At 45.2% G+C, this 115,343-nt stretch carries 120 protein-coding genes, 4 tRNA genes, 2 pseudogenes, 2 CRISPR repeat arrays and 1 riboswitch (2 of these 129 running past the window's edge); of the genes and pseudogenes, 55 read left to right on the top strand and 71 right to left on the bottom strand.

Features of this window, described 5'->3' with window-relative positions; translation table 11 throughout:
• The 19 genes and pseudogenes from TPET_RS06035 to lepA all read right to left on the bottom strand — a co-directional run.
• Window positions 1–962, bottom strand: partial view of an Rne/Rng family ribonuclease gene (locus TPET_RS06035; protein WP_011943705.1) — the 5' portion only. 403 nt of this gene lie to the left of the window's left edge; 962 of the gene's 1,365 nt are visible here — the first part of the coding sequence; it begins with the start codon at window positions 960–962; its stop codon lies beyond the left edge, outside the window.
• Between the two features lie 69 nt (window positions 963–1,031).
• Window positions 1,032–1,568 (bottom strand): ribosome hibernation-promoting factor, HPF/YfiA family, encoded by a 537-nt coding sequence (gene hpf, locus TPET_RS06030; protein ID WP_011943704.1) that lies wholly within the window; start codon window positions 1,566–1,568, stop codon window positions 1,032–1,034.
• 13 nt (window positions 1,569–1,581) lie between these two features.
• A pseudogene (locus TPET_RS06025) lies at window positions 1,582–2,399 on the bottom strand (DegV family protein).
• Window positions 2,396–2,722: a F0F1 ATP synthase subunit epsilon gene (locus tag TPET_RS06020; protein WP_004082057.1), complete on the bottom strand. Its 327-nt coding sequence runs from the start codon at window positions 2,720–2,722 to the stop codon at window positions 2,396–2,398. Before TPET_RS06020 ends, TPET_RS06025 begins: the two are co-directional and overlap by 4 nt.
• Window positions 2,723–2,726: 4 nt before the next feature.
• The gene (gene atpD / locus TPET_RS06015; RefSeq protein ID WP_004082059.1) at window positions 2,727–4,133 is read right to left on the bottom strand and encodes a F0F1 ATP synthase subunit beta; all 1,407 of its coding nucleotides are present in this window, start codon (window positions 4,131–4,133) and stop codon (window positions 2,727–2,729) included.
• A gap of 11 nt (window positions 4,134–4,144) precedes the next feature.
• The gene (gene atpG, locus TPET_RS06010; RefSeq protein WP_004082062.1) at window positions 4,145–4,966 is read right to left on the bottom strand and encodes an ATP synthase F1 subunit gamma; all 822 of its coding nucleotides are present in this window, start codon (window positions 4,964–4,966) and stop codon (window positions 4,145–4,147) included.
• Window positions 4,967–4,987: 21 nt separating this feature from the next.
• Window positions 4,988–6,499, bottom strand: a complete 1,512-nt coding sequence (gene atpA, locus TPET_RS06005; RefSeq protein ID WP_004082064.1) for a F0F1 ATP synthase subunit alpha — start codon at window positions 6,497–6,499, stop codon at window positions 4,988–4,990.
• Window positions 6,496–7,047: a F0F1 ATP synthase subunit delta gene (locus tag TPET_RS06000; protein ID WP_004082066.1), complete on the bottom strand. Its 552-nt coding sequence runs from the start codon at window positions 7,045–7,047 to the stop codon at window positions 6,496–6,498. Before TPET_RS06000 ends, atpA begins: the two co-directional genes overlap by 4 nt.
• Window positions 7,044–7,538, bottom strand: a complete 495-nt coding sequence (gene atpF, locus TPET_RS05995) for a F0F1 ATP synthase subunit B (RefSeq protein ID WP_004082072.1) — start codon at window positions 7,536–7,538, stop codon at window positions 7,044–7,046. Before atpF ends, TPET_RS06000 begins: the two co-directional genes overlap by 4 nt.
• Before the next feature lie 13 nt (window positions 7,539–7,551).
• A complete protein-coding gene (locus TPET_RS05990; protein ID WP_004082074.1) occupies window positions 7,552–7,809 on the bottom strand; it encodes a F0F1 ATP synthase subunit C in 258 nt (85 codons plus the stop codon).
• Between the two features lie 13 nt (window positions 7,810–7,822).
• Window positions 7,823–8,665 carry a F0F1 ATP synthase subunit A gene (gene atpB / locus TPET_RS05985; protein ID WP_004082076.1) on the bottom strand — a complete coding sequence of 281 codons (843 nt, stop codon included), beginning with the start codon at window positions 8,663–8,665 and terminating at the stop codon, window positions 7,823–7,825.
• Window positions 8,662–9,012 (bottom strand): ATP synthase subunit I, encoded by a 351-nt coding sequence (locus TPET_RS05980; protein ID WP_010865371.1) that lies wholly within the window; start codon window positions 9,010–9,012, stop codon window positions 8,662–8,664. Before TPET_RS05980 ends, atpB begins: the two co-directional genes overlap by 4 nt.
• Window positions 8,948–9,235 (bottom strand): AtpZ/AtpI family protein, encoded by a 288-nt coding sequence (locus tag TPET_RS05975; RefSeq protein WP_004082080.1) that lies wholly within the window; start codon window positions 9,233–9,235, stop codon window positions 8,948–8,950. Before TPET_RS05975 ends, TPET_RS05980 begins: the two co-directional genes overlap by 65 nt.
• On the bottom strand, window positions 9,235–9,702 hold the full coding sequence (locus TPET_RS05970) for a chemotaxis protein CheX (protein ID WP_004082082.1): 468 nt from the start codon (window positions 9,700–9,702) through the stop codon (window positions 9,235–9,237). Before TPET_RS05970 ends, TPET_RS05975 begins: the two co-directional genes overlap by 1 nt.
• 13 nt (window positions 9,703–9,715) lie before the next feature.
• A complete protein-coding gene (gene polA / locus TPET_RS05965; protein ID WP_011943700.1) occupies window positions 9,716–12,397 on the bottom strand; it encodes a DNA polymerase I in 2,682 nt (893 codons plus the stop codon).
• Window positions 12,375–12,740 carry a carboxymuconolactone decarboxylase family protein gene (locus TPET_RS05960; RefSeq protein ID WP_011943699.1) on the bottom strand — a complete coding sequence of 122 codons (366 nt, stop codon included), beginning with the start codon at window positions 12,738–12,740 and terminating at the stop codon, window positions 12,375–12,377. The genes polA and TPET_RS05960 overlap by 23 nt, the downstream gene beginning before the upstream one ends.
• 6 nt (window positions 12,741–12,746) lie before the next feature.
• The gene (locus TPET_RS05955; protein WP_011943698.1) at window positions 12,747–13,415 is read right to left on the bottom strand and encodes a glycerophosphodiester phosphodiesterase family protein; all 669 of its coding nucleotides are present in this window, start codon (window positions 13,413–13,415) and stop codon (window positions 12,747–12,749) included.
• Entirely contained in the window at window positions 13,412–13,876 is a 465-nt protein-coding gene (locus TPET_RS05950; RefSeq protein ID WP_011943697.1) for a DUF3242 domain-containing protein, read from the bottom strand. Before TPET_RS05950 ends, TPET_RS05955 begins: the two co-directional genes overlap by 4 nt.
• On the bottom strand, window positions 13,873–15,690 hold the full coding sequence (gene lepA / locus TPET_RS05945) for a translation elongation factor 4 (RefSeq protein ID WP_011943696.1): 1,818 nt from the start codon (window positions 15,688–15,690) through the stop codon (window positions 13,873–13,875). The genes TPET_RS05950 and lepA overlap by 4 nt, the downstream gene beginning before the upstream one ends.
• 97 nt (window positions 15,691–15,787) lie before the next feature.
• Between lepA and TPET_RS05940 the strand changes: the two genes are divergently transcribed.
• The gene (locus tag TPET_RS05940) at window positions 15,788–18,148 is read left to right on the top strand and encodes a glycoside hydrolase family 2 protein (protein ID WP_011943695.1); all 2,361 of its coding nucleotides are present in this window, start codon (window positions 15,788–15,790) and stop codon (window positions 18,146–18,148) included.
• Window positions 18,149–18,167: 19 nt separating this feature from the next.
• On the opposite strand, the gene TPET_RS05935 is transcribed toward TPET_RS05940, so the two are convergent.
• From TPET_RS05935 to TPET_RS05905, 7 genes are read right to left on the bottom strand one after another with little or no spacing between them, the layout of a single operon-like run.
• The gene (locus TPET_RS05935) at window positions 18,168–18,569 is read right to left on the bottom strand and encodes a UvrB/UvrC motif-containing protein (RefSeq protein ID WP_011943694.1); all 402 of its coding nucleotides are present in this window, start codon (window positions 18,567–18,569) and stop codon (window positions 18,168–18,170) included.
• On the bottom strand, window positions 18,566–19,126 hold the full coding sequence (pth, locus tag TPET_RS05930; RefSeq protein ID WP_011943693.1) for an aminoacyl-tRNA hydrolase: 561 nt from the start codon (window positions 19,124–19,126) through the stop codon (window positions 18,566–18,568). Before pth ends, TPET_RS05935 begins: the two co-directional genes overlap by 4 nt.
• Before the next feature lie 3 nt (window positions 19,127–19,129).
• Window positions 19,130–19,774: a 50S ribosomal protein L25 gene (locus TPET_RS05925; protein WP_011943692.1), complete on the bottom strand. Its 645-nt coding sequence runs from the start codon at window positions 19,772–19,774 to the stop codon at window positions 19,130–19,132.
• A 30-nt stretch (window positions 19,775–19,804) separates the two neighbouring features.
• Window positions 19,805–20,752 carry a ribose-phosphate pyrophosphokinase gene (locus TPET_RS05920; protein ID WP_011943691.1) on the bottom strand — a complete coding sequence of 316 codons (948 nt, stop codon included), beginning with the start codon at window positions 20,750–20,752 and terminating at the stop codon, window positions 19,805–19,807.
• A gap of 1 nt (window position 20,753) precedes the next feature.
• Window positions 20,754–22,091 (bottom strand): bifunctional UDP-N-acetylglucosamine diphosphorylase/glucosamine-1-phosphate N-acetyltransferase GlmU, encoded by a 1,338-nt coding sequence (gene glmU, locus TPET_RS05915; protein WP_011943690.1) that lies wholly within the window; start codon window positions 22,089–22,091, stop codon window positions 20,754–20,756.
• Window positions 22,092–22,102: 11 nt separating this feature from the next.
• Window positions 22,103–22,405 (bottom strand): hypothetical protein, encoded by a 303-nt coding sequence (locus TPET_RS05910; RefSeq protein ID WP_011943689.1) that lies wholly within the window; start codon window positions 22,403–22,405, stop codon window positions 22,103–22,105.
• On the bottom strand, window positions 22,402–23,187 hold the full coding sequence (locus TPET_RS05905) for a DUF72 domain-containing protein (protein WP_011943688.1): 786 nt from the start codon (window positions 23,185–23,187) through the stop codon (window positions 22,402–22,404). Before TPET_RS05905 ends, TPET_RS05910 begins: the two co-directional genes overlap by 4 nt.
• 62 nt (window positions 23,188–23,249) lie before the next feature.
• Here TPET_RS05905 and tsaE point away from each other — a divergent pair, with 62 nt between their 5' ends.
• The 14 genes from tsaE to nadC all read left to right on the top strand — a co-directional run bounded on the left by tsaE (window position 23,250) and on the right by nadC (window position 39,776).
• Window positions 23,250–23,735 carry a tRNA (adenosine(37)-N6)-threonylcarbamoyltransferase complex ATPase subunit type 1 TsaE gene (tsaE, locus tag TPET_RS05900; protein ID WP_011943687.1) on the top strand — a complete coding sequence of 162 codons (486 nt, stop codon included), beginning with the start codon at window positions 23,250–23,252 and terminating at the stop codon, window positions 23,733–23,735.
• Window positions 23,689–26,052 (top strand): endopeptidase La, encoded by a 2,364-nt coding sequence (gene lon / locus TPET_RS05895; RefSeq protein ID WP_012896369.1) that lies wholly within the window; start codon window positions 23,689–23,691, stop codon window positions 26,050–26,052. Before tsaE ends, lon begins: the two co-directional genes overlap by 47 nt.
• Complete coding sequence (locus TPET_RS05890; RefSeq protein WP_011943685.1) at window positions 26,049–26,435, top strand: TM1634 family protein; 387 nt, start codon at window positions 26,049–26,051, stop codon at window positions 26,433–26,435. Before lon ends, TPET_RS05890 begins: the two co-directional genes overlap by 4 nt.
• On the top strand, window positions 26,428–27,585 hold the full coding sequence (locus tag TPET_RS05885; protein ID WP_148186786.1) for an exonuclease SbcCD subunit D: 1,158 nt from the start codon (window positions 26,428–26,430) through the stop codon (window positions 27,583–27,585). The genes TPET_RS05890 and TPET_RS05885 overlap by 8 nt, the downstream gene beginning before the upstream one ends.
• On the top strand, window positions 27,575–30,133 hold the full coding sequence (locus TPET_RS05880) for an AAA family ATPase (RefSeq protein ID WP_011943683.1): 2,559 nt from the start codon (window positions 27,575–27,577) through the stop codon (window positions 30,131–30,133). The genes TPET_RS05885 and TPET_RS05880 overlap by 11 nt, the downstream gene beginning before the upstream one ends.
• Window positions 30,126–30,749 carry a HEAT repeat domain-containing protein gene (locus tag TPET_RS05875; RefSeq protein WP_011943682.1) on the top strand — a complete coding sequence of 208 codons (624 nt, stop codon included), beginning with the start codon at window positions 30,126–30,128 and terminating at the stop codon, window positions 30,747–30,749. The genes TPET_RS05880 and TPET_RS05875 overlap by 8 nt, the downstream gene beginning before the upstream one ends.
• A 17-nt stretch (window positions 30,750–30,766) precedes the next feature.
• Window positions 30,767–31,387: an ABC transporter ATP-binding protein gene (locus tag TPET_RS05870; RefSeq protein WP_011943681.1), complete on the top strand. Its 621-nt coding sequence runs from the start codon at window positions 30,767–30,769 to the stop codon at window positions 31,385–31,387.
• Window positions 31,371–32,204: a sulfide/dihydroorotate dehydrogenase-like FAD/NAD-binding protein gene (locus tag TPET_RS05865; protein ID WP_011943680.1), complete on the top strand. Its 834-nt coding sequence runs from the start codon at window positions 31,371–31,373 to the stop codon at window positions 32,202–32,204. Before TPET_RS05870 ends, TPET_RS05865 begins: the two co-directional genes overlap by 17 nt.
• A complete protein-coding gene (gene gltA / locus TPET_RS05860; RefSeq protein WP_011943679.1) occupies window positions 32,201–33,607 on the top strand; it encodes an NADPH-dependent glutamate synthase in 1,407 nt (468 codons plus the stop codon). Before TPET_RS05865 ends, gltA begins: the two co-directional genes overlap by 4 nt.
• Window positions 33,595–34,104 (top strand): dihydrofolate reductase, encoded by a 510-nt coding sequence (gene folA / locus TPET_RS05855; protein ID WP_011943678.1) that lies wholly within the window; start codon window positions 33,595–33,597, stop codon window positions 34,102–34,104. Before gltA ends, folA begins: the two co-directional genes overlap by 13 nt.
• Before the next feature lie 35 nt (window positions 34,105–34,139).
• Complete coding sequence (locus TPET_RS05850; protein ID WP_011943677.1) at window positions 34,140–35,723, top strand: bifunctional aspartate carbamoyltransferase catalytic subunit/aspartate carbamoyltransferase regulatory subunit; 1,584 nt, start codon at window positions 34,140–34,142, stop codon at window positions 35,721–35,723.
• A 123-nt stretch (window positions 35,724–35,846) separates the two neighbouring features.
• A CRISPR array of direct repeats spans window positions 35,847–36,671; the repeat unit is 30 nt; unit sequence GTTTCCATACCTCTAAGGAATTATTGAAAC.
• A 644-nt stretch (window positions 36,672–37,315) separates the two neighbouring features.
• The gene (gene nadX / locus TPET_RS05845) at window positions 37,316–38,041 is read left to right on the top strand and encodes an aspartate dehydrogenase (protein WP_011943676.1); all 726 of its coding nucleotides are present in this window, start codon (window positions 37,316–37,318) and stop codon (window positions 38,039–38,041) included.
• Window positions 38,042–38,053: 12 nt separating this feature from the next.
• On the top strand, window positions 38,054–38,950 hold the full coding sequence (nadA, locus tag TPET_RS05840; RefSeq protein ID WP_011943675.1) for a quinolinate synthase NadA: 897 nt from the start codon (window positions 38,054–38,056) through the stop codon (window positions 38,948–38,950).
• 4 nt (window positions 38,951–38,954) lie between these two features.
• On the top strand, window positions 38,955–39,776 hold the full coding sequence (gene nadC, locus TPET_RS05835) for a carboxylating nicotinate-nucleotide diphosphorylase (RefSeq protein WP_011943674.1): 822 nt from the start codon (window positions 38,955–38,957) through the stop codon (window positions 39,774–39,776).
• Here nadC and TPET_RS05830 read toward each other — a convergent pair.
• From TPET_RS05830 to TPET_RS05730, 21 genes are all read right to left on the bottom strand, one after another.
• Window positions 39,767–40,225 carry a YaaR family protein gene (locus TPET_RS05830; RefSeq protein ID WP_011943673.1) on the bottom strand — a complete coding sequence of 153 codons (459 nt, stop codon included), beginning with the start codon at window positions 40,223–40,225 and terminating at the stop codon, window positions 39,767–39,769. The genes nadC and TPET_RS05830 overlap by 10 nt on opposite strands.
• Complete coding sequence (locus TPET_RS05825; protein ID WP_011943672.1) at window positions 40,222–40,878, bottom strand: hypothetical protein; 657 nt, start codon at window positions 40,876–40,878, stop codon at window positions 40,222–40,224. Before TPET_RS05825 ends, TPET_RS05830 begins: the two co-directional genes overlap by 4 nt.
• Window positions 40,862–41,458 carry a bis(5'-nucleosyl)-tetraphosphatase (symmetrical) YqeK gene (gene yqeK / locus TPET_RS05820; protein WP_011943671.1) on the bottom strand — a complete coding sequence of 199 codons (597 nt, stop codon included), beginning with the start codon at window positions 41,456–41,458 and terminating at the stop codon, window positions 40,862–40,864. The genes TPET_RS05825 and yqeK overlap by 17 nt, the downstream gene beginning before the upstream one ends.
• Window positions 41,459–41,740, bottom strand: coding sequence for a DUF503 domain-containing protein (locus TPET_RS05815; protein WP_004082152.1), 282 nt, complete (start codon window positions 41,738–41,740; stop codon window positions 41,459–41,461).
• A gap of 14 nt (window positions 41,741–41,754) precedes the next feature.
• On the bottom strand, window positions 41,755–43,023 hold the full coding sequence (locus TPET_RS05810) for an alpha-amylase family glycosyl hydrolase (RefSeq protein WP_011943670.1): 1,269 nt from the start codon (window positions 43,021–43,023) through the stop codon (window positions 41,755–41,757).
• A 1-nt stretch (window position 43,024) separates the two neighbouring features.
• Window positions 43,025–45,076 carry an elongation factor G gene (fusA, locus tag TPET_RS05805; RefSeq protein ID WP_011943669.1) on the bottom strand — a complete coding sequence of 684 codons (2,052 nt, stop codon included), beginning with the start codon at window positions 45,074–45,076 and terminating at the stop codon, window positions 43,025–43,027.
• A complete protein-coding gene (locus TPET_RS05800) occupies window positions 45,076–46,737 on the bottom strand; it encodes a phosphodiester glycosidase family protein (protein WP_011943668.1) in 1,662 nt (553 codons plus the stop codon). The genes fusA and TPET_RS05800 overlap by 1 nt, the downstream gene beginning before the upstream one ends.
• Window positions 46,734–48,038 carry a pyrimidine-nucleoside phosphorylase gene (locus TPET_RS05795; RefSeq protein WP_011943667.1) on the bottom strand — a complete coding sequence of 435 codons (1,305 nt, stop codon included), beginning with the start codon at window positions 48,036–48,038 and terminating at the stop codon, window positions 46,734–46,736. Before TPET_RS05795 ends, TPET_RS05800 begins: the two co-directional genes overlap by 4 nt.
• Window positions 48,039–48,042: 4 nt before the next feature.
• Entirely contained in the window at window positions 48,043–49,281 is a 1,239-nt protein-coding gene (locus TPET_RS05790) for a sensor histidine kinase (protein WP_011943666.1), read from the bottom strand.
• A 3-nt stretch (window positions 49,282–49,284) separates the two neighbouring features.
• On the bottom strand, window positions 49,285–50,004 hold the full coding sequence (locus TPET_RS05785) for a response regulator transcription factor (protein WP_011943665.1): 720 nt from the start codon (window positions 50,002–50,004) through the stop codon (window positions 49,285–49,287).
• 60 nt (window positions 50,005–50,064) lie between these two features.
• Window positions 50,065–50,727, bottom strand: coding sequence for a hypothetical protein (locus TPET_RS05780; protein ID WP_004082166.1), 663 nt, complete (start codon window positions 50,725–50,727; stop codon window positions 50,065–50,067).
• Window positions 50,728–50,795: 68 nt separating this feature from the next.
• A complete protein-coding gene (rpsT, locus tag TPET_RS05775; RefSeq protein ID WP_011943664.1) occupies window positions 50,796–51,086 on the bottom strand; it encodes a 30S ribosomal protein S20 in 291 nt (96 codons plus the stop codon).
• A 15-nt stretch (window positions 51,087–51,101) separates the two neighbouring features.
• A complete protein-coding gene (gene metK / locus TPET_RS05770) occupies window positions 51,102–52,289 on the bottom strand; it encodes a methionine adenosyltransferase (protein WP_004082170.1) in 1,188 nt (395 codons plus the stop codon).
• Between the two features lie 73 nt (window positions 52,290–52,362).
• Window positions 52,363–52,689, bottom strand: a complete 327-nt coding sequence (locus TPET_RS05765; protein ID WP_011943663.1) for a hypothetical protein — start codon at window positions 52,687–52,689, stop codon at window positions 52,363–52,365.
• 4 nt (window positions 52,690–52,693) lie between these two features.
• Window positions 52,694–53,665 carry a M23 family metallopeptidase gene (locus TPET_RS05760; RefSeq protein ID WP_004082174.1) on the bottom strand — a complete coding sequence of 324 codons (972 nt, stop codon included), beginning with the start codon at window positions 53,663–53,665 and terminating at the stop codon, window positions 52,694–52,696.
• 13 nt (window positions 53,666–53,678) lie between these two features.
• The gene (gene def / locus TPET_RS05755; protein ID WP_011943662.1) at window positions 53,679–54,173 is read right to left on the bottom strand and encodes a peptide deformylase; all 495 of its coding nucleotides are present in this window, start codon (window positions 54,171–54,173) and stop codon (window positions 53,679–53,681) included.
• Entirely contained in the window at window positions 54,173–54,916 is a 744-nt protein-coding gene (surE, locus tag TPET_RS05750; RefSeq protein ID WP_011943661.1) for a 5'/3'-nucleotidase SurE, read from the bottom strand. The genes def and surE overlap by 1 nt, the downstream gene beginning before the upstream one ends.
• Window positions 54,894–55,655 carry an energy-coupling factor ABC transporter ATP-binding protein EcfA1 gene (gene ecfA1 / locus TPET_RS05745; protein ID WP_011943660.1) on the bottom strand — a complete coding sequence of 254 codons (762 nt, stop codon included), beginning with the start codon at window positions 55,653–55,655 and terminating at the stop codon, window positions 54,894–54,896. Before ecfA1 ends, surE begins: the two co-directional genes overlap by 23 nt.
• Window positions 55,636–56,268, bottom strand: coding sequence for a class I SAM-dependent methyltransferase (locus tag TPET_RS05740; RefSeq protein ID WP_011943659.1), 633 nt, complete (start codon window positions 56,266–56,268; stop codon window positions 55,636–55,638). Before TPET_RS05740 ends, ecfA1 begins: the two co-directional genes overlap by 20 nt.
• On the bottom strand, window positions 56,261–56,812 hold the full coding sequence (locus TPET_RS05735) for a sensor histidine kinase (protein WP_011943658.1): 552 nt from the start codon (window positions 56,810–56,812) through the stop codon (window positions 56,261–56,263). Before TPET_RS05735 ends, TPET_RS05740 begins: the two co-directional genes overlap by 8 nt.
• Window positions 56,813–56,817: 5 nt before the next feature.
• Complete coding sequence (locus TPET_RS05730) at window positions 56,818–58,008, bottom strand: M20 family metallo-hydrolase (protein WP_011943657.1); 1,191 nt, start codon at window positions 58,006–58,008, stop codon at window positions 56,818–56,820.
• Between the two features lie 104 nt (window positions 58,009–58,112).
• On the opposite strand from TPET_RS05730, the gene xylA reads away from it, so the two are divergent.
• Both xylA and TPET_RS05720 read left to right on the top strand, forming a co-directional pair.
• A complete protein-coding gene (gene xylA / locus TPET_RS05725; RefSeq protein ID WP_011943656.1) occupies window positions 58,113–59,447 on the top strand; it encodes a xylose isomerase in 1,335 nt (444 codons plus the stop codon).
• 8 nt (window positions 59,448–59,455) lie between these two features.
• Complete coding sequence (locus TPET_RS05720; RefSeq protein ID WP_011943655.1) at window positions 59,456–59,923, top strand: DUF192 domain-containing protein; 468 nt, start codon at window positions 59,456–59,458, stop codon at window positions 59,921–59,923.
• On the opposite strand, the gene TPET_RS09605 is transcribed toward TPET_RS05720, so the two are convergent.
• Together TPET_RS09605 and TPET_RS05710 are read right to left on the bottom strand one after the other, a co-directional pair.
• A complete protein-coding gene (locus tag TPET_RS09605) occupies window positions 59,924–60,508 on the bottom strand; it encodes a hypothetical protein (protein WP_235280289.1) in 585 nt (194 codons plus the stop codon). It abuts the gene before it with no gap.
• 177 nt (window positions 60,509–60,685) lie between these two features.
• Window positions 60,686–60,760: transfer RNA gene (locus TPET_RS05710), tRNA-Glu, on the bottom strand.
• Between the two features lie 165 nt (window positions 60,761–60,925).
• On the opposite strand from TPET_RS05710, the gene TPET_RS05705 reads away from it, so the two are divergent.
• Window positions 60,926–61,002 (top strand) — tRNA-Pro (locus TPET_RS05705).
• Window positions 61,003–61,033: 31 nt separating this feature from the next.
• On the opposite strand, the gene TPET_RS05700 is transcribed toward TPET_RS05705, so the two are convergent.
• Window positions 61,034–61,294, bottom strand: a complete 261-nt coding sequence (locus TPET_RS05700; RefSeq protein WP_011943653.1) for a FlhB-like flagellar biosynthesis protein — start codon at window positions 61,292–61,294, stop codon at window positions 61,034–61,036.
• Window positions 61,281–62,438 (bottom strand): flagellar hook-length control protein FliK, encoded by a 1,158-nt coding sequence (locus tag TPET_RS05695; RefSeq protein ID WP_011943652.1) that lies wholly within the window; start codon window positions 62,436–62,438, stop codon window positions 61,281–61,283. The genes TPET_RS05700 and TPET_RS05695 overlap by 14 nt, the downstream gene beginning before the upstream one ends.
• Before the next feature lie 62 nt (window positions 62,439–62,500).
• Between TPET_RS05695 and TPET_RS05690 the strand changes: the two genes are divergently transcribed.
• The 11 genes from TPET_RS05690 to TPET_RS05645 all read left to right on the top strand — a co-directional run bounded on the left by TPET_RS05690 (window position 62,501) and on the right by TPET_RS05645 (window position 70,396).
• Window positions 62,501–63,214: a YdcF family protein gene (locus TPET_RS05690; RefSeq protein WP_011943651.1), complete on the top strand. Its 714-nt coding sequence runs from the start codon at window positions 62,501–62,503 to the stop codon at window positions 63,212–63,214.
• 4 nt (window positions 63,215–63,218) lie between these two features.
• Complete coding sequence (locus tag TPET_RS09655; RefSeq protein WP_011943650.1) at window positions 63,219–63,491, top strand: DUF996 domain-containing protein; 273 nt, start codon at window positions 63,219–63,221, stop codon at window positions 63,489–63,491.
• Window positions 63,492–63,541: 50 nt separating this feature from the next.
• Entirely contained in the window at window positions 63,542–63,724 is a 183-nt protein-coding gene (locus TPET_RS09650) for a DUF996 domain-containing protein (protein WP_011943649.1), read from the top strand.
• 21 nt (window positions 63,725–63,745) lie between these two features.
• Window positions 63,746–64,630 (top strand): hypothetical protein, encoded by an 885-nt coding sequence (locus tag TPET_RS05680; protein WP_011943648.1) that lies wholly within the window; start codon window positions 63,746–63,748, stop codon window positions 64,628–64,630.
• Window positions 64,615–65,823, top strand: coding sequence for an RNA-guided endonuclease InsQ/TnpB family protein (locus TPET_RS05675; RefSeq protein WP_011943647.1), 1,209 nt, complete (start codon window positions 64,615–64,617; stop codon window positions 65,821–65,823). The genes TPET_RS05680 and TPET_RS05675 overlap by 16 nt, the downstream gene beginning before the upstream one ends.
• A 47-nt stretch (window positions 65,824–65,870) precedes the next feature.
• Window positions 65,871–66,125: a GGDEF domain-containing protein gene (locus tag TPET_RS05670; protein WP_004082375.1), complete on the top strand. Its 255-nt coding sequence runs from the start codon at window positions 65,871–65,873 to the stop codon at window positions 66,123–66,125.
• Between the two features lie 67 nt (window positions 66,126–66,192).
• Window positions 66,193–66,314, top strand: a riboswitch (FMN riboswitch).
• A gap of 59 nt (window positions 66,315–66,373) precedes the next feature.
• Window positions 66,374–67,420, top strand: a complete 1,047-nt coding sequence (gene ribD / locus TPET_RS05665) for a bifunctional diaminohydroxyphosphoribosylaminopyrimidine deaminase/5-amino-6-(5-phosphoribosylamino)uracil reductase RibD (RefSeq protein ID WP_004082374.1) — start codon at window positions 66,374–66,376, stop codon at window positions 67,418–67,420.
• Entirely contained in the window at window positions 67,405–67,977 is a 573-nt protein-coding gene (locus tag TPET_RS05660; protein WP_048810872.1) for a riboflavin synthase, read from the top strand. Before ribD ends, TPET_RS05660 begins: the two co-directional genes overlap by 16 nt.
• Complete coding sequence (locus tag TPET_RS05655; RefSeq protein WP_011943645.1) at window positions 67,952–69,118, top strand: bifunctional 3,4-dihydroxy-2-butanone-4-phosphate synthase/GTP cyclohydrolase II; 1,167 nt, start codon at window positions 67,952–67,954, stop codon at window positions 69,116–69,118. Before TPET_RS05660 ends, TPET_RS05655 begins: the two co-directional genes overlap by 26 nt.
• Entirely contained in the window at window positions 69,115–69,612 is a 498-nt protein-coding gene (ribH, locus tag TPET_RS05650; protein ID WP_011943644.1) for a 6,7-dimethyl-8-ribityllumazine synthase, read from the top strand. Before TPET_RS05655 ends, ribH begins: the two co-directional genes overlap by 4 nt.
• Window positions 69,581–70,396, top strand: a complete 816-nt coding sequence (locus TPET_RS05645; protein WP_010865411.1) for a glycosyltransferase — start codon at window positions 69,581–69,583, stop codon at window positions 70,394–70,396. The genes ribH and TPET_RS05645 overlap by 32 nt, the downstream gene beginning before the upstream one ends.
• A gap of 12 nt (window positions 70,397–70,408) precedes the next feature.
• On the opposite strand, the gene hflC is transcribed toward TPET_RS05645, so the two are convergent.
• From hflC to guaA, 4 genes are read right to left on the bottom strand one after another with little or no spacing between them, the layout of a single operon-like run.
• The gene (hflC, locus tag TPET_RS05640) at window positions 70,409–71,260 is read right to left on the bottom strand and encodes a protease modulator HflC (protein ID WP_004082369.1); all 852 of its coding nucleotides are present in this window, start codon (window positions 71,258–71,260) and stop codon (window positions 70,409–70,411) included.
• Entirely contained in the window at window positions 71,257–72,183 is a 927-nt protein-coding gene (gene hflK / locus TPET_RS05635) for an FtsH protease activity modulator HflK (RefSeq protein ID WP_004082368.1), read from the bottom strand. Before hflK ends, hflC begins: the two co-directional genes overlap by 4 nt.
• 11 nt (window positions 72,184–72,194) lie before the next feature.
• The gene (locus TPET_RS05630; RefSeq protein WP_004082367.1) at window positions 72,195–72,818 is read right to left on the bottom strand and encodes an N-glycosylase/DNA lyase; all 624 of its coding nucleotides are present in this window, start codon (window positions 72,816–72,818) and stop codon (window positions 72,195–72,197) included.
• 4 nt (window positions 72,819–72,822) lie between these two features.
• On the bottom strand, window positions 72,823–74,328 hold the full coding sequence (guaA, locus tag TPET_RS05625; protein WP_011943643.1) for a glutamine-hydrolyzing GMP synthase: 1,506 nt from the start codon (window positions 74,326–74,328) through the stop codon (window positions 72,823–72,825).
• A gap of 112 nt (window positions 74,329–74,440) precedes the next feature.
• Between guaA and TPET_RS05620 the strand changes: the two genes are divergently transcribed.
• Genes TPET_RS05620 through TPET_RS05610 form a run of 3 tightly spaced genes read left to right on the top strand, consistent with a single transcriptional unit; the run spans window position 74,441 to window position 78,089 of the window.
• A complete protein-coding gene (locus TPET_RS05620) occupies window positions 74,441–74,956 on the top strand; it encodes a chromate transporter (protein ID WP_011943642.1) in 516 nt (171 codons plus the stop codon).
• Between the two features lie 3 nt (window positions 74,957–74,959).
• Window positions 74,960–75,460, top strand: a complete 501-nt coding sequence (locus TPET_RS05615) for a chromate transporter (protein WP_011943641.1) — start codon at window positions 74,960–74,962, stop codon at window positions 75,458–75,460.
• A 31-nt stretch (window positions 75,461–75,491) separates the two neighbouring features.
• Window positions 75,492–78,089, top strand: coding sequence for a valine--tRNA ligase (locus TPET_RS05610; RefSeq protein ID WP_004082363.1), 2,598 nt, complete (start codon window positions 75,492–75,494; stop codon window positions 78,087–78,089).
• 30 nt (window positions 78,090–78,119) lie between these two features.
• Here TPET_RS05610 and TPET_RS05605 read toward each other — a convergent pair whose 3' ends face one another.
• Window positions 78,120–78,494 (bottom strand): NifB/NifX family molybdenum-iron cluster-binding protein, encoded by a 375-nt coding sequence (locus tag TPET_RS05605; RefSeq protein WP_011943640.1) that lies wholly within the window; start codon window positions 78,492–78,494, stop codon window positions 78,120–78,122.
• 14 nt (window positions 78,495–78,508) lie between these two features.
• Window positions 78,509–78,928 (bottom strand): 4Fe-4S dicluster domain-containing protein, encoded by a 420-nt coding sequence (locus tag TPET_RS05600; RefSeq protein ID WP_004082361.1) that lies wholly within the window; start codon window positions 78,926–78,928, stop codon window positions 78,509–78,511.
• A 282-nt stretch (window positions 78,929–79,210) separates the two neighbouring features.
• On the opposite strand from TPET_RS05600, the gene cas6 (TPET_RS05595) reads away from it, so the two are divergent.
• Genes cas6 (TPET_RS05595) through TPET_RS05560 form a run of 8 tightly spaced genes read left to right on the top strand, consistent with a single transcriptional unit; the run spans window position 79,211 to window position 87,571 of the window.
• On the top strand, window positions 79,211–79,963 hold the full coding sequence (cas6, locus tag TPET_RS05595) for a CRISPR-associated endoribonuclease Cas6 (RefSeq protein ID WP_011943639.1): 753 nt from the start codon (window positions 79,211–79,213) through the stop codon (window positions 79,961–79,963).
• A gap of 4 nt (window positions 79,964–79,967) precedes the next feature.
• Complete coding sequence (locus tag TPET_RS05590) at window positions 79,968–81,614, top strand: CRISPR-associated DxTHG motif protein (RefSeq protein ID WP_011943638.1); 1,647 nt, start codon at window positions 79,968–79,970, stop codon at window positions 81,612–81,614.
• 20 nt (window positions 81,615–81,634) lie between these two features.
• Entirely contained in the window at window positions 81,635–83,818 is a 2,184-nt protein-coding gene (cas10, locus tag TPET_RS05585) for a type III-A CRISPR-associated protein Cas10/Csm1 (RefSeq protein WP_048810871.1), read from the top strand.
• A gap of 14 nt (window positions 83,819–83,832) precedes the next feature.
• Window positions 83,833–84,255: a type III-A CRISPR-associated protein Csm2 gene (csm2, locus tag TPET_RS05580; RefSeq protein ID WP_004082357.1), complete on the top strand. Its 423-nt coding sequence runs from the start codon at window positions 83,833–83,835 to the stop codon at window positions 84,253–84,255.
• Window positions 84,256–84,268: 13 nt separating this feature from the next.
• Window positions 84,269–85,012, top strand: coding sequence for a type III-A CRISPR-associated RAMP protein Csm3 (gene csm3, locus TPET_RS05575; RefSeq protein WP_004082356.1), 744 nt, complete (start codon window positions 84,269–84,271; stop codon window positions 85,010–85,012).
• 17 nt (window positions 85,013–85,029) lie between these two features.
• Complete coding sequence (gene csm4, locus TPET_RS05570) at window positions 85,030–85,887, top strand: type III-A CRISPR-associated RAMP protein Csm4 (RefSeq protein ID WP_011943636.1); 858 nt, start codon at window positions 85,030–85,032, stop codon at window positions 85,885–85,887.
• The gene (gene csm5, locus TPET_RS05565) at window positions 85,884–87,023 is read left to right on the top strand and encodes a type III-A CRISPR-associated RAMP protein Csm5 (protein ID WP_011943635.1); all 1,140 of its coding nucleotides are present in this window, start codon (window positions 85,884–85,886) and stop codon (window positions 87,021–87,023) included. Before csm4 ends, csm5 begins: the two co-directional genes overlap by 4 nt.
• Entirely contained in the window at window positions 86,996–87,571 is a 576-nt protein-coding gene (locus TPET_RS05560; protein ID WP_011943634.1) for a hypothetical protein, read from the top strand. Before csm5 ends, TPET_RS05560 begins: the two co-directional genes overlap by 28 nt.
• Here the strand turns inward: TPET_RS05560 and TPET_RS05555 are convergent.
• From TPET_RS05555 to TPET_RS05545, 3 genes are read right to left on the bottom strand one after another with little or no spacing between them, the layout of a single operon-like run.
• On the bottom strand, window positions 87,553–88,368 hold the full coding sequence (locus TPET_RS05555; protein WP_011943633.1) for a DUF5685 family protein: 816 nt from the start codon (window positions 88,366–88,368) through the stop codon (window positions 87,553–87,555). The two genes, TPET_RS05560 and TPET_RS05555, sit on opposite strands and share 19 nt — an antisense overlap.
• Complete coding sequence (locus TPET_RS05550) at window positions 88,368–88,832, bottom strand: hypothetical protein (RefSeq protein ID WP_238374334.1); 465 nt, start codon at window positions 88,830–88,832, stop codon at window positions 88,368–88,370. Before TPET_RS05550 ends, TPET_RS05555 begins: the two co-directional genes overlap by 1 nt.
• Window positions 88,829–89,179, bottom strand: coding sequence for a J domain-containing protein (locus TPET_RS05545; RefSeq protein ID WP_011943631.1), 351 nt, complete (start codon window positions 89,177–89,179; stop codon window positions 88,829–88,831). The genes TPET_RS05550 and TPET_RS05545 overlap by 4 nt, the downstream gene beginning before the upstream one ends.
• A 932-nt stretch (window positions 89,180–90,111) precedes the next feature.
• Here TPET_RS05545 and cas6 (TPET_RS05540) point away from each other — a divergent pair.
• The 8 genes from cas6 (TPET_RS05540) to cas2 are packed head-to-tail and all read left to right on the top strand — an operon-like array spanning window position 90,112 to window position 98,238.
• Complete coding sequence (cas6, locus tag TPET_RS05540) at window positions 90,112–90,837, top strand: CRISPR-associated endoribonuclease Cas6 (RefSeq protein ID WP_011943630.1); 726 nt, start codon at window positions 90,112–90,114, stop codon at window positions 90,835–90,837.
• On the top strand, window positions 90,828–92,369 hold the full coding sequence (gene cas8a1, locus TPET_RS05535; RefSeq protein ID WP_238374291.1) for a type I-B CRISPR-associated protein Cas8b1/Cst1: 1,542 nt from the start codon (window positions 90,828–90,830) through the stop codon (window positions 92,367–92,369). Before cas6 (TPET_RS05540) ends, cas8a1 begins: the two co-directional genes overlap by 10 nt.
• Entirely contained in the window at window positions 92,362–93,360 is a 999-nt protein-coding gene (cas7i, locus tag TPET_RS05530; protein ID WP_011943628.1) for a type I-B CRISPR-associated protein Cas7/Cst2/DevR, read from the top strand. The genes cas8a1 and cas7i overlap by 8 nt, the downstream gene beginning before the upstream one ends.
• The gene (gene cas5b, locus TPET_RS05525; RefSeq protein ID WP_011943627.1) at window positions 93,357–94,139 is read left to right on the top strand and encodes a type I-B CRISPR-associated protein Cas5b; all 783 of its coding nucleotides are present in this window, start codon (window positions 93,357–93,359) and stop codon (window positions 94,137–94,139) included. The genes cas7i and cas5b overlap by 4 nt, the downstream gene beginning before the upstream one ends.
• A gap of 2 nt (window positions 94,140–94,141) precedes the next feature.
• Entirely contained in the window at window positions 94,142–96,433 is a 2,292-nt protein-coding gene (locus TPET_RS05520; RefSeq protein ID WP_011943626.1) for a CRISPR-associated helicase/endonuclease Cas3, read from the top strand.
• 2 nt (window positions 96,434–96,435) lie between these two features.
• Window positions 96,436–96,954 (top strand): CRISPR-associated protein Cas4, encoded by a 519-nt coding sequence (gene cas4, locus TPET_RS05515; protein WP_011943625.1) that lies wholly within the window; start codon window positions 96,436–96,438, stop codon window positions 96,952–96,954.
• 9 nt (window positions 96,955–96,963) lie between these two features.
• The gene (gene cas1b / locus TPET_RS05510; protein WP_011943624.1) at window positions 96,964–97,947 is read left to right on the top strand and encodes a type I-B CRISPR-associated endonuclease Cas1b; all 984 of its coding nucleotides are present in this window, start codon (window positions 96,964–96,966) and stop codon (window positions 97,945–97,947) included.
• On the top strand, window positions 97,948–98,238 hold the full coding sequence (gene cas2 / locus TPET_RS05505) for a CRISPR-associated endonuclease Cas2 (RefSeq protein ID WP_238374290.1): 291 nt from the start codon (window positions 97,948–97,950) through the stop codon (window positions 98,236–98,238).
• A 78-nt stretch (window positions 98,239–98,316) separates the two neighbouring features.
• A CRISPR array of direct repeats spans window positions 98,317–100,901; the repeat unit is 29 nt; unit sequence GTTTTTATCTTCCTAAGAGGAATATGAAC.
• A 754-nt stretch (window positions 100,902–101,655) separates the two neighbouring features.
• On the opposite strand, the pseudogene TPET_RS05500 reads toward cas2, so the two are convergent.
• Together TPET_RS05500 and tnpA are read right to left on the bottom strand one after the other, a co-directional pair.
• Window positions 101,656–102,701 (bottom strand): annotated as a pseudogene (locus TPET_RS05500) (RNA-guided endonuclease InsQ/TnpB family protein).
• Window positions 102,686–102,895, bottom strand: coding sequence for an IS200/IS605 family transposase (gene tnpA / locus TPET_RS05495; protein WP_238374289.1), 210 nt, complete (start codon window positions 102,893–102,895; stop codon window positions 102,686–102,688). The pseudogene TPET_RS05500 and the gene tnpA overlap by 16 nt, the downstream one beginning before the upstream one ends.
• Before the next feature lie 425 nt (window positions 102,896–103,320).
• Between tnpA and TPET_RS05490 the strand changes: the two genes are divergently transcribed.
• Window positions 103,321–103,923, top strand: a complete 603-nt coding sequence (locus TPET_RS05490) for a GGDEF domain-containing protein (RefSeq protein ID WP_238374288.1) — start codon at window positions 103,321–103,323, stop codon at window positions 103,921–103,923.
• A gap of 77 nt (window positions 103,924–104,000) precedes the next feature.
• A complete protein-coding gene (locus TPET_RS05485) occupies window positions 104,001–104,546 on the top strand; it encodes a YkgJ family cysteine cluster protein (protein WP_011943621.1) in 546 nt (181 codons plus the stop codon).
• Window positions 104,547–104,594: 48 nt separating this feature from the next.
• Here the strand turns inward: TPET_RS05485 and TPET_RS05480 are convergent.
• From TPET_RS05480 to TPET_RS09705, 3 genes are all read right to left on the bottom strand, one after another.
• A tRNA-Glu gene (locus TPET_RS05480) sits at window positions 104,595–104,670 on the bottom strand.
• Window positions 104,671–104,900: 230 nt separating this feature from the next.
• Window positions 104,901–105,227, bottom strand: a complete 327-nt coding sequence (locus TPET_RS05475; protein ID WP_048810870.1) for an SPW repeat domain-containing protein — start codon at window positions 105,225–105,227, stop codon at window positions 104,901–104,903.
• A gap of 14 nt (window positions 105,228–105,241) precedes the next feature.
• Window positions 105,242–105,484 (bottom strand): ArsR/SmtB family transcription factor, encoded by a 243-nt coding sequence (locus tag TPET_RS09705; protein ID WP_167310317.1) that lies wholly within the window; start codon window positions 105,482–105,484, stop codon window positions 105,242–105,244.
• Between the two features lie 559 nt (window positions 105,485–106,043).
• On the opposite strand from TPET_RS09705, the gene TPET_RS05470 reads away from it, so the two are divergent.
• Together TPET_RS05470 and TPET_RS05465 are read left to right on the top strand one after the other, a co-directional pair.
• A complete protein-coding gene (locus TPET_RS05470; RefSeq protein WP_238374287.1) occupies window positions 106,044–106,595 on the top strand; it encodes a DMT family transporter in 552 nt (183 codons plus the stop codon).
• Between the two features lie 86 nt (window positions 106,596–106,681).
• Entirely contained in the window at window positions 106,682–106,864 is a 183-nt protein-coding gene (locus tag TPET_RS05465) for a hypothetical protein (RefSeq protein WP_011943618.1), read from the top strand.
• Between the two features lie 19 nt (window positions 106,865–106,883).
• Here TPET_RS05465 and TPET_RS05460 read toward each other — a convergent pair whose 3' ends face one another.
• Genes TPET_RS05460 through TPET_RS05435 form a run of 6 tightly spaced genes read right to left on the bottom strand, consistent with a single transcriptional unit; the run spans window position 106,884 to window position 113,537 of the window.
• The gene (locus TPET_RS05460; RefSeq protein ID WP_011943617.1) at window positions 106,884–108,041 is read right to left on the bottom strand and encodes an aspartate aminotransferase family protein; all 1,158 of its coding nucleotides are present in this window, start codon (window positions 108,039–108,041) and stop codon (window positions 106,884–106,886) included.
• 2 nt (window positions 108,042–108,043) lie between these two features.
• Window positions 108,044–108,892, bottom strand: coding sequence for an acetylglutamate kinase (gene argB, locus TPET_RS05455; protein ID WP_011943616.1), 849 nt, complete (start codon window positions 108,890–108,892; stop codon window positions 108,044–108,046).
• Window positions 108,889–110,082: a bifunctional glutamate N-acetyltransferase/amino-acid acetyltransferase ArgJ gene (argJ, locus tag TPET_RS05450; RefSeq protein WP_011943615.1), complete on the bottom strand. Its 1,194-nt coding sequence runs from the start codon at window positions 110,080–110,082 to the stop codon at window positions 108,889–108,891. Before argJ ends, argB begins: the two co-directional genes overlap by 4 nt.
• Window positions 110,083–110,098: 16 nt before the next feature.
• Window positions 110,099–111,118 carry an N-acetyl-gamma-glutamyl-phosphate reductase gene (gene argC / locus TPET_RS05445; protein ID WP_011943614.1) on the bottom strand — a complete coding sequence of 340 codons (1,020 nt, stop codon included), beginning with the start codon at window positions 111,116–111,118 and terminating at the stop codon, window positions 110,099–110,101.
• Complete coding sequence (argH, locus tag TPET_RS05440) at window positions 111,115–112,311, bottom strand: argininosuccinate lyase (RefSeq protein ID WP_011943613.1); 1,197 nt, start codon at window positions 112,309–112,311, stop codon at window positions 111,115–111,117. The genes argC and argH overlap by 4 nt, the downstream gene beginning before the upstream one ends.
• Window positions 112,308–113,537: an argininosuccinate synthase gene (locus tag TPET_RS05435; protein WP_011943612.1), complete on the bottom strand. Its 1,230-nt coding sequence runs from the start codon at window positions 113,535–113,537 to the stop codon at window positions 112,308–112,310. The genes argH and TPET_RS05435 overlap by 4 nt, the downstream gene beginning before the upstream one ends.
• Window positions 113,538–113,828: 291 nt before the next feature.
• On the opposite strand from TPET_RS05435, the gene TPET_RS05430 reads away from it, so the two are divergent.
• The 3 genes from TPET_RS05430 to nusA form a co-directional block, all read left to right on the top strand.
• A tRNA-Ser gene (locus tag TPET_RS05430) sits at window positions 113,829–113,919 on the top strand.
• 61 nt (window positions 113,920–113,980) lie between these two features.
• The gene (gene rimP, locus TPET_RS05425) at window positions 113,981–114,433 is read left to right on the top strand and encodes a ribosome maturation factor RimP (protein WP_011943611.1); all 453 of its coding nucleotides are present in this window, start codon (window positions 113,981–113,983) and stop codon (window positions 114,431–114,433) included.
• A 12-nt stretch (window positions 114,434–114,445) separates the two neighbouring features.
• A protein-coding gene (gene nusA / locus TPET_RS05420) for a transcription termination factor NusA (protein ID WP_011943610.1) crosses the window boundary here: on the top strand, window positions 114,446–115,343 show its 5' portion. The gene runs 137 nt beyond the window's last position; only the first 898 of its 1,035 coding nucleotides appear in the window; it begins with the start codon at window positions 114,446–114,448; the stop codon falls past the right edge of the window.

Raw genomic sequence — 115,343 nt, 5'->3', positions numbered from 1 at the left:
TTCGGATCTTTCTGCTTTATGAAATCTATTACCACGATTCCTCCAATGTTTCTGAGTATCAACTGACGAACGATTTCTTCGATGGCCTCCATGTTCGTTTTCAAAGCGAGTTCCTCCTGGTTTTCAGCGTCTGTGTAGCTTTCCGAGTTTACATCTATGACGGTGAGTGCTTCTGTTCGATCTATGACGATGTTTCCGCCACTTTTCAATTGAACGGTGCGAGAAAGGAGTTTTTTCATACGTTCGTAAACAGAGAATTTTTCAAACAAATCACCTTCTACGTACTCGAGTTCCGGCTTTTTTGGAAGATTTTGAAGATATTTCTGCAAAGTCTCAAGGAGTGATCTATTGTTGTAAATCAACCTGTCTATCTTCGAATTCACCTTTTCTTTGATGATCTGTTCTACAGGGTCTTCTTCGTGTAGCAATTTCGGTTTTCTCGACCTTCTGAACTTTTGAAGTACCTGGTTCCATTTTTCTAATGCCCTTTCAAAATTCTTTATGATCTCCTCTTCGTCCACACCTTCTGCTGCTGTTCTCACTATTACACCGACACCGTGTCTCTTCCTCAGAGAAAAAGCTGTAGTTCTCAACCTACGCCTTTCCGAAGCATCTTCTATCTTTCTTGAGACACCTATCACTTTTTTGAAAGGAAATATGACAACGAATCTATCGGCTATTCCTATCTGAGTTGTTACCTGAGGTCCTTTTTTCCCCGAAGCATCCTTTTTTACCTGTACGAGTATCTTCTGACCCTCTTTCACTTCCTGTTCTTTCAGAATAGTTTCCCTGTAGACCTCGTTTATCTCACTGAGTTTCAAAAAGGCGTTCCTGCCCTTTCCAATCTTCACGAAAGCCGCTTCGAGTCCTGGTACGATTTTTTCGATCTTTCCAAGGTAAATTTTCCCCGCGATCGTTTCTATCTCATCAAAAAAGATCTCTTCGAGTTCACCATCGTCCATTACAGCGTAGGACAGACTGTCTGGTTGAACATTAAGGAGAAATTCTCTTATATCCTTGACACCTCCGGTTTACTCTGCCATCTCAATGAGATGAATGTTTCCGTTTTCGTCTCTGTAGAGAAGATTTATTTCACCAGTGTTGACGTTTCTGAAAACGAGGAATCGGTGGTTCAACTCATCCATCTGCATGACTGCTTCATCGAGATCGAGGTTGAGAAGAGAAACTCTTTTTATCGAAGAAATCTTATCGGATGGAGAAAATTCACCGTGTTCTTCAAGAGGTGTTTCAGTGGGTATAGACTTTCTATGGGAGTGGTTCTTCAGCCTTTCTTTCAGTTTTTTCACCTGTTTTTCCAGAGCATCCGAGGCGAAGTCTATCGCGGTGTAAATGTCCGGATGCCTTTCTTCCACATTGATGATGTTCCCTTTCAGATTCATATTGAACTTAACCACGTATTGATTCTTTCCATCTTTTTCTATTCTCACGTCAAAGGAGACGAGTTCATCATCGTAGATCACTCTGTCAACTTTATCGAGCCTTTTTTCCAGATAGTTCTTGATGGCTTCGGAAATCTCTACACCCTTTCCCGTTATCCTGTACTCCATAAAAGCACCTCCCTTACAGTATGAATACACCTGCTCCGAACATCTTGGGACCAGAATGAACAGCAAGGGTGGGAGGCAATCTCACGATGTCCACCCTTTCGATGTGTTCGTCTTTCAGTTTTTCTTCTATTTCAAGAACGATCTCCTTCATTTCTTCCCCGGCATAAACAAGTCCCAGCATTTTTCTTCCGTCTATTTTCAGGTCCTGAACAATTTTCTCTACAACATTCTTTAAGCCACGTTTTTTCGCCACCACTTTGAGTTCTCCATCTTCAATGCTCAGAATGGGGTGTATCTTTACGAGATTTCCGAGCATTCCTTTATCGTCTTTACCCTTCCGCTCTTCATGAGATAATCGAATTCCAGCACTGAGAATCGGATCTTTATTCTTTCGTTTACCTCCTGAACGACTTTTTCAAGATCTTCTCTGCCGTCTTTCACTGCTTCCATGAGTTTTAAAAGAACGTACCCCGCTCCTATGGAAAGCTGCTTAGTATCAATCACTCTGAACGTCACCGACGGGAACTCTTCTTTTAGACGTTCAGTTACACTCTTCATCACATTATAAAAAGCGCTCAGCTTCGAAGATAGATGAACGCAGTATATACGGGTACAACCTTCAGAAATTATATCACGAAGCACCCTCTCCATTTCAAGCGGAGAGGGGACGGCTGTTCTGAAGTTTTTTGCCTTTCCAAAAAGACTGTAAAAAGTTTCTTTATCGATGTCTACGTCGTCTGTGTACTCTTTATCGTCGATGTAGACCTTTATACCGATCGTTCTTACAGGAAACGGAAGTTCCCAATTGCCAACTGTGACAGCGCTGTCTATAACGAAGACTGGAAGAATCGTCTCACCCTTTCCACTCTTTCCCTTGCTTCCATGAATCTATCAGGGGAGATGTCTTCTTCTCTTCCGGCTTCTTCCGTGATTATGATCACATCTTTTCCATCGCAGAGCAAAAAACCACCCGCAACTTTCAGATGGTATTCATCATCACCCGATTTTATTTTTACATCGCACACGGAGAGCTGGGTTACTATGGGAGCCCTCCTGGGGAGGATTCCCATGGATCCTTCCACCGTTCTGAAAGAAATGAAGTCGCTTTCTCTGTCGTACACGATCCCATAGGGTGTAACGATTTTTACCTTCACATTTTCAACTCCTCATTTCTTTTGCTCTTTCTTTAACTTCGTCGATGTTTCCGGCCATGAGAAACGCCTGTTCAGGTACATCGTCGAGTTTTCCGTCGAGAATCTCCTTGAATCCTCTAATTGTTTCTTCAATGGGTACGTATCTTCCAGGACGACCTGTGAACCTTTCTGCTACGTGGAACGGCTGGCTGAGGAACCTTTGAATTCTTCTGGCACGGTGAACCACAAGTTTGTCTTCCGGAGAGAGTTCCTCCACACCGAGTATGGCGATAATATCCTGAAGGTCCTTGTATCTCTGAAGAACTTCCTGAACACCTCTTGCCACTTCGTAATGCTCTCTTCCAACGATCGCTGGATCCAGAATTTTCGAGGAGGAGTCGAGAGGATCAACCGCCGGGTAAAGTCCAAGTTCTGCTATTCTTCGTGACAGAACCACAGTGGCATCAAGATGGGCGAAGGTGGTTGCCGGTGCCGGGTCGGTTATGTCGTCCGCAGGAACGTATATGGCCTGAACGGATGTGATGGAACCTCTCCTCGTCGAAGTGATTCTCTCCTGAAGTTCTCCCATATCGGTTGCGAGGGTGGGCTGATATCCCACAGCAGACGGCATTCTTCCGAGAAGTGCCGAGACTTCACTTCCAGCTTGGACAAACCTGAATATGTTGTCTATGAAGAGAAGAACGTCTCTTCCTTCTACGTCTCTGAAGTACTCAGCGATGGTGAGGGCGGTAAGAGCCACTCTGAACCTTGCTCCCGGGGGCTCGTTCATCTGGCCAAAAACGAGAACGGTGTTTCCAAGAACTCCGCTTTCCTGCATTTCGAGCCAGAGTTCGTTACCTTCTCTTGTTCTCTCCCCGACACCTGCGAACACTGAAAATCCCTTGTGTTCTATTGCGATGTTTCTGATGAGTTCCATAACGAGCACGGTCTTTCCAACGCCCGCTCCTCCGAAGAAACCGATCTTTCCGCCCTTTGGGAACGGAGCGAGAAGATCGATCACCTTTATACCGGTCTCGAGGATTTCTATCTCTGTGGATTGTTCCACAAGCTCAGGGGCTGGTCTGTGAATGGGCCATCTTTCTTTGGCTTTTATTTCTCCTGCTTCGTCGACAGGTTCACCTATCACGTTCAGGATCCTTCCAAGGACTTCTTTCCCCACAGGTGCTGTTATGGGAGCTCCTGTATCTACCACTTCCAGACCTTTGGTTAAACCGTCTGTTGAATCCATAGCCACCGTTCTAACAACTCCATCGCCGATGAGCTGCTCCACCTCGAGCACTACCTTCTGCCCCGTTTGGGGATTTACAACTTCGAGGGCGTTGTATATATCCGGGAGTTCCTCTTCGGGAAATTTCACGTCCACAACAGGTCCCATAATACTCACAATGAATCCTTTCGAACCCTTTGCCATGCCATATCACCTCATTTTTCTATTTCCTTCAGAGCTTCTGCTCCCGTAACGATCTCTATGAGTTCCTGGGTGATCGAAGCCTGACGCGCTTTGTTGTACGCCAGTGTCAGCTCCCTGATCACTTCCTGGGCGTTGTCTGTGGCGTTCTTCATGGCGTTCTGTCTTGCGTAGTATTCTCCTATCTTCGTCTGAAACATGAGTTCCATGAGTGTGGCCGAGAGATAGTAATGAAAGATCAGCGGAGCAATTTGCTCTAGGCGTGGTTCGTATTCGAAGTCTTCTCTCTTTTTTTCTTCCTTTTTGATGGGAAGAAGTTCGTGCACTTCTGGCCTCTGTATAAGAACGTTTTTGAATCGGCTGAAAATCACTCTGACTCTCGCGGGTTTCCCATCGAGAAAATTGAGAATATCTTCCACGATCGTAGAGCCGTTTCTAAAGTCGGGTATTTCGTAGAATCTGTCGTACATTTTCAACACTTTTCCGTCCTTGAAATGGTTTATGGCTTTGAGACCTACGAGTATGAGGTGTGGATCCCTGGATTCGGAGATCACTCTTTCTGCCTCTCTCAAGATTTCACTGTTGAAGGAACCACACAGTCCCATATCGCTTGTTATCACCACGATCAGGTCTCTGTTCCCTTCTTCAAAAAAGATCGGATCGAGAGATTCCGCTGGAACCAGCGCCCACAATCTTTTCACTTCGTCGTAGAAGGGCTTGAATTTTTGATACTCCGACTCTATTTTTCTCACCTTTGCGCGCGCTACCATCTCCATAGCGCGCGTGATCTTCATCAGTGATTGTGTTGCGTTTATCTTTCTCTTTATCTGTAGCATTCGACCTCTACTCATTGCACATCACACCCTGAAAGTGGTTTTGAATTCTTCAATGGCTTTCTTGAGTTTTTCCTCCGTTTCCGAAGTCAGTTCTTTCTTCGTCTTTATGTCGTCGAGGATATCCTGGTGCTTTTCGTGCATGAATCTGAGAAATTCCTTCTCGAATCTTCTGACTTCTTCCACCGGGAGATCATCGAGGTATCCCCTGACACCTGCGAAGAGAACGACGACCTGCTCTTCAACGGGCATAGGACTGTACTGTTCCTGTTTCAGAAGTTCCATGAGCCTCTGTCCTCTTATGATCTGGGCTCTGGTAGCTGGATCCAGTTCTGTGGCAAACTGAGCGAACGTTTCGAGTTCTCTGTACTGTGCAAGATCAATTCTCAACATACCGGCGACCTGCTTCATTGCTTTTATCTGCGCAGATCCTCCAACCCTGGAAACGGACAGACCAACGTTGATAGCAGGTCTCTGACCGGCGTAGAACAATCCGGGCTCGAGGTATATCTGACCGTCAGTGATGGATATCACGTTCGTTGGAATGTAGGCGGATATATCGTTCGCCTGAGTTTCAACGATGGGTAGAGCCGTGAGGGATCCTCCACCGAGTTTGTCGTTCAGTCTGACGGCCCTCTCAAGGAGTCTGGAGTGTAGATAGAAGATGTCCCCAGGATAAGCCTCTCTTCCCGGGGGCCTTCTCATGAGAAGTGAGAGCTGTCTGTAGGCGACGGCGTGCTTCGAAAGATCGTCATAGACCACGAGGGCATCCCTTCCGGAATATGCGAAGTACTCTCCCATGGCACAGCCCGCGTACGGTGCTATGTACTGGAGAGATGCCGGGTCGGAAGCGGAGGCCACAACCACCGTTGTGTACTCCATGGCTCCGTACTGTCTGAGTTTATCGATGATCCTTGCAATAGCGGACTTTTTCTGACCTATCGCCACGTAAATGCAGTACACACCCTGTCCTTTCTGGTTGATGATGGTGTCTATAGCGATGGCCGTTTTTCCCGTCTGCCTATCTCCTATGATCAGCTCTCTTTGGCCTCTCCCGATGGGAATCATGGAGTCGATCGCCTTTATTCCTGTCTGGAGAGGTGTATCGACGGGTTTCCTGTAGATGACACCGGGGGCTTTTATTTCTATCGGTCTGAAGTTCTTTGCGTTTATTGGGCCCTTTCCATCGAGCGGTTCTCCGAGCGGATTGACCACCCTACCGAGGAGCTCTTCTCCAACCGGTACTTCTATGATCCTTTTCAATCTTCTGACGGTGTGACCCTCTTTTATATCTTTGTATTCACCGAGTATGATGATACCAACGTTGTCCTCTTCCAGATTGAAGGCGACTCCTTTGACTCCAGTTTCGACGAATTCCACGAGCTCACTCACCATCACTTTATTCAACCCGTACGCACGGGCTATACCGTCTCCAACCTGGATGACCTTACCAGTGTCTTCGAGATCGATCTTCTCCTCGAAACTTTTTATCTTCTCTTCGAGAACCTTCGTGATTTCTCCAGGATTTATCCTCAACTCATCTCACCCCTTTTGAGGGCTTCTCGGGCGATTCTTTTCAGTCTGCCCTGAACCGTCGTGTCCAGTCTGAATCCTTCGAATTCAACGAGAGCACCCGCTATGAGAGATTCGTCGATGGAAATATCGAAAACAGGATCCTTGAGAGCGTACTTTCTGACGAACTTTCTGAGGAGAGAAAGTTCTTCATCTTCTGGGCTGTGGGCTATCGATAGATTTGCCGGAACTTTCTGCTCCGACAGGATCTTCTCGTACTCGAACAGATCCCTGATGTTTCTCAGAAGTTTCTGTCTTTTTCTCTCAAACACGAGCGTTAAAAATCGTTCCTGAAACTCATCCATTTCCTGGCCGAAACTTTTCATTATCTCTTTTATGAGAGAAATCTTCTTTTCTGGTTTCAAGATGGGATTGTCAAACAGTTCCCTGCTTGATTCGTAAATCTGGCACACAAGATCCAGGAATCTCAGGTATTCCTCTTCTTTTTCTTTTTCTATTGCAACGTTTAAAAGTGCTCTGGCGTACCTTCCCGCCACCGCAGAGAACCTCATGACTTTTCTATCTCCTCTTTGAGGATTTTGACGAGATACTCTCTTCTTGCTCTTTCATCCTGAAACACCTTTTGGAGAAGCTTGGTAGCGAGTATCACGGAGAGTTCCGCTGCTCTTTCCTGAACCTGTTCCAGAGCCTTTTTGTATTCAACTTCTATCTGTGTTTTTGCGGACTCTACGATGTTCTGCGCTTCTTTCTTTGCCTTTTCACGAGCTTCTTCAACAATCGCTTCGGCTTCTTTTCTGGCACTTTCTACGATTTCGTCTGCTCTCTGCCTTGCTTCGGAGAGAAATCTCTCGGCTTCAGATCTCATCTTTTCGGCTTCTTCCTTCAGTTGCTCAGCGCTTTTCAGGTCCTCTTCCACCTTTTTTCTTCTCTTCTCCGCCATCTCAATGAACGGTGTGTAGAGGAATTTGTTTAGAAAATACACCATGAGAACGAAGAGCATCAGCATTGCCGCTGAGGTCCAGTTTATCTCCAGAAAGCCCAAAGTTCTCCCCTCCTCACACCACGAGGAGGATCATGAAGGCTATGAGAAGAGAGTATATACCCGTTGTTTCGGCAACGGCGTCGGCAAGAAGCATCCTCGTGGTGATGGTACCGACCATTTCAGGTTGTCTCGCCATGGCGTCCATCGCGTGGGCTCCTATGTTACCTTCTCCTATTCCAGGACCGATGGCTCCTATTCCCATACATAGTCCTGCACCGAGATATTTTCCAAGAAGCGCCAGTCCCTGAGCGAGATCTCCAAGATTTTCCATCTTTGACCCCTCCTTACGAAAGTTGTGAACTGATGTATGCAACTGCGAGCATACTGAACACGAACGCCTGTACCAGACCAACGAAGATACCGAAGAATCCCCAGAAAATGATGGGAGCGAAGAAGTACTTCGTCATGTAAGAGAGGATGTAAACGAGTATTGCTCCACCTCCTATATTACCAAACAACCTCAGAGAATGGGAGATGGGTTTTGCCAGTTCGCCGATGAGGTTTATAGGGAACATAACCGGATTTGGATAGAACCAGGACTTCAGCCACTCTTTGAATCCCTTGGACTTTATGGCGAAAGCATGGCTGATGATGAGGACCATGACGGCGTAGGTGAGATTGGTGTTTAGGTCTCCTGTTGGTGCCGGCCAGGTGTCGTTGAAGAGTACTACTTTCTGAACAGCTCCAGTTTCATCGGCGACCACACTCACGCCCGGCACCGCTCCACCTATTATGTTCGAGATGGTGATGAAGAGGAAAAGTGTGGTTGCGACTACAAAAGTGGGTTTCACGAATCGCTTATCTGGGATCGATTCGTCAACGATCTCGTAAAACATCTCGAGGATCGACTCCATGAAAGCCTGCTTTCTGTTTGGAATCATTTCGAACTTTCTCAGTCTGTACGCGAGCACTATTAGAAAGATCGCTATAGCCGTTCCAACGATGATGGTCATGGGATTGATCCTGAAGCCGTTTATATCCACAATCCACCTTTTACCGAGACCACCGAAGATCTCTTCCATGGGTGTCCGTTTCAGCTGCTGGATGTTCAAGACGGCGACGAGAACGTAGAGGGAAATGAAGACAGCGAGAAATATTTTCTCTTTTTTTGAAAACGTGATCTTCAATCCGTCCACCTCCAGGCTATGAAAGAGACTATCTTCAAATTCATCAAACCAAAGAAAACTCCCAGAAGAGTTTCAAAAGACACAAGACCACCCAGAAGAAGAAGCGCCGCGCTGAAGGTGTATCTTCCCAAGTATCCAAAGACCCATCCCTTTGTGGTTCCCCTGGAAGCCATCTTTTCTATGTCGTTTTTCAAAGAAAAGAGATTCAGTACAGCTCCTGCACTTCCAAGGAGTGGGCTCCAGCTCTTTTCGAAGCCACTTATCAAGCCAAAAACGAGTGCTTCAACCATTCCCATTATCATTATCGTCACTGCCATCTTTTTCGTTAACCTTTTCACTTTTATCATACCTCTCAGTTTCTTTCAAAAGAATTTTGAAACCGTTATAGAAACCTGAAACAATTCCTAAAATTATGAAAATAAACAGTAAAATCCCATTTTTGAAGGTCCATTTGTCCAGATAATACCCGATCAAAGCACCGACAACGATGTTCGAAGCCAGAGTCGTTATGAACATAACGACTATGTTGTATTTTCCAAAGTCCCTGAAAAGATTTCTGGAAATAGGCATCACCCTCCGCTCTTCACTGAAAGATGAAGATCGAAATCCTCTTCCGAAAAGACAGAGATCGGAAGTTTCAAAATAACACCAAAACTCTTTATTTTGAGATCTCTTCCACTCACCACAGTTGGCGGGGTGATATCCACATGTTTTCCCAAGTGTTCGAGTTTCATCGCCAGCTTCCCGGCTGTCATGTTTCCAAGTTCTCCTATCGCGCTCAGAGCGAGTTCATCGAGTTGATTGTATTCCATTCCACCCATCATAGCGGAAACAACTTTCAGTGCCGTCTCCGACGAAAAAGAATAGATCAGACTGCCTTCTATTCCACCTGTTATTCCAATGACGGTTACCAGCGAGTGGGGAATCTCTATGTGTGATACGGTGCTGGGTTTTCCTGTTTTCGGCTCTATCCCCAGAACATCTCTGATGGTTTCATAAACCGATCCAATGAGGGCGTTCACGATTCTTGCATCCACAGATAACACCTCCTCACGACCATGTTTTGCCGATGGTTACATCCACTTCGAGCGGCACTGAAAGCTTTACCACATTCGTCATTCTGTCTTTCACCAGCTCGACGAGCGCGTCCTTTTCCTCATTGGGCACTTCAAAAACCAGTTCGTCGTGGACCTGTATGATCATCTTCGATCTCATTTTTCTTTCTTTCAGTTCCCTGTCTATTTCTATCATAGCCAGCTTTATTATATCCGCTGCTGTACCCTGTATGGGAGTGTTTATGGCAATTCGTTCTCCTTCAGCCTGTGTGTTCCTGTCCCGGGCCATGAGCTGTGGTATGTCTCTTTTTCTTCCAAACAGCGTTCTAACATAGCCTTTTTCTTTCGCTTCCGATACGACCCTCTGAATGTAATCGCGCACCTTTGGGTAGAGGACGAAGTAGTTGACGATCATCTTTTCTGCTTCTTTCACAGGTACCCCAAGCCTCACAGACAGACCATAAGGTGTTACTCCGTATATGATGGAAAAATTCACCATTTTACCGGCGCGGCGCATCTCTTCAGTTACCTCTTCGGGTTTCACGTTGAATATTCTGGAAGCTGTTAGAGTGTGGACGTCGATGCCCTCTTCGAATGCCCTCAAAAGATTCTCATCACCACTGAGATGGGCAAGAATCCTCAGTTCTATCTGGGAGTAGTCGGCGCTGACGATCCACCAGTTTGGATCCTGAGGAACTATCGCTTTCCTGATTTCTTTTCCCTCTTCGCTTTTCGTCGGGAGGTTCTGAAGGTTGGGATCGCTGCTGCTGAGTCTTCCAGTGGCAGTCCCCGTTTGATTGAAAGAAGCATGAATTCTTCCGGTCTTTGGGTTGACCATCTTGGGGAGGGCGTCTATGTAGGTTGATTTCAATTTCTGTATCTTTCTGTATTCGAGAATCAGAGGAATGATTTCGTGTTCACCGGCAAGTTCCTCGAGGACTTCTATGCGTGTTGAGTAGTCTCCCGTTTTCGTCGTTTTACCACGTGGTTTTATGCCGAGTTTTTCAAAGAGGATCCTTGAAACCTGTTTCGGTGAGTTTATGTTGAACGGTTCTCCAGCTATCCTGTATATTTCCTCTGCCAGTTCTTCGAGTTTTTTTCCGTACTCTTCTGAGAGTTTCTTCAGGAACTCTGTGTCCACGTACACACCGTTCAGTTCCATCCGTGCAAGCACGCTTACAAGAGGCATTTCTATCTTGTAGAACACGTTCTCCAGATCTGCCTCGTGGAGTTTTAAGCTCAGGGTCTTGTAGAGCCTGTAGGTGATGTCTGCATCTTCACAGGAATAGTTCGCTGCTTTTTCCAGAGGAACATCGACAAAACTGAAACCAAACAGCGGTGAGGAGAAAGACATGAGTTCCTGGTAGGAAGTCATTTTGTAACCGAGAAATTTAAGTGCGAGATCGTCCAGATTGAATTTTTTTTCGTTCGGTTCAATAAGGTAAGCCGCTATCATCGTGTCGAAGTGAGGAGGGACAGGTTCTATACCCTTTACCATCAAAACCTTGTAGTCGAATTTCAGATTCTGACCAACGATCTTTGCTCCAGGATCCTCCAGGATTTCTTTTAGCTTTTTCAAGACCTCTTTTTCATCCAGGTTCTGGGCGTTTCTGTGATGGAGTGGTATGTAGTACGCTTCCTTCGGTTTGAATGACAAGGAAATACCAGCAATGTCGCATTCGAAGGGATCGAGGGAAGACGTTTCAAGATCTATGGCAAACGAAGGGGTTTCTTTCAGCTTCTCTACGAGTTTTTCAAATTCCACCGGATCTTTCACTATTCTGTATCCAACAGGTTCGGACTCTTCGTACAGTTGGAGTTCCTTCATGATGGATGCGAATTCCAGTTCTTTCAAGAGTGACAGGAGTTTCTCTCTGTCGTGGCCCTGGTAGCGAAGTTCTTCCCAGTTTATTTCGATGGGAACGTTTGTTTCCAGAATCGCCAGCTTTTTGCTGAGAATGGCACTTTCTCTGTCCCGAAGCATGGTTTTTCTCGTCTTTTGAGGAAGTTCGTGAATATGATTCAGGATGTCTTCGAGGTCTCTGTATTTCTCGAGGAGCTGAACGGCCGTTTTTTCACCTATCCCGGTCACACCGGGGATGTTGTCTATTTCGTCTCCGGTTAGAGCCAGAAGATCGGGAATCTGATGGGGTTCAACACCGTATTTTTCCTTCACCTTCTGTGCATCGTAAAGTTCCAGGTCGGAGATCCCTTTTACGATTCGCCACACCTTGATCTTTTCGTTCACAAGCTGAAGCATATCTTTGTCACCAGTCACTATGAATATCTCGTCGAAAAGCGAAAGCCCCTTCACAGCCAGAGTGGCAATTATATCGTCTGCTTCGTATCCCTCTATCTCCAGCACCTTCATTCCAAGCGCTTCAACAAGTCTTTTTATGTACGGAAGTTGCTGGATCAGGAGATCCGGAGTCTTTGGTCTTTGAGCCTTGTAAGTCTCGAGGAGCTTGTGCCTGAAGGTAGCAGCTCTTTTGTCGAAAGCCACAGCAGCGTAGTCTTTCCCGACGATGATATGGTCTTTGATGAATCTCACCAGCATCCTCGCCACACCGTACGTGGCGTTTGTGGGAATGCCGGCGGAGGTGGAAAGCGATCTATCGAGCGCATAATACGCTCTGTAAGCCAGAGCGGTTCCATCAAAGAGAAATAGCCTCGCCATTTTTCTCCATCTCCCTCAGCTCTTCAAGGAAGCCAACAGCTCTTCTCAGGTGTGGTATCACGATGGAGCCACCAACCACAAGAGCGATGTCAAGGGCTTCGAATATCTCCTCGTCGCTCGCTCCCTCCTGAACACACCTCACGAGGTGGTACCTTATACAATCATCGCACCTGAGCACCGTGGATGCTACGAGCCCCATCAGTTCTTTGGTTTTCACATCGAGTTTTCCAGGCCTGTAAACAGCGGAGTCGAGGTTGAAAAATCTTTTTGTGTTCAGGGTTCCACGGGATATCACTTTCTCGTTCAGCTCTCTTCTTGTTTCTACAAACTTTTTGTACTCCACGGTTTTTCACCTCAACTTCACGAAGAGTTCCACTTCGTCTGTGATAACCCCATCTATTTCTCCGCGTATCTTTCGATAGATCTCCGAATCGTTCAGCGTCCAGACGAGGACCAAGATTCCTTTTTTTCTGAAACTCCTCAAAACCTCCACCGCGTATTCTAACTCAAACGCCTGGTATGGAATGTGGAGTGAATAAGGAAGTTCTTTTTCAACTCTCTCGACAAAGTTTTCGATACTTCCGTAGTTTTCTTCATCTATCAGATAGCCGTATTTTGTCCCCTTGAATTTCTCATCGAGAAGGTCCAGATCGAAAGAGGAGAATATCAGATTCTTCCTTCTTTTCGAAATTTCCAGAACGGCATCTGCCACTTCTCTTTCTTTTATCTCAACGTTAATGATTTTATCATCCGTGATGTTTTCGAACACTTCCCTAAGGGTGGTCATTTTCCCATCTGTTAATTCTTTCAGTTCTGACACGGTGGCATCTCTTATCTTCACGTCCAGACCGAACAGTCTTTTCAAATCTTCATCGTGTGAGACGACAACTTCCCCATCTTTCGACAGTCTCACGTCCAGTTCCACCCCATCTGCTCCCGCTTCTATCGCCTTCATAAGTGCTTCGAGAGTGTTTTCAAGGTATTTTGCGGAGTATCCTCTGTGACCCAGAACGATCACCGTTTCATCTCCTCGTAGACTCTGTAAACGTGCTTCACGAATTCTTCTACACCGTTCTTTCCCTCGACAACGAAGAGCCAGTTTTTTCTCCACCAAGCAATGATCTTCTTTCCATCCGATACTGTGGAGAATTTTCCCATGTTGGGCAGGTCCAGAACACTTCTTATGGAAACAAACCCGGCTCTGCCGTTCAATTTCTTCCAGATCTTCTTCGCTTCTTCGCCTTTGTAGACGTAGAGGAAAACAGGACCATACTCCGTTTCAAAAACCGCCACTTTGCCCTTCATTTCCACGTCTCCATAACTGTCTATCTCCTTCACATCCGACAATCTGTAATCTCTGGTTTCCAGAACGAAGATGGCTGTATCCAGAGAATAGGCCTCCGGCGGTACCACTACTTTTATCAACGTACAGGAAGAAAGCATCAGGAGTACAACAACGAGAAGCAAAGAGCGCCTCACTTTTCTTCCTCCTCTCCTATTTTGAGAAGAGCAAGAAACGCTTCCTGCGGTATGGTGACCTGTCCGATTTCCCTGAGTTTCTTTTTACCCTCTTTTTGTTTTTCGAGAAGTTTCATTTTCCTCGTCACATCTCCACCGTAACATTTCGCCAGAACGTCTTTTCTGAGCGCTTTTATGTCCGCTCTTGCTATTATTCTGCCGTCAGCCTTAGCCTGAATAGGAATTTGGAACTGGTGGCGTGGAATCAGATCTTTCAGTTTATCCACCATCTTTCGGGCTATCTGGTACGCTTTCGAGCGATGTGCTATGAACGACAATGCATCGACGGGTTCTTTGTTTACGAGTATGGTAACCTTCACCAGGTCGCTTTTTCTGTACTCTTTGAACTCGTAATCCATGGAAGCGTAGCCTCTGCTCACCGCTTTCATCTTATCGAAGAAATCGTATATTATCTCGGCAAGTGGAGCGTCGAATTTTAGAATGACCCGGTTTTTTCCAGCGTTCTCGGTTATTCTGAGTTCTCCTCTCTTCTCATTTTGAACGAGATTTATTATCGCTCCAATGTATTCACTCGGTGTGATGATCGAAAGATCAACGTACGGTTCGTACGCTTCCAGTATCTCTCCTTCATCGGGAAATTTGGAAGGATCTGTGATCTCTATTTCCTCGCCGTTTCTGAGTTTCACCTTGTATCTGACGTTCGGTGCGGTGAGAATGACGGCAAGGTCGAATTCTCTCTCTATTCTTTCTCGCACCACTTCCATATGAAGTGGCCCCAGAAAACCACATCGAAAGCCAAAGCCCATAGCCGGAGATATCGTGGGCTCGAAATACAGTGCAGAATCGTTGAGTTTCAACTTTTCGAGTGCCTTTCTGAGTTCTTCGTAGTATTCGGGAAGTCCTGGAAACATCCCGGCGAAAACCATCGGTTTTATCTCTCTGTATCCTGGAAGAGCTTCATCAACTGGATCATTCGCCGATGTGATCGTGTCCCCCACTCGCGCGTCCGACACCTCTTTTATTCCTGCGATGATGTATCCCACTTCACCTGCGCTGAGTGAATCCACTGGTTTCATCTCTGGCAAAAACACTCCTACTTCCTGGACTTCGTAAACCTTCCTGTTGGAGAAGGTCATTATTTTATCACCGGGTTTTACCTGTCCATCGAAGAGACGAACATGCACGATCACGCCTTTGTAGTTGTCGTATTTTGCGTCGAATATGAGCGCCTTGAGTTTACCGTTGATATCTCCCTTCGGAGGAGGAACCCTTTTGACGATGGCTTCGAGGAGTTCTTTCACACCCGTTCCTTCCTTGGCACTGACGAGCAGGATCTCATCTTCACTCGCGCCGAGAAGGTCCTTTATTTCGAGAGCGGTTTCTTCAATGTTTGCATTCGGAAGATCTATCTTGTTGATCACCGGAATTATCTCCAGATCATGCTCTATGGCAAGATAGGTGTGGGCAACTGTCTGAGCTTCCACTCCCTGTGTCGCATCGACAAGCAAGATGGCACCTTCACAGGCCGCCATGCTTCTTCCCACTTCGTAAGAAAAATCCACATGTCCCGGTGTATCTATGATGTTTATCTCGTAGGTGTTTCCATCTTCTGCCGTGTACATGACCTTCACCGGCTGGGCTTTTATGGTGATTCCTCTTTCTCTTTCTATATCCATCATATCCAGGTACTGCTCTCTCATTTTTCTTTTGTCCACCGTGTTTGTGATTTCAAGAATCCTGTCCACCAGAGTAGTCTTTCCATGGTCGATATGCGCTATTATACATATGTTTCTGATCAGGTCGGGTCTGTACACTCCTCGATCACCTCCGGAAAAATTAACCTCTCTTTTGAATTTTACCATTTCGTTTTTTCATAAAGGGTGTGATATACATTCATGAGGAGGTGATAACGTGAAGAGAATCGACCTGAACGGTTTTTGGAACGTCAGGGATAATGAAGGGAGATTTTCACTTGATGGAACTGTGCCAGGAGTTGTTCAGGCAGACCTGGTCAGAGAAGGTCTCCTTCCACACCCGTACGTTGGGATGAACGAAGATCTCTTCAAAGAAATAGAAGACAGAGAGTGGATCTACGAAAGGGAGTTCGAGTTCAAAGAAGATTTAAAAGAAGGGGAACGTGTCGATCTTGTTTTTGAGGGTGTTGATACGTTGTCAGATGTCTATCTGAACGGTGTTTACCTTGGAAACACTGAAAACATGTTCATTGAGTATCGCTTCGATGTCACGAACATATTGAGAGAAAAGAATCACCTGGAGGTGTACATAAAATCTCCCATCAGAGTTCCAAAAGCTCTCGAGCAGAACTACGGAGTTCTCGGCGGACCAGAAGATCCCATTAGAGGCTACATAAGAAAAGCCCAGTACTCGTACGGATGGGACTGGGGCGCCAGAATCGTCACAAGTGGTATATGGAAACCCGTTTACCTCGAAGTGTACAGAGCACGTCTTCAGGATTCAACGGCTTATCTGCTGAAACTTGAGGGTAAAGATGCCCTTGTGAGGGTGAACGGTTTCGTATACGGGGAAGGGAATCTCAGTGTAGAAGTCTTTGTGAACGGTGAGAAGACAGGGGAATTTCCCGTTTTCGAAAAGAACGGAGAAAGACTCTTCGATGGAGTGTTCCACCTGGAAGATGTGAGGCTCTGGTATCCGTGGAACGTGGGGGAACCGTACCTGTACGATTTCGTCTTCGTGTTGAAAGACTCAAACGGAGAGATCTACAGGGAAGAAAAGAAAATCGGTTTGAGAAGAGTCAGAATCATTCAGGAGCCCGATGAAGAAGGAAAGACTTTCATATTCGAAATCAACGGTGAGAGAGTCTTCGCGAAGGGTGCCAACTGGATTCCCTCGGACAACATCCTCACGTGGTTAACAGACGAAGATTACGAAAAGCTCGTCAAAATGGCGAGGAGTGCCAACATGAACATGCTCAGAGTCTGGGGAGGAGGTATTTACGAGAGAGAGATCTTCTACAGGCTCTGTGATGAACTCGGTATCATGGTATGGCAGGATTTCATGTACGCGTGTCTTGAATATCCGGATCATCTTCCGTGGTTCAGAAAACTCGCAAACGAAGAAGCAAGAAAAATTGTGAAAAAACTCAGATACCATCCTTCCATTGTTCTCTGGTGCGGAAACAACGAAAACAACTGGGGATTCGATGAATGGGGAAATATGTCCAGAAAAGTGGATGGTATAAATCTCGGAAACAGGCTTTATCTTTTCGATTTTCCAAAGATCTGTACTGAAGAAGACCCATCCACTCCCTACTGGCCGTCCAGCCCTTACGGCGGCGAAAAGGCGAACAGCGAAAAAGAAGGAGACAGACACGTCTGGTATGTGTGGAGTGGATGGCTGAACTACGAGAACTACGAAAAAGACACCGGAAGGTTCATCAGCGAGTTTGGATTTCAAGGTGCTCCCCATCCAGAGACGATAGAGTTTTTCTCAAAACCTGAGGAAAGAGAGATATTCCATCCTGTCATGCTGAAGCACAACAAACAGGTGGAAGGTCAGGAAAGGTTGATCAGGTTCATATTCGGGAATTTTGGGAAGTGTAAAGATTTCGACAGTTTTGTGTATCTGTCCCAGCTCAACCAGGCGGAGGCGATCAAGTTCGGTGTTGAACACTGGCGAAGCAGGAAGTACAAGACGGCTGGTACTCTCTTCTGGCAGCTCAACGACAGCTGGCCGGTTTTCAGCTGGTCCGCAGTCGATTACTTCAAGAGGCCCAAAGCTCTCTATTATTACGCGCGGAGATTCTTTGCGGAAGTTCTACCCGTTTTGAAGAAGAGAGAAAGCAAAATAGAACTTTTGGTGGTGAACGATCTGAGGGAGACGAAGGAGGTCTCTCTCAGGCTTGCGGCCTATGAGAGGACGGGAGAAAAAGTATTCGAGAAGACTTACAGAACTGTACTTCCAGCAGACGGTGTGTGTTCGGTTGATAGAATTGAATTGCCCGATGATCTTTTCTTCTTCGTCGAGGCGGAAATTGATGGGGTTAAATACAGAAACTACAGGGTTTTCAGAAAGTGGCGCGATCTGGAACTTCCAGATCCGGAGATTTCGCTTGAGGACATGGGAGATTTTATAGAATTGACAGCGAAAAGCCCCGCTTTTGGTGTCAAGATTCTCTCCGATGAAGTACCTGAAGACGATTTTCTGTTCCTGGAACCGGAAAAGAGTATCACGATAAAGAAACCAGATGGAATAAGAGGAGTGAAATCTCTGTATGATTATTTGAAACGATGAAAAGCCCCTTCGGGGGCTTTCATTTTACTGTTTTGTTTTTGATTTGAAGTATGAGTTGTTTCAAACGATTGGCCTTTCTGTAATCTTCGTTCTTTATCGCCTCATTTAATTTTCTTTCGAGGAAAGTGATTTTTCTTTCATTTTCAAAGTTTTCTTTCTCTTGATCTGACCAGATTTTTCCGAACATTTCCTCCAGGATTTTCAGGGGAGCCTCCACGAAAATCGTCATCTCTCCCTCGTAGGAAAGATGTCTGTTTCTTCTCCTTGAGTCCTCTGAGGGAGATGGGATGTTCTTGAAAGGAATACTCTCTTTCAGAACATCCATCAAGCATTTCTGACAGTATGCGATCTCCTTTTCTACACCGTCGAAATCCACTTTATATGACTTTGAAGTTTCCTGTCCACACTTCAAACATTTCATACTCTCACCTCTAAGGAGTTGTAGATAGACATTGCTTTTTCTGTTCCTTCGATGAGAATCACCTCAAGGGCTTCTTTCATCACTTCAAACACTTTGTTTAGTATAATCCACTCCTCGTCTGAGAATTCTCCCAGCACGAAATCTACAAGATCCATTCCTTCTGGTTTATCACCTATTCCTACCCTTATACGCTTTATCTCCTGTGTTCCGAGCGCCTGTATGATGGATTTCATACCGTTGTGTCCACCGTCGGAACCTTTCTTCCTGATGCGGATCCTTCCAAGTTTCAAACTCACGTCATCGTACACCACTATTATATCATCCGGGCTGGCGTTGAAGAATTTCAAAACGTGGGGCATCGCCAAACCGCTGAGGTTCATATAGGTCAATGGTTTCACCAACGCCACGTCGTTTCCGGCCAGCTTGATTCTGCTCCACGCGAAATATTTTTCAGTTTTCCAGTCTTTGCTTTTCAAAAAGTCCAGAAACAGAAAACCCACGTTATGCCGGGTGAAGGCATAACGTGGGCCTGGATTCCCCAGACCAACGACAACCATGCGTTATTCCTCTTCTTCTTCCTTTCTCCTTATAACTTCAGGTTCTGCGGTTTCTTCCGCTTCTGTAGTTTCTTCAATCACCACTTCTTTCGGAACGAGAACAGAAACAACCACTTCTTCATCTCCGAGAAGGCACTTAACACCTTCTGGAAGTTTCAGATCTCTTGCGTAAATCACGTCTCCAAGATCGAGGGAGGAAACATCCACTTCTATTTCCTGCGGAACGTTGTCGGGATCGGTTTCAACAGGTATCTCTTCGTGGAACACCTCGAGGAAGCCACCCTTTTCAACACCAACTGGTTTTCCAACAACTTTGAGAGGCACATTGATCCTCATTCTATGGCCTTTTGTCGGTTCATAGAAGTCGAGATGAACGACCGTTTCAGAGACCTTGTCCCTCTGAATCATCTTGAGAAACACGGTCTTTTCCGACACCGTGTTTCCCTGATCGTCTTTGATTATCAATTGAATGGGGGTTGCTTCGGAAATGGTGTGGAATACCTTCTCGAGGACCGATCTCTTGATTTTCACGGGTATAGGTTCAGTTGCTGGTCCATACACTACCGCTGGTACTTCTCCATTCCTTCTAAGACGCCTCGCTTCTCTTTTTCCCTTCACTTCTCTCACTCTTGCTTCCAGACTTACCATCTTTTCTCCCTCCCGTAGGTCTTCGCATTGTCATCTGAAGAGTGTGCTCACAGACAGATGTTTCCTTATTCGCATGATGGCTTCTCCTATGAGATTCGCTACCGAGATCACCTTAACCTTTTCTGGAAGATCTTCATGATATATCGTGTCGGTTATATACACGGTGTCTATCGAGGAATTTTCTATCCTCTCCAAGGCTCTATTGGAGAAGACGCCGTGTGTTGCACAGGCTATGATTTTCTTTGCGCCTGCATTTTTCAGAGCCTCTGCACCCTTCACTATAGAGTGAGCAGTATCTATTATATCATCGAACATGATAACCACTTTATCCTTAACCTCTCCTATTATGTTGACCACTTCCGCAACGTTATCACTCGGCCTTCGTTTATCGAGAATCGCAAGAGAGGTTTTCAATCTTTCAGCCATTCTCCTTGCCCTTCTCACACCACCCACGTCAGGTGAAACAACCACAGTTTCTTCAGGAACGATGTTTTCTCTTTTGAGAAGTTCCTCTGCGAAGACGGGATAGCTCCAGAGATTGTCAACGGGAATGTCAAAGAACCCCTGTATCTGTTCCGCGTGGAGATCCACCGTCAGAACGCGGGTCGCCCCAGCCACAGTGATGAGGTTTGCAACCAACTTGGCACTGATGGGATCTCTTCCCTTTGCCTTCCTGTCCTGTCTTGCGTATCCGTAGTAAGGGATCACGACAGCGATGGTGTTGGCTGATGCTCGTTTGAGCGCATCGATCATTATGAGAAGTTCCATGAGGTTTTCGTTCACCGGAGGTGAGGTGGGCTGAATGAGAAAGATGTCGTGTCCCCTCACCGTTTCGTTTATACGGACGTTTATCTCTCCATCGGCGAATCTTCCAACCTCACAGTCACCGAGTTGAAGATTCAGGTAATTTGCAATCTTCTCGGCCAGAGGTCTGTTGGCGTTTCCAGAAAAAACTTTCATTTCGTTTGAGAAAGACATATCATTCCTCCTTTCGCTTTTTCAATACCCAACCTTCTTTCACAACCTGCCTTGCTCTACCCAGACCAAGGGAATACGGTGGAACGTCTTCTGTTATCACCGATCCCGCTCCTATCAGAGCTCCTTCTCCAATACGAACGGGTGCCACCAAAGATGAGTTGCTTCCTATGAATGCTCCATCTTCAATGAAGGTGGGATTCTTTTTCTTACCATCGTAATTACAGGTGATTGTCCCTGCACCTATGTTCACATTTTTTCCAACGAACGCGTCCCCTATGTAACTGAGGTGTTGAGCTTTGGTTCCCTCTCCAATTGTACTTTTTTTGATTTCAACGAAGTTTCCAATTTTTGAAGATTTCTTCAAAATCGTTCCTTCTCTCAACCTCGCAAACGGACCAACGGAAACATCGTCTTCTATCACACTTTTGAAGCATTCAGATCTTGTGATTTTCACGTTGTTTCCTATTTCACAGTCGACTATTCTCGTCATGGGGCCTATTTCACAGTTTTCTCCCACGCGGGTTCTGCCTTCTATGAAAGTCATAGGATGAATGACAGTGTCCATACCGATTTCGACGGAGTAGTGAATGTAAGTGGTGGCTGGATCTAAGATGGTAACACCGTTTTCCAAAAGCTCTTCTATTTTTCTCATTCTGAGCTGTTCCTCGAGCCAGACAAGAGTCTTTCTGGTGTTCACTCCTGTTATTTCAAGCAGATCATCAGTTTTCACAACCCTCACTTTTTCGGCGAAATTGACCGCGTCCGTGAGATAGTACTCTCCCTTTGCGTTTTCATTTTTTATCTCCGGTAGTACTCTTAAAAGAAAATCACCGGAGAACACGTAAAATCCGGTGTTGATCGTTGTTACACTCTTCAATTCTTCTGGCAGATCCGCGTCCTCTATTATTCTGTATTTGTCCCCGTCTTGTATGACTCTACCGTACCCGGATGGGTCTTCGAGGTCAGCCACCAAGATGGTCACATCCGCACCTTTTCTGTGTTCTTCGATCATTCTTTTCAAGGTGTTTTCGCTTATGAGAGGAACGTCTCCGTAGAGAATCAAAACGTCATCTCCGGGTTCGATGAAATCTTTTGCACACATCACAGCGTGTGCGGTGCCCAGCTGTTCTTCCTGAACGAAGACGTCTACCCACTCCGGAAGAGTTTTTCTGACCAATTCCGCTTCAAAACCGAGGACAACGCCAACTTTCTGCGCTACTTTCCCGGCTGTTTCAACCACCCACTCTATCATGGGCTTTCCAGAAAGTGGGTGTAACACTTTTGGTATCTTTGATTTCATCCTTGTACCCTTTCCCGCTGCGAGAACGAGGGCTCTCATACTTTCACCTCTTAAAACCAGTTTCTCTTTTCAAGATCGAGCTCGTTCATTTCCCCTTTCAGGAAGAGTTCTATTTCCTCTCTGGTCAGATCTTCCTCCACGAAAATCCTTTTTTCTCTCGGATAATCTTCAAAAACACGGTGAATTATGGGTTTCTGAGAAATCTCCATGGCAAACAGTATCATCTGGAGCGCTTCGTTTATTTCATCGTCTGAATACTTCTTTCTGAGCTGGTGTATGTGTTTTCCGACAAGATCAAAGAGATCTTCCTGGGTTGCTTCGAGAACACTGAGAATCTCATCCAGAGCGTTCACACTCTCTCCTCCATCATCTTTTTAAACTGCAAAGCGTTCATCGCCGCCTGACCTTTGTAACAGTTGTTGAAGAAGACATAAGTTTCCTTCACTCTTCGTGAAAGTTCTACAACATCTTCAAAGAGAGTTTTCAGTTCTTCCTCACTGTAGAGGTAATCGTACCTTTCTTCCCCTTCGGCTTCGAACCATCTTTCGTTCCTTCCATGAAATCTGAAGTAGGCGTAATCAGTTGTCGTGATGGGACGATAGGGGAACAATCCGGGAAGCTTTGGTTCGTCCACCACCACAAAGGTTATACCATGATTTCTCAAGAATTCATATGTTTCTTCTCTGTCCCAGGAGTAGTGTCTGAACTCCACAGCGATTTCGTACGGGTAGCTTTCTCTCAATTTTTCAAGATATTCCACGTTTTTTCTGGAGAGTTTGAAAGAGAATGGAAACTGTGCTAAAGTCATCTTTAGTCTTTGTTCTTCTATTAGAGGCTCTATTTGACGTGTGAAATTTTCCATGTCCTCTTTTGGATCTTTTCCCTCTTTCCAGAGAACGTGCGTGACGCTTGCTGGTGTCTTTACGGTAAAATAGAAATCGGGAGGGGTCTTTCTCAACATCTGAACAAAGGAGCGCCACGATGGTTGGGTGTAATAAGTGAAATTGAGTTCCACTATTCTGAATCCGAGCACCGCCCAGTAGTACTTCAGAAACTGGGAAGGTTTCAGATGTTCGGGGTACACCACTCCTTTCCAATCTTCAAAGGAAAAACCGCTCGTTCCCACGTAAACCATTCGCTGTGTCTCCTTCCGGAGGGATTCAATATGTATTGTACAACACTGTGGGGGAACAGAAAATGAGACATTTGCGGTTTGAAAATTTAACCGAAGAGCAGTTGAAAAGACTCGCAAAAATTCTCACTGAGAATCTCAAGGGCGGAGAGGTGGTGATACTCTCCGGAAATCTCGGAGCTGGAAAAACAACGTTTGTGAAGGGTATGATCAGAGCGATAGGTCTCGATGAAAAAATGGTGAAGAGTCCAACTTTCACCCTCATGAACGTTTATCCAGGTTTGAAAACAATATACCACCTTGATCTTTACAGACTTCAGGACTCAGACTTTCTCAGTCTCGATGTTGAAGACATACTGGAGGACGAAGACGGAATCATGGTGGTAGAATGGGGAGATCTGTTCGATGGATTCTGGCCTGAGGACTCGATAAAGGTGAAGATAGAGATAGCGGACGAGAGTCACAGAAACGTGGAGATCCTTATACCCGAGGAGGTGAACTTCCTTGCCGAAAAAATCGAAAGATACCGAAAAGAGCTTCAAAATACTTGAGAAATACGCCAGTCAGCAGGAAAAAGAACTGGAGATACCTGACAGCTTGCCGTGTATTCCTTTGAGAAACGGGATGGGAGTTTTTCCAAACACCGTTGTTCCTTTCTACGTGGGAAGGACCGGCTCTCTTATAGCACTCGAAGAAGCCATGGAAAAGTACAACAGACTTCTTCTGGTGGTCAATCAGAAAGATCCATCCGTTGAGACACCAGAACCGGAAGACCTCTACAAAGTGGGAACGGTTGTGAAGGTGCTTCAGATAATGAAGCTTCCAGATGACACGTTCAAGGTGCTCGTGGAAGGGCTGGAGAGAGCTCAAATCGAGGAATTCGTCTCGACTGATCCTTTCTTCCTCACGAAGATAAAAATACTGAAGGTGAAATACAGAAAAACGAAGAAACTCGAAGCACTTATGAGAAGCGTCAAAGACAAGGCAGTCAGATATTTCAACCTGACCCACAGGTTTCCTCAGGAGACGCTCGTTACCCTTAAAGAAATGCAGGATCCGGACAAGCTCGCAGACTTCGTTGCTTCGATTCTTCCCGTTCCTCTGGAGACGAAGCAGGAACTCCTCGAGACGATTCATCCTCTTGAACGTCTCGAGAAGATACTCTCAATACTGGTGAAAGAAATCGAGATTCTCGAGATAGAAGAAGAAATTGAGAAAAAGGTGAAGGACAGAATAGAGAAGACCCAGAGAGAATACGTGCTCCGCGAAAAGCTCAGGGCTATAAAAGAAGAACTCGGAGCGGAAGAGGAGTTAGAGATCAAGGAGCTCTACGAGAAGGTAGAAAAAGGTGATTACCCAGACTACGTGAAGGAAAAGGCTTACAAAGAGATTCAAAGGCTCGAGAAGATGTCGCCCTACAGTGCCGAGGCGACGGTTGTCAGGACCTATCTTGACTGGCTTCTGAACCTTCCATGGAGCGCTGCCAGCGAGGATAGACTCGACATAAAGGAAGCGGGGAAGATCCTGGATAAGAACCATTACGGGCTCGAAGAGGTCAAGGAGAGAATACTGGAGTATCTCGTGGCCAGGAAGTTTTCAAAGAATCTCAAAGCTCCCATTCTCTGCCTTGTGGGACCTCCGGGAGTGGGGAAAACGTCGCTGGGCAGAACCATCGCAGAAGCGATGGGAAGAAAGTTCGGAAGAATGTCCCTTGGAGGCCTCAGAGACGAGGCAGAAATAAAGGGACACAGGCGTACTTATGTGGGGGCGCTTCCGGGAAGAATCATACAGATCATAAGAAGGCTGGGAACGAAGAATCCCGTTATTCTGCTCGACGAAGTGGACAAGATGGGAATCAGTTTTCAGGGTGATCCGGCGTCTGCTCTGCTCGAAGTTCTCGATCCCGAACAGAACAAGGACTTCGTCGATCACTATCTCGAAGTACCCTTCGATCTCTCTCAGGTGCTGTTCATTACAACCGCGAACGTGCTTCACACCATTCCTCCCGCGCTGAGGGACAGAATGGAGATCATAGAGATACCAGGGTACTCGGATCCAGAGAAGTACCACATAGCCAGGGACTACATAATACCGAAGATTGCACAGGCTTATGGCCTGTCAAAGGTGATGTTTACTCCTGGAGCGATCAAAAAGATCATCAGGGAGTACACAAAAGAAGCGGGTGTGAGAAATCTCGAGAGAGTCATAGAAAAGGTGATAAGAAAAAGTCTTGTGAAGGGCGAGAAGAAGTCTTTCAAAATAACCACTAAGGATATCGAAGAGCTTCTCGGACCTCCTGTTTTCAAGGAGGAGGAGATTTTGGAAGAAGACACAGTGGGAGCAGTTACAGGCCTTGCCTGGACTCCAGTTGGTGGAAGTGTTCTCATCGTGGAGAGTCTGCTGGTCCCCGGAAAAGGCAATCTCATTTTAACAGGAAACATGGGTGACGTGATGAAAGAATCTGCCAGAATAGCCCTCAGTGTGGTCAGGAAGATGTGTGGAGAAGAATGCAGAGAGGTCTTCGAGAAGAACGACATCCACATCCACGTTCCAGAAGGAGCCGTTCCAAAGGATGGCCCCTCCGCCGGCATAACGATCACGGTGGCCCTGTACTCTGCCGTCACCGGTAAAAAAGTCAGAAGGGATGTAGCCATGACGGGTGAGATCACGTTGAGGGGTAAAATACTCCCGGTGGGAGGGATAAGAGAGAAATTGCTCGCGGCAAAGAGAGCCGGCATAAAAAAAGTAATCCTTCCTTCGAGAAACAGACCAGACGTGGAAAAGATACCGAAGGAATATCTGAACGGGATGGAGATCGTTTACTGTAGTGAAATACAGGAAGTTCTCAAGGAGGCCATTGTGAGGTGAAGAGAGACATATTCTACGTGATCATTCTGACAGTCTTCGCGGTTCTTTTTATGCTCACGTATTTTTCCTACAGAAATCTTGCCGTGAAGCTCACCCGTATGGAAAAAACGTTGAAAGCATACGAGCTTTACATTTTCTCCGATTACGAGAGTTTTGAAAACTACGTGAAGAAAGAGGGATTGAAAATAGAAGGAATGGAACTTTTGAAAGAAAAGAAGGCCAGGTCTCTCATCGCTGAAGGAAAGGATCTGTTCGAGACTGCCAACTATGGAGAAGCCCTTGTTTTCTTTGAGAAAGCTTTTAATCTCTCTGACAACGAGGAGATAAAGAAAATAGCCAGTTTTTATCTGGAAGAATGCAGGAAAAAGCTGGCGGGTGATTGATTTGAAGGAGCTCAGAATACTCCACACGTCCGACTGGCACCTCGGTGTCACCTCGTGGACCAGCTCGCGACCAGTAGATCGACGTGAAGAGCTGAAGAAAGCGCTCGATAAAGTAGTCGAAGAAGCCGAAAAGAGAGGGGTCGATCTGATTCTTCTAACGGGTGATCTTCTTCATTCGAGGAACAATCCTTCGGTTGTCGCTCTGCACGATCTTCTGGATTATCTGAAGAGGATGATGAGAACAGCGCCTGTGGTAGTACTTCCTGGAAACCACGACTGGAAGGGCTTGAAACTCTTTGGAAATTTCATAACATCGATCTCGAGTGACATAACCTTTGTCATGTCCTTCGAACCTGTGGATGTAGAAGCCAAACGGGGCCAGAAGGTGAGAATTCTCCCCTTCCCGTATCCTGACGAGTCGGAAGCTTTGAGAAAAAACGAGGGAGACTTCCGGTTCTTCCTCGAATCCAGACTCAACAAACTTTACGAAGAAGCGCTGAAGAAGGAAGATTTCGCTATCTTCATGGGTCACTTCACTGTTGAAGGGCTCTCGGGTTATGCTGGAATCGAGCAAGGAAGAGAGATCATTATAAACAGAGCGTTGATTCCGTCGGTGGTTGATTACGCTGCGCTCGGGCACATTCATAGTTTCCGAGAGATTCAGAAGCAACCTCTCACCATATACCCTGGCTCTCTCATAAAGATAGATTTCGGAGAAGAAGCGGACGAAAAAGGAGCGGTCTTTGTTGAGCTGAAAAGAGGAGAACCGCCCAGGTATGAAAGAATAGACGTCGCCCCTCTTCCGTTGAAAACTCTCTACTACAAAAAGATAGACACCTCTGCTCTGAGAAGCATAAGGGATTTCTGCAGGAATTTTCCTGGTTACGTGAGGGTGGTTTATGAAGAAGACTCCGGTATTCTTCCCGACCTGATGGGAGAGATAGATAATCTGGTGAAGATAGAAAGAAAGTCAAAAAGAGAGATAGAAGAGGTGCTTCGAGAAAGCATGGAAGAGTTCAAAGAAGAGCTGGACAAAATTGATTACTTCGAACTCTTCAAGGAGTATTTGAAGAAGAGAGAAGAAAACCACGAAAAGCTGTTGAAAATCCTGGATGAGCTTCTCGATGAGGTGAAAAAGAGTGAGGCCTGAAAGACTCACCGTTAGAAACTTTCTTGGACTGAAAAATGTCGATATAGAGTTCCAGAGCGGAATAACGGTTGTAGAGGGTCCGAACGGTGCCGGAAAGTCGTCCCTCTTCGAAGCCATTTCTTTTGCACTTTTCGGGAACGGGATAAGGTATCCCAACTCGTACGATTACGTGAACAAGAACGCCACCGATGGAACTGCCCGTCTCGTGTTTCAATTCGAACGTGGAGGGAAAAGATACGAAATCATAAGAGAGATAAATGCCCTGCAGAGAAAACACAACGCGAAGCTCTCCGAGATACTGGAAAACGGAAAGAAAGCGGCCATAGCAGCAAAACCTGCCAGCGTTAAGCAGGAAGTGGAAAAAATTCTGGGAATAGAACACAGAACCTTCATAAGAACGGTTTTCCTCCCACAGGGAGAAATAGACAAGCTTTTGACTTCTCCTCCATCGGAGATCACCGAGATCATCTCCGATGTTTTCCAAAGCAAAGAAACACTCGAAAAGCTGGAAAAACTCCTCAAAGAGAAGATGAAAAAGTTGGAGAACGAGATATCCTCCCTGCAAGCTCTCTACGCCGCCAGCTGGAAGTATCTGGAAGAGAACGATCTGGAAGTTCTGAAGAGCGAGCTGAAAACCGTCTCGGAGAAAAAGAAAGAACTTCTCAAAAAAAGAGAAGAACTCCAGAAGGAAGAAGAGCAGCTCAAGAGGCTCCTTGAAAAATATCGGGAACTCGTGAAAAAGAAAGAGAGGCTCAAGGCGCTCTCTCTGAGAAAGAACGAATTGCAAAAAGAAGTGGTCCACGAGCAGAAGGTGAAAAAAGCGAAGGAACTGGAACCGCTCTTTCGAGAACTCTACCTCAGACAGAGGGAATTTGAGAGGCTCTCACAGGATTTGAACAGCAGGGAAGAGAGATACAAAGAACTCGAAAAGAAAAAGGAAGCGATCTCAAAAGAAATCCCTGTTCACAGGGAAAGACTTTCCAAGCTGGAGGAGATGGCAGAAAAGATCAACGAAGAACTGGATCTTCTTGAAAAGGTCTTGAAGGCCTCTCGGCCGCTTCTTGAGCAAAGAATAAGATTGAAAGAAAATCTCATAAGGCTCGAGGAAGAGATCAGAAGACTCGTCGGAGAAAAAGAAAAGAGGAAAAAAGAGCTGTTTTCGATTGAAAAGACAGAGAATGAAACGAAGGATGAGCTGGAAAAACTGCTCGAAGAACTCTCAGTTTTGAAGAAAGACCACATGAAATGGCTGGCCTATCAGATAGCTTCCAGTCTGAACGAAGGTGACACCTGCCCTGTATGCGGTGGAGTGTTCCATGGAAAAGTGGAAGCCGTCGAATTCAATGTCGATGAACTTGAGAAGCTCGATCAAAAAAGAAGCGAACTGGAAAACACCTTGAACGTTCTGAAAGAGAGAAAGAAAAGCCTTTCCAGCCTCATAGAAGATCTTCTGATGAAAACCGAAGAGGGGAAGAAAAATCTGAAGAGCATTCGAAATCAGATTGAAAAAATTGAAGAAGAACTGCACAGATTGGGTTATTCGGAAGATCTGGAGGAAAAACTGGATGAAAAAAGAAAAAAGCTTAGAAAAATAGAAGAAGAGAGGCATTCTATTTCCCAGAAGATCACAGCGGCCGACGTTCAGATTTCGCAGATCGAAAACCAGCTGAAAGAAATAAAAGGAGAGATCGAAGCCAAAAGGGAAACTCTGAAAGAACAGCGCGAAGAGATGGACCAGTTGAAAAGAGATTTCTTCGATCGTTTAGGGGAGATAGGAATCGGCTTTGAAGAGTTCAGGATCCTCGTCAAAGAGGAAGTAAAGGACGCGGAAAAAGAATTGGGAATTGTAGAGACGGAGATCAGGCTTCTTGAGGGAAGCCTAAAGGAGCTCGAATCAGAGAATGTTCGAGATGTGAGTGAAGATTACGAAAGGGTTCGAAATCAACTGGAAGCTCTCTCACAGGAAATATCGGATCTTGAGAGAAAAGAAGGACGGCTCAATCATCTCATCGAAGAAACACTCAGAAGAGAGCGAGAGTTGAAGAGTCTGGAGAAGAAGCTGAAAGAGCTGAGCGATGAATACAACAATCTGGATCTTCTGAGGAAATATCTGTTCGATAAAAGTAACTTCTCAAGATACTTCACAGGGAGAGTTCTCGAAGCGGTCCTGAAAAGAACGAAGGCATATCTCGACATTCTGACGAACGGAAGGTTCGACATAGATTTTGACGACGAAAAAGGTGGTTTCATCATAAAAGATTGGGGCATCGAAAGACCAGCGAGGGGACTTTCCGGTGGAGAAAGAGCTCTCATTTCCATATCTCTTGCCATGTCCCTTGCAGAGGTAGCCTCCGGCAGGCTGGACGCGTTCTTCATCGATGAAGGGTTTTCCAGTCTCGACACGGAGAACAAAGAGAAGATCGCTTCCGTTTTGAAGGAACTCGAAAGATTGAACAAGGTGATCGTTTTCATCACGCACGACAGGGAGTTCTCGGAGGCTTTCGACAGGAAGCTGAGAATAATGGGAGGAGTTGTGGTGAATGAGTGACGAAAAAAGGAGAAAGAAAGAAGAACTGATAGAGAGAATCGTGAGTGAAAAGGGAGAGGAAGCGTTTCCGAAACTGCTTGAGCTTCTGGAGGACGAAGACCCGGAAGTGAAAGAAATCGTCTCTGAAGTCTTCTACAGACTCGGTGATCGGGCAAGGGAGTTTCTCTTCAACGAAATTCAAAAGAGAAGGGAAAGAGGTTTCGAGAAGAACGACATCACGAATCTCTACATAATCGATATACTCGGAGATCTCGGTGAAAAAAGAATGAAGAACGTTCTTTACGAACTCATGGAAAAGTACGACTCGGAAGAAGCACTTCTCATTATATACGAAGCGCTCGCTAAAATAGGAGAAGGGGAAGTCTTCCTGCCGGAACTGGAATACCTGATGTTCGAGGATGCCTACAGAAAGGAACTTTGCGAACAGGTGGCGATGGTGCTTGCCAACATTCCAACGGAGAGATCCCTGAGAATCCTCCTGAAGGCTCTGAAGAACAAAGAGTTTTCGGAAGGCCAGAAGGAGTTCTTTAGAAGGGCAGTGGAGATGATTCTGTACAGAAAACCGGAGCTTTCTAAGTATGTGACCGATGAGGAAAGAAAGGAGCTGGGATTATAGTTGTAGTCGCGGAAAACTTGAAAAAATCTTACGGGAAGAAGAAGGTTCTGGATGGAGTTTCGTTTTCTCTCGAGAAAGGAAAATCCCTCGGCATTGTTGGACAGAATTCTGCGGGGAAGACCACTCTTTTGAAGATACTCGCCACCATCCTGAAACCGGACGAAGGAAGACTCTTTCTCTTCGAAAAAGACGCACTGAAGGACCTGTCGTACATTCGAAAGAGAATAGCCTTCGTTCCCGAGTTCCCTGCTCTGCTTGAAGAACTCACAGTTCGTGAGAACCTTCTTTTCTTTTCCAGACTCAGAGGGGTGAAGATGGAAAGCTTCATTGTCTCTGAGTTCATGCTGGAACCTTTCATGGGAACCCTTGTTCGAAACGCTTCAAAAGGCGTGAAACAGAGAACGGCTCTTGCAGCGGCTCTATTTGGAAACCCTGAACTTCTGATCCTCGACGAGCCGACCAGCGGTCTCGACGTTGAATCGGCCAGCATCGTCAGGAGTAAACTGAAACGACTCAAAGAAGAAGGAATCACGGTGATAATATCTTCTCACATAAGGGAGGACATCGAAGAACTCTGCGACGAAATTCTGGTGATCAACGGTGAGAGTGGGGGGAGCAATCTTGAACGAGATCGTTAAGAAGACGAAAATCGCAGAAGATGTGTTCGATTTCTGGGTTCATTCACCCTCTGTTTCAAAAGAAGCGGGACCGGGGCAATTTGTTGTGATAAGGCTCCACGAAAAGGGAGAGCGAATCCCTCTAACAGTGGCCGACACAAGGCCCGAGAAAGGACTGTTCAGGATGGTCGTGAAGGTCGTCGGAAAAACCACTCACGAGCTTTCTCTGAAAAAAGAAGGGGACACCATTCTCGATGTGGTGGGACCTCTCGGGAACCCGAGTGAGATCAAAAACTACGGGAACGTCCTGCTCGTGGGTGGAGGAGTGGGAATAGCGACGCTCTATCCCATAGCGAAAGCGCTGAAAAACGTGGGGAACAACATCACAACCGTTCTCGGTGCAAGAACGAAAGACTACTTGATCATGGTGGATGAATTCAAAAAGATATCCGATGTTCTGCTTGTAACGGACGACGGAAGCGCTGGAATGAAAGGTGTCGTAACGGACGCGATGGATAAACTCTTCAGGGAGAGAAAGTTCGATATCTGCTGGGCTGTTGGACCCACCATCATGATGAAATTCTGCACGCTGAAAGCAAGAGAATTCGGAGTTCCGATATGGGTCTCTCTAAACCCGATAATGGTGGACGGAACGGGAATGTGCGGTGCCTGCAGGGTCACGGTTTCTGGTCAGATCAAGTTCGCCTGTGTGGACGGCCCCGAGTTCAGGGGAGAAGAAGTGGACTGGGACGAACTTCTGAAAAGGCTCGCACAGTACAGAGAGCAGGAAAAGATCTCGTACGAAAGATTTTTGAGAGCGGCAGGTGAATCAGAATGAAAAACAGAAAAACTCCGATGAAGGAACAATCACCGGAATCGAGGAGAAGGAACTTCGAAGAAGTAGCGCTCGGCTACACGCTCGAAGAGGCTGTGGCGGAGGCTCAGAGGTGTCTTCAGTGTCCCACACATCCGTGCGTCTCCGGATGTCCTGTGGGAATCGACATTCCCGGCTTCATAAGGAAACTCAGAGAGGGAAAACTCGAGGAATCTTACAGAATTCTCAAAAGCTACAACAACCTTCCCGCGGTCTGTGGAAGAGTCTGTCCCCAGGAAGTTCAATGTGAGTCGAGGTGTGTCGTGGGAAAAATGAAAGACAGCGAACCCGTTGCGATCGGAAGGCTGGAACGATTCGTCGCGGACTGGGCAGCCGAGAACCTCGAAGAAGAAGTGAAACCTCTGGCCGGGTCAAAAAAGGAGAAAGTCGCCGTCGTTGGTTCAGGTCCAGCGGGACTGACAGCTGCGGCAGACCTCGCGAAGATGGGATACCACGTTGACGTTTTTGAAGCTTTTCACAAACCGGGTGGTGTTCTCGTGTATGGAATTCCGGAGTTTCGTCTTCCAAAGGGGATCGTTGAAAGAGAAGTCAACTACATAAGGAAACTCGGGGTTAACTTCTATCTCAACACGGTTGTTGGTAAGACTGTCAAAGTGAAAGAGCTCCTTTCGGAGTACGACGCCGTCTTCATAGGTACCGGTGCGGGAACACCGAAATTCATGGGAATTCCGGGAACGAATCTGAACGGAGTGTACTCCGCCAACGAGTTTCTCACGAGGGTCAATCTCATGAAAGCCTATCTCTTCCCTGAGTACGACACACCCATCCGTGTGGGAAAGAAGGTGGCTGTGATAGGAGCTGGAAACACTGCTATGGATGCGGCAAGAAGCGCGCTCAGATTAGGAGCCGAAAAGGTGTACATTGTCTACAGGAGAACGGAACGTGAGATGCCCGCCAGAAGAGAGGAATACCACCATGCACTGGAGGAAGGAATTGAGTTTCTGTGGCTCACTCTCCCGATACGATACATCGGGGACGCCAACGGAAACGTGGAAGCCGTGGAGTGCGTAAGGATGGAGCTGAAGGAAGCAGACGGTTCGGGAAGGCCAAGACCTGTTCCCATCGAGGGAAGCAACTTCATTCTCGAGGTTGACATGGTGATAGAAGCTATAGGGCAGGGTCCAAACAGGGTGCTTCTCTCTGAGTTCCCAGGCTTGAAACTGAACGAACACGGATACATCAAAGCGGACGAGGACACAGGAGCAACGAGCGTGAAAGGCGTCTTCGCAGGTGGAGACATCGTAACAGGTGCAGCGACGGTGATAAAGGCCATGGGAGCTGGAAAGAAAGCGGCGCAGTTCATCCACTCTTACCTCACAGGGGAATGGAACCCATGGCAAAAGTGATTTTCGTTCTTGCGATGGACGTCTCCGGAAAAATAGCTTCCTCTGTTGAAGGCTGGAACTCATTTGAGGACAGAAAAAATTTCAGAGAGATCACCACAGAGATCGGAAACGTTGTGATGGGAAGGGTCACATTCGAAGAAATAGGAAGACCTCTTCCAGAGAGGCTGAACGTTGTTTTGACGAGAAGACGCAGGTCTTCCAACGATCCTTCACTTGTTTTTTTCAACGGTTCACCTGGGGATGTGGTAAAATTCCTCGAAGGAAAAGGCTACGAAAAGGTGGCTGTCATAGGAGGAAAGACCGTGTTCACGGAATTTCTGAGAGAAAAACTGGTAGATGAGCTTTTCGTCACCGTCGAACCGTACGTGTTCGGGAAGGGAATACCTTTCTTCGATGAATTCGAAGGTTACTTTCCTTTGAAACTTCTGGAGATGAGGCGTTTGAACGAAAGAGGCACACTTTTTCTCAAATATTCTGTAGAAAAATCGCACCGTTAGGTGCGATATTTTTTTGTCTGAAGGGGGTATTGTGAATGAAACGGGATTTTCTCGGCAGAACCCTCGCAGTCATAGAAGATCTGAGCGTGGAGGAGCAGATGTTCCTCTATGAGAAAACCAGAGAGCTCAAACAGAGATGGTACAACGGAGAGGATGTATCGGATTTCAGGATAAAGAAGAGAAACGTTGGAATATACATCGTTTTCGTTGAACCAAGCACGAGGACGAAAGAATCCTTCATAAACGCTGCAAAGTTTCACTCGGGTCCAAACGTGAAGGTGAACGTTTTCGATTCGGAACATTCCTCCTTCAACAAACAAGAAAGCTACACGGACACCTTCTCCATGCTCACAGGCTACAGCGACTACTCCATATTCGTTGTGAGAACAAGACTCGAAGGAGTCTGTAGACTCCTGGAAAGAAGAATATCAGAATTCGCAAGCAGGAACGGTATAGAAGTACCCTCTTTTATAAACGCGGGCGACGGAAAGCACGAGCATCCAACACAGGAACTTCTGGATGAATACACCTTTCTCGAGCAGAATGGTTTTGACAACTCGTTCATACATGTGGCACTCGTTGGTGACCTGCTTCACGGCCGAACGGTTCATTCCAAAGTGAACGGCTTGAAGATATTCAAAAATGTGAAGGTGGATCTTGTGGCACCGGAAGAGCTCATGATGCCAGAGCATTACGTAGAAAAGATGAAAAAGAACGGTTTCGAGGTCAGGATTTTCTCTTCGATCAGAGAGTATCTCAGCCAGAAAGATGTGGCAAAGATCTGGTACTTCACACGGCTTCAACTCGAAAGAATGGGAGAAGACATTCTCGAGAAGGTTCATATTCTGAGAGAAGCAGTCACTTTCAAAAAAGAGTATCTGGACGCACTGCCGGAAGGAGTGAAGTTCTACCATCCGCTTCCAAGGCACAAGGTTTATCCGACGATACCGAACTTCCTGGACACACTCCCTCTGAACGGATGGGAAACACAGGCGAGGAACGGTTACTGGGTGAGGATCGTGCTTCTTTCCATGTTCGGTGGAGCGCTGGAAGCACCTTTCGATACCTCGAAGAAAGAAGAAAAGCCAGAAGAAGACTTCATAATCCCTGCTCCCATCACACACGGATCAAAGGGGGTTCAAAAGGAAGGAAAAAGAGGTATAAAACCCATTGAAAACGGAACGGTGATAGACCACATAGCCAAAGGAAAGACACCGGAGGAAATTTACTCAACAATTGTGAAAATAAGGAAAATTCTGAGACTCTACGATGTGGACAGTGCGGATGGTATTTTCCGGTCGAGTGATGGAAACTTCAAGGGCTACATCAGCCTGCCGGATCGTTATCTCTCCAAGAGAGAAATAAAAAAACTCTCGGCGATTTCTCCAAACACCACAGTCAACATCATAAAAAACAGCACGGTTGTTGAAAAATACAGAATAAAGCTTCCACCAACGATCTATGGATTTGAGGAACTCCGATGCAAAAACGAGAACTGCATCACCAATCCCGCACACGGCGAAAATGCTTCACCTTCCTTTGTGAGAGACGAAAAAGGACAGTTTATATGCGAGTACTGTGAAACACCGCATTCTTTCGAAGAAATCTGGAGTATTTGAGAAATCTACAAGAAAAAGAAAGCAGGGGAATTTTCCCCTGCTCTTTTTATTTTATAACCCTTTAAAAGCTTATGTGAACTTGGTTAATGTTTCTATACCTCAAATCAGGCCCGTTAGAGCCGGGTTTCCATACCTCTAAGGAATTATTGAAACATATCACCTTACAAGACAAAAACGAAGACAAAATTTGTTTCCATACCTCTAAGGAATTATTGAAACTGAGACGGGTTGTGATTGGTATCTTTTCCCACGCAGGTTTCCATACCTCTAAGGAATTATTGAAACAAGCGCTTCTCTTGCAATTTTGGTGGGGGTGGTCTGTTTCCATACCTCTAAGGAATTATTGAAACAATGAAAGCCCAGAGTAGCGGGAAAGCCCCCGAAAAAAGTTTCCATACCTCTAAGGAATTATTGAAACCGTCAAAGCCCTAGCGTGCGACCTCGTTGCTGTAGCGTTTCCATACCTCTAAGGAATTATTGAAACAAGATGCATTACAACTGTATAGAGAACTCTTACCAGGGTTTCCATACCTCTAAGGAATTATTGAAACAATTTTTGAATCAAAAGACGAGTGCGAGGGATGTTAGTTTCCATACCTCTAAGGAATTATTGAAACGGAGATGGGGAGGTGATCCTCGTTGATGAAGAAAGAGGTTTCCATACCTCTAAGGAATTATTGAAACTCACTCCTATGTTTAAGTCCAATTACATTATAGACTAGTTTCCATACCTCTAAGGAATTATTGAAACGGGGCTTGGTATCTGAAAAAGGCATATGAAATGTGGGTTTCCATACCTCTAAGGAATTATTGAAACATAAGGTTCCGGTTCAACCCGCGCAAGGCAGGAAGGTTTCCATACCTCTAAGGAATTATTGAAACATGCTCCGGTCCTGACGGGCGCTTTCTCCTTTGCTTGTTTCCATACCTCTAAGGAATTATTGAAACCCGTTGAGTTCAAGAGAAATTATACCACAAACACACTCTGAAAGCAAGATGTTTTTTGACCTTCCATATCCTCCCTTTCCATAAACCATTCTAACACACAAGAGAGCACCTTCAAGTACTGTTTGGAAAAATGGAATAATTGCATAGTCAAACAAGAAAAGAACACAAGCAAAAAACAGATGATAAATTATATCAACCTACGTCAGGGCATTTTGGGATGTTTTTGGTAAAAATCGATTAGTTCCATGTTTCACAAATAGATGAAAGAAGGTATTCCTCAGTGTGTTAGAAGTTAACTGTTAACTTCTCTAATTAAAAGCACTTACACGTCATCGATTACCACAAATTCTCTTCATATTGTCTCTTCATATCATCCATTATTCCCTTTTTAACGCATAGCTTCCGGTACCACAAACCCGCATAAAATTTTTCGTTACCGGTAATTGCATACTCTGTATCGTTCTTCCAATGCCAAGTACACACATCACCTACTTTGTGAATGATTGGAACTAATTCTATTTGGATGCATAAAATAATCTTGTTGGATATTAATATTTTTCACACTAATATTACAGCGACTTTTGATCAAAACAACTTGTCTTTTGTTTACAGCAGGTGTAAACTTATTTCTGGGGGTGTTGAGCATGACTGTTCTGATCATCGGAATGGGAAATATTGGAAAAAAACTCGCAGAACTGAGAAATTTCGAGAAAATCTACGTTTACGACAGGATCTCAAAAGACATCCCAGGAGTTGTTTACCTCAATGAATTTCAGGTTCCCCCAGATGTCAGCACGGTTGTCGAATGCGCTTCTCCAGAAGCCGTTAAAGAATACTCGTTTCAGATCCTGAAAAGTCCTGTGAACTACATCATAATCAGCACCAGCGCTTTCGCAGACGAAGTCTTCAGGGAAAGGTTTTTCAACGAGCTGAAAAATTCACCAGCCAGGGTCTTTTTCCCATCCGGTGCCATCGGCGGTCTCGATGTTCTCTCTTCCATTAAAGATTTCGTCGAAAACGTCCGCATAGAAACGATAAAACATCCAAAGAGTCTCGGCCTGGATTTGAAAGGCAAAACAGTCGTGTTCGAAGGAAGTGTCGAGGAAGCGTCAAAACTCTTTCCAAGAAACATCAACGTAGCGTCGACTATCGGTCTTGTAGTGGGCTTTGAAAAGGTAAAGGTAACAATAGTAGCAGATCCTGACGCGAATCACAACGTTCATATAGTGAGAATCTCCTCCGCCATCGGAAACTACGAGTTCAAAATAGAGAACATTCCATCACCAGAAAACCCAAAAACAAGTATGCTAACAGTCTATTCGATTCTCAGAACCTTGAGAAACCTCGAATCAAAAATCGTATTCGGATGAGGAGGAAAAAACATGGTGGATGAAATTCTCAAACTGAAAAAAGAAAAAGGCTACATCATTCTTGCGCACAACTATCAAATTCCAGAGCTTCAGGACATAGCCGATTTCGTCGGTGATTCTCTTCAGCTCGCAAGGAAGGCTATGGAGCTCTCAGAAAAGAAAATTCTTTTTCTTGGGGTAGATTTCATGGCGGAACTGGTCAAGATACTGAATCCAGACAAAAAAGTGATCGTCCCCGACAAAAGCGCGACCTGTCCCATGGCGAACCGTCTGACACCGGAGATCATCAGAGAGTACAGAGAAAAATTTCCAGGTGCACCGGTGGTTCTCTACGTGAACAGCACGTCCGAATGCAAAACGCTCGCCGACGTTATCTGTACGTCCGCCAACGCCGTGGAAGTTGTAAAGAGACTGGATTCCAGTGTGGTCATCTTTGGTCCGGATAGAAATCTTGGAGAGTACGTCGCAGAAAAAACAGGAAAGAAGGTCATCACGATACCCGAGAACGGTCACTGCCCAGTTCATCAGTTCAACGCTGAATCCATCGACGCTGTGAGGAAGAAATATCCGGATGCCAAAGTAATCGTTCATCCAGAGTCTCCAAAACCAGTGAGAGACAAAGCCGATTACGTGGGAAGCACGGGACAAATGGAAAAGATCCCAGAGAAAGATCCTTCCAGGATCTTTGTGATTGGAACAGAGATAGGGATGATCCACAAACTGAAGAAAAAGTTCCCTGACAGAGAATTCGTGCCGCTCGAAATGGCAGTGTGTGTGAACATGAAGAAAAACACACTGGAGAACACTCTCCACGCTCTACAGACCGAATCTTTCGAGGTAATTCTCCCAAAAGAAGTGATCGAGAAGGCAAAGAAACCGATTCTTCGAATGTTTGAACTCATGGGGTGATATGATGGAGAAAATTTTCGACCTTTTGATGAGTTTTGTCAAAGAAGATGAAGGAAAACTTGACCTCGCTTCCTTTCCGCTTCGAAACACAACTGCCAGCGCTCATCTTCTTTTGAAAACAGAAAACGTGGTTGCCTCTGGTATAGAGGTTTCTCAAATATTCTTGGAAAAAATGGGATTGCTTTCTAAATTTCACGTGGAAGACGGAGAGTACTTGGAAAGAACCGGGGTGATAGGAGAGATAGAAGGCAACACCTACAAGCTTTTGGTTGCGGAGAGAACTCTCCTCAACGTTCTCTCTGTAATGTTTTCTGTGGCCACAACAACCAGAAGATTCACCGAAAAACTCAAACACGCAAAAATAGCAGCGACAAGGAAGACACTGCTTGGTCTGGGAATTCTTCAAAAGATCGCTGTGGTACACGGTGGAGGAGATCCTCACAGGTTCGACCTGAGCGGGTGTGCGATGATAAAAGACAACCACCTGAAGATATACGGTTGTATCGAACGGGCTGTTCAAGAGGTCAGAAAGATAATACCCTTCACCACAAAAATAGAAGTCGAAGTGGAGAACCTGGAAGATGCACTGAAAGCGGTTGAAGCTGGAGCGGATATCGTCATGCTGGACAATCTCTCCCCCGAAGAAGTGAAAGAGATATCCAGGAGAATAAAAGAGATCAATCCCCACGCGATCGTGGAAGTGTCAGGTGGCATCACAGAAGAAAATGTTTCTCTCTATGACTTCGAAACTGTAGATGTGATCTCCACGAGCAGGCTGACATTTCAGGAGGTGTTCGTGGATCTCTCACTCGAGATTCAGCGGTAGAGGTTGAGGATCAGTCCGTTTATCTCTTCTATTTTGGCAGCCAGATTTATTGTCTGCCATTCGTTTTTCATGATCTTCTCCGTGAGATCCACCAGTTTTTCGTTCACCTCTTCGACCACCACGTGAAGCCTTGCGCGGCCGCTGTTCATATCGAAACTCCCAGCAAGTTTGTAGATTTTCTTTTCTATGAGTTTCAGGAACTCCTTTATAGCGTTCTTGTATCTTTTCAAGTTGGAAGGAGTGGGAGAACGTACGAGCTCGTTTCCTGAATCGACCACTTCTTCCACGGCTTCTTCAAGGAGTTTTTCGAAGTGATCTTCTTTCACGTCTTCCAGGATATCGAAAAACTCCTTTTTTTTCGATTCACCAACTTTAGAAGCCTTTCCAGATTTTTTCCCCTTCACTTCCTGATTCTTCAAGGACTCTCCACCGAGGGGGTCTATCCTCACCTTTTCATCTCCTCGGAGATGGCTTTGAGTTTCTCCGAGTCCAGATACAGTCTCTCGTACTTCTTGCCCTGAACTTCTATCACAATGGGCTTTTCCGTCACCGTTGGTGCTTCGAAAACGTCGATGGCGTAGTTCGAGATCTTCTCAAAGAACTTGTAGAGAGAGAACCTGTTCAGGTTGTTGAAACCGAATTTCTTCAACCAGCTTCCAACGAAAATGAAGTCGAAGAACTTCAGCTTTCTTTTAGAGAACTCTTTAACGAAGTCTGGAAAACTCTCACACTGCTTTCCAAGAAGATCCTGGCAGAGTTTTAGAAATTCCTCCTCGGACATAACGGAGTAGAAGGCTCTTTCGGCCTTTATATCCAAGAGGGTCTCCATCTTTTCGAGATCGCTCAGAGGCCTTTCAGAGATGATCGCCTCTCTTCTTTCTGGGTCAAAAGATTCACTTGGGAAAGAAACGACGAAGACCATCCTCTTCGAATCGTCTATTCTCACAAAGTAGCTATTGTCTCCCACTCTGAAAAGATAGTGAACCTCCGCTGCTTTGTAATCTGGAGAGGTGAGAAACGATCTGTAGTAAAGGAACAAAACAGCGGCGAGAGCAACAGCGATCAGCACAACTGCCAGTACGATCTTACTCGACTTCTTCATCGATTAGCCCTCCTCTTTTCATAAGAATGCTGTTCCACAGTTCGACAGTCTCCGGGATCAACAGATAGTTCTTCCCAACCGCATAAAAAATCTTGTTTTTCAAAACCTGAAAGAATCCTTCCTCCAGGTTCCTGAAAGCGATCCTTCGAAGTTCATTCACCCCTGGAAAGTCACGCGTGAACTCCAGGGAATCGGCTATGAACAGAATCTGCCCCACGGTTCCGAAACTCACGTGTCCTGAGGTGTGATAGGCTACCGCGTTGAGAACTTCTTCGTCTTCTACATTGAAACGCCTTTTCAAGAATTCCGCTGCCACTTTTCCATGCAGAAGAACGGGGTGTGTCCTCTCCAGCTCTGAAATCTTCAGACCATAAGCCCGGGCCATTTTCAAAAGCTTCCTTGGTGGCACGTCTCTGAAGAGATCGTGGGAGAGAGCCGCCAGTTCTATTTTATTTAAGTCCGCACCGTATATTTCTCCCAGTTTTCTTGAAAATTCCACCACCGATCGCACGTGATTGATCCTTTTTCTCGAAAGAAGCCTTTCCATGATGCTCTCAATCTCGTTCGTTATCACGACCATTCACCACACCTCTCTTTCGATCTCTTCCACTTCCATTCCCGGATAAAGATCCAGATAATCGATGATCGAATCGAAGACTCTCTCAATAACGGCTCTGTCAGTGTTCACCATGGCGATTCCTATCTCAAAGAAACTTTTCGAATCGTGCGCTCCCACTTCAGAGATGGAGATGTTGTACTTTTTCCTCAAATCGTTCATCAGTCTCTTCAGGATTCCTCTTTTTTCTTTCAAAGATCTCACACCGAAGAGTCTCACTCTCAGACTCACAACACCCACACTCATTCTACCACCCGCTCTCAGTAGAGCACGAAAGAGAGTATCAGAGGTTCTTTCCCTACCTCAACAGTCGCGCGGGAATTTTTCACGGGAACTCGAACAATCTCATCGTTGAACACGTTCTTCGAATGGATACACGCACTCTCCCAAATACCCGAGAAATCCAGAGTTACCTTTGTGCTTTCAAGAAGAGGATTCAATACACAGAGAATGTACCTGTTTTCGTATCTCCAGAGATAAGATATCACCTTCTCTGGTTGATCGTTTTTCACAAAAAGCATCTCTCCTTCGGTGAAAACACCAGTTCCGTATCTGTAATGGGCAAGTTTTCTGTGAAGAATTGAGATCCTGTTCTCTTCCATAGGAAACGGTAACGTGTATTCGTTGAATATGTCCACGTCCTCCTTGAGACCGTACTCCTGTCCGTTGTGAACGAGAGGAACCCCTTTGAAGGTGAAAAGAAACGCTATCCATTGGATCAACGAATCTTCTTCGATGAATTTCGCGATCCTCGGTTGGTCGTGATTCTCCAGAAATCTCATCTTTATGTAACCTCTGGGATACATGTGATCCTGCATCCTCAAGAAATCCACGTACTCCCTCAAGCTACCTTTTCCCTCAATGAAATCCCTGAACTTGTAGTAGCCATCGTAGTCGTAGGTGATATCGAAAGCCTGGTACATGTAGGGATCGTGTGTTTCAGAAAGCCATATGAGTCTCTTCAGGGGGTCGAGTTCTTTCCTTACCTGCAGCCAGAAGTCCAGTGGAACAAGCCCTGCCACATCGCACCTGAATCCATCGATGTCAAACTCTTCAACCCAGTACTTCATCATGTTGATCATGTACTTCCTCAGTTCTCCATTCGAATAATCAAAATCGACTATGTCCGTCCAGTCTGGCACTTTCCTTGTGGGATTTCCATTTTCATCCCTGAGAAACCACTCAGGGTGTTCTTTGACTAAGACGTTGTCAGCTGCCGCGTGGTTCAGGACCATGTCCATCAAAACGTACATGTTCAATTCGTGAGCTCTCTTCACGAACCTTTTGAAGCCATCTTTCGTTCCTATGAGTGGATCTATCTCGTAGTAATCGCGTATGGCGTAAGGGGATCCCAGAGTACCTTTTCTTTCCACCATTCCAGTAGGATGAATGGGCATCAACCACACTGTGTTGATGCCCATTCCTTTGAGTCTTTCAAGATCTTTCATGAGGGAATCGAACTTCTTTCCTTTTTCTCCTGGATAAGCACGTGCAAAGGCTTCGTATATTATCAGTCTTTTGAAGTTCATCTCACTTCTCCTGTTCCTGCATCTCTCTTCTTCTCTCTTCAATGATCTTCTCTTGTATGTTTGGAGGCACTATTTCGTACCTCTGGAACCTCATCGTGAAGTATCCTCGACCGCTCGTGATGGAAGAAAGTTTGCTGGAGAAGTCAAGCATCTCAGCGAGTGGAACCTCTGCTTTCACCTTCACCATGCCTTTTCCAGATGGTTCCATTCCAAGGGGCCTTCCTCTTCTACTGGAGATTTCTCCCATCACGTCTCCCGCGTTCTCTTCCGGGACGAAGACATCAACCTCCATTATTGGTTCCAGAATGACGGGTCTTGCCGCTTCCATTCCTTTTTTGAAGGCCTGAATGGCAGCTATCTGGAACGAAATGTCCGAGGAATCCACTTCGTGGTAAGAACCGTCAAAGAGTATGACTCTGACATCTGTTACAGGATATCCTGCCAGAACTCCTTTCTTCATGGCCTCTCTGATACCTTTATCAACGGATGGTATGAAATTCCTCGGGATCACTCCTCCAACTATCCTGTCAACGAATTCGTATCCTTGTCCCCTCGGAAGAGGCTCCAGCTGTATCTTCACATGACCGTACTGACCGTGTCCACCCGTTTGTTTCTTGTGCTTATGCTCAGCAACGGCGGTTGTTGTTATCGTCTCTCTGTAGGCGATCTTCGGTTTTCCAACCTCCACATCGACACCGAAGATCTTCTTCAATCTCTCTATCATGACATCAAGGTGCATCGCACCAAGACCAGAAACGACGGTTTCTCCTGTTTCGGGATCGTACTCCCACACGAACGTTGGGTCGGAATCTGAAAGTCTTGAAAGTCCATTGCTGATCTTGTCGATATCGGACTTCGTCTTTGGATGAACAGACCTGGAGAACATGGGTTCTGGAAAGGCAGGAGGTACCACCCTCACTCTTCTGTCTCTGTGCGCAAGTGTTTCTCCAACGGCACCTTCCTTGAGTTTCAGAAGAACGACGATCTCACCGGGACCAGCGGATTCAACTTCCTTCTGCTGTTTGAGAATTGGAACATAAATGTGCCCTAATTTCTCCGAGACATCCTTCTGAACATTCACAATGGTGTCACCAGATCTGAGAACTCCTGCGATAACCTTAGCAAAGGTGATCCTTCCAACAAACTGGTCAACCACGGATTTGAAAATGTAAGCGCAGAACGGCTCTTCTTCGGAGAATTTCATTTCTATCTCCGTTCCATCTTCCAGGAGTGCCTTGTACGAAGGTGCTTCCTCGGGTGAAGAACCTATGTCTCCCAGATAATCAAGGAGAACATCCAATCCTATTCCTTTCAACGCGGATCCAGAAAGCACAGGCACGATTTCTCCTTTTTTGTAACCTTCTCTGAGTACCCGCATGAGTTCATCGTATCCGATCTCTTCACCATCGAGGTATCTCATCATCAGCTCTTCATCCTGTTCCACGATATCTTCGAGTATCTCTGATCTCACATCGTTGAAGTTCTCCGGCATGTCCTCTTCCTGAACTTTATCTCCATTGTACCTGTAGGCCTTTTTCTTCAGAAGATCCACGACACCCTCAAAATTCTCGGCCGCACCGATTGGAACAACTACCGGGACGATCTTCCTGGAGAACCTCTCTTTCAGTTCGGCTATCACATTCTCGAAATTGGCCCTCTCTTTATCCATCTGGTTGACGAAAACCATGATGGGTTTTTTCATCTCGTCTGCTATGTTCCATGTCCTTTCGGTCTGTATCTCTACACCGGCAACGGCGTTCACCACGGAGATGATGTTCTCAGAAACGAAAATTCCGTTTATAACTTCCGATATGAAGTCTGAGAATCCAGGGGTATCTATCAAATACAACTTTTTACCTTTCCATTCAAGAGACGCCACGTGTGAGGAGAAACTGGCCCCTTTCTCCTCCTCAACAGGATCGTAATCCACGTACTTTGTGTCTGCCCTGTCAAGCAAACCTGATCTGTAAAGAAGCTGTGCGAGAAGAAGCGATTTACCTGATCCGTTGTGCCCTATCAAAGCAACCGAACGCACATTCTGAAGTCCTCCCATCACTCACCCACCTCCGTCTTCTTTTTCTCCCAGACTACGATTCCCACAGGTATCGCGGCCGTGCTGTTCTCCGTCCTGCCAAAAAGACTGCCAGCCACTGCCATTACGGAAGAGCTTCCCCCGTCCACACACATGGCGTCTTCGAACCCCCTGGAGATGAGAAAGTCCACGAGTTCATCGTAAGTCAATCCCCTCGTTATATGATTATAACCTTCGAAGACGAGAAACCAAAGCTTTCCATCTTTTGTGGCAATAACCGTCCTTGGAGCCTTCGCGTACGCTATTCCCCCACCATACCTTGCCTTCTCTTCCCAAGCATCTGGAATCGGAGCACCGTTTTGAATGAGAAGAGGTCCTCCTTCAACAGCCTGCTTTATACGCAGCGGAATGTTGGGCTGAAGAGAAAGATACGCTCCATCTCCTTCTTTGAGATCGGAGAGGTATTTCTCGTATTTCTTGCTGATAGAAACGACATACTCAGAATCTTCAGCACGGCTTTTGTATCCGATCTGTGATACTTTACTGTCCTTCACCACAAAATAGATTCTGTCGTCTTTTTCTGGTATTTCCTTGGAGAACTCTCTCGTGTAAACGAGGACTTCACCTTCTCCGAGGGTGTTTATTCCCTTCACGAGAAAGAGGACATCCCTCATCATGAGTGTGACATCCACTATTATTCTTCCGATGAACACTCTGTTGTCCTCGGTGATAGCAAAAACTGGCCTTCCACCGAACATGGCAGAATACGGCTTCCCATCTATCACAACAAGACCGATGGGAAATTTTGTGACCGGGTCGAAATAGTTGCCGTTTATTCCGGCGATGCCTTCCACTCTTTTCACCATTTCATCGAGTCGCTCGATGGTCCCAAAACCGTTTCCCGACACAACCGGTTTTATCGTTACCTTCTCTGGGTCCATTATGAGATAGTTGACAACTGTCTTCTCACCTTCGCCGAAATCTTCGATTTTCCTTTCAAAGACAACTCCATCTGCAACCTCCAGTCTTCCAAAGAAACCTTCGACGAGGAGAAACCGGAAAAACAATTTTCCACCTTCGATGGAGTATTCAACATCTGGATAAAAATTTCCCACATCTACAACGAACGAAAGACCATTTTTCTCAAGTTCAACCTTTACGCCTTCAGAAACATTTGGAAGACTCAACACAACGGGAGATAGATTTATCCTGACTCTTCCCATGCTTTTTTCTACACTCACCATATCCGGTACGATCGTTCCCGTGTATGTTATCGTAACTCCATTTTTTTCCTTCGTCGCTGAAAGTACAATCGGAAGGGAATCGTAGATCAGAACCTTTTCACCTTTCGTGTACACCTGATAACCCTCCATCACCTTTTTTAAGGCATCGATGGGTACGAAAAGAAGACCATTCACGAAGAACGGAGGGGAGAGTTTTTCCACAAAATCAAAAATCGTCTCATGCTCTTTTATGAAGAGTACGTGATTGTCATAGACGATGTAGTGGTAACCGTTCGAATGTATGTAACCAACACCGGCGGGTGCGAGGTCCTCAGCGCACACATAATAAATCCCTTCATTGAAGACAGTTCTCAACGGAAAAGCCTTCCCACCACTGATCAGGTAGGAACCGAAAGCGACACCTGCGAAGATCAAAAGAACCAGAACTATTTGCTTCATTTGATCACCTCTTCGACGACTCTGGGTGGCTTTGAAGGAGAATCAGAGATCACATACGCTTCTTTCAGAAGCTTCAAAGCATTCTCAACATCACTTCTGTCTGACACGAAAAGTTTCGCTATCGTCTCTCCCTTTTTCACAGAGTCGCCTATCTTCTTTTCAACGATGATTCCAACTCTGTGATCGATTCGATCTTCTTTCTTCTTCCTTCCTGCTCCGAGCACCATCGATGCGATACCTACTTTCTCCGCGTCTATCTTTGAAACATAGCCTTCTCTCTCTGCAGAGAATTCCACCACCTGTTCTGCAACCGGGAGCACTTTCCACGGGTCGTCCACCACTCTTTCGTCTCCACCCTGAGCTTTAACGAGGATTCGAAACTTTTCCAAGGCTTCTCCGGTCTCGAGTTTTGTCTGCAAGATCTTCTTTCCATCGTCAAAATCTGCTACTCCAGCGAGTTCCAGCATGAGAGCGCCCAGAGTAATCGACAGATCCTTCAAATCCTCGGGACCGTTTCCTTTCAAGGTTTCTATCGCCTCTATCACTTCCAAAGAATTTCCAACAGCGCTTCCCAGGGGTTGATCCATATTTGAGAGGACGGCAGCCGCTTTCTTCCCATGTTGCTGGGCTATTTTAAGCATGAGAAGGGCAAGTTTTCTTGCGTCTTCGAACCCTTTCATGAAGGCGCCTGTTCCGAACTTCACGTCCAGAACAAAAGCATCGCTCCCACCGGCGAGTTTTTTACTCATGATACTGGAGGCGATCAGAGAAATTTCGTCGACGGTTGCTGTCGCGTCACGAAGTGCGTATATCTTTTTGTCGGCGGGAACAAGATTCCCTGTTTGACCCACGATCGCTATTCCATACTTTTTAACGTTATCAATGAATTCTTCGAGAGAAAGTTCTGTTCGAAATCCAGGGATCGACTCCAGTTTGTCGATGGTTCCTCCTGTGTGACCCAGGGCCCTTCCAGACATCTTGGCAACAGGTACCCCAGCGGAAGCCACAAGAGGCGCCACGACCAGGGTTGTTTTGTCACCAACTCCCCCAGTCGAGTGTTTGTCTACCTTCGGTCCCGGTATTTCCGACAGATCGAGCACCTCTCCTGATCTCATCATCGTCTCCGTGAAATAGTAAGTTTCCTCTTCGTCGAGGTGGCGAAAATAAACAGCCATCAAAAAAGCGGCCATCTGGTAGTCCGGAATCTCTCCTTTTACATATCCACCAACCATGAACTCTATCTCTTCTCTCGAAAGTTTTTCCCCGTTTCTCTTCTTGAGTATCACATCGTAAGCTCTCACTTTTTCACCCTCTTTTCGGCAGGAAAACTCTCATCACCGTTCCCTGGTTGATCTCACTCTCAACCTCTATCCTTCCTCCGTGTTTGTCGACGATCGTTTTCACTATCGTGAGACCCAAGCCTGTTCCACCCATCTTTCTGGAACGCGCTTTATCCACCCTGTAGAACTTTTCAAAGATTCTACTCTGGGCTTCTTTGGGTATTCCAGGTCCCGTGTCTTCTACCTCCAAGACCACCCAGTCCGGTGTATCGTAGGCCCTCACCCAGACCTTTTTCTCTCCCTTTTCCTTCAAAGATGTGTACTTGACAGCGTTGTCCACGAGATTCAGGAGCATCTGGATCAGCCTTTCTTTGTTTCCCCTGACCACAACATCCTCACACTCAACAACGAGGTCCACTTCATTTTCTTCGGCTATAGGCTGGATGATTTTGTAAACGTATTCTATCACTTCACACAGATCCACATCTTTCATTTCAAAATTGACTTCACTTTCTTCCATTTTCTCGAGATCGAGAAGATCGTTGATGAGACGTGTCATACGGGCAGATTCTTCTTCTATGATTTTCAGAAATCTCTTAACCAGCTCTTTGTCCTCCAGATCATCTTCAAGGAGCGTCTCCGCATAACCGTGGATGGAAGTGAGAGGGGTTCTAAGTTCGTGTGAAACTGTTGCTATGAATTCCCTTCTCATCTCATCGAGCTTTCTTTCTTTAGTAACATCGTGGAAGAGAATGACAAAGATCTTATCACCACTTTTCAGTTCGACAGGTATTACCTTCACGTGGAAATATTTCTTCTCGTTACCAACGTAGGTAACAAGAGTTCCTTCCTGTGGCTCTTCACTCTTAATGGTCTCTTCCACCATTTCGCTTATGTAGTAATCTTCAAATATTTCGTAATAAGGCCTTCCTTCGGGATTGATCCTGCCCTGCACAAGTTCACGGGCAATTTCGTTCAAAAACGTGATCTTCCCCTCTCGATCCAGAATGAATATGGGTTCACTGAGGCTGTTCAAAATCGTGAGGAAGTTGTCTCTGCTCACCTCAACACGCGAAATTGTTTCTTTCAGATTGTCTACGTACTTTTTCAGTCTCTCGAAAAGATAAAGCGGGGGAACGTCCTTTTCCCCCAGCATATCTGACAGCTTTTCGATGAAGATTCTGTACTCAGATAGGCGCTTCCTGAACACCAAAAAGAGCAGGACGAATAGAACAGCTACTACGACAAACAGGAAAATACTCATTGATCAGTCTTCCTTTCCGGGATCCCTGAATTTGTATCCCTTTCCTCTCACAGTGATTATGTATTTCGGATTCGAAGGATCTTCTTCTATCTTCGTTCTCAGCCTTCTTATGTGAACATCTACAGTTCTCGTATCTCCGTAATAATCGTATCCCCAGAGTTTATCAAGGAGAACATCCCTGCTGAAAACTTTTCCTTCGTTTTCCGCGAGGAATCGGAGCAGTTCAAATTCGAGAGGAGTGAGGTTCACTTTTTTCCCTCTCACTTTCACTTCGTACTTTTCCACATCGATTTCAAGATCCTTGGCTATGATCTTCTTAGGCCTTTCTTCCTTGCTCTGAGTAGCGGTGGAAAGCCTTCTGAATATAGCCTTCACCCTCGCAAGAAGCTCTCTCACGCTGAACGGCTTGGTGATGTAGTCGTCCGCACCGAGCTCCAGCCCAAGCACCTTGTCGAATTCTTCTCCCTTCGCGCTCAGGAAGATCACGGGGGTGTTCTTGTATTTCTCTATAGCCCTGATCTTCCTGACCAGCTCGAAACCGTCAATTCCAGGAAGCATGATATCCACTATGAACATATCCACATCCTCGTCGTTGGCAATTTTGAGTGCTTCTTCTCCATCGTAAGCCTTGAGCACCTCGTATCCTTCTTTGGAAAGGTTGTATCCTACCAGCTCGAGAATTGCCGGGTCGTCGTCAACCACCAGAATCTTCTTTTTCGCCATCTTCGATCCCCCGAGGGGGTACACCTCCTTTCAGATCTGGTTTCTATACTATTTTAACATTTACGAACTAGTTTTTTGATAGGATCTTTTCCTGAAAGTGAACCATGCAGAAAGAAACAGAAAGAGCAGAAAAAGAGACACGTAGAAGAAGATCATCATCTTGTTCGCAAAGAGAGATTCCGGTTTAAACTCCACACCAAAGAGTCCGGAAAGGTAGAACAAAACCAGCACTGAAAAAATCGCAGCACCCACCACAACTGAGAGGATTCTCGCAAATTCTTTTTCCTTGCGGTAAGCAGTCAATCCAGCTAAAAGTCCAATGAAAACGGAAAGTCCAAACGTTATCCAGTTCATGTACTGAACACTTTGAAGGTTAAAAGAACTCACCAGAAAGTTTATAACGTAGTAAGCGACGAAGGTCACGGTGACGAGAGCAGCGAGGAACACCAGGTATCTGTACAGAACGTAAAGCACAACTGCGGTTAAAACACCTGTTGCCACCAGTACAACAACCTTCACATTCTCATTCGTGAGATAGGATTTGAGAAATTCGATATTCGAAAGAAGAGGAAACACGAAGTTGATACCGATTACAAAACCGATCACCGCAAAAGCTATGTGTTCAACATACCTGGCAGCGAACATGAGAAAAAGAGCGGCGGGTAGGGAAAAATACCAGTTTTTAATAATCAACCTGAAGAAATCCCCTATCAACCCCTCCACGCACAATCCCTCCCTTTAAAATCAGAAATGCCCCGCAAGGGGGCCAGCTTTCAAAAACAGCAAGAAATTCACTCCTGAGTTGTTTCGAGAGTTCTCAGGTATTCGTTCACCTTCTCGAAAAGTCTCGCTTTTCTTCTCGCACCCTGATTCTTGTGGATGACTCTCTTGGAAACGGCTTTGTCTATGGCAGCCTGCGCTTTCCTGGTGAGTTCAAGAACGACTTCTTTCGGTTCTTTGTTCTCGATAGCTTTGAGAACCTCTTTTATTCTGTTCTTGAAGAAAGTCTTGTAAGCCTTGTTTCTGAGTCTTCTCTTTTCAGAAACTCTGACCCTTTTCTTTGCAGATTTGATATTCGGCACTACTTGATCCCTCCCTTACATATTGAAAGCTCTTTTCAACTCATCTACCATGTCGAGTTTCTCCCATGTGAATTCCTCTTCGTTCCTTCCAAAGTGACCGTAGGCGGCTGTTTTCCTGTAAATAGGTCTCAAAAGATTCAGTTTCTTTATGATCGCACCCGGTCTGAAATCGAACAGTTCAGTGATCACCTTGAGAAGTTTGTCTTCATCCACCTTCGCGGTTCCATACGTGTCGATCATTATGGAAACGGGTTTCGCGACACCTATAGCGTAAGAAAGCTGTATGAGGAACTTGTCCGCAAGACCTGCAGCCACAACGTTCTTCGCTACATATCTTGCCATATAGTGAGCCGATCTGTCAACCTTTGTGGGATCTTTTCCGCTGAACGCCCCTCCGCCGTGGGGTACCCAACCACCGTAAGTGTCAACGATGATCTTTCTCCCTGTGAGCCCCGTGTCGGCCATGGGACCTCCAAGAACGAATCTTCCCGTTGGATTCACCAGTATCTTCATTTTGTCGTCCCTGTACTGTTCTGGAATCACAGGATTTATGACGTGTTCTATTATCGCCTCTCTCAGATCTGCCTGGGAGATATCCGGATCGTGCTGAGTTGAAATAAGCACTGTGTCGACACGGACTGGTTTGTCGTCCTCGTATTCTATGGTCACCTGTGTCTTTCCATCTGGCCTGAGGAAAGGAAGAGTCCCGTTCTTTCTGACCTCAGCGAGTCTCATGGCGAGTTTGTGGGCGAGAGTTATGGGAAGGGGCATGTACTCAGGGGTTTCGTTGGTGGCGTAGCCGAACATGATTCCCTGGTCGCCAGCTCCGAGCGCCTCGAACTCGTCAGCCACTTCCTCTCCTGTTTTGACCTCGAGCGCCTTGTCTACACCGAGAGCTATGTCAGGAGACTGACTGTGGATGCTGGTGAGCACTCCGCAGGTTTCCCCATCGAATCCGTACTTCGCCCTCGTGTATCCTATCTCCAGAATGGTCTTTCTCGCTATATCGGGGATCTCAACATAAGCTCTGGTGGTAACCTCTCCCGCGATGATGACAAGCCCTGTTGTTACGAGTGTTTCAACGGCAACCCTGCTCCTTGGATCCTGCTCGAGCATGGCGTCGAGTATGGCGTCGGAAATTTGGTCGGCGATTTTGTCCGGATGCCCTTCTGTTACGCTCTCGCTGGTGAAAAGTCTTCTCATCTCCCATCCTCCTTTCGCTGATCTTATAACAGCCTTGATAGTTTATCACAATCTTTCTTAAAAAAAGGTTACATCATTGTTTTTGCGATTCTTCAAATTCTTCTCGGGTTATAAAAGTTCCACCCTCCAGAGAAACAGACACCGGTTTATAAGAAGACGTGAAGGTCGCAACAAGATGTATCTTGTTGGGACATTTTGAACCCACATAGAGCTTGTCTATCTTGTAAGGAACGCCCGGGTTATCGTAATCCACGATGAAATCGTACCCCGTTCTCAGATGACTTCTGAAGACTTCCCCACATCTGTCACATTTTATGTAAATTACAAGAGCCCCTTTTTCCCTGTAAAACGGATTTTTGTTCAGGTCTTTCTTTTTTTTCCCAAAAAACAGAAAGAGCATGATTTCACCTCCGCTGCAGGTAGAAAGAAAATTCCTTCTTCATGCCCCAGATATCTTCAATAACGACTGTGTATTTGGCAAAATCTGGGGCTTTTCCCAATTCGGGAAATTTGTTCACCTTTATCATCGAAGAAAACGTTTCGGGGAACAATTTGTACCAGAGCTCAAACCTGTACGCGGCCGAAACGGACTTCCTATCGTACACTCCCCAGACGTTTGTGAACTCGGACCAGGGAATCTGATCGAAAGAGATCTGATAGATCTCTTCACCTTCCAAAAGGAGTGAGATCTTCTTGAGTCCTAACGTGTTGTTGAACCCTTTCGAATAGGCTTTGATCGCAAGATCCGGGAAATTTCCACTGAACGGGTACGTCCTCCCCTCGACGAAATCGTACACACTGTCTCCTATCTTTATTTTTTCCAGAACAATATCCTCATCCACGGGTTTTGGAAGGTTCAAGAAAGTCGAAGGGTCGTAGGAAACTTCCTCGTTCCTGTCTCTTATCTCGAAGTGTGCGTGGGGAATGGGTGCCTCTCCTGTGGTTCCTGAGTATCCGACGACTTCACCTTTTTCGAACCAGATCTCTTTCTCAGGGAAGTTCACGACGATCCTCACATTCCCGAACTCTTGTTTCAAAGAACTCGCTACCGTTTCCAGTTTTTTCGAGAATCTGCTCAGATGGGCGTAGAGCGTTCTGTATCCATTCTCGTGTTCCAGAACCACTGTGTAGCCGTATATATCGTCCTCGTCTATTTCGATTCTGACGAGCCAGCCTCTCTCGGAGGCGTATATGGGAACTCCTTCTTTCAATCCCGTAGAAAAGTCGATTCCCATGTGAAAATGAGGTCCTCTGTTTCCACTCCCTCTGTACTCACCGAAAGTTGCCGAAACCCTTGGAGAATCAACGGGTGCGGAGAACGAAAACACAACCGCGGAGAACACCATCAAGGAAATCAAAAGCAACCACCTTTTCACGTCTCTTCCCTCCTCATCTCTTAACGGTTCTTGCTATGTCCATGAGTTTCTTTCTGAGCAAAAGGCGCTTCGCTGGACTGATTCGATCGATGATCAAAACTCCGTTCAGATGATCGAACTCGTGCTGAAAAACCCTTGCAGCGTAACCTTCCAGCACCTCTTCCACGTATTCTCCCTTCGTGTTCTGGTATCTGACCTTTATTCTTTTGCTCCTTTCTATCTCGACGAAGATCTCGGGAAAGCTGAGACATCCTTCCTCTGCCACTTCGGTTTCGGGATCGATTTCAAGGATCTCAGGGTTTATCACGGCAACCGGGCCATTTCCAACGTCCATGACGAAGAACCTCTGAGATATTCCAACCTGTGGCGCTGCAAGCCCCACACCGTCGTAGTGATACATTGTCTCTATCATTCTCTCTATGGTCTTTTCCAGGTTGTCGTCGAACTTCGTGACGGGTTTTGCCCTCTTTCTCAAAACAGGATCCCCAAAGACTCTTATTCTGTACATCAATCGTACACCTCCCTTAACTTCTTCAGACACCGTTCGTTCGTGAGGAAGGGATGTATCGGAGTGATGGAGACGTACCCTTCTCTAACAGCTTTGTAGTCAACGTCATCTCTATCGTCGTCTTCGATGACCTCTCCCATCATCCAATAGTACTTCTCCCCAAAAGGTGAGACTCTCTCTTCGAAGTAATCGTTCCACCTTCTTCTGCTCTGTCTTGTGAATTTCCATCCCTTTATCTCACCAGCGGGAACGTTTATGTTCAGCATGGTGAAGGGATCGAGGAGTGAGAAGTCGAATTCTTTCAGAAAGTCGATCAGAAAACGCGCCGCCCCTTCGAAATCAGGACTCTCGTAGTTCGCACTCGATATGGCAATCGATGGAATGTTCATCATGGCACCTTCCATCGCACCTGAGACCGTTCCAGAGTAGAGAATATCCATACCCATGTTGGGTCCCCTGTTCACACCACTCACGATGAGATCGACCTTTTTATCCATGATCACGTTGTAAGCGAGCTTTACACAGTCCGCGGGTGTTCCCGTGGTGGAGTACGCAACCACCCTCTCTGAGATGAAAACCTTCTTTATCCAGAGCGGAACATGTATGGTGATACTGTGACCTGTTGCGCTCCTCTCTTTATCGGGAGCCACCACGAACACATCGTGTTCCTCAGAAAGAAGCTCTGCGAGGATAATGATCCCCTTAGACTGTATCCCGTCGTCATTGGTTACCAGAATTCTCATATCGATCCTCCCACAGATTTATCTTCCCACATTTCTTCCAGAGTTTCCACTTAAAAGGAATTTCCACATCGTCGAACTCCCTTTCCATGAATTCCTTCCAACTTCCACAGAAATCGATTGTACCATTCGAGATGTGGAGTATGAAGTCTATATCATCCAGATACTCCAGTTCGTGTGTTACCAGTATTATTCCCTTTCCTTCATTCTTGAGACTCTCCAGCACCTGAAATATTTCCCTCTGAGAAGGAGGATCCAGCATGGAAACCGGTTCATCTAAAGCGAGGAAATGTGTGTCACGAGCAAGCATCGAGGCAATCGCGAGTCTCTGTTTCTGACCTCCTGAAAGGTTCAGCGGGTCTTCCTTTTCGAGACCGGAGAGTCCCACCAGTTCTAAGACCTTCTTTATTCTTTTTCTCATTTCGCTCTCGTCGAGTCCCAATATTTCCAGCGAAAAGGCCACATCCTCTTCCACGGTGGCACCTATGATCTGCGAAGACGGATTCTGGAAAACGTAACCCACATTCTTTCTCAAAAGGAACAGATCCGCCGGTGAACCATCCAGCAGGATCTCTCCTTCAGCTTCCAGGAGTCCCGCGAGGATCTTCAAAAGGGTGGTCTTCCCGGAGCCGTTTCTCCCCACCACAACGTAGATCTTTCCCGTTTCGAACTCGGCGTTCACGTCCTTCAAAACGTAGTTTCCGTTGTATCTGAAAGAAACGTTATTCAGCGTTATCTTCATCCTCTTTCAATCCCTTCACGGATCTGTACACTCTTATTCCACCGGTCTTGCAGAGTTCCTCCACGTTCCCGAAAATCTCCTCCATGAAATCTCTGATCCTTCTGCCCCCTTTGTTGTGGTAAGCGACGACCTGAAGGCTGCCACCTTCTTCAAGAAACTCGGGAGCCTTTCTCACTATCTCCATCCAGACTTTCTTTCCTGCAACGACTGGAGGATTGCACACGATCATATCGAACTTCATACCTTCCCATGGCTCATAAAGATTTCCCCACCTTATGTCGACCTCAACGTTGTGATCCTTCGCGTTTATCTTGGCGAATTCCACCGCGCGCTTGTTTATGTCGCTCATATAAACTTCAAGATCTGGATATTCCTTTTTTAAAACGATTCCTACCACACCGTATCCACACCCAAGATCGAGCACTTTCTTTCCGTGGACTTTCAGGTTTTCAAGGAGCACCTGTGTGGCTTTGTCTATTTTTCCGTAAGAATACACACCGGAAGGTGTTTTGAAGATGTATTCATGACCGTTCTTCAGGACGAGTTTCGCATTTCTGACCTTCAGCTTCGATGTGGGTTCCACCGTGTAGTAGTGTTCGAATTTTTCACTCATTGTTTTCACCTCCTTTCAGCTCTTTCTCGAGGTCTTCCAGAGTTTCGAAAAGAAAAGCCGCAAAACCAGGATTCTCTGGGTCCCAGAGCCCTTTCTCCTTCAATTTGATGGTATCTATCTCGTAACCGTTTCCATTCTTCTTTCTGATGATGTACCAGTTCACACCGGGGCCTGAAAGAACGAGACTCGCGAGTGCACCGGCTACGTCCCCAACCGGCTGGCAATCCACACTCTTCAGGTTGAATCGCGCTTCCACCCTTGTTCCCTTTCCTCTTTCTGTGTGCAATTTAACGAATCCACCTGTCTGTTCCGTGGCCTGTTTCAAAAACGGAAGACCGAGTCCCACTTTTCTCAGCCTGGGATCCCTTGTGGTGAAAAAGGGATCGAACACCCTTTCTGGATCCTCTATACCAGGTCCGTCGTCTTCCACAATGAAACAGAACCACTCATCGGTCTCTTCAATTTCTATTTTTATGTTTTTCGCTCCTGCCTTCACGGAATTTTGGGCGACATCCACGAGGTGATCAGCGATCGTTCTGAGCAATCGATTCACCTCTCAATTCCGAGCAATGCGAACACCTTTGCGTCTTCTACCATGTGCGAGATCCTTCGGTATTCGTTGGGTTGATGAGCAGTCCCATCTATCGTGCTCCAGACGACAGCGGGCCAACCTTTCTTTCTGAAGAACGCGGCGCAGGTGCCCCCACCTATTCCTCCCACCTTCGCTTCCAGGCCTCTTAGACTTCCCAAAGCACTGGAAAGTTTTGCCACGAGTTCTGAATCAGGCGGAGTTGGCTCGGGTGCAGGCTGTTTTACAACAACCTCCAGCTCAGCGCCTCTTCCATCGAGAATCGACTCGACGGTGGATAGTATTTCGTCGAGATCGTAGCGAGGCAGAACTCTACAGTCGAAGTAAAAGACGAATCTGCCGGGAACAGTGTTCACGTTGTCCACAGTTTTTTCAGTGCGAGTGGGCTCGAACGTGCTGAGTGGTTCATCGAAGAGTTCGTCTCTATCGGGGTATTTCCTGTGAAGCGTTTCATCTATCTCCGTTATGAGCTGTGCTCCTTTTCTGAGTGCGTTCTCCGTTGTCCTCGGCCTTGAAGCATGCCCTTGCTTTCCATTCACCGTCACTTTGAACCATAGAATGCTCTTCTCGGCGATCTCTATGAAGTTCCCCTTTTCGTTTCCTGCATCCGGAACCAGGAACATGTCTTCTGATCTGAACAACCCCTTTTCTATTAGATACTGGATCCCGTACCTGCTTCCCGCCTCCTCGTCGGCGACGAGCGCAAGACCGAAGTTATATTCGGGAACGATACCAAGGTCGATGAGGACCTTCCCAGCGTATATGGAGGCTATCATGGATCCCCCGTTGTCCTCGGCACCTCTGCCGTACACCTTTCCATCTTTCACAACAGGCACGAAGGGATCCGTTTCCCACAAAGAAAGATCCCCCGGTGGTACGGTGTCGATGTGAGTTACGATCCAGAGCGTTTTCTCTCTGTTTTTCCCTGGAATCTTTGCCACAACGTTCGATCGCCACATACCTTTATCGTCTTTCACGTCGTAGCGATCGACTTCGAAACCGAAACCCCTGAGGAGTTCTTCGAGCCAGTCGGCCTTTTCTTTCTCTCCTGGGCCTCCAAAGGCGGGATTCACCGAATTGATGGAGATGAATTTTTTCAGGGACTCCACCATTTCTTCTCCGAGTTCTTCTATTCTTTTTGTGATCTCCATTGAAAACACCTCCCAGATTCAAGTATATCCTAAAAAAATATTTGAAATGATACCCCAAGATTGTATATAATTGATTGATAGAAAAAATTTAGGGAGGTGTTTACATGATGGAATTTTTCCCAGAAATCCCAAAGATTCAGTTTGAAGGCAAGGAAAGCACGAATCCGCTGGCGTTCAAGTTCTACGATCCGAACGAGGTGATCGATGGAAAGCCTCTCAAGGATCACCTGAAGTTTTCCGTCGCCTTCTGGCACACCTTCGTGAACGAGGGAAGAGATCCGTTTGGAGATCCAACCGCTGAACGCCCATGGAACAGGTTCTCCGATCCCATGGACAAAGCTTTTGCGAGGGTGGACGCTCTCTTCGAGTTCTGCGAAAAGCTCAACATCGAGTACTTCTGTTTCCACGACAGAGACATCGCTCCCGAAGGAAAAACGCTCAGAGAGACAAACAAGATACTGGACAAAGTGGTGGAAAGAATAAAGGAAAGAATGAAGGACAGCAACGTGAAACTCCTCTGGGGAACGGCGAATCTGTTCTCCCATCCGAGGTACATGCACGGCGCCGCGACGACCTGCAGTGCGGATGTCTTTGCCTACGCGGCAGCCCAGGTGAAGAAAGCCCTCGAGATCACAAAAGAACTAGGAGGAGAAGGCTACGTCTTCTGGGGTGGAAGAGAAGGCTATGAAACTCTTCTCAACACAGATCTCGGGCTGGAACTCGAAAATCTCGCGAGATTTCTCAGAATGGCAGTAGAGTACGCAAAGAAGATCGGCTTCACCGGACAGTTCCTCATAGAACCCAAGCCGAAAGAACCCACCAAGCACCAGTACGATTTCGATGTGGCAACGGCCTACGCTTTCCTGAAGAACCACGGCCTTGATGAGTACTTCAAGTTCAACATCGAAGCGAACCACGCGACGCTTGCCGGCCACACCTTCCAGCACGAACTGAGGATGGCAAGGATCCTCGGAAAACTCGGAAGCATCGACGCCAACCAGGGAGATCTCCTGCTCGGCTGGGACACCGACCAGTTCCCAACGAACATCTACGACACAACACTTGCCATGTACGAAGTGATAAAAGCAGGAGGATTCACAAAAGGTGGCCTCAACTTCGACGCGAAGGTGAGGAGGGCTTCCTACAAGGTGGAGGATCTCTTCATCGGTCACATCGTGGGAATGGACACCTTCGCTCTCGGCTTCAAGATAGCGTACAAGCTCGTAAAGGATGAAGTACTCGACAGATTCATCGAAGAAAAGTACAGGAGCTTCAAAGAAGGTATCGGAAAAGAGATAGTAGAAGGAAAAGCCGACTTCGAAAAACTCGAAGAGTATATAATAGACAAAGAGGATATCGAGCTTCCATCCGGAAAGCAGGAGTACCTCGAAAGCCTGCTCAACAGTTACATAGTGAAGACAATAGCGGAACTGAGGTGATGTGGGGGTTGAAATTTCAAAAGTTTCTTCTGCCGATTCTGATTACAATCGGGACAGTTGTTGTGGTCGTTGCATCTGGACAGAGCGACAGGGTGAAGTTCCCAAAAGGAAAGATAGTGATTACCGATGGAGAAAAATCACTCAAACTGGATGTGGAGATAGCGAACACCCCCACCCTGCGTTCCATTGGTTTGATGTACAGAAAGAGCATCCCGGACGATTTCGGGATGCTCTTTGTTTTTGAAAAGGACACTCGCTCGGGTTTCTGGATGAAGAACACGTACGTTCCCCTCGAGATCGCTTTCATAGATAGAAGCGGTGTCATATTCTCCATTCAGGAGATGGAGCCGTGCAGAGAAGAACCCTGCAAGATCTACTACGCGCCAGGTCCTTTCAGATACGCTCTCGAGGTGAAGAAAGGCTTCTTCGAAAGGCACGGATTCGGTGTGAGGAGCAGGGTTTTAATAGAGAAATGATCACAATATAGGCTGTGGTTTCGGGTACAGTCTGACTTCGGTTCCTTCATTCGTATGTACGATTTCTAACGAGAAGAAGTAGCACTTTCCATTCACCAATATCATCGGCCATTGAACCGCCGTTGTCGTTCCATCCTCCGTTGTGAACTTCAGAGAAAGGAAATAGGTATCCTTAACAAAGTCTGGTTTGTTGTTAAGGAGAAATGGGATGAACTTTGTGGTATATTCCGTTGTTCCCTCGACTTCGATCGATGTGACGGGGGCAGGAGTGGAGAAACTTGCCTGAAATACATAGTAGAGATACTGCCAGCCCTCTGCCTCCACGAGTTGTTCAAAATCGCTTAGAATATAGATCATAGAAGAGGCGCCTTCCAGAAATCTCATTGCCCAGTTCTTGTACTCGATTGGAGAACCATCGGGATTTGGTATTTCAAACGAAGATGTGTTGCTTATCACTGCTTGAAGCTGATCGACAAGTCCTCTCGCCGTTTCTGAAAGCGTGTCAGTTTCCTGAGTTCCATCAATAATACCACCGCTATTGCAAAAAACAGCACTGCTGAGAAGATCAAACAGGCCAGAAAACACACTTTCTTTCCCGTGATCATCCCCCTGTCATTGAATGAAGTTTTAATGTTGTATTATATTAAAATTTCGTCTGAAAAAGCAAGGTGTTTTTTGAGAATCGCTGGAAAGCAGAAAGATACCAGTTAAAACAAAAACAGGGATGCCTTTGGCATCCCTTTACACTTCTGCTATTTCATCTGGCAGCCCCACGGGGAATCGAACCCCGACCTCCGGACTGAGAATCCGGCGGACTGGCCGTTATCCTATGGGGCCATCCAAGGGTAATTTTAAACCATATCGGAAAGAAAATCAAGTGGGAGAGTTAAATTTTCCCAGATACCAACACATCTGACAACTCCACAGAGGACCGAATCCCGATCTCCGGACTGAAAATCCATAGTTGAAATCTTCATATCCTGTGATAAAATATAAAGACGGCGGGGCGTGGCGCAGGTGGCTAGCGCGCTTGCATGGGGCGCAAGAGGTCGCTGGTTCAAGTCCAGTCGCCCCGACCACACAGAGGTCCCCACCTCTGGGGACCTCTTTTCATTTGTCGTATCTTTTCAGAAAGGCGTATATCTCAGCGATTACAAGGTACATCTCTTCAGGAATCTCTGAGAAAAGATCAAGTCTCAAAAGATCGTCTATGATATCCGGCCTTTCTTCTATTGGTATGCCATACCTTTTGGCCACCTCGATTATCCTTTCTGCAACTTCACCCACACCCTTTGCCACAACCTCAGGTGCACTCGTTCTGGAGGGATCGTATTTCAAAGCCACTGCTTTTTTTATCTCATCCGTATGCATTGAATCCCTCCCAGTTCATGGGATCCTTTCTCAAAAAGAAGACGTGCGCGATCAATCCCAATCTTTCGAATTCCTTCTGAAGCTCTTCGCTGTGAGCAGACAATTCCTCCGAATTCTTTTCAGCGTAGAATTTCACCGAAAGGGATCTGCCTTCCAAAATCACGTCGGCAACGACCCTGCCGAACCGCACAGAGTTAACAACAAGGATCACTCTATTGTTGTCTTTCTCCCACCACATTTCCTGAATGCCGAAAGAAGGCATTGAAGCGAACCTGACGTTTTCTTCCAGAAGGCTGTTCAAAAGAAAGACGGCATCTAAGAGGTCATCGTCCACCAGTTTTTCAGGTCTTGGGAGGAGTTCTTTGTCTAAAAGTTCAAACTCCATCATTTCTCTGTCTTTCCAGATGAGGACCCAGCCGTTTTCTCTTTTCTCAACCGCTACTTTGTCGTTCACAAAATCTTCAAAGAAGGTCAGATCCGGCTCCTCTTTGAGTTTGAATACGACAAACGGAAAGTTTCTCCTTCTGAAAACAACAATCAGGTACTTTCCAGAGAGAGGCAGTGCCATGTAGTTCTTCCCCACGAATCCCTTAGAGAGCGGTTCATTCACCTGATAGACATCGTACTCTTCGGTGGAAAAGATGGGTCTTTTCAAAGTGAATGTTCTTCTGAGAGCCTCTTCATTTATATTCCGATTGATTGGAAAGTTCTTTTGAACGTACTCAAAGAAGCTCTTGACGGAAAACGTGATTCGAACGCTGGAAGGTCCTGACTCGAAAACCTCAGGAAGAGATTTCATTATGATCTTCTTTTCTTCATCGTTCATCTTGAGGAATCGAGATGGAACGAGGTACTTCATGAACAACTTCACGAAGTGAACGTACTTCTTATCAAACCCGCGGGAAATGTCGTGCAAGAACTCCAGAAGACCCGGCACTTTGAGAACCTTGAGGGAGAGTTCTTCATCGAAGCGCGCCAGGAGCTTCGCTTTGAGCTCCTTTCCGGTCATAACCTTGTTGTTCCAGACTCTCACACTCTCTCCCGGCTTCGGTGCCTTACCGTTTATCTCGAGGATGAGGATGCTGTTTTTCCTCGAGAGAACGAGTACGTTGCTGTATCTTCCCAGGACTTTCCAGACGTCCATTCTTCATCCTCCCCCTATGATTATCGACAGTCGTTTAAAATCATAAACGTGGAGGTGGAAGGATGTTCCTTCAAAAAATCATCGGAGCATTTCTGGTAACACCCGGTCTTTTCATACTCCTGTTGATCGTGGGGAGTTTCTTTTTCAAAAAAGCAAGATGGTTCCTCTTGGCTTTGGCAGTGACCGCGTATCTTTTCAGCAGTTACGTGGGGGAGTTTCTCTTTCTCTGGTCTCTCGAGAAAAACCTCGATGTTCCTGCAACGCTTCCAAACGATGCTGTGATCGTTGTTCTCGGTGGTGGTGTGGAAAGAAACACGAAAGCGGGTGACAACCTCAGCGATGCCACTCTGAGAAGGCTTCTGACAGGTGTACAGATCTACCAGAAGACAAAAATGCCTATACTCGTAACCGGTGGTAGCCTAACCGGGCTGAGGCCGGAAGCGATGATAATGAAAGACTACCTTGTTTCGCTGGGTGTTCCCGAGGAGAAGATCACCGTTGAAGACAGATCGAGAAACACGTACGAAAACGCCTTTTTCACGAGGGAAAAAATAGGAGATGTGCCCATCATTCTGGTAACCGATTCGATTCACATGAGAAGGGCTGTTTCCACTTTCAAAAGTTTTTTCCAGAGTGTAACACCGTACCCCGCTGGATTCTACTTTGGAGATCCGGAGTTCGTAGATTTCCTTCCGAATGCCACCTCTTTCTATCTGAATTCACGGGCCATCTACGAGTGGATCGGTCTTGTCTGGTACAATTTCAGGTGGAGGTGATACGATGAATCTTTCCACTGCGAAAACGTTAGCGGGGGTAGGGATGATATTCAAACTGTTCGGTGCGGTGCCAGTGGTAGGGTGGATCTTTTCTCTTGTGGGGCTCATACTGTTTCTCATCGGCATATACAACATTTCACAGCAAGTGGGGGAAAGAAGAATCTTCAACTACCTCTTGATACCCGCTGTTTTGCTGTTGATCGTTTCTGTGATCTTCTCTGTTTCACTCGTTGCTTCACTCTTCGCGGGCGGTCTGTTCGCTGGTGGTGTGACTTAGCCGGCTTCGTAACCATCGTTGTTCTTGGAATAATAGCCCTCGTTTACAAGGTGAAAGCCTACAGGATGCTCGCCGAGAGTTTGAAAATCTCAGTCTTCAACACCACCGCGTCTTTCTACAAATGGGGAGCGATCCTTCTTGTTGTTTTCGGGGTGGGTTTCATACTCATGTTCGTGGGTGATATTCTCGCGATAGTTGGCTTTTTCTCAAAACCATCCGAAGAAGCGGCTTGAAAAAACTCGGGGGGATGATTTTTGTATCTGAAACGTTACAAATGGATTTTCTTAGTCGTCGCAATGCTCATTTTCTTTGGAGTGGCTTTTGTTCAAATCCACTACCAGAAGAAACTGGAAGACTATCAACTCGAGGTTTTCAAAACTATCGTTCAGCGGTCTGTAGATCTCGTATCGAGTGGATACTTTCAGTGGACAGAACTGAAAGAAGCGATAGAAAAAAACGATGAAGAATTCAACGAAGAAGCCTTTGAGGAAATAAAGTCTTTAGATCCACACATCAAAGAAATAAAGATCCTTAATCAACCCCCGAGTTTCGAAGAAGAATACTACAGAGTGGAATCGGATGGGGAAAGACTCTGGGCACTGTTCAAAATATACGACAGCATGGGGGAAGAAATGATAGCTGACAGGACAGCGTATGTAGAATGGGATGTGGCCAGTATTTTGAACTCAATCGGTGCTTCTGTGGAGTTTCGAAAGGGAGGAAAGAAGACGTTCTGGGGTTTAGAGTACAAGAGTAAGCCCGGCAATAAATGGTTTGCAGCTTCTTTCTGGAGTTCACTTGGAGGACTCGCAATTATACTCATCATTCGCTCCATTTTTGTGAGGTCTATTTTGAAGTTTCACTATGAAACAGAAGGGCTCGAAAGACTGATCAAAATTATCGACAAGAAAGATCACTACACAGCCCTTCACCCGGAATACACTTCGAGAATCGCTGTTCTCTTAGGAAAGAAATTGGGACTTAACAAGAAAGAACTGAAAGAGCTTGGAATAGCAGGCCGACTCCATGACAGAACCCCAACCACGCAAGCTATCCCCCTTCAGGGGGTAGTAAACGGTTGTTGTAGTTCAACTGTGTTACAATTAGCACAGGGAGTGGGAAAATGCCCGGACGTGTGATACGAACCTACAAACTCGCCGTACCAGGACATTTGAATCGAATGTGCGAAGAACTCAACCGCACAGCAGCAAGAATCTACAACAAAACGATGTCTCTTGTGCGAAAGATACACCAAAAGAAAGGCTTCTGGCTGTCCTGGCCTGCCGCAGACAAATACATCCTCCGCTGGGCAGAAAACATCAAAATCCACGTCCATTCAAAGCAGGCATTTGTTCAGCTCTACTTTCAAGCCCTCAAAGGGTACTTCAAAGCAGCCAAAAAGAATCAAGATGCAAAACCTCCCCACAAGAAAAAACGCTATCTGCCGTTCATATGGAAAGAAAGCGCTGTAAAACTTCTGCCAGACGGTACCCTGAGATTGTCTTTGGGCAAAGAACGAGAACCATTTGTTGTACAAACACCTCTCAAACCTCCCCTTCGCATCAAACAGGCAAGACTTGTCTTTGAAGATGGATACTATCTCCACCTTGCGATAGAGGTGGAGATTGAAGAGAAGAATGCTGGCTCTGGTGTTATGGCGGCCGACCTTGGAGTGCTCCGTCCCATCACGTGCTTTGATGGAAAAGAAGTCATCAGCTACCACGGAGGAGTCCTCAGCAGCACTCTTCGCTATCGAAACAAACGCCTTGCAAGTTTTCAGTCTGCCATAGCAGAGTGCAAGAAGGGATCAAGAAGGTACAACAAGCTTGTTAGTGCAAAGAAAAGAGCCCTGAGACGGCTCAGAAACCAGATCAACGACATCATGCACAAGATCACAAGCAGTTTCATCGGGCTGTGCCTCAGAAAACAAATCAGAACCATCGTGATAGGAGACGTCACAGGGATCAGAGAAAGAGCAGACTACAGCGACAACGCGAACCAGAAGATCCACCAGTGGCAGTTCAGAAAACTCATCGAGATGATAAGGTACAAAGCAGAGCAGTTCGGAATCGAAGTGAAACTCATCTCAGAAGCGAATACAAGCAAGACGTGTCCTAACTGTGGTGCAAAGAACAATCCGAACGGAAGAAGATACCACTGCAAAGCCTGTGGTTTTGAGTATCACAGGGACGGAGTTGGAGCAATCAACATCTGGAAAAGGTATCCTGGCACAGGCCAGGTAGTAGCGGGCTTGGCCCCCGTCAGAGGTGTGAGGTTTCATCCACACCTCTGTGGCCATGGAGCATCTTTGGCTCCATGGAAGGTGGCCTGAGAGCCACCAAGAATCCCATCCCCTTCAGGGGATTGGGAGGAGGTCAAGTGATTGCGAGGTGGGGTGGAGAAGAGTTTTTGATCCTCTGTCCTGAAACGAAGTTGAACGAAGCGGTGAGCCTCGCTGAGAGAATCAGGACTAAGATCGAGAAAGAAGTCTTTGAAAACGGCTTGAATGTAACCGTGAGTATCGGTGTTTGCGAAATGAAAGATCATGAGACAATAGACGATCTTCTCAAAGAAGCAGACGATAACCTCTATCTGGCAAAACAGCGTGGAAAAAACAGAGTGATCGGCAGATGAAGTTAAAAGATCTGTTCACCTTCTGGAAATAAATCCTTGATAGAATGGAGAAAACTGAATACAAAAGAAACGCTCTCGGGGCAGGGTGGAATTCCCGACCGGCGGTGAAAGCCCGCGAGCCCTCTCAGGAGGGTTGACCCGGTGGAATTCCGGGGCCGACGGTGAAAGTCCGGATGGGAGAGAGCGTGATGTGGAGATTATATGGGACCCGAGAGGGTCCCTTTTCTTTTACACAGGGAGGGTGTTGTATGTATGAAACTTTCATGAAAAGAGCGATAGAGCTTGCAAAGAAAGGACTTGGAAGGGTGAATCCCAACCCACCAGTTGGTGCGGTCGTTGTGAAAGACGGCAGGATAATCGCGGAGGGTTTTCATCCCTATTTTGGAGGTCCGCACGCTGAAAGGATGGCAATAGAAAGTGCAAGAAAGAAAGGAGAAGATTTACGAGGTGCAACTCTCATAGTTACCCTTGAACCCTGTGATCATCATGGAAAGACACCTCCATGCACGGATCTGATCATAGAAAGTGGAATAAAAACCGTTGTGATTGGAACAAGGGATCCAAATCCTGTTTCGGGAAACGGTGTGGAAAAATTCAGAAATCACGGTATTGAAGTGATAGAAGGTGTTTTGGAAGAAGAGGTGAAAAAGCTGTGTGAGTTTTTCATCACTTATGTGACAAAGAAAAGGCCGTTCGTTGCGCTGAAGTACGCGTCCACCTTAGATGGGAAAATAGCTGATCACAGAGGAGATTCCAAGTGGATCACAGACAAACTCAGATTCAAGGTTCACGAGATGAGAAACATCTACTCTGCTGTTCTCGTCGGTGCTGGAACGGTTTTGAAGGACAATCCTCAGCTAACCTGCAGACTGAAAGAAGGCAGAAATCCTGTGAGGGTGATCCTCGACAGAAAGGGTGTTTTGAGTGGGAAAGTGTTCAGAGTGTTCGAAGAAAACGCTCGGGTGATCGTTTTCACAGAAAGTGAAGAGGCGGAATATCCACCACACGTGGAGAAGGCCCTGAGCGATTGTTCTGTGGAGAGTATATTGAGAAATCTGTATGAAAGGGATATCGATTCTGTCTTGGTGGAAGGCGGATCGAAGGTGTTCAGTGAATTTTTGGATCACGCAGATGTGGTTTTTGGTTTTTATTCGACGAAGATTTTCGGAAAGGGGCTTGATGTCTTCTCCGGTTATCTGTCAGATGTTTCGGTTCCTCCGAAGTTCAAAGTGGTGAACGTGGAGTTTTCCGATTCGGAGTTTCTGGTGGAGATGAGACCGTGTTCACGGGAATAGTTCAGAAGGTGGAAAGAGGGCACCTCAGAGGAGAGAGGATCTTCTTCAAAAGAACGTGGGAAGTGAAACTGGGAGAGAGTATAGCGGTGAACGGTGTGTGTCTGACTGTCTCCGGGCTTTCAGAAGAAGAGTACTGGTTCGATGTGGGTGAGGAAACGAGGAGGAGAACCAATCTTTTCGTTTCTCGTTTTTACAATCTTGAAAAATCTCTGGCTCTCGGCAGCAGAGTTGAAGGACACCTGGTAACAGGCCATGTGGACGGTACCGTCAGGTTTGTCGGAATGGAAAGGCGCGGAAACAGCTATTTCATGTTCTTTTCGATGCCGTCGGAAAGATGGGCGATCGTTCCAAAAGGTTCTATCACGTTGAACGGTATCAGCCTCACCGTCGTTGAAACTTCTCTGGACACGTTCAGTGTTCAGGTGATCCCACACACGTTCGAGAACACGAACCTCCAGTATCTGGTGCCCGGAGATCCCGTTAACTACGAGATCGATATCATCGCTCGCTACTTGAAAGGGGTGATAGACAGTGGAAGAACTGAGAGAGACTTTTGAGGGAGGAAAACCTGTCGTTTTGATCGACAGAAACAGAGAGAACGAAGCGGATTTTGTTTTTCCCGCTCAATTGATCACCGAAGACGTTGTGAATTTTTTCGTCACATACGGGAAGGGACTCTTCTGTGTTACAGCCGACGAAGAAGATCTTTTGAAAAGAGGGTTCGTAAAACTTTCCTCGAACTACGGAGCGAACTATTTTGTCCCGGTGGACTGGGGCACTGGCACCGGGATTTCGGCGTCAGAAAGGGCAGAAACGTGCAGAAAACTGGCAGAGGGCAGATATTTCTATGAGTTCAGGTACCCAGGCCACGTCACAGTGATCGGAGGAATCGGTTTCCAGAGACGAAAAGGACACACGGAGGCATCTTTGGAAATTTCTGAACTCGCAGGTTTCAGTCGTTATGCGGTGATCGTGGAAATTCTGGATGAGAAGGGAAATTCTCACAATCTGGATTATGTTTTACAAATTTCGAAGAGGTTTTCCCTCCCCGTTCTGGAGATGGACGATGTCTGGCGTGAATTTGTGAAGAGAAAGCTTCTCATGAAGAAAAAAGCAGAAGCAACACTTCCAACGGATTTCGGTGTCTTCAAGGTTGTTTCTTTCGAAAACCACCTCGATGGCAAAGAACACTTCGCAATCGTTAAGGAACCCCTCGAAGATCCCGTTGCTGTGAGAATACACTCCGAATGCGTGACCGGGGATGTTCTCTCTTCTTTGAGGTGTGACTGCGGTTCACAGCTGGCGAATTTTCTCAGATACATGTCAGCTCACGGAGGTATCCTGATCTATTTGAGACAGGAAGGGAGAGGAATCGGCCTTTCGAACAAAATTGCAGCCTATTCTCTTCAGGACAAAGGTTTGGACACGGTGGAGGCAAACAGAGTTCTTGGTTTTTCTGAGGACGAAAGAGATTACGCACCGGCGGTGCAGATCTTGAAAGCCCTTGGCATCGAAAGGGTTCTTCTCTTCACCAACAACCAAAGAAAGACGGTTGGTCTTGAAAAATACGGAATCGAAGTTATCGAAACAAAAAGATTGTACGGGAGAGTAACACCATACAACAGGTTTTATCTTTCAACAAAAATGAGAAAACTCGGACACAAACTTGAGGAGATCCTTGGGGAGGTGAATTCATGAAGGTTATCCAGGGAGACTACAGAGGAGAAGGGTTGAAGATAGCCGTAGTCGTTCCTAGGTTCAACGACCTTGTCACTTCGAAACTCCTCGAGGGGGCGCTCGACGGGCTGAAAAGACACGGTGTCTCAGACGAGAACATAACGGTTGTGAGAATTCCGGGAAGTATGGAAGCGATATACACGCTCAAGAAACTCCTCGACCTCAACGTGCACGATGCTATAATCGTTCTCGGTGCTGTGATAAGAGGGGAGACGTACCACTTCAACGTGGTGGCGAACGAGATAGGTAAGGCTGTAGCGCAGTTCAACATGACCTCTGATATTCCTATTGTTTTCGGCGTTCTCACCACGGACACCCTTGAACAGGCCCTCAACAGAGCCGGAGCAAAGAGTGGAAACAAAGGTTTTGAAGCAGCGATGGTAGCGATCGAAATGGCAAATCTCAGAAAGAGACTCAGGAGGGATGTTTTTGAATCTGATAGCAACGGCAGGTAACGACAGAATAAGGGACTTTCTTGTGAACGACTGGTACAGATCTCTGAAGGAAAATGTGGATCTGAGCAAAACGGACGTTCTCGTCATAAACTACGGTCTCACAGGACTTCCTAAAGAGGTTATCAACTTTCCGGCTGTGGAGCGTTCTGGACTCATAAACAACACGCGTTTCATCAATCTTGCCATTTTTCTTGAGAATCATCCTGAGTACGATCAGATCCTGTTTTGTGATGGCGGAGACATCATCTTCCAGAGTGACATCTCGCACCTATTCGAGGAACACAGAGATGCTTTTCGAGCGGTTGTGGAGCAGTTGAGTCCACCCATTGATCTCGTGGTGAAGGAAGAAGACCTTGTGAATGGAAAGGAGATAAAGTCTTTTCTTTCAAACAAAAAGCTCTTCAACGTGGGTGTGATAATAGCACCAAGGGAAGGTTTCCTCGAGCTCGCAAGAACAATGGAGAGACGTCTGAAAAACATAAACGTCTGGGGTGGAGATACTGTCATTGGAAACTACGTGATCTACAAGAACCCTCATGTGGAACTTCCTTCGAAGTACAACTTCATTCCTTCAACGGCCCGAGAAAAATTCTACGTGAAAGATTCGAAGTTCTATCTCGAAAATGGTGAGCTCATTCCCATCGTTCACAACGCTGGGAGGTACAGATTTCTCAGACCGGTGAAAGATTTCGGTTACGGCCCCGGAAAGAACAGGGTAAACAAGTTCAACATATGGATGTTCAGAATGCTCTTCAGCGTGAGTAACTTTCTGAAAATGAAGTGAGGGAACTCTCCCTTACTTCGTTTTGAGGTATTTCAGTGCATCGAGTTCGTCTCCAATTATGAGAATTCCTTTCTCGATGGATCTGTAAACCTCCATCGTTCTCCAGAATTCGTAGAAGTCCTTGTCTTTTGAAAACACCTCCGCGTAGATCTTCACCGCGCTTGCTTCTCCGGTTCCCTTGATTTGCTCTGCTTTGCTTTGAGCTTCCGCGATCAGAACCTTCGCTGTTTTGTCGGCTTCCGCACGTATCTTTCTTGCCTCTTTCTCACCTTCAGCCCTGATCTGTGCAGCGATGCTGTATCTTTCCGCTTTCATTCTTTCGTACACGGCCTTTTCGTTCTCAGCGGGGAGGTCGGCGTGCTTCACCCTCACATCGACCACTTCTATGCCGAAGTCCTTCAGATCTTCTCTTGAAAGAGCCGTGACTTCCCTCAAAAGGTCTTCTCTCTTCTCGGAGATGATCTCGTCGAAGTTCGCTTTTGCGAAGATGTTCCTCACGTGTGAGTAAACCACATCGTCGATTCTTGGAAGAGCGAGCTTCACGCTCTTCAGTGATTTTATGAACGCTTCCGCATCTTTTATCCTCCAGAGAACGTACGTGTCTATCACGAGCGTTTTCTTGTCGGCGGCTATGATCTTTTCTGGTTCTATATCGTAGAGGAGGATTCTTTTATCGAATCTCACCACATTATCAACGAACGGCTGCTTGAAGTGAAGCCCAGGTTCTGTTTCCACCGCGACGATCTTTCCGAACCTCAGAACCACCGCTTGCTGTGTCTGATCCAGGACGTAGAAAGAAGAGAAAAGAAGGATCGCACCCACCACGATCAGAATGATCAGAAGAGAAATCATCCAGATTTTCATTTTCCCATCCCCTTCAGAAGGTCGGAAATGTTGAGAATGTTCAGAGAATCACCGTTTCCCACGAAGAAAACCTTGTTTTCGGATTTTTCAAGCAAAGATTGGAGAGCGTCGAGGAGCATTCGTTTTCTCGTGATATCAGGAGCCTTTGAGTATTCTTCCAGCACCTCTTCGAATCTTTTCGCTTCGCCGAGTGCTTTCAGATAAACTTCCTGAGCGTAGGCCTCTGCCTGTCTCAGTATCTCTTGTGCCTGTCCCTGGGCTTTTGGAACAACGTCGTTGGCGTATTTTCTTGCCTCGTTTATGAGACGTTCTTTGTCCTGACGAGCGTTGTTCACATCGTCGAAGGCGTCAACAACGGGATCTGGCGGGACCACTTCCTGGAGATAAACGTTTTCCACCTTTATACCGCAGTTGTAGGAATCGAGAATCTCCTGGAGCATTTGGGCAGTTTTGAATCCTATTTCATCTCTTCCTGAGGTGAGAACGTCGTCGATGCTTCTCATCGCTACCTTCTCACGAAGAACAGATTCTGTTGTGAATCTCACGATGGAATCCGCTTCTGTGATGTTGAAGGCGTAAGCGACGGGGTCTTTCACCCTGTACTGAACCACCGCTTCCACACTCACGAGGTTGTTGTCTCCTGTGATCATTATGGCTTCTTGAGGAACCGACTGGTAAGAGATCCTCTCCCCTCGTTGAATGCTTCTGAATCCTATTTCGATCTTTCTCACAGTTGTGACGTCGACGGTCACATGAGACTGAATCGGATACGGCAGGTGGTAGTGGATTCCTGAAGGAACGACCGAGGTGAATCTTCCAAAAGTCTTGAGGAGGGCGACTTCGGAGGGTCCTACCTGATACACACCGGTGAGAAAGTAGATTCCCAGCACGATGAAAACGACTATCCACACGTATTTTCGCACTCCATCACCTCCTATTTATCCACCTTCCCCTTCACAAGGTACCACAGGTAGAGATCGAACTTCCCGGGAGATTCTCCAAACGCTTCGGCGACTTTTCTGAGGATCTCTTCCACGTAGAGATATCTTTTCTTACTCCATCCTTTTGGTATCTCCTGAATCAGGCCGTGTCTTTTCATGAGTCTCAGAACGTGTTTATCCAAAATGGCGAGGTCTTCCACACCGGTGTTTCTGAGAAAGTGGCTCGCCTCTTTCCAGCCGATCCCCTTTGCGTTTCTTACTAGGAACTCTCTGGATTGAAAAGGATCACCCTTCACAAGGTTCTTCAACTTTCCCAGCAGTTTTCTGTTTTCTACTATGAACTCGGCTCTCTTTTGAGGATACCTGTGTCCAACCTCTCTCAGTTTTTCCGCGAGTTCCTCAAGGGGAAGATGCACAAAACCCTTTCCGATTTCTTTCTGCGCTCTAATTCCACCTTCCGCACTCCAGTTGGCTGTGAGAACACAGAAAGAGAGTTCACAGAAGAGATCCTCTTCTGTTCCTTCTTCGCCCAATCTTTTGAACTCTTCGAACCGCTGTTCAACGAGCGGTTTTGCTTCTTCTCGTATCCTTTCGAGTTCTTTCAGCAGTTCTTCCAAGTTCTCACTCCCACTCTATGGTTGCAGGCGGTTTTGAAGTTATATCGTAGACCACTCTGCCGACACCTTTCACTTCTCTTGTGATCCTTCTTGCTGCCTCGTCCAGTATATCATGCGGAATTCTGGACCAGTCTGCGGTCATCCCCTCCACGCTGTTCACGGCTCGAAGCGCCACCACGTACTCATACGCCCTCGCGTCACCCTTCACGCCTACGCTTTTTATAGGAAGAAGAACCGCAAACGCCTGCCACACTTTATCGTAGTAGTCATGCTTTCTGAGAGTTTCTATGAATATGTAGTCCGCTTCTCTCAGGATTTCGAGCTTTTCTTCCGTGACCTCTCCCAGCACCCTCACGGCGAGTCCAGGGCCAGGGAACGGATGCCTGTTTATGATCCTGTCCGGTATGCCGAGATACTTTCCTACTTTTCTCACCTCGTCTTTGAAGAGGTCTCTGAGGGGTTCTACCAGTTTCAGGTTCATCTTCTCTGGAAGACCGCCCACGTTGTGGTGGCTCTTTATCTTCGCAGTCGTCTTTCCGGATGCGGCGCTTTCTATGACGTCTGAATAGATCGTTCCCTGAACAAGAAATTCCACATCGTGTTTTTTCGCTTCCTCTTCGAACACTCGTATGAATTCTTCTCCTATGATCTTCCTCTTCTTCTCCGGATCCGTGACTCCTCTGAGTTTTTCGAGAAATCTCTTCCTGGCATCCACAACAACCAGATTCATGTCGAAGTGTTCCTTGAAGACTCTCTCCACTTCTTCTCGCTCGTTCTTTCTGAGAAGGCCGTGGTCCACGAAGACACACACGAGGTTCTTTCCTATCGCTCTGTGCACGAGGACCGCTGCAACGGAAGAATCTACCCCTCCAGAAAGCGCGAGGATCGCTTTTTTGTTCCCTATGGTCTCTTTGATGTGTCTTATTTTCTCTTCCACGAGGTCTCCTATCTTCCAGTTTTTCTCAAGCTTACACACATTGAAGAGGAAGTTGGAAATCATACGATCACCGTACTCGGTGTGGTGCACTTCCGGGTGGAACTGGAGCAGCCAGAACCTTTTTCCATCTGTGGCAGCGGCGATCACACCCGTTTCGGACACGGCGATCGGATGGAACCCTTCCGGAAGCCTAACCACCTCATCGCCGTGGCTCATCCAGACGTGAACCTTCTCCGGAATTCCTTCGAATATCGGATCCCTCGAGAGCTCCACGAGGGTTCTTCCGTACTCCCCTCGTCCTCTCCTGACCTCTCCTCCGAGTTCTTTCACGATCAGCTGCATTCCATAGCATATGGCGAGTACTGGACCTTTGTATTCTTGGAACCACTCTGGAAGCTTTGGGGCGTCCTCTTCATAAACGCTTCTTGGACCACCGGAGAGGATCACGGTGTCTACTTTCGAAAGATCTACCTTATCATCGGGGAAGACCACTTCGGAATAGACCTCGTTTTCTCTGATCCTTCTCGTTATGAGTCTGGAGTACTGAGAGCCGTAATCCACGACGAGTACCAACTCGATCCCTCCCGGTTTCTTTTGATACTATTAAATCATATTCAGATTTAACTCAATGGAAATTTGAGTTGAAGGAAAAAGTTCTAAAATCGAAGTTCAGGAGGGATCGAATTTGATTGGAAGACTGTTCTTCCTTTTCTTGAGGATCTCCGCCCTCACCATAGGTGGAGGATACGCCATGATTCCCGTGATGAAATGGGAACTGGAAAGATCCGGCCTTTTGACGGAGAAAGAATTCTTTCGTATCGTGAGCACAGCTCAGGTGGTACCGGGTCCTATCGCCTTCAACACTGCGGTGTTGGTGGGGAAGAGACTTGCTGGTATCTCCGGGGCGATCGCCTCTGGATTGGCCGTTGTGCTACCACCGTTTTTCGCCATAGTTGCGGTTGCAGAAGTGATACGCGCTCTTTCAGGAATCAGCTACGTTCGGAGTTTTCTGAGAGGTGCTTACGCTTCCATAATCGGACTTGTAGGGAGTGTTCTGTACCGGCTTGTGAAAAACCAGCGCTGGAATCTCTACAGAGCCATTATGATAGGAGTAGCGGTTTTCGTTCTGCTTCTCAATGGATCCCTCGTGATTCCGGTGGTCATTTTGCTCGTTCTGCTTCTGTATCTGAAGGAGGTATGAACCTTGCTGAAACTCGCCTTCATCTTTCTGAAGGTCGGTTTTCTTTCTTTTGGCGGTGGATGGGCGATCGTTGGAATACTCAAGAACGAACTCGTCACCGGTGGCTTTCTCTCTCCTGAGGAGTTCTCTCAGGCGGTTTCGATCGCTCAAATGACTCCAGGTCCCGTTGCGATAAACCTGGCAACTTACACGGGATACAAATTCTTTGGTCTGATAGGTGCTGTGTTGAACACACTCGCTTTCCTTGGGGCTCCCATTCTGGTTATCACCACTGCTATTTTCCTCAGAAAATACGTGAAGCTTCAGAGAGTGAGGTTGATGAAAGCGCTCGAAGGGGCCACCACAACCCTTTTGATCGTGACGCTCCTTTCGCTTCTCAGTTCCGTTCAGAATCCTGTGTTGATCCTGCTTTCTGCTGCCGCTTTTGTGTGTTCTTTCTTCAAGGTGCACCCTCTTTTCATCATTTTTGGGTGTGGAGTGATCGGAGCGATCCTCGGTTTCTGATAAAATATCACAGGAAAAGGAGGTGCTGAGAGTGGCAGAACTCTCGACGAGATACAATCCAGCTGAGATAGAGACCAAATGGTACAGATACTGGGAAGAAAAAGGCTACTTCACACCGAAAGGTGTCGGAGAGAAATTCTCCATTGTGATACCGCCTCCAAACATCACCGGAAGGATCCACATGGGGCACGCTCTGAACATAACTCTCCAGGATATCGTGGTCAGATACAAGAGAATGAAAGGGTACGATGTCCTCTGGGTACCCGGAGAAGACCACGCGGGTATCGCTACGCAGAACGCGGTGGAAAAGTTCCTTCTTCAAACACAGGGAAAGACGAGGGAGGAAATCGGAAGAGAAAAGTTCCTTGAGATCACCTGGGAGTGGGCTAACAAATACAGGAGGGAAATAAGAGAACAGATAAAGGCTCTTGGAGCCTCGGTGGACTGGACAAGGGAGAGGTTCACACTGGACGAGGGGCTTAGCAGAGCCGTAAGGAAGGTGTTTGTTGAGCTCTACAGGAAGGGTCTGATATACAGAGGAAAGTACATAGTGAACTGGTGTCCAAGGTGTAAAACGGTGCTCTCGGACGAGGAAGTCGAACACAAGGAACACAAGTCCAAACTCTACTACGTGAAGTATCCCGTCAAAGATTCCGATGAGTACATCGTTGTGGCAACCACAAGACCCGAGACGATGCTCGGTGACACGGCCGTCGCCGTTCACCCGGAGGATGAAAGGTACAAAAACTTCGTCGGTAAGACGCTCATTCTTCCGCTCGTTGGAAGAGAAATACCCGTTGTCGCGGACAAGTACGTTGACCCGAAGTTCGGAACGGGTGCGGTGAAGGTAACCCCTGCGCACGACCCGAACGACTATCTCATAGCTCAAAGACACAACCTTCCAATGATAGAAATCTTCGATGACAACGCGAGGATAAACGAAAACGGTGGAAAATACAAAGGACTGGACAGGTACGAGGCGAGAGAGAAAATAGTGAAGGATCTTGAAGAACAGGGCTTTCTCGTCAAGATAGAGGATTACACTCATTCTGTTGGGCACTGCTACAGATGTGACACGGTGATAGAACCGAAGCTTTCCGACCAGTGGTTCGTTTCCACAAAACCGCTTGCCAAAAGAGCTATTGAGGCCGTAGAAAATGGAGAGATAAGGTTCTTCCCGGAGAGATGGACGAAGGTCTATCTGAACTGGATGTACGAAATCAGGGACTGGTGTATCTCCAGACAGCTCTGGTGGGGCCACAGGATTCCCGTCTGGTACTGTCAGGACTGCGGCCATCTGAACGTCTCCGAAGAAGACGTGGAAAAGTGTGAAAAGTGCGGCTCCACGAATCTGAAACAGGACGAAGACGTGCTCGACACCTGGTTCTCCTCTGCACTCTGGCCGTTTTCGACTCTCGGTTGGCCCGAAGAAACCGAAGACCTAAAGAGGTACTATCCAACAGACCTTCTCGTCACAGGCTTTGACATAATCTTCTTCTGGGTCGCGAGAATGATCATGATGGGATACGAGTTCATGAACGACAAACCTTTCAGCCATGTCTACATTCACCAGCTCGTCAGGGACAAATACGGAAGGAAGATGAGCAAATCTCTCGGAAACGGCATCGATCCCCTCGAGGTGATAGACGAGTACGGTGCCGATCCGATGAGGTTCACCCTCGCAATACTCGCCGCTCAGGGAAGGGACATAAAGCTCGATCCGAGGTACTTCGACGCCTACAAGAAGTTCGCGAACAAGATATGGAACGCCACGAGGTTTGTTTTGATGAACCTTGAAGATTACAAAGAGGTACCTCTCGAAAACCTCAAGACGGTTGACAAATGGATTCTCACGAGACTCAACAAAACGGTGGAAGAGGTCACAAACGCTCTCGAGAACTACGATTTCAACATCGCAGCAAGGACCATTTACAACTTCTTCTGGGATGATTTCTGTGATTGGTACATAGAGGCTTCAAAGCCGAGGTTGAAGACCGAAGAGAGGAACCTTGTTCAGACGGTGCTTGTGAAGGTGCTGGATGCGTCCTTGAGACTCCTTCACCCGTTCATGCCGTTCCTCACAGAAGAGCTCTGGCAGAAACTCCCCGTGGCTGGTGAATCCATAACGATAGCGAAGTGGCCAGAGATCGAAAGAGAACTCATCGATGAAACCGCGGAGAAGGAATTCACCAGACTCATGAACATGGTGCGCGGTGTTAGGAACGTGAGGGCCGAGATGAATCTGCCGCAGTCTCAGAGAGTGAAGGTGTACATCAAGGGCTACGAAGTCACGGAAGAAGAAGAGCTCCTTCTCAAGACTCTCGGAAACATAGAAGAAGTCAGTTTCGTGAACGAAAAACCGCCGAAGACTGCAACAGCCTACGTTGAAGAGGAAATAGAGGCCTACGTGGATCTTGGAGGGCTCATAGATTTCGAAAAGGAAAAAGAGAGATTGAAACAGATCATGGAGAAGATCCAGAAAGAAATAGATCGTCTGGAGAAGAAACTCGCAAACAAAGACTTTGTCGAAAAGGCACCTGAGGAAGTGGTCGAAGAAACGAAAGAAAAACTCAACACCAACAGGGAACGTCTCGCAAGGCTCGAATCCATCCTCAGAGATCTAGAATGAAAAAGAGGGGCCAAAGCCCCTCTTTGTTTTTCAGTGATGTTCGTGGTGGTGATGATCGTGAACTTCGTAGTCTGAATCTTTCAGTTGTCCTGAGAGATACTGGTTCACCACTTCTTTCACCGTTCCAGATGCACCCCTTATCACTTTTACACCCATGGCTTCGAAGGCAGCGATGGCTCTTCTTCCGATACCTCTCACTATCACCAGCTCCGCTCCTTTTTCTTTCACAAAATTTGGGACAGCACCGTGAACATGATCCTGTGCAAGAGGGTTTTCTTCAACACTGATATCCACTATCGTGTTGTCCTTCACCTTCACGAATGCGAAATACGGTGCCCTACCGAAGTGTTCCGATATGGGAGAATCTTTTCCTCTGTTTTCGGAGACGGGAATGGCTATGATCATTGTCTCACCTCCTCTCAGGGTTCGGGTTTGGTTTCCGTTTCCTTTGGTGACAGATGATCTTCGGCCAGGAGAGGCTTTATTATCTCAAAGGCTTTCTTCACAATTTTGTTCTGCGCAACCAGCTTTTTTATATAGGAAGCATCGGGGAAACTTATCGCTCCTGTTGGACAAAGGTTCATGCACGTCTGACACGCGACCATACAGTTGTAAGGACGCGCCACTATCACTTTTCCCTCTTTTTTGTCGAAGTCGAACACTCGTCTTCCGCAGGTTACAAAGCAGATTCCACATGTCACACATTTATCGTAATCGATGGTTGGGTACCACTCTATTTCTTTCCTGTCCACGCCCCACCATGGGACTTTAGAAAGATCACGAACTTCTCGACCAAGGGCATCCTTTCCAATCAACGGAGCGTTCTTTGCCTCTGCCATAGTCTTCCCTCCCCGTTTTGTTCTTCTTCGTGGTAAGGGAAGGGGACATCAATACCCGCACCACCAGCACTGACAGACCTTTCTCACGACTCTCACCTCAGGGAAATTATATACTTTTTGCATATATTTGGTCAAACAAAAAATTGCAGAGTTTGGGGAATTTTTCTTGACCATTAAATCAGAAAGATCATCGATAATGACTATTCAAAGAAAAAAAAGGATAGTATGCAAAGAAAATTTTAATGATAAAATTATCACAAAGACATTCAAGGGGGAAACAGTATGAGATTGAAAGTTTCTTTTCAGGCGATGGAAAGCACTATTCCGTTGAATTACAACTATTTTCTTTCTTCTTTCATCTACAAGAGATTGGCTTCACAGAATGAAAACTTTGCCAGATTCCTTCACGAGAAGGGTTATGGGAAGAGGTTCAAGTTTTTCACTTTTTCACAACTTTTCTTTGAAAATTCCAGAGTCAGCGGTGAGAAAATATTAATATTTCCAGGAAAGGGGTGGTGGTACATCTCATCACCAGTTATTGAGTTCGTCAGGTACATGTTTTCTTCTCTCTCCGAAGATCCCGTGATCAGGGTGGAAAAAACAGAGTTCATCGTGAAATCCATTGACATCGAAAATTCTCTTCCTGATCAGTCGGAGTACCACTTTGTCATGCTGTCACCACTTGTGGTCAGTGTACCAGAAGAAAACAACGGAAAGCTTTACCACAGGTATCTTCATCCGGAAGAAGAAGAGTTCTACGAAGTTTTCAGAAAGAATCTTGTGAAGAAGTACAGGGCTTTTTACGGAAAAGAACCAGAAGGCACTGTTGAAGTCATTCCCGATTGGGATTACATCAAATCACGTCAGCGGATAACCAAAAGGATCAAATTGAAAAACGCGTTCGTCAGAGCTGTGGTTTTCCCGTTCAAAATCAGGGGCGAGAAAAAACTTGTAGAGATCGGCTATGAAGCGGGTTTTGGAGAGAAAAATAGCATGGGATTCGGAATGGTAGCCTTGAAAAAATATGAGAGGTGAAAAGATGGGCGAAGTTGTAAAACTGGTTACATTTCTTGGCCTGGGTAAGTATGAAGAAAGCGAAATTAAAATTAATGGGAATCTTTTAGATGGGTGTGTAAAAAATGATGGCTCCCAGGATATTTTTTGTGTTCGACAATCGATTTTCCCACTAGCATTAATTGAATATCTGAATCATATAGGAAAACAAGTTGAAACAATATTCTTCCTAACAAAAACCGTGAAAGAAAGCAAAACGTGGGATGAGTGTAGAAGATTTTTGAGATCAAATATTAAAGATTTTGAAATACCGGGAGGAGAATCTTCAAGTAACTTGATGAATTTCCTTGTAAGAAACCTTGTGGAAAATTTGGAAAAAGGGGACAGAGTTATACTGGATGTTACTCATTCGTTCAGAAGTATTCCATTGATGGCAAGTGTAGTAGCCCTGTACCTTAAAGAGGCCAAAGATGTTAATGTGAGTGTAGTTTACGGCAAGTACAATAAAGAAACAAAAGTAACAGAGTGCGAAGATTTGACCCCACTAACTAAAGCTACATCATGGATATATGCTGTTCGATTGTTCAAAGAGTATGGATATGCGAAAGAACTCGCTGATTTGATAAAAAAGAGAAATGAAGAAATATACAGGGGAAGTCAAAGTTCGAAAAAACCAAAGCTACTTGGTTCTATGTCTCAAAAACTTCAGGATCTTTCGTCTTCTATACGTCTTGGATCCATAGTAGCCATAAGGAAGAATTTAACCAATTTCTTCAATTTTATTGATAGAAATAAAGCAAGAATAAGAGAGGAGACGGAGGTTTTTGTTCCAGAGATTGCGGCTCTCTTAGATGGGATCGAAAAAAGATACAGGGTTATACATGTGAAATCGGAGAATTTTGAACTGAGCGAAAAAGAATTGGAATCTGAAAAAGAGTTACTGGATTTCTATCTTCAAACAGGAGATTTAGGTATGGCTCTTCGTTTGGCAAGAGAATATCTTATAAATGTCTATTTGATGTCTGGAGGGGAGAAGAGTGATTTCTTGGATAGAAATGTTAGAGAGTCTGTGAGCATTTCAACGTTTGGTTATGATACCATCCTTCAGGCAAGAAATCATGTTGCTCATTTCGGATTCAACAAACTCCAGCTTCCCTCCTTGAAAAAGATAGAAGATCACCTGAAAGTGCTTGTTCAAACCCCACCGGAACAACTTCTGGAGTCTGCGAGAAAAACTCAGCGAAACAGAAAAAGAGCTCTTCTCACTCCTCTCGGTACGACAAAAGGTGCTTTATACACCGTTCTGAAAAAAATTTCACCTGATCTACTCCTGGTTATAACTTCAAAACAGGGAAAAGCTATTCTTTCAGAAATTCTGGAGAAAGCTGAATTCAAGGGTGAATTTAGGGTAATCCTTCTCGAAGACCCTTTTATGGGTGTAAGTGAAATAGATCGAGTAGTATCCGAAATCAAAGAACATCTTTCTGACGTGGATGAAGTGATCGTCAATCTCACAGGTGGAACCACTTTTCTTACGTACGTTATCGAGCGTGCCAAAAATCAAATTAGATACGGAAGAAAAGTAAAAACTATCCTGGCTGTGGACAAGAGAACTTACGAAGAACAAAAGCAGAATCCTTTTGTGGTGGGTGAAATTCTGGAGCTTGATTGAGAAAAGGAGGTGAATCTTCCTTGAAAGACAGAGAAGAGCTTGTTGTTGGGGCTCTCCTGCACGACATAGGAAAGGTCGTAAGAAGGGCGGGGGATGACAGAAGACATCAGATTGCCGGATACGATTTTACAAACAAAGTGAAGAAATTCGCTGTAATTCAGGATTACATTCACTACCATCATGAAAAGGATCTTCTGAAAAAAAGTTTGGAAAACGAAAAGGTTTGGTACGTGTGCTTCGCAGACAACCTCTCGAGCAAAGAAAGAATGACCGAAGGTCAGAAGTTTGAAGAACTTCGAAGAATGGACAACCTCCTCTCAAAGATCCCGGAGGGGGAATCTTCCAGAAACGTCACTTACTTTCCTGCGAAACCAGCCAACGAAGTGGTGGAAGCGGTAAAGGACATGAAAGAAGATCAGAAAACCTACGAGGATCTCTACAGGAGATTTGTCGAAGACGCTCAGAAGATTTCTCCCACACCAGAAGACGTTCAGGAGATTTTTCCCACACCAGATGATGTGAATTTTCTCACTTACAAGTACTTCTCGTTCATTCCTCAGGAAACAAGAGTGGAAGGAGACATGGATATATCGCTCTACGACCATCTGAAGGTCACGGCTATGCTTGCTCTCTCGCTCTATGACTACGCAAAGGAAAACGACCTCAAATTTGAATCCTACCAGGAGATGAAATCACACTTTGAGAATTCCAACGTGAAACCCTTCCTACTTGTTGGGGGAGATGTCTCCGGGATACAGAATTTTATTGCCAACGTCTCTTCAAAAGGAGCTCTCAGATCCTACAGAGGAAGGAGTTTCTTCATAGAAATTCTCCAGGAAGTCGTTGTGGATGAGATTCTTGATAAAACAGGCTTTTACAGGACAAACGTTCACTTCATAGGAGGAGGACATTTCCACCTTGTTCTGTCCAACACAGAGAAGGTGAAGAAAGCCCTCGAAGAGATCAGAAACGAGCTGAACGAATGGTTCAGAAATAGGGGTCTTTCACTCCACCTTGTGATCGAATCTGTTGAATTTTCGGTGAAAGACGTGGAAGACATGTCCGAGGTTTTCAAGAAGATCGGTGAAAAGTTGAACGAAAGAAAATACAGAATGTACACGGAAAAAGACCTCGAAGCGATCTTCCCCGATGATTTGAATCTGATCCAGGAGAAGGGAAACCACACCTGCAAAATCTGTGGAAACAGAGTGGACAGGCTCTTTTCCATTCGAGAAGGAGAAGAAGAAATCGCCTGTGATTTTTGCAAGGAAATGTACGAGCTTGGAAAAGACCTTCTCATAAAATCTCACGTGTATCTTGCTGAAAGAAAGAATGGAAAGTTCGAGATTTTTAAGAGAAAATTCGATTTCTCGAGAGAACCGGGAGAGGGTTTCAGCTACAAGTTGAGAAGGATATACGAATTCTCGGAAAAAGAAAAGAACGTCAGAAGAATACAGGTGGTGACGTATTTCGAAGAACAGGAGTTCGAGAAAATCGCAGAAAAAGCACCTGGCAAAAAAATAGCGAGCCTCCTTGTTGACGTTGACAACCTTGGAAAGATCTTTCTCAAGGGCTTAAAGAAAAAGACCCTTTCCAGATACAGCACCCTCTCAAGGCTCATGAGCTTTTTCTTCAAAGAAAGAGTAGAGAGCATTGTTGAAAGAAAGAACGTTATGGTGATCTATTCTGGCGGAGACGATCTCTATCTGGTTGGTGGATGGAATGATGTTCTGGATGTGGCAAAAGAGTTGAGAGAGGCGTTTGGAAGATTCACAGCGAACGACTTCATGACGTTCTCCGCGGGATACGTGATCACCGATGAGAAAACGAGTATGAGCCTCATAAGAGAAATGTCTGAAAGAGCCGAAAGCGCTGCCAAGAGATCCGGAAAGAACAGCATAGCATTTTCGAACAGAAACTACTATGCGGTAAAGTGGAACACCTTCTTCGAAATGTACAACTTTTATCAAGAGTTGAAGGAAATAGCAGACAAAGTGGACAGAAGTGTCATTAGAAAGGCTTTGAATCTCACAAGAGAAGAGTCTCCTCTGAACAAAGCCTTCCTCGCCTACATAGAAGCAAGGGAGAACAAAGACGAAGACAAAAGAGTGGCAAATCTCATGAGAGAGAACATAGATCACCTCGGTGAAAACGCCTTGAATGTAATCCTCCAGTTTGTGGATCTTCTCTCAAGAAAAAGCTGAAGGAGGGATGAGCGGTGGCAGTTTCTCAGGGTGTTTCTCTCAAAGAAGATTTGAAGGACCTTGTGAGAAAGGCAGAGGAAATCGGAAGGGAACTTTCTGGAAAGCTGAAGACAAACCAGCTCAGAAAGTTTCATGGTCACTTAACCAAAATCTGGAGCAACTACATCTACAAAAAGAAGGACTACAGGGATAACCCGGAGAAGTTCAACGAAGAGATCCTTAACGAGCTTCACTTCATGAAGATATTTCTCGCATATCAGGTTGGAAGGGATATCGAAGGTATCAGTGAATTGAAGGAGATACTTGAACCTCTCATAGACGAGATAAAGACTCCTGACGAGTTTGAGAAATTCAAAAAGTTCTACGATGCAATCCTTGCGTATCACAAATTCCATTCTGAATCCGAAAAAAGCAACAGAAGGACAGCCAGAAGATAAGGAGGGATGAGCGGTGGAAAGGCCGATACTCGGAAAGTACATCATAAAGGGAAAGATCATTCTGGAAACAGGTCTTAGGATCGGAGGTCAGGAGCTCGGTGTGAACATCGGTGGTATAGACAATCCCGTTATCAGAAATCCTCTCACGGGAGAACCCTACATCCCCGGAAGCTCTGTGAAAGGAAAGATGAGAAGCCTGATGGAAAGGTTGTTGAATCTGGATATATCTGGGAACAAGGTAAGAAGACACGAATGCGAAGAAAGGGAATGCAAAGTCTGCAGGGTGTTTGGTTCGACCTCGAAAGAAGGAAATAACATCCCTTCACGCCTTCTTGTCAGAGATGCGTTCCTCACGGAAGATTCGAAAACGAAACTCCTCAGCATGGAAACCGACCTTCCATACACGGAATGGAAAACAGAGAACGCACTGGACAGAGTCACCTGTAAAGCCGATCCGAGAAGCTTTGAAAGAATTCCCGCAGGTGCGGAATTTGAATTCGAGATCATCTACACAGCAGAGAACGAAAAGCACATAAAGGAAGACCTCGAAAATATAGCCACAGCTCTGGAGCTTCTCGAAGACGACTATCTCGGTGGAAACGGAAGCAGAGGATACGGAAAAGTGAAGTTCAGTATAGAAAAAGTGATCTTCAAGAGCGCCGATTACTACAAAGGAGAGGGAACACCCGTAGAAAAAGAGGTCAAAGGTGGTGTTGAGGGCTTTAAGAAAGCCATCCCCGAAATCGTGAAAGGGTGATAGGAGTGCGCCTTCTGGTGAAGATGAGTTTCAGAAGTGGTTTCAGGGTGGGTAGGGGGAACGAGACCGATTCCACCCTCCCCACCATCCATTCCGATACCATCTACGGTGCTGTTGTGTACCACGCTTTCAAGTGGTCTGAGAAAGCCGAGGACTTTGCGAGAAAGTTGAAGGTCTCTTCTCTTCTGTTCGTTCGCGGTGATCGCCTTCTTGTTCCAAAACCTTTTCTTTACAACACCTATTCGTTGGAAGAAGATGATGAGGAAAGTCCAAAGGAGCTGAAGAAAGCAAGTTACGTTTTCCTGGACAAGCTTGCTAATTATCAGTCGATAAAGAAAGCAAGCGGTGCTGTCTGCAAGGAAAATCCGGTGGAGATAGTGAGGATTCCAAGAAATTCCCTCGACAGGATAACGAGTTCCTCCAATCTCTACTTTGTGGAAGTTGCTTTCGTAAAAGAGGGGTTCACCCCAGCATTTCTGGCAGAATTTCCCGATGAATACGAGGATCTTTTCAAAACAGCTGTCAAGTCTCTTGGAGATAGTGGAATAGGCGCTGACTCAACTTACGGATACGGACTTTTCAATGCTGAGTTCGAAAATGCTCCAGATTTCCCGGAAGAGGGTGAGTACTATCTCACCCTGTCGCTGTTTGTGCCTTCCACAGAAGAGAGAGCAAAGATAAACGAAGGATACTACAGGATAATAAAAAGACGTGGCGTGAAACACGACGAAATGAAAGTGAAGAAAGAGCTTTTCTATGTTCAGGAAGGTTCTGTGTTTCCTTTCAAGCCAGAGGGCCGTGGGGTGTTGAAGATAGAGGACTATTTTGTTCAGACGTCTCCACTCTGCGTGGCTTTCGGTGGTGATAGGAAATGAAGGTGACTCTCAAAACACTGACCCCCCTTCACATAGGAAGCGGTGAAAAATATCCTCCATGCAACCTTGTTGTTCTAAAAGAAGAAGACAACAAAAAAACAGCTGTGAGGCTTAATACAAGAAAATTTCTTGAAGTTTTGAGGAAACGTCCTCAAATCACAAAGGAGCTTTCTAAAACTCTCACTTTGAAGGAAGTAGAAAACGTGGAAGATGGTGTTTTCTATGAAGTAAGCCTCTACTCAGATTTCTCAAGTGGAAAAAGAAATCCGGAGATTCCTGAAGTTGTTCACCATCCCGACGGAAGCGTTTATATCCCAGGAAGTTCGTTGAAGGGCGCTGTAAAACTTGCACTCACCTGGCACGTTTTGAGGAACAACAGGAATCTTCTTGAAGAATTCCGCAAGAGGGTACAGGAAGATATTAAAAATCATAAAAAAAATCATAAAAGAACATTCTACGGGACCAATGAATTTCTGAATGGATTGTTCAGATTCGATCCAAGAGGGATCAACACCGACTACTTCCGCTTTCTCAGAATTTCTGATTCTCAAACACTGAAAACTCAGGTGGTTGTGCACGATGTCGGGATCTTCTACGTAGCTCGTCCCAACAGTCACCCCAAAACTTTCTCTCTGGAGTTTGTTCCTATCAACAGAGATTTCGTCTTTGATGTGAGGTTTGTGAAAGAAGAATACGATTACTTTCTCACACACGTGAGAAAACACTACAGAGTAGAACTTCCCAAAAGTATTGAAGAGATCTTTTCGATCGTGAACGAGTTCTACTCTGAAGTTTTCAAATTCGAAAGAGAACGCTTTGAAAAGGCAAAGGAGAATTTTAAAGGTCTTGACACCAGCAAGATCGAAGAGAGATTCCAAAAGATAGAGAAAGTGCTTCAAAACAAGAAGTACGTACTCATACACGTAGGATACGGAGGAGGACTCATGGCAAATTCGCTCTTCATTCTCCTTGACGAGGAAACAAGAAAACAGGTGAGAAACATTATAAAGGATCATAAAGATGACGAAGCTCCTCTCACGAGGAGATACCTCGTTCAGAGTGAAAACAACAGTTACAGAGTGATATCTCCGATAGGATGGTGCGCGCTGTGGTTGGAAGATTCCCAATCTACGTAGAAGAAGAGTTCATATCGGATGAAAAGAAGTGGGAGTTTGTCCTCTCAAAAATCGAGTCCATCGATCCAGCGGTGGCTTCCTTCGTGGAAGAAGCACCGGATGGAACAATGAGGGTGATCGGTCCGTTTCGGGCGAGGAGTGGTTACGCTCTTGTTATCTCCTCGCCCCTTTCTTCGCTCTTTCACTTCTTGGTTCTCAACGTTCCCCGTGTTTTGAACGCAGTCGTGAAACCCGGAAGAGCCTACGTCGAAATATACGAAAAGAGAGATCTTTTCGACTCACCCGGGGTGTTCACTTTGAAGGTGAAAGGAGCAAAGGGTTTCTCACTGAAGCAGACGAAAGAAGACATGAAACTCTTCCTCGGTGTCGAGGTTGAACCTGCCTTCCAGCCGGTTTCTCTGAGAAGCACAAAAAACGGTGTTATCATGACCTTGAAAACCCTCACCCCTGAAACAACCGCTCTGGTGAAACTCTCGAGGCTTTGCGGTACCGGTGAGAACAGAAGGTACGGACATGGAGATGTGGAGATCTACAGGATCGTTGAGTGATTTAAGTTACAGGTTTTGCCTATCAAAACGTTTTCTGTGATGAATGGTATCCCAAGGTATACGATGTTATCAAGTATAGTCTTGTTCCTCTTTATATCGAGAAGGTCGTAAGCCTTCCACATTTCATCAATACATTTCTTCAGTTGGGGTCTCAGTTCGGATCGCGCCTTTTCAAGGTCACCGTTGTATTTCTTGACGAGCGGGTTGAACACGTTTTTTCTCTTATCCTTTTCAAAGTCATCCAGTGCGTCTATGATGTAGAGCCATTTTCCAAGGGACAGACCAAGGTAGTAAAGAATTTTTCTCTGGGTTTCTTCCTTAACCATTTTGCTGAGGATTGTTCCAACTATTTTGCCCTGTTTTTCTGCGAGGATTTCGAAATCTTGTTCCTTTCTTTCCATTTCGTAGAAGTTCTCAAAAAGTCTGGATATTTCGGGATCTTTCTTCAAAAAAGCGCTCGCAAATAGATAAACAGGATTTTTTCTGTCTATGTAGTTGTCTTTCAACTTTTCACGGAGGAGAGCAACGAAGATACGAGCCACTTCGTCTATTTCACTCGAGGAGTAAAAATCCACCTTTTTGAGGGTGAAGATGCAGAGTTCTCTTTTTCTTTTCAAATCGCTGTTGTTCAGACTTGAAAGAAGAAGTCCAAGTGATGCGGCTTCGTAGGTGAGGAGGAAACGCGGAATGATTGAATACTTTTTCAAAGCTTTGCAGACACCGCAGTAGTACCTTCTAAATTCTTCGTACTCCTTCACTTTCAGTTCGCACTTCAAGGGTTTGATATATCCAAACATCAATTTTTCCCCCTGATGATTCTGAGAAGTTCTTGAAGGATCCGGTTGTACAGATAGTCATAGACGAAGAACGCAACCTGAACTCCAAGAAAGCCGAGTGCGTAGAGAAAAAAGGAAACATCAGGTAGTTCAGCATTGAAGAATTTTGAGGCAAAAAGCACCAAAAGCAGTGTAGAAGCGTTCAAGTAGAGAAACCTGATGAGAATCGGTTTCTTTCTGAGAAAACCGTAAAAAGAAAGCACGAAAAAGAGCGAAGCATAGCCTGGATTAGGAACAAGAAGAAACACAAGAACATTCGTAGCGATTATGATTGGAACAGATCCGACCCCGAAAAGTTCCACAAGAACCCCTGTGAAAACACTGCTCAAAGCGGCAAAGAATATCTTGCTCTTCGTGAAGTTTCCAATGTAGAGTAGAAGAACAACGAGAGCGGAAATGAGCCCCCCATAAGCGACTTTCTTCACATGCAAGGGATGCAGTCCCCCCCGCACGCTTCACAGCAGGTATCTGTACACCACGCACACCCAAGACATGCAAGTATGTCACGGCAGTCGTCGTTCCCTCTGTATCTGTATCCCATGGAATAGAACGTGTTAAACACATTTTCCTGCCTGGGCGTTTCTGAAAACTCACCACTCATCAATACAGCGTACGCTTCGTTGATCTGCTTCATTTTTTCTTCCGCAAGATCCCTGAGAGGATGATCCTTGTATCGGTCTGGATGGTACTTTTTCACCAGCTCTCTGTAAGCTTTCTCTATCTCTTCTTTTGAAGCACCGGGTGGAACACCAAGAACTTCGTAGGGATTCACAAAGATCACCTCCACGGCGAAAGCTTCTCTGATATTTTAACATCTGGAAGTATTTCAGAAGGTGATGTTAGAAAAATCTTTATTAGTCTAATCTTAATGTATTTTATGCATACAAACCAGGTTAGTTCCAATCATTCACAAAGTAGGTGATGTGTGTACTTGGCATTGGAAGATCGATACAGAGTATGCAATTACCGGTAACGAAAAATTTCATGCGCCTTTCTGGTACCGGAAGCTATGCGTTAAAAAGGGAATAATGGATGATATGAAGAGACAATATGAAGAGAATTTGTGGTAATCGATGACGTGTAAGTGCTTTGAATTCGAGAAATTAGTAGTTAACTTCTAACACACTGAGGAATACCTTCTTTCATCTATTTGTGAAACATGGAACTAATCGATTTTCACCAAAAACACCTCAAAATGCCCCGACGTAGGTTGATATAATTTATCTTCTGTTTTTTGCTTGTGTTCTTTTCTTGTTTGACTATGCAATTATTCCATTTTTCCAAACAGTACTTGAAGGTGCTCTCTTGTGTGTTAGAATGGTTTATGGAAAGGGAGGATATGGAAGGTCAAAAAACATCTTGCTTTCAGAGTGTGTTTGTGGTATAATTTCTCTTGAACTCAACGGGTTTCAATAGTTCCTTAGAGGTATGGAAACCGATGTAGGGAGAAAGTTCCCTGGACAACTTCTCCAGTTTCAATACATCCTTAGAGGTATGGAAATGTTTTTCATATTTTCCGGGAGAAGAATCTCCCTTCAGCTTCGATGATTCCCTGGAGGTATTGAAATCATTGAGTATTTGTTTGTCGAATTTTTTATTTCTTTAATATTGAATTGCCTCTTGTTGAATTTAAAGCAAGATCTCCGCTTTCGTCTTTTCTAACTTTTGATCTCACAGGATTCTTTCAATCAGGAGGTCTTTACAATGAGGATATTCTTCAGGATCTTTTTTAAAGATAACTCCCAAGAGGTTTTTCCGGTTGACTACAGGCGTATTTTCATGTCCGTGTTGAAGCGGGTCTATGAAGGAACTCCGTTTGAGGAAATAGTGCTGTCCCATGATAGAATTCCAAAGCCGTATGTTTTCAGCGTTGGATTCAGGAGAATAAAGGAAATCTCAGGAGACTCCATTATGTTTGAGTCTCCTGTTTTTTTTAATTTCTCTTCGTCTATTCCACAGATGATAGGCTATTTGTACAACCATATTGATCGTATCAAATCATTCTTCAAAGGCACGGAAATATTAGTGGATCTTCCTATACCCAAGATGATAACTTCCGAGAAGGTAAATTTTAAGATACTTGGAAGTGCTGTTCTAACCCGATCAGAAAAAGATAGGTACTATTTAAATCCCGAAGATGATGATTTTGAAGAGGCTTTAAACCACTCCCTGAAAGTTCGTCTTGATCTTTTGAAAGACATTTTCGAAAAATTTGGTGTTAAAGCACCTGGCTTCAAACCTGTGAACATTGTGAGCAAAGATCTCAAGAAAGTTCCTGTCAAGCATTATGGAGGAGTTCTAGAGGCATTCTCTGGCACGATAACGCTCTCTGGAAACCTTAATATCTTGAATTTTCTCTACGAAAACGGGTTAGGAGTGAGGACAGGTCAGGGATTTGGAATGCTCAAGGTGGTGAAAGAGTGGCGATAGTCATATATCCACAGAGTTGGCTTCACAACGCCAATGTCTATGGTTTTTTGAAAGTTATAAACGAAAAATCAAAAGAGGGAAAGATTTCTTTCGGAGTTATGGACATTCTCAAGGATGATGGAACGGTTATCTTGTTGGATGAAATGTTGGATGAGATGTACGAAAATGACAATCTTGAAGGAGTAACTTTCCCTCGGCTGTTTGTTTTTATGATGGAAGAAATAGTAAAGAGAGAGGGAAGTATAGAAAAAGCATACAATTACTTTAAAGGTAATATCGGATATTATGAAAATTATATAGCAAATGTTAGCCTTACAAATAAGGAGATTGACGAGCTTTTGCCACTAGTTAGCAATGAACAACAAAGAGAGATTTTATTACAAGTTAAAGAGAAAAAAATTAAGATACCACAGATCAAAAAGAAATCCAAGGAACTTCTGTCGAAGTTTGATGATAGAGATCTTGAGGAGCTTAGGAACTTCTTACTACAGTCTGAAAAAGAAAAATTCAGAGTTTATCTATCAGAAATTATTCGTTCCATATTCAGAAAACCAGATTTGTCTGGCTCAGAAAGATGCTTCCTTTGCGGAAATCCTTTGAGATTAAGCGAGAACACATCTATTCGTCAAAGGAAACAATTTTCAAGAATTCTTTTCAAAGAATTTTCATCCTCAGAAGGAGAGTTCCCAAATTCATTTTGGAATATAAACAATGAATACCACTTATGTGATCTATGTTCTCAATTTGCTTTGTTTAGACACTTTGTCTTTCCAAAAAATAGTAAGAAAGAAATCTTTGTAAATGTTCCTTCTTTTAAAGCCATATGGTACTTGAACGAGGCAATAAAAGCTTACAAGGATCTGAATATAGAACTTTCAGTTTCCAGAGCGGTAGCAGAAGTTCATATGAAACTTCAGAGACTTTTAGGTGTTTGGGAGAGACAAAACATAGAAATTGTGAACTACGATGGTAAATCTTATAGTGTATACTATGTACCTCAAAGGACCGTAGATCTTCTGCTGAACACAAGGATATCTTCTATCCTGAACTCCATAAACAGCATCAAGATTTTTGAAACAGTCATCTATCCAGAAAGACTAAACAAACTAATCGAAGTTGAGTATTTCCTGCTAAAGTACTTCCTCAATCCAGGGGACGATTCCAAAATAAAAGAGTACATAGAAGTATTCGATCCCAAGAAAAAGAGATATTATGCTTGGATGATACCTGAACTTTTTCAGGAAGTACGAAATACTTTGGGGGTGGAAACGGTGGTTCCTGTCTGGAAAATGAGAGAGCTTGGAAGAGAAGTTTCCCAGCTTTTTGAGCGCACCAGATACAGACTTTTAGAGTTAATAAGGCTTGCAAAAAAGGATGAGGTATATCATTTGCTCTTGAAAACTTATATGGCGAACAAGAAACCATTCCCCGAAGAGCTGAATAGGGTTTTCTCAGAAAACGACGAGAACTTCAAAAATTTGATGTTTGCTTACGTGAGTGGAATAATAAGTGGAGGTGAAGAGAATGAATGAGGTGAAGGCAATAACCGCTACAGTGGTTTTTGAGGCCTGCGCTGTGAATAGAGATGAAAATATAGCAAACAACGTTCAATCTTTGAAGAAGCTCCGGAGAGAAGATGGGGTTTACACTTTCTTTTCTCGTTCCAGCATGAGGCATCATATTTTCAATGCTCTTGTCAGAAAACATGGTTGGAAACCGGCTGAAGTTACCACAAAAGGAGGTGTTATTCAGTTCAATATCGAAGAAGAAAGTATCTTAACGTCTGAGGAACTGGACTTCTTCGGATATCTCAGTACTGGAGATGTTTCTATTTCAAGAAAAGCACCCGTTGGTCTGACAAAAGCGGTGTCTATGGAAAAATGGGAAGGAGACATGGCGTTCTACGCAAACCATGATTTGGTTCAAAGAGCCCGTGAGAGAGGAGAAGAAGCAAATCCCAACCCATTTTCAAAGGAGGAGCATTTTTCCTTTTACAAATACTCCGTTGTAGTAGATCTTGAAAACATTGGTAAGGATGTGGTTTTCACTACTGACAATGAGAAGGAAAAGTTGAAAAAATTGTTTGGTGTGGATATGGAGAAAGATGAATATCCACTTCCAAAAGGAAAGATACTGGTTAAGAAATCTGAAAAAGCTTATAAAATTTCTGTGCTTCTTGATGAAAAAGAAAAACAAAGGCGTTTAGAACAATTCTTTGATGTGATAATAAACGGCTTTGAAATACATTCCTCCACAGAAAGCTGGAGTGTATCACCTGTATTCATAGTCATGGCAACCACCAAACTACCCGTAACACTTTTCAATCCTTACGTGAGACTTGACGGGGGAAAGATAGATGTTGAAACAATATCCCAGATAGCGGAAGAAAACACAAATGTTAAAGATTACAGGATATGGGGAATGCCTTCTATCCTGAAAGGAAGCTCAGAAAAATTGTGTGCAGGATTAAATGAGCTGAATAAATGGTTGCGTGAAGTCATCGGAGGCGAAGAAAACCCATGAAATTGTTAAGAATAGAAGTTAAAGCGTCAACCGCTCATTTTGCTATTCCTTTCTTCATATTTGAAAGAAAAACCTTTCCCATACCGATGTATTCCACCGCAATAGGTCTCATCTGCAACATCCTCAGTGATGAGTCAAAAATAGAGTCCTTCTTGAACTCAGAATTCTCTATGGCTATCGTGGGAAACCACGAAGGAGTAGTGGAAGAGTACACCTGGCTCAGGAACTTGGAAAAAGGCTCTCACGTCAAAAAATTCAAGAGTTTAAGAAACAGGGAAATAAACCATGAAATAGAACATCCTGGAGGGCAGATGCCGACGAGAATCCAGACTCTTGTAAATCCAAGGGTTGATTTGTTCGTCAAAGCGAAAGAAGATGTCCTTGAAATGATAAAACAGTCTTTGGAAAATCCTGGGTACATTTCAAGGATACATCTTGGAAGATCTGAAGACACGGTTGATGAAATAAATTATGAACTCGTAAACTGTGAAAAGAAAAAGGTTTTCAGCACGGGTGGTTACACATGGATACCTTCTCCAGAATTCGCTGACGAGGTGTGTGATAACTATAACGAGCTGTATCAAGAGATTATAGGAGCGTCTTACAAGGTGTCTTCCATTTACACTATTCAGAACAACAAAAGAATTTTTGATTTTATTCCAGCAAAGCTTTATTATGGATCTATTCCGATGATCCATTTCGATGTTCCTGAAATACTTTCCTGGAACAACATACCCATTTTCCTCGCAAAGATCAGGAAGTCGGATAGAGGGGGATGACCATGTCCAAAATTCTTGCCAAGAGCAACGGTGTTACTCTCAGAGAGCACGTACTGGATTTATTGGAAGTACTGGAGAATCTTCAGATAGATTCTGGAGTAAGAGAACTTGCTGGGAAAGCTATCCTTTATCATGATTTGGGTAAAGTAATATACGCGTTTCAAAAAAAAGTTGGAGGAGATGTCCCGGAAGATGGTATTCCCGACATTCCGCACAGCTTTCTGAGTATAGCATTTATCCCGGAGAATACTCTCAGAGAACTCGGTGAAGGACTTTCTCGCATTTTTCTTTCAGCGGTTCTTTACCATCATTGGCGAGAAACCTATCTTGACTATCTGTTTGGAAGAAAAAAAGAAAGTGTTTGTAAAGCTTACGAAAGACTTCTTGAAGTAGGTGATGAGATAGTTTGGCTTCTCAGAGAAGAAATGGGAGATCTCTGTGAAATTGAATTGAACAAACCGCTGTGTGAATACTTATCACATAACTCGATAATTGACAGTGGCTTAGTATTCCCTCCTCATTTGATTTCTCTGCTTCCGAGTATCATCCTTAAAGAACTGAATATAAGAGATGAAAATTACAAGCGTTACATAATCACCTCTGGGACAGTCATGCGAGCCGATAGATTCGCATCTTACGTGGAAACGGCTGGAAATAAGGAGCTTCTCAAGAAAGCAGATAAAAGACTGGAAAGAGATCAGCTTGAGACTGTTCGAAGATATCTGGAGAGAATATCCAACAAAGTATGGCAACTGGATCTTCTGAAAGATTGTCGAGGAGAAAATATTGTACTTGTGGCGCCGACCGGAGCCGGAAAGACAGAATTTGCCCTGATGTGGAGCAAAGGAAAAACCTTGTTCACTCTTCCTCTTCAGAGCGCAACGAACATGATGTACGAAAGAGTTAAGAATTATTTTGGTGAAGAAAACGTCGGTCTTCTACATTCCGATGCTGCTGTTTATCTGTTTTTCTCCAGTTTTCTGAAAAACAACTTTGAGGACAGAGAAGGAGAAGTGCTTCAGATAGTGGAACAATCAAGATTCTTTTCTCATCCTTTCGTAATATCGACGGGGGATCAAGTCTTTCCTTCTGCTTTGAAATATCCGGGATACGAGATGATCTATTCAATCCTGGCTAATTCCTATCTTGTGATAGACGAAATACAGGCCTATTCTCCCGAAGCTGCAGCGATAATTGTCAAGACAGCTGAGGATGTGAAACAACTCGGAGGACATTTTTTGATAATGACAGCTACACTGCCTGGATTCATCAGGGATGAGATCTTAAAAAGAGCCGAGCTAGAGGAAAAGAATATAAAAGATGTTTACGAAGACATTCCTCAGGGAAGATTACTACGGAATTTGGTTAAAGTTGAAAAAAGCTTGGATCCCGTGGAAAAAGCTGTTGAATTTTTCAAAAAAGGATGTAGGGTTTTGATAGTAAGAAACACAGTGCGGAATGCGATTGAAACTTATCGGCAACTTGTAGAGAAACTGGGAAAAGAGGATGTTCTACTGATACATTCCCGGATGACTCTGGAGGATCGAAGAAGAATAGAGGAGATTTTGGAAAGTTACCGCCCAGGAGCGAAGGGAAGAAACATTATTCTCGTATCAACACAGGTTGTGGAGGCTTCAATGGACATTGATTTTGATATTCTGCTTACAGATATAGCACCAGCGGATTCTCTGGTGCAGAGGATGGGAAGAATCTTCAGAAAAAGGGAGTGGACTGAAGAATTTCCGAATACTTTCATATACGCTGATAGCAATGAGAAAAAGCGAAAGGAGCTTATCGCCGGGGTTTACAGTGAAGATGTTGTATCTGCAACTTTGAACGCGTTAGAAGGCATGTTTGACATAGAAAAACCATTTAAGCTGGATGAGCTATCAAAAAGAAAATGGGTGGAAGAGACCTATCAGGCACTTTCTCAAGGAAGCAACTATTTAAAGAAATTTCGGGAGACTCTTGATGTTCTCGATAGCGGTTATTCCTCAGAAAAGAAGCATGAAGCCCACAGGATTTTCAGAAGGGTAGTATCCATGAGCATTGTTCCGGAAAATTTGAAAGAAGATCTTAAGCGGGAGCTGAAGAGTGTATCGGATTACTTTGACTTCAGGCGAGTTACTGCAAAATATCTTGTTGATGTTCCGCTCCACCACATAAAAAGTGGAGCTTTAGAGCCTTTGGAGGTAGAATCCGAGAATGAACAAGTATTGAAATGGGCAAGCGCGCTTTATGTGTTGAAGGGTAGCAGGTACGAAAAAGGTCTGGGAATTTTCCTGGAGGAATGAACTTGGAAGAGTTTGATATGCTCAACGTTTCTGGTACCATGGTTTCCTATTATTTCACATGTAAACGAAAACTCTGGCTTTTTGCCAAAAACATTGATATGGAACAATCACAGCCGACAACTGATCTCATAATCGGGAAACTTTTGAATTTTGAAAGGTTCAAACGGGAAAGACATAAGGAGGTAGAGATTGAGGACTGTGTGATAGATTTCCTCACTTTCCGCGGGGAGATAATAGTTCACGAGACCAAAAAGAGCAAGAAGTTTGAGGAAGCACATGTTTGGCAGACAAAATACTACATGTTCGTTTTGAGAAAGTACGGATTGAATGTTAACCACGGTGTCATTCATTATCCAAAGTTAATGAGGAAATTAGAAGTAAATTTTGAAGATGGGGATGAAGAGAAGATACAAAACGCTTTAATAGAAATAAAGCAAATGGTGAGTAGCAAGATACCTCCACCTGTGCTGAACAGATCTTTTTGTAAAAAATGTTCGTATTACGAACTGTGTTATGTGTAGGTGATTGTTATGGGAAGAAACTATTATGTTTTTTCCTCTGGAAGAATACGAAGGCGAGAAAATAGTATCTTAATAGAATATCAGGATAGAGATGGGAAACAGCAAAAAAGGTTCATTCCGGTAGAAAACGTTGATCAGATATTTTTCTTAGGTGAGGTTGATTTGAATTCAAAATTTCTGGATTTTGCTGCAAAAAACAATATTGTTCTCCATTTTTTCAATTATTATGGATATTACACCGGCTCTTTTTATCCAAGGGAAAAATTTCTCTCAGGAGAACTTTTGGTAAGACAGGTGGAACACTATCTGGATAATGAGAAAAGGTTGAGTTTGGCGAGAAAGTTTGTAGAAGGAGCAATCCATAACTTCAAACGAAACATCGAAAAAAGAGGATTCGATATTGTCAGTAAGATATCCGAATATCAGGAAAGAATAAAGCACGTAGCGACTATCCCGGAGCTCATGAGTTGTGAAGCGCACGCCAGAAAGCTCTATTACTCTACCTGGGAAGATATAACAGACTGGCCGTTTGAAGAAAGAAGCATGCAACCGCCTTTGAATGAACTGAATGCTCTTATTTCCTTTGGAAACTCTCTTACCTATTCCGTTGTTCTGAAGGAACTTTATCATACACATTTGAATCCTACCGTTAGTTATCTTCATGAACCGGGTACCAAAAGGTTTTCGCTTGCTTTGGACATATCGGAGATATTTAAACCTATTTTTGTTGATAGGATAATATTCAAACTCATAAATCTTGGCAAGATTAAACGTGAAAATCATTTCCTTCAGGAATCCAATGGAGTGTTTTTAAACGATGAAGGACGAAGAATATTTGTGGAGGAATTCGAAAATATGCTTCAACAAACAGTTCTTCATAGAAAGCTGAAGAGAAAGGTTAAATATCAGTCTTTCATAAGATTGGAGGCTTATAAAATAATCAAACATCTGCTCGGAGAAGATGAGTACAAGCCTTTCAAGGTTTGGTGGTAGGTGATACTAGTGAGAGTTATTCTGGTTTACGACATTTCTACTGAGACAAAAGAAGGAGTGAAACGATTAAACAGAGTAAGGAAGATAGCAAGGAGATATCTTGACCATGTTCAAAAATCGGTTTTTGAAGGAGAACTAACGGAGGGAGAAATCGAGAAACTAAAATTTGAACTACAATGCATCATTGATAATGACGAAGACTTTGTGATAATTTACAAAATGCCACCTTCTATTATGATAGAAAGAGACATTCTAACCAATACGAACGATCCAACATCGAATTTCATTTAGACAAAACCGGAGGTTTGACGCAATACTCATATAACAAATGTTCTATAATGTGTTTTTTTTACTAAAAAAATGAATGCGGTTTTTATCTTCCTAAGAGGAATATGAACTATCCTTGTATGTCATAACGTTTCGAAATTTTGTTATCGTTTTTATCTTCCTAAGAGGAATATGAACAACTAATCACCGCACTAATGTACGCAGAGTCAAAGTAGTTTTTATCTTCCTAAGAGGAATATGAACGACAATATACGAGAGGAATATCACGAAAGAAGAGTAGTGTTTTTATCTTCCTAAGAGGAATATGAACGCGTCAATTAAATAGGGGTATTTGTACAGCGTCGCGTTTTTATCTTCCTAAGAGGAATATGAACCCGTCCCACACCTATTAACCAACCCTTTCCAATACCGTTTTTATCTTCCTAAGAGGAATATGAACGATATCCTACTGCGACTTTGTATGCGAGTGTGAGGTGTTTTTATCTTCCTAAGAGGAATATGAACGCGTCACGTCCTTTGCGGTGGAGATAGGGACAACAAAGTTTTTATCTTCCTAAGAGGAATATGAACTTATTGAGTATAAAATCTTCTTCAGTGAGATCAAAAAGTTTTTATCTTCCTAAGAGGAATATGAACCAGGCTCTCCCTCAACGATGAAGTCCTTTTCAAGTTGTTTTTATCTTCCTAAGAGGAATATGAACTTACTTTCTTCTTTTTCTTGCCCTTCTCGTTCTTCGTTTTTATCTTCCTAAGAGGAATATGAACATGTTGAACTTGAGAGCGGGAAAGAGTTAGGACAAGTTTTTATCTTCCTAAGAGGAATATGAACGGTCGAAGAGCAAAAGATCGCCGTTCCCGCGAATCAGTTTTTATCTTCCTAAGAGGAATATGAACGATGCCACCGCCTGAAGAAGCTGTTCAAGACCTTTCAGTTTTTATCTTCCTAAGAGGAATATGAACTCGCCACAGGCCTTCCGAGAATTGTGCTGACGAACGGTTTTTATCTTCCTAAGAGGAATATGAACGCATTATAGGAATATAGCCCTTTTAGTGCTTCATCTCGTTTTTATCTTCCTAAGAGGAATATGAACTATCATCTACCTCCCCTCAGTTGTTTCCAGTCTATAACGTTTTTATCTTCCTAAGAGGAATATGAACTTTTAGTATTTTTATTGGTGACAAAAGAGTAGTAGTTGTTTTTATCTTCCTAAGAGGAATATGAACAAAAGTGCCTAAAGTTTGTGTGATGTTGTATTTCGTGTTTTTATCTTCCTAAGAGGAATATGAACTGTCCCTGAAGTTGCAGAAATGCTGTGGTATAGATATGTTTTTATCTTCCTAAGAGGAATATGAACTATAGATGGACACTCAGGGATGAGGAAAAAGGGTCAGGTTTTTATCTTCCTAAGAGGAATATGAACGATGCCACCGCCTGAAGAAGCTGTTCAAGACCTTTCAGTTTTTATCTTCCTAAGAGGAATATGAACTCGCCACAGGCCTTCCGAGAATTGTGCTGACGAACGGTTTTTATCTTCCTAAGAGGAATATGAACGAAGTGCGATGGTTATGAGGAGGGATAGCGATGTGGGGTTTTTATCTTCCTAAGAGGAATATGAACGATGGTTTTTCCCGACACAACATACAAAAACGGTCACGTTTTTATCTTCCTAAGAGGAATATGAACTCTGAAAATACAACAAGTTTTCCGGTGTTTGTGTCGTGTTTTTATCTTCCTAAGAGGAATATGAACAATTTGCCATACAAACTGTTCATAATGATTTTTGTGGTTTTTATCTTCCTAAGAGGAATATGAACTTGCATCTATGAAGATTTCTTCCTTGATACTTCCTCGTTTTTATCTTCCTAAGAGGAATATGAACTCATTTCGCCTCCTTCTCAAGTACACCTCTCAAGACAGTTTTTATCTTCCTAAGAGGAATATGAACGTAGAATTTTCCCGATTTGCCACGTACAGGTACTGGTTTTTATCTTCCTAAGAGGAATATGAACAAAATAGTTACAGCTAATACTTATTTCTGGAGCCCAGGGTTTTTATCTTCCTAAGAGGAATATGAACTTCCGAAGGTAGTGCTGAAGATCTTCAAATCCCTGGTTTTTATCTTCCTAAGAGGAATATGAACGTATAAGAATCCCTGTTACTTAAGCCCGCTATGTACTGGTTTTTATCTTCCTAAGAGGAATATGAACCTGATCTAGCATACAGCATAGTAGAGACACGACCTTGTTTTTATCTTCCTAAGAGGAATATGAACAGGTACAATCTATAGAGGCACGGAGGTGGGAATAATGTTTTTATCTTCCTAAGAGGAATATGAACATGGGAAACAGTACAGCCTTTATTTTGGACGTTTCAAGTTTTTATCTTCCTAAGAGGAATATGAACAATCACCGCTGATGCATCGTTGATGTCGCCCCCAAGTTTTTATCTTCCTAAGAGGAATATGAACAGGAGAACGTTCGGCACGCAATTTTGAGGTTTGAAATGTTTTTATCTTCCTAAGAGGAATATGAACCCATAGACGCCGTGCCCTCCAACGGCAAACTCTACGAGTTTTTATCTTCCTAAGAGGAATATGAACTTGTTCGTGGCTAAATAAAATCTCAAAGTTCCTGTCCGTTTTTATCTTCCTAAGAGGAATATGAATGGCGTGATGTGAAAGATGGAAAGGTGAACCACTGCTATTTTTTATCCTCCTAATGAGAAATTATAAATCAATAAGAATTCCCGCATCAAGCGGGGCTTTTTTCTTACACATTTTTTGAAATCTGTACTCAAGGGGGTGGATGGGATATCAAGCAAGACAAGAAGAAAAATTAAAAACGAACTTTTGTTGGAAAGAGAGTTTCTGTTAGAGGGAAAATCAAAGTGTTTGGTACCACAGGAAGTCCTTTCTCGAAAAAACAATTGTGAGTTTCGATCAAAAAAGGCACTGAAAATATGGATAAGAATTTTATAACCCTTTGAAATGCGCTTTTGAGAGTTCTTTAAGGAGGTGTTTGGTACGATGATTTTTGCTGGAGATGTCAGTACGTTTGATATGTGCAGGCGTAATCATGCGTGAGAAATTAATCTCAAAGATGTCCTGACTAAAAACGAGGGATTGTAACGCCTTCAGAAGCTAAGATGGTTGTACTTGTACGAGGTACCAGCGACTATGGCAGGTTTGGCAGTACCCGCGGCAAAAAGGGTCAAGACAGAACTCAAAACACCATCTGATCTCTGGATTTTGATTAGATAACAAATGGCTCGTTTTTCACATCGAAGCAGAAAAGAAACCTATTAAAAGATCTGAACCTTTTACATCTCAGTAGAGGTGGTTTTTCCTCTTATATCACACCATCGAAAATTATTTGTTGACACTCCCGACCCCCTAAAGGGGAAGGGATTCTTAGCAGCTCTTAGGCTGCCTTCCATGGAGCGCTAATCGCTCCATGACCACAGAGGTGTGGGTTAAACCTCACACCTCTGGCGGGTGCCAAGCCCGCTACTACTTGGAACAGAGTCCCAAGATACCTTTTCCAAATGTTGATTGCTCCCACTCCGTCCCTGTGATACTCAAAACTGCAGCTGGTGCACTCGTAATTTCGTCCAGACGGCCTGTTTTGAGTGCCGCATACAGGACACGTTTTGCTTGTATGCGCTTCAGAAATGCGCACAACCTCGATGCCGAATATTTGCGCTTTGTATTCTATCTGGCTCATGAGCTTTCTGAAGGCCCATTGGTGCAGTTTTTGATTGAAATTATCGTTGCCGTTTGTGCGTTCTCTTATGTTCGTAATGTCTCCGACGACAATGGTGCTTATGTTCTTTTGCACGCATAAACCGATGAAGTAGCTCGTGATTTTGTGGAGCACGTCGTTGATTTGGTTTCTCGTCTTGTACAGCACCCTTCTTTTGGCTCTCGACAGTTTTTTATACCTTCGTGAGCCCTTTTGGCATCGACTCAAAGCCCGCTGAATATCTGCTAGTCTTTTGTTTCGGTATCTGAGTATGCTGTTGAGAACACCACCGTGATATGAAATCACCTCAGAACCATCGAAACAGGTTATCGGGCGGAGTATTCCGACGTCTACGGACATAACTTTCTGGCTTTGGCCTCTCTTGTGCTCACTCTTCACCTCTATCGCAAGGTGAAGATAATACCGGCCGGCTTCGTAAACCAACTTGGCTTGCCTGATTGTTGTACCGGCTGGCAACGTTGTGGGGATTACAAATGGCTCTCGATTGCGTCCCATCGAGAGCTTGACCTTCCCATCTGGCAAAAGCTTGATGGCTTGATTTTTCCAAATGAACGGCAGAAAATTTTTCCTCTCTTGTTTTTGATCTTTTTGACCAGCGACATGGTTTTGTTGTAGATCCGAGCGGCGATCCTGTTCAGTTCAGAACACAAAGGATACAATTCCACTGGCACAGGGACTTTGTAGGTTCTCACATATCTTGACACTCTTCAATGTACCTCCTGATGGTTTCTTCTGAAACGGTGCCCGCTGAGCCCACATAGTATGTTCTGCTCCACAATTCTTCTCTTGTTCTCAGGTGCGGGAATTTTTCGAGAAGCTTTTTTGAAGACACCCCTTTGAACAGGTTGACTATTTGTGCCGGAGCTAACCGAGGAGGCGCAGAAACAAAAAGATGCACATGATCCGGTTGGATCGATAGCGACAACACCCAATCATAACACGAACATGACCAACAAGCCTCTCACCAGTCCCACTGAAGCGGAAGGGCTTGCGAGGCTATTTTTCTGTCATTTTTGAAAGAATACTGTGATAAAATTCAGACAATAAAAAGTTGAATCTCAGAAGGTGACAACTGTGAATAACGGTCATTTTGAATTTTTGAAAAAAGTGTTTTATTCTTTACAACCTGTAATTGGTTTTGTTCTTCTGGAAAGCGACAGTGAGAATGGAAAGCTCTCTGTGAGAGTTTCCGAGGGGAAAGTCCCTCCCTTTTTCAAAGAGGGGTTTTTCTTTACTTCAGAGGAACTGACTCATCTTATCAATGTATGTAGTAGCACATCTGCAATTATCTCAGTATTGAAAGACAGTAAGTATAGAAGGTCTTTGATCCTATATCTAAAAAGGCCTTTGAGCAAAGATGCTCTTCTTTTGATTCAGACTCTGCTGACGACCTTTGAAAGGGAAGATCTTTCGTTTGGTATAAAAGAACTGGAATACATGGCCTATCACGATCCACTGACAGGACTTCCAAACAGACGCTATCTCTTCGAGTTGGGAAACAAATATCTGGACTTGGCAAAGCGTGAAGGAAAGAAGGCATTCGTTCTTTTCTTGGATCTTGCTGGATTTAAGGCAATAAATGATACATACGGTCACCTGACAGGTGATGAGGTGTTAAAGACAGTTTCGAGAAGGATTTTGGACAGGGTAAGAAGGAGCGATGTGGTGGCTCGATACGGTGGCGATGAGTTTACCATTCTCCTCTACGATATGAAAGAAGAGTATCTGAAATTCTTCCTGGAAAGGATTCTTTCCACCTTCAGAGAACCCATCAGAGTGGGGAACACAACTTTAACTGTTGCATCGAACATAGGAGTTGCCAGATTTCCTGAAGACGGAGAAAATCTTGAAGAACTTCTGAAAGTAGCAGATATGCGAATGTATAGAGCAAAGGAAATGAGAACACCTTATTTGCTTCGTTCATGATTTTTCAATTTTTATTCCTTCTTTTTTTCAAAACTCTTATCTGTTTTTTTAACTTCAGCGAGTTATAAATATCCTTCGTGGAAAGACTAATAGAGCTTTCTCTACAGGTTATAAAGCTTTACGAGGAACTGGATGGTGTTCAGAAAGACCTTCCTACCTGTGGCGGATGCAGGGAGTGTTGTAATACTCCCTCTGTTAATATTGAGGTTACCGTTCTTGAATTTGTTCCCCTCGCAATTCATCTCTTGCAAAACGATTCGATAGAGAAGTGGTTAGAGATCCTTGAAAATGTTGATGAAATGGATCGATGTGTACTCTTCGATCCACATTCTGAGCGTGGTGGTTGTTTGTATCACTCTTTCAGACCTATGGTGTGTCGTCTCTTCTCGGGAAGTTACGTTCTTAGAAAGGAAAAACCAGAAGTGTGGGGATGTAAATATCTGAAACCTGCGCTTTCCAGTTTCATTGAAACCCTTCCAAACTGCAGCGAAATGTACTCAAAACTGCTCGCCATAGATTTCTTCCTCGCACAGGAAAGATATCCCATAAATATCGCACTGAAAAAAGCTTTGGAATACGTTTACTATCGGATTTTCCCGGCGTTCAAACGCAGAAGTGCATGAATGAATAAAAAAACAAAAGGGATGCTCCTCTGGCATCCCTTCGATCTCTGGCGCCCCCAAGGGGATTCGAACCCCTGCCTCTGGCTTGAAAGGCCAGTGTCCTAGGCCGCTAGACGATGGGGGCATGAAGTGTGCACCAGAAAGAAATATACTATAAAATACAGAACAGTTCAAGTGGTCGAGGATGTAAATAAATCGTTACGGGATAATGCTTCATGTGAATTACTGTCTTCTATCTTTTTGATCCCAGAATCACACTCGTAGTTCATTTGTTCAGTATAGCAACCGGTTTACCAGTACGATTTAATAACTTCCAGTGTTCCTCCAAAAATCAAGGGGCCACGAGGGGCCCCGCTATTTTCCTTCCTGCTTCTTTCTGTCGAAGAAAGCAAAGATCAAAGCGATGATACCAACTACGAGGCCGTTTGCAAGTGCTGCTCCTTTGGAACCGGTTATACCCGGAATGAAAGCGGCTATGATCAACCAGATTCCCAGCAGAAGCTCAATCCAGCCGGCAACTTTTGAGGTCCCAAGCATGAAAATACCTGCTATGAGAAGAACAACACCGACGATGAGAAAATCCGCAATGTTCGCTCCTTTGCTGCCGACGATTCCAGGAATGAGGGAAGCAACGATCAACCAGAGCGAGAAGATAAGAACAATCCAACCTCTCCAAGACATACCGATCCCTCCTCTCATTGGGAAGTTTTTAAAACGTACTTAAAACCTTCCCTTAGTATATTTCTGACGTGTTTGTTGTTCAGTTTGTACCGCATGTACCTACCGTGACGTTTGGCTTTTACGAGATTTAAGTGGCGCAAAACTTTGAGCTGAGCTGACACTGCCGATTGATCCATCCTCAGGATCTCGGCTATCTTTCCAACGCACATGTCTTTTTTCGAGAGGAGGAGCAATATTCTGAGTCTTGTTGGATTCATCATTTGCTTCTATCCATCGTTTGCAGGCAAATCTTTCCAGATTGAACTCGTTTTCTATTTCAAAAGTTATCATCCCTAAACAAATACATGAATATATTATCATCTGTTCATATGTTATACCATCTTGTGAGTCAACGTCAAGTTATTAATAAACGATTTCATGAAATTTTGAGGAAAGTTCTTATCGTTCTATGTGTTTGGCATTCCCAAGGGGATTCGAACCCCTGCCTCTGGCTTGATATTGTAAAATGATAAACGACTCAGCAACGCTATCGAGGGATGTGAAGCACTTGAAACCCGTTTTCTATCTTTTACTCAGTGTTTTAGTGGCGTCCTTTTCAGGGATATTCATAAAGCTCTCTTCTCTTCCACCTACAACCATCGCTTTCTACAGAGTTTTCATTGCTTCATTGCTTTTCTTTCTGGTGAAGAGAAGAGTCGGGCTTTTTTCTTTGAAGAAGGAGATGCTTTCCTTGATTGCTGGCTTTTTCCTTGCGATGCACTTTTTTTCTGGGTTTCCGCCTTCAACCACACCACCGTTGCCGGAGCTGTTATACCTTTGACGCTTCAGCCTGTTTTGACGGGATTGCTCTCGTGGCTGATCTATGGAGAAAGGATCAGTTCTTTCAGAATTGTCACGGGAAGCACGGTTGTTACGGGGGTGGTACTGGCTCTTGCTGGAAAAGAGGGTTTTTCAGGTGTTTCGAGGGGTGATTTGCTTGCAGTTGTTGGTGTGGTGTTCTTTTGTGGGTACCTTGTTCTTGGAAGATACCTGAACAGGGCCATGGGAAGTATGGAGTTCAGTCTGAGAACGCACGCTTTAGCTTCAGCTGTTCTGGCTTTTCTTGTGCCATCGTTCGGGGTCGTTGAAACGAAAGAGTGGTTCATCCTAATCGGTCTGGGGGTGGGATGTTCGTTTCTGGGGTATCTTTTCATCAATCTCTCGCTCAGATATTTTTCCTCAAGTGTGGTGAGTGTTGTTCTGGTTGGAGAACCGGTTCTTTCTGTCCTGTGGTCTTTTCTTCTTCTGGGTGAAGCTGTGACATTTTTTGAAGCCATCGGTTTTATAGTTGCAGTAATAGGACTTGTATTATTCATTCTAAAAACTTGAAACTGTCCAAATAAAGTATTAGAATATACTACAGAAGCGAAGCGAAGGCTCACAAGACGCGGTAATACTCACAAGGGGGTGTTTTCATGCCTTACATATACAGATGCAAAAAATGCGGGGCAATCTACTACTCTGCAACGTCCATCGAATATCAGCTGAACAAGTACTGCGAAAAATGCGGTGGAGAGCTCGAACAGCTGGGTGAAGAAGGAGAAGTGATGGAAATGGAAAAAGAAGAGGAAGAAAGCAAAAAAAAGAAGAAAAAATGAGGGAGGCTTTGCCTCCCTTTCAAATTTCTCTCAGGACTTTTTTGAGTGTCTCAACCGCCAGGTCTATCTCTCCGTACTCTACCGTGAGTGGTGGTAAGAATCTGACCGTGTTGTTACCTGCTGGAACAACGAGCAGTTTATTTTCAAAGCATTTCGTGGCGATCTCTCTGTTGTTCACTTCCTCTTTAAACTGAATCCCTATCATGAGTCCCATTCCCCTCACGTCGGCTACCAAGTCGAATTCTTCTTTCATTTCCTGGAGCTTTTCCATGAGGTAGTTTCCTTTCTCTTCCACTTCTTCGAGGAAGCCTTCCTTCGTCAACTCTTTGATCACGGTCACCCCGGCCCTACAGGCGAGCGGGTTTCCTCCGAACGTGGTGCCGTGATCTCCTGGCTCCAGAACGTCCGCTCTTTCGTTCACAATGACAGCTCCGATGGGGACTCCCCCACCGAGTCCCTTGGCGGTTGTGAGAACGTCTGGAACGACTCCGTACTTTTGATACGCGAAGAGTTTTCCTGTCCTTCCCATTCCACACTGAACCTCGTCGAACACAAGAAGTGCATCGTACTCGTCGCAGAGTTTTCTAGCCCCTTCAAGGAATTCTTTGGTGGCTGGTACTATTCCGCTTTCTCCCTGAATCGGTTCGAGGAACACAGCACACACGTCTTCTGACATCTTTTTTCTCAGATCTTCTATGTTGTTGAACTCGAAGTATTCAAAGCCGGGAACGAGTGGTTCGAAAGGTTTCTGATATTTCGGCTGTCCCGTCGCTGTGAGGGAGCCCAGAGTTCTTCCGTGGAAAGAATTGTGGGCGGAGAGGATTCTGTATTTTTTTTCGCTCTTTTTCTTTCCGTATTTTCTCGCTATCTTTATGGCGGCTTCGTTCGCTTCGGTTCCCGTGTTCGCGAAGAAAACCTTGCCACCGAACGTGTTCTTCGACAGAAGTTCTGCCAGTTCCATCTGCGGACGGTTCCAGAAAAGATTTGAACAGTGAATGAGCTTCTCTGCCTGATCCTTTATGGCTTCCACCAGTCGAGGATGAGAGTGTCCGAGGACGTTCACCGCTATTCCTGAGGTGAAATCAAGATACGCATTTCCTTTTTCGTCGTAGATCCAGGAGCCTTTGCCATAGACAAACGTTGCTGGAAACCTGCTGTAAGTGTTCATCAGATACATCTTTACCCCTCCAGTTCTTTTATCATGGTTCCGATACCCTTCCTGCTGAATATCTCCAGCAGGATCGCGTGTTCCAATCCCCCGTTTATGATGTGAACGGCTCCCACTCCCCCCCTCACTGCAGACACGGCGCATTCAACCTTTGGAATCATTCCCCCCGTCACTGTGCCGTCTCTGATCAGATCCTCTGCTTCGTCCGGCGTCAGAGTGGAGATGAGTTTATCACCCTTCAGAACACCGTCCACGTCCGTGAGGAGGATGAGCTTTTCTGCCATCAGGCTTTTCGCTATCTCCGCAGCTGCGGTATCGGCGTTTATGTTGTAGGAGTGACCGTCTTCTCCTATTCCCACAGGGGCGATCACCGGGATGTAATCGTTTTCTATCAGTGCATGAAGAATTTCTGGATTGACCTTCTTCACTTTTCCAACGTAACCTATGTCTCCGTGTTTCGTCTCCTTTTCTGCCACTATGAGTTTTGAATCTTTTCCACAGATTCCAACGGCCCGTCCACCGTGCAGGTTCAAGTTCATCACGATTTCTTTGTTGATCTTTCCAACGAGGACCATCTCAACGATCTCCATGGTTTTCTCGTCGGTCACCCTGTGCCCGTTCTTGAAAACAGGTTCTATACCGAGGTCCTTCATCATCTGGGAGATGGCAGGCCCTCCACCGTGAACGATGATCGGTTTTATCCCGGTGTACTTCAGGAGAATTATATCCTGGATGAAGGCTTTCTTTGCGTTCTCCTGCTTCATCGCACTGCCGCCGAACTTTATGACAAAGGTTTTTCCGTAGAATTCCTTTATGTATGGAAGAGCTTCGAGGAGAACGTTGACCGTGTCGATCCTCATGTTCTGTACCTCCCGTTTATCTCAACGTACTTCTCTGTGAGATCACATCCCCACGCTTTTGCGGTCTCTTTTCCCTGTTTCATGTCGAGGATTATTCTTATCTTCTTTTCGCTGAGAATCTTCTTCGCCTCTTCCTCGTCGAAAGGTACTCCCTGCCCGTTTTCCGCCACCTTTATCCTTCCTGCCTCGCTTTCAAAGAACAGGTCGAGTTTGTCGGGATCGAAAGTTGCACCGGAGTACCCCGCCGCGGCGATGATCCTTCCCCAATTCGCATCCTCCCCATATATGGCTGTCTTCACAAGGTTTGAGGAAACGATCGATCTTGCGATCAGTCTCGCTGATTTTATATCTGGGGCGTTGACAACATGAACTTCCATGACTTTCGTTGCTCCTTCGCCGTCTTCCACTATCTTCTCCGCGAGAACCTGATTCACCTCGTGAACGGCTTCGTAGAGCTTCCAGAAACCATCCGTTTCGGGCTGGATCGTTGTGTTGCCCGCAAGACCGTTTGCGAGAACGATCACCATGTCGTTCGTGCTCGTGTCTCCATCGACGTCTATCATGTTGTAGGAATCATCGACTGAGAGCTTTAAGAGTTTTTTCAGGGCTTCTTCGGAAATTTTCGCGTCTGTCGTTATGAACGAAAGCATGGTCGCCATGTTGGGATGAATCATGCCGGATCCCTTGGCGATTCCTAGAACGGTGATTTCTTTTCCGTCGATCGTCACCTTGGTGCTGTGCATCTTCACCTTTGTGTCGGTTGTCATGATTGCCTCGGCAAACGGAAGAGGATCGTTTGAAAGCACCTTCACCGCTTCTTCTATACCGTTTTCCACCTTGTCCATGGGAAGCTGAACCCCTATTACCCCTGTGGAAGAGACGAGGACGCTTTCAACAGGAACACCGAGCTCTTCAGCCGTTTTTTCTGCCATCCTCCTTGCGTTGATCATTCCCTGTTCACCGGTACATGCGTTGGCCACACCGCTGTTCACAACGACCGCTCTGATACCGTTTGAGTTCTTCTTCAGGATCTCCATGTCGTAAATCACCGGTGCTGCTTTGACAACGTTGGTGGTGAAGACCCCCGCGGCAACGCACGGCACCTCGGAGAAGATGATCCCAAGGTCTTTTCTTTTCCTTTTTATCTTGCAGTGTACTCCTGCGAACTTGAAGCCACTGGGAGTGAACACTCTTTTCCAACCCCTTTCACGGATATATTGGAGTGAATTCGAGCCCTTTCGTCTCGTCCAGACCGAACATGATATTCATGTTCTGAACTGCCTGTCCCGACGCCCCCTTCACGAGGTTGTCTATTGCGCTCATCAGTATGAGCGTGTTTGTTCTTTCTTCCATCTGCATACCGATGAAGACGTGGTTGGATCCATAGCACCACTTCGTCGAAGGATAGATTCCCATGGGAAGAACATGAACGAACGGTTCATTCCTGTAGAATTCGAGGTACGCTTCGTGTATCTCTTCGAGGGATTTGTCTGTTTTTACGTATATCGTCGAGAGGATTCCCCGAGTCATAGGGACGAGATGAGGAGTGAACACCACATTCACTTTCTTCCCTGAGATCTTTTCGAGTTCCTGTTCCATTTCGGGAACGTGTCTGTGTTTTGCCACGTTGTACGGTCTGAGACTTTCGTTCACCTCGGAAAAGAGATAATCCACCTTTTCTTTTCTTCCCGCTCCGGAAACTCCAGATTTCGCGTCGACCAATATCGTTTCCGGATCCACAAGGTTGCGCTTCAGTGCGGGAGCGAGAGCGAGGATGACGCTCGTGGGGTAACATCCGGGGTTTCCCACCACCTGAGCGTTCTTTATCTCCTCACGATGGAGTTCTGGAAGTCCGTAAACTCTTTTTATGTTCTCGTATCCCGACAACTCTTTTCCGTACCACTCTCTGTACACTCCCGGGTCGTCGAAACGAAAGTCCGCACCAAGATCTATTATCTTCACACCTTTGAGCTCTCTGACGAGATCGTAACTCGCACCGGCTGGAAGAGCGGTGAAAAGAACATCGCAGTTCTTTGAGACCTTCTCTGGATCGAACTCGCTGAGAATACTGTTCTCCAGTGTCGAAGGAAAGACTTCTTCAAGTTTCTTTCCGGCGTAGGTTCTCGAGGACAGATAGGTTATCTTCGCTTCGGGGTGGTTTTTCAAAAGTCTGACGAGCTCCAGTCCTGTGTAACCTGTCGCACCTATTATTCCAACTCTGATCAATCTTTTTCCCTCCCGTACTTTTCCGCTACCATCCTGTAAGCGTCGCGGAACGGTACCCCCTGTTTCACCAGTTCATAGACCCTGTGTGTGGCCAGTACTTCCTCAGTAATACTAGACTCAGATCTTTCTTTATCAACTTCAAGATGGTCAAAAATTATTTTCATTATTCTTACGATATTCTTAACAACTTCGAAAGCCTCTATCACCGGCTTCTTCAGAAGCTGGAAATCTCTGTGGTAGCCGAAGATGAGATTCGACGGCAGAGTGACTGCCATCAGCATCTTCGAAACTATCGCGTGGTGGTAGGCCCTTACGAGTTCCAGTGGATCCGGATTTATCTTGTGCGGCATGATGGAACTTCCCGTGCAGAGCTCTTTTGGCAGTTTGAGATAACCTATCTCTGGAAGAGAAAAGAATATGATATCGGAGGCGAACCTGTTCAAGTCGTAGGATATCTGAGAGAGCGTGTGAAGAATAAGATATTCGAACTTTCCCCTGCTGTTCTGGGTGTAGATGGGATTCCACTGGACCCTCGAGAATCCGAGTTCTTTCGCTGTGAACTCTCTGTCTATGTCGATGGGAACACCGTAGCCAGCTCCCGTCCCCAGAGGAGATTGATCTACGATTTCGTAAGTTGTTTTTAGAAGTTTCAGATCGTCTTCGAGGGCGTCTTTCAGCGCCCCAGCCCACGTTGCAAAATCAGTTGGCATCGCCTTTCTGGTGTGGGTGTATCCTGGAAATTTCACGTCACCGAACTTTTCTATGAATCTTTCCAGGCTCTTTTGGAGCTCTCTGATGAGGTTTTCTATCTCTTTCAATTCTTCCTTGTACATGAGTCTCAGTGCGGTTAAGACCTGATCGTTCCTTGAGCGAGCGGTGTGTATCTTTTTTCCGATCTCTCCAAGCTTTTTCACGAGGAAGTTCTCGATGGCAGTGTGGCAGTCTTCCTCCTCCGGTTTTATCTGGAACTTTCCTTCTTTTACAAGATTGAGGAGTTCACTGAGCGCTTCTTCTATTTTCTTTTGTTCTTCCGCACTCAGAAGGCCTATTTTGTGTAGCATCCTGGAGTGTACTATGGAGGCCTTTATGTCGTATTCTATGATCTTCATGTCCGTTACGTAATCGTCTCCGACGGTGAATTTTTCTACTTCTTCGTTGACTTTGTAGCCCTTTTCCCAGAGTTTTTCGCTCATTTTTGATACCCCTTTTTCACGAGCTGGTGGACCTTCAACCTCAGGGCGTGAATGTTGATGAAGCCTTTCGAGTCAGTGGCATTGAATCCTCCTTCGACGTCCATGCTCGAAAGTTCCGGATTGTACAGCGAATACGGTGAATACCTCGCAACGGGCATGACGTTTCCTTTGTATATGGATACTGTCACCTTTCCGGTCACGTTCTCCTGTGCTTTTCTGAACGCTGCGAGGAGGAACTCCATTTCTGGAGAAAACCAGAAACCGTTGTATATGAGCTCCGCGAACTTCGGAGCGAGCATGTCTCTCAGGTGCATGACTTCTTTGTCCATGGTGATTCCTTCGAGATCTCTGTGTGCGATCCACAGGATCGTCGCACCTGGGGTTTCGTACACCCCCCTTGATTTTATACCTATGAATCTGTTTTCAACCATGTCGAGTCTTCCCACCCCGTTTTTCGCACCTACTTCGTTCAGATATTCGAAGAGTTCGAGGGGATCTGTTTTCTCTGTTCCATCTTTGAGGTTCACAACTTTCACCGGAATGCCGTTTTCGAAATGGATCTCGAGCAAGGTTTCTTCATCCGGAGCGTCCTTTGGGGAGACTGTCCATGTGAACACGTCTTCATCAGGTATGTAAGCGGGATCCTCCAGTTTGCCCGCTTCGTGGGAAATGTGCATGAGGTTTTCGTCTTCGCTGTAGGGTCTTTTTTTGGAGACTTTGATTGGAATCCCTTTCTCCATGGCGTAGTTTATGAGATCTGTTCTGCCCTTGAATTTGGCGAGAAATTCGGGGTCTTTCCAGGGTGAGATAACTTTGAGATTTGGATTCAAAGCGGCGTAGGTGAGCTCGAACCTCACCTGGTCGTTTCCTTTCCCGGTCGCACCGTGCGCAACGTACTGTGCCCCTTCTTTCTCGGCTATTTCCACCTGTCTTTTGGCTATGAGAGGTCTTGCAATAGCGGTTCCAAGAAGGTACCTTCCTTCGTACATGGCGTTTCCAAGGAGTGCGGTGAATATGTAATCTGTGACGAATTCCCTTCTGAGGTCTTCCACGTAGACTTTTGAAGCGCCTGTTTTCAAGGCTTTCTCCTTTATTGCATCGAAATCATCCTTCTGCCCAACGTTTGCAACGTAAGCTATCACGTCGAAGCCCTTTTCGCAGAGCCACTTCAAAATGACGGAAGTATCGAGACCACCGCTGTATGCAAGAACAACTTTCTCTTTCATGATGAACCCTCCTCTTTTTTCTTGATAGCATAATTATAGGATTATTTGAAATGATTTATATGAAGTGTTTTTTCACCGTTATTTTCAGTTTTGTAAAGGATGAAATCTACATATTATTTTCGTGTTTATGAATATCAATTACAGAAGAAAGCAGTTTCTGACGGTATCGGAGAGTCTCATCTGACCTCGTACCTTTTGTTTTCGCTGTGGGAATATGGAAATACTTCAAAATAAAAATGAAAACTTGAACAAGGAAACGATTGAGTGTATAATATTTTTCTGGTGTGGAGAGGAGAGGTGGCCGAGGGGTCTAAGGCGCACGCCTGGAGAGCGTGTGGTGGTCAAAAGCCACCCGTGGGTTCAAATCCCACCCTCTCCGCCAGAGAAAGACCGGGACTTTTCAGGTCCCGGTTTTTCATTCATCATACGGGGTGGGTGAGAACATGTTTGAAGAAATGATCCTCGAGAAGGTAAGAAAAGAAGCAGAAAGGATAGCAGAAGAACAAGGATTGGAAATATTCGATGTTCAATACAGACGTGAGAGCAGAGGATGGGTCCTCAGGATCATCATAGACAATCCCGTGGGTTATGTGAGTGTGCGGGATTGTGAACTCTTTTCGAGGGAGATAGAACGATTTTTGGATCGTGAAGACCTCATAGAGCACTCTTACACACTCGAAGTCTCTTCGCCGGGACTCGACAGACCACTGAGAGGTCCGAAAGACTACGTTCGTTTCACTGGAAAACTTGCAAAGATAGTAACAAAAGATGGAAAAACCTTCATAGGCAGAATCGAATCCTTTGTCGATGGGACAATCACGATCTCGGACGAAAAGAGGAAATACGAAATAAACATCGATGATGTGAAGAGAGCGAATCTGGAAGTGGAATTCTAAGGAGGTGGCATTATGAACATAGGTTTGCTGGAAGCCCTCGACCAGCTGGAAGAAGAAAAAGGAATTTCCAAAGAAGAGGTCATCCCTATCCTCGAAAAAGCACTGGTGAGTGCCTACAGGAAGAACTTTGGAAATTCCAAGAACGTGGAGGTTGTTATAGATAGGAACACGGGAAACATAAAGGTGTATCAGCTACTCGAAGTTGTGGAAGAGGTGGAAGATCCGGCCACACAGATATCCATCGAAGAGGCAAAAAAGGTCGATCCCCTCGCGGAAGTTGGCTCTGTTGTTAAGAAGGAGTTGAACGTTAAGAATTTCGGGAGGATAGCTGCACAGACGGCAAAGCAGGTTCTCATTCAGAGGATCAGAGAACTCGAGAAGGAGAAACAGTTTGAGAAGTATTCCGAACTCAAGGGAACGGTTACAACCGCAGAAGTCATAAGAGTCACGGGTGAGTGGGCAGACATCAGGATAGGAAAGCTCGAGACAAGACTTCCAAAGAAAGAGTGGATCCCTGATGAGGAAATCGAGGCTGGTGACTTGGTGAAGGTTTACATCATCGATGTGGTGAAAACGACCAAAGGGCCAAAGATACTCGTGAGCAGGAGAGTACCGGAGTTCGTAATTGGCTTGATGAAACTCGAAATTCCGGAAGTGGAGAATGGAATCGTGGAAATAAAGGCCATTGCCAGAGAACCTGGTGTTCGAACAAAGGTAGCGGTTTCGTCGAACGATCCGAACGTTGATCCCATAGGTGCCTGCATTGGTGAAGGAGGATCAAGGATAGCCGCTATACTGAAGGAGCTCAAGGGCGAGAAGCTCGATGTTCTGAAGTGGTCGGACGATCCCAAGCAGCTCATAGCGAACGCTCTCGCACCGGCTACCGTCATAGAAGTGGAAATACTCGACA

This window comes from Thermotoga petrophila RKU-1 (assembly GCF_000016785.1).
GTDB lineage: Bacteria > Thermotogota > Thermotogae > Thermotogales > Thermotogaceae > Thermotoga > Thermotoga petrophila.
Note: the sequence above shows the minus strand (reverse complement) of the source record. Positions and strands in the feature narration are given on the sequence as shown.

Coding starts and splice junctions, on each gene's coding strand:
- cas6 (WP_011943630.1), top strand. CDS start 90,112: ATGAGGATATTCTTCAGGATCTTTTTTAAAGATAACTCCCAAGAGGTT.
- TPET_RS05975 (WP_004082080.1), bottom strand. CDS start 9,235: ATGCCTATTTCCAGAAATCTTTTCAGGGACTTTGGAAAATACAACATA.
- TPET_RS05675 (WP_011943647.1), top strand. CDS start 64,615: ATGCCCGGACGTGTGATACGAACCTACAAACTCGCCGTACCAGGACAT.
- TPET_RS05790 (WP_011943666.1), bottom strand. CDS start 49,281: ATGAGTATTTTCCTGTTTGTCGTAGTAGCTGTTCTATTCGTCCTGCTC.
- argH (WP_011943613.1), bottom strand. CDS start 112,311: ATGAGCGAAAAACTCTGGGAAAAGGGCTACAAAGTCAACGAAGAAGTA.
- atpG (WP_004082062.1), bottom strand. CDS start 4,966: ATGCTACAGATAAAGAGAAAGATAAACGCAACACAATCACTGATGAAG.
- TPET_RS05590 (WP_011943638.1), top strand. CDS start 79,968: ATGGGCGAAGTTGTAAAACTGGTTACATTTCTTGGCCTGGGTAAGTAT.
- TPET_RS05605 (WP_011943640.1), bottom strand. CDS start 78,494: ATGATCATAGCCATTCCCGTCTCCGAAAACAGAGGAAAAGATTCTCCC.
- TPET_RS05825 (WP_011943672.1), bottom strand. CDS start 40,878: ATGAAGAAGTCGAGTAAGATCGTACTGGCAGTTGTGCTGATCGCTGTT.
- TPET_RS05555 (WP_011943633.1), bottom strand. CDS start 88,368: ATGTTTGGATATATCAAACCCTTGAAGTGCGAACTGAAAGTGAAGGAG.
- cas7i (WP_011943628.1), top strand. CDS start 92,362: ATGAATGAGGTGAAGGCAATAACCGCTACAGTGGTTTTTGAGGCCTGC.
- glmU (WP_011943690.1), bottom strand. CDS start 22,091: ATGAGAGCCCTCGTTCTCGCAGCGGGAAAGGGTACAAGGATGAAATCA.
- TPET_RS06000 (WP_004082066.1), bottom strand. CDS start 7,047: ATGAGGTTCTCTGCGGTGGCGGGAAGGTACGCCAGAGCACTTTTAAAC.
- TPET_RS05690 (WP_011943651.1), top strand. CDS start 62,501: ATGTTCCTTCAAAAAATCATCGGAGCATTTCTGGTAACACCCGGTCTT.
- TPET_RS05465 (WP_011943618.1), top strand. CDS start 106,682: ATGCCTTACATATACAGATGCAAAAAATGCGGGGCAATCTACTACTCT.
- TPET_RS05460 (WP_011943617.1), bottom strand. CDS start 108,041: ATGTATCTGATGAACACTTACAGCAGGTTTCCAGCAACGTTTGTCTAT.
- yqeK (WP_011943671.1), bottom strand. CDS start 41,458: ATGGTCGTGATAACGAACGAGATTGAGAGCATCATGGAAAGGCTTCTT.
- TPET_RS05920 (WP_011943691.1), bottom strand. CDS start 20,752: ATGTCTTTCTCAAACGAAATGAAAGTTTTTTCTGGAAACGCCAACAGA.
- nadC (WP_011943674.1), top strand. CDS start 38,955: ATGGAGAAAATTTTCGACCTTTTGATGAGTTTTGTCAAAGAAGATGAA.
- cas6 (WP_011943639.1), top strand. CDS start 79,211: ATGAGATTGAAAGTTTCTTTTCAGGCGATGGAAAGCACTATTCCGTTG.
- hflC (WP_004082369.1), bottom strand. CDS start 71,260: ATGAAAATCTGGATGATTTCTCTTCTGATCATTCTGATCGTGGTGGGT.
- argB (WP_011943616.1), bottom strand. CDS start 108,892: ATGAGGATCGACACGGTCAACGTTCTCCTCGAAGCTCTTCCATACATA.
- TPET_RS05700 (WP_011943653.1), bottom strand. CDS start 61,294: ATGCATACGGATGAGATAAAAAAAGCAGTGGCTTTGAAATACGATCCC.
- TPET_RS05740 (WP_011943659.1), bottom strand. CDS start 56,268: ATGAGTGAAAAATTCGAACACTACTACACGGTGGAACCCACATCGAAG.
- TPET_RS05925 (WP_011943692.1), bottom strand. CDS start 19,774: ATGGTAAGTCTGGAAGCAAGAGTGAGAGAAGTGAAGGGAAAAAGAGAA.
- csm5 (WP_011943635.1), top strand. CDS start 85,884: ATGAAGGTGACTCTCAAAACACTGACCCCCCTTCACATAGGAAGCGGT.
- def (WP_011943662.1), bottom strand. CDS start 54,173: ATGTACAGAATAAGAGTCTTTGGGGATCCTGTTTTGAGAAAGAGGGCA.
- TPET_RS05600 (WP_004082361.1), bottom strand. CDS start 78,928: ATGGCAGAGGCAAAGAACGCTCCGTTGATTGGAAAGGATGCCCTTGGT.
- TPET_RS05810 (WP_011943670.1), bottom strand. CDS start 43,023: ATGAACTTCAAAAGACTGATAATATACGAAGCCTTTGCACGTGCTTAT.
- ribH (WP_011943644.1), top strand. CDS start 69,115: ATGAAGGTTATCCAGGGAGACTACAGAGGAGAAGGGTTGAAGATAGCC.
- TPET_RS05800 (WP_011943668.1), bottom strand. CDS start 46,737: ATGAAGCAAATAGTTCTGGTTCTTTTGATCTTCGCAGGTGTCGCTTTC.
- hpf (WP_011943704.1), bottom strand. CDS start 1,568: ATGGAGTACAGGATAACGGGAAAGGGTGTAGAGATTTCCGAAGCCATC.
- TPET_RS05980 (WP_010865371.1), bottom strand. CDS start 9,012: ATGATAAAAGTGAAAAGGTTAACGAAAAAGATGGCAGTGACGATAATG.
- rimP (WP_011943611.1), top strand. CDS start 113,981: ATGTTTGAAGAAATGATCCTCGAGAAGGTAAGAAAAGAAGCAGAAAGG.
- TPET_RS05475 (WP_048810870.1), bottom strand. CDS start 105,227: ATGTCTTGGAGAGGTTGGATTGTTCTTATCTTCTCGCTCTGGTTGATC.
- TPET_RS05785 (WP_011943665.1), bottom strand. CDS start 50,004: ATGGCGAAAAAGAAGATTCTGGTGGTTGACGACGACCCGGCAATTCTC.
- TPET_RS05875 (WP_011943682.1), top strand. CDS start 30,126: ATGAGTGACGAAAAAAGGAGAAAGAAAGAAGAACTGATAGAGAGAATC.
- nadX (WP_011943676.1), top strand. CDS start 37,316: ATGACTGTTCTGATCATCGGAATGGGAAATATTGGAAAAAAACTCGCA.
- TPET_RS05850 (WP_011943677.1), top strand. CDS start 34,140: ATGAAACGGGATTTTCTCGGCAGAACCCTCGCAGTCATAGAAGATCTG.
- TPET_RS09655 (WP_011943650.1), top strand. CDS start 63,219: ATGAATCTTTCCACTGCGAAAACGTTAGCGGGGGTAGGGATGATATTC.
- gltA (WP_011943679.1), top strand. CDS start 32,201: ATGAAAAACAGAAAAACTCCGATGAAGGAACAATCACCGGAATCGAGG.
- cas1b (WP_011943624.1), top strand. CDS start 96,964: ATGGGAAGAAACTATTATGTTTTTTCCTCTGGAAGAATACGAAGGCGA.
- TPET_RS05435 (WP_011943612.1), bottom strand. CDS start 113,537: ATGAAAGAGAAAGTTGTTCTTGCATACAGCGGTGGTCTCGATACTTCC.
- ribD (WP_004082374.1), top strand. CDS start 66,374: ATGTATGAAACTTTCATGAAAAGAGCGATAGAGCTTGCAAAGAAAGGA.
- surE (WP_011943661.1), bottom strand. CDS start 54,916: ATGAGAATTCTGGTAACCAATGACGACGGGATACAGTCTAAGGGGATC.
- metK (WP_004082170.1), bottom strand. CDS start 52,289: ATGAGAAGACTTTTCACCAGCGAGAGCGTAACAGAAGGGCATCCGGAC.
- cas5b (WP_011943627.1), top strand. CDS start 93,357: ATGAAATTGTTAAGAATAGAAGTTAAAGCGTCAACCGCTCATTTTGCT.
- TPET_RS05935 (WP_011943694.1), bottom strand. CDS start 18,569: ATGAAATGTTTGAAGTGTGGACAGGAAACTTCAAAGTCATATAAAGTG.
- folA (WP_011943678.1), top strand. CDS start 33,595: ATGGCAAAAGTGATTTTCGTTCTTGCGATGGACGTCTCCGGAAAAATA.
- TPET_RS05815 (WP_004082152.1), bottom strand. CDS start 41,740: ATGAGTGTGGGTGTTGTGAGTCTGAGAGTGAGACTCTTCGGTGTGAGA.
- TPET_RS05990 (WP_004082074.1), bottom strand. CDS start 7,809: ATGGAAAATCTTGGAGATCTCGCTCAGGGACTGGCGCTTCTTGGAAAA.
- atpD (WP_004082059.1), bottom strand. CDS start 4,133: ATGGCAAAGGGTTCGAAAGGATTCATTGTGAGTATTATGGGACCTGTT.
- TPET_RS05905 (WP_011943688.1), bottom strand. CDS start 23,187: ATGGTTTACGTGGGAACGAGCGGTTTTTCCTTTGAAGATTGGAAAGGA.
- TPET_RS09705 (WP_167310317.1), bottom strand. CDS start 105,484: ATGAATCCAACAAGACTCAGAATATTGCTCCTCCTCTCGAAAAAAGAC.
- TPET_RS05730 (WP_011943657.1), bottom strand. CDS start 58,008: ATGGAGATCACAAAAAGAATAGAAGAACTCGGAGAAGAAATGGTGGAG.
- TPET_RS05765 (WP_011943663.1), bottom strand. CDS start 52,689: ATGCTCTTTCTGTTTTTTGGGAAAAAAAAGAAAGACCTGAACAAAAAT.
- nadA (WP_011943675.1), top strand. CDS start 38,054: ATGGTGGATGAAATTCTCAAACTGAAAAAAGAAAAAGGCTACATCATT.
- pth (WP_011943693.1), bottom strand. CDS start 19,126: ATGGTTGTCGTTGGTCTGGGGAATCCAGGCCCACGTTATGCCTTCACC.
- TPET_RS05520 (WP_011943626.1), top strand. CDS start 94,142: ATGTCCAAAATTCTTGCCAAGAGCAACGGTGTTACTCTCAGAGAGCAC.
- polA (WP_011943700.1), bottom strand. CDS start 12,397: ATGGCGAGGCTATTTCTCTTTGATGGAACCGCTCTGGCTTACAGAGCG.
- xylA (WP_011943656.1), top strand. CDS start 58,113: ATGATGGAATTTTTCCCAGAAATCCCAAAGATTCAGTTTGAAGGCAAG.
- tsaE (WP_011943687.1), top strand. CDS start 23,250: ATGAGACATTTGCGGTTTGAAAATTTAACCGAAGAGCAGTTGAAAAGA.
- fusA (WP_011943669.1), bottom strand. CDS start 45,076: ATGGGAGGACTTCAGAATGTGCGTTCGGTTGCTTTGATAGGGCACAAC.
- ecfA1 (WP_011943660.1), bottom strand. CDS start 55,655: ATGAAGATAACGCTGAATAACGTTTCTTTCAGATACAACGGAAACTAC.
- TPET_RS05695 (WP_011943652.1), bottom strand. CDS start 62,438: ATGGACGTCTGGAAAGTCCTGGGAAGATACAGCAACGTACTCGTTCTC.
- TPET_RS05645 (WP_010865411.1), top strand. CDS start 69,581: ATGTTTTTGAATCTGATAGCAACGGCAGGTAACGACAGAATAAGGGAC.